Source organism: Synechococcus sp. RS9916 (genome assembly GCF_000153825.1).
Taxonomy (GTDB): Bacteria; Cyanobacteriota; Cyanobacteriia; order PCC-6307; family Cyanobiaceae; genus Synechococcus_C.
The window spans coordinates 2,060,371-2,173,573 of sequence record NZ_DS022299.1; the positions used below are offsets into that span (position 1 = coordinate 2,060,371).

Below are 113,203 nucleotides of genomic sequence, written 5' to 3' on the forward strand. Positions count from 1 at the left end.
ATCCCTGCTTCTACGGCATCGATACCGACACCCAGGACCAGCTGATTGCGGCTCGCCTGACGGTGAAGGAAATCGAAGCCCATCTCAAGGTCGATAGCCTGGCTTACCTCAGCAAGGAAGGGATGGTGGAAGCTGCCCATGCCAGTTCCGAGCACTTCTGCACCGCTTGTTTCGATGGTGCTTATCCGATTCCGATGGATGCGTCGGTCAGCTCCAGCAAGTTGATGTTGGAGCCTTCAGGGGTGGCCGCCACCAAGAGCTGAGTCAGGTCAGCAGCGGCACCAGCTGGCTCAGCTGTTCATCGGTTTTGAGGGTGAGAGCGGTGGAACCCTCGTTGCCGCCTAACTCGGCACTCAAGATCCGGCCGTGACGGCCTTTGCTGGTCACCACCCCCACCAGATCGGCACAGGTGCAGGCCGACACCAGGCGATCCGCATCGTTGCCTTTGCCCTGCAGGGTAATGGCCATTTCTCCCAGATCGCCGCGCTTGCAGCGGCGCAGTGAGCTCAGGGACAAGCGCCTCAGGGCGCCGTTGCGGCTGCCCACCAGCAGGTTTTCTCCTCCGGCGGATTGGCTGACGGCTCCCACGAGGGTTTCGCCCGGCAACATGCGCATGGTCATCGGTCCCTGGGCGAGCTTGCCCATCAAGGGAAGGTTGTCGTCCTGCACCGGTAGGCAGAGCACCCGGCCGATGTCACTGATCAGGGTCACGGTGCCGCCGTCTTCGCAGATCACGGCCGACAGCAACGACACACCATCCTTCAACTTCAGGATCGTGGCAGCCCGGCCTGAAAGCTCCTGGACGTCATCGAGGGGCAGTCGTTTGAAGCGTCCGTCGGTGCTCAGCAGGCCGAGGGAAAGACGGGTATTGGTGCTGGCGTCGTCTGCAGCGGGGAGGCGCAACAGGCTGACCACGGGATCCCCCTCGAGCGCTGTGGGCAGGAAGCGTTCCAGGCCGCCTGGTTGCTGACCGGCGAATTCCCAGCGCAGCAAGGCCATACGGCCACTGGCGGTGAGCACGAGCAGGCGTGGTGCGGGTTGGATCGGCAGGATCAGCTGTGCCGGTGAGGGTTCATCCCCCAGCCCAACGGCTTCGTTGAGATGCAGGCGTCCCAGCAGCTGGGGGCTCACCACTTTCACTTGCCCATCGTTCTGGATCAGCAGGCGACCATCCGAGGGCAGGGCGCCCAGAGCCTGGCGCCGTTGCAGTTCCGCGTTCGGACGCTGATTCGCAGCCTTTTCCGCCAGTAGATGGTCGCCACCTTCGATCAGGCGGGTGCGGCGCGGTGTGGCGAAGCGTTTCTTGAGTTGCTTCAGCTCCTGCACCATGGCATCCAGCAACTGATCGCGTTCCTGCAGCAGCAACTGAAGACGTTCCCGTTCCAGGCGCAGTTCTTGCGCCTCATTGCGCAGGCTTTCCTGCTCAAGACCGGTGAGCCGCCGTAGTGGCATGGCCAGCACTGCATCGGCCTGACGTTCCGTCAGATCGAGATGCACCATCAGGCTGGCGCGGGCGGAGGCGGCATCCTTCGCTTCCTGGATCATGGCGATCACCCGCTGGAGCGAGTCCAGGGCCGTGATCAAACCTTCCACCACTTCCAGGCGGTCCTCGGTTTTACGCAGCGCATGGGTGGTGCGCCGGATCATCGTCAGTTCCCGGTATTCCAGGAAGGTCTGCAATAACTGACGCAGTGAGAGCTGCTGGGGCTGTCCGTTCACCAGGGCCAGCAGGATGGCGCCGAAATTGCTTTGCAGTGACGTGCGTCGCTGCAGGTCCACCAGGACCTTTTCAGGATCGGCGTCACGGCGCAGTTCCACCACGACCCGCATGCCTTCGCGGTCGCTTTCGTCGCGGATGTCGGCAATGCCGCCGATTTTTCCGTCATTGACCTGTTCCGCCAGTTTTTCGATCCAGCCCGCTTTGCTCAGCTGATAAGGCAGTTCCGTGATCACCACGGCACCACGTTTATGCCGCCCCTTTCCGGGTTGGATTTCTTCGATGTGGGCCACGCCACGCATCGGGATGCTGCCGCGTCCTCGCAGGTAGGTGTCGCGGACGCCACTGCCCAGTAACACTTCTCCGCCGGTGGGGAAGTCGGGGCCGGGGATCAGCGCCAGCAGTTTGTCGTCGCTGAGATCGGGTTTGCGCACCAGGGCGATCAAGCCATCGACCACTTCACCGAGGTTGTGGGGAGGGATGCTGGTGGCCATCCCCACGGCGATGCCGGCACATCCGTTCAGCAGCAGGAACGGCAGTTGGGCGGGCAGAACGGTCGGTTCTTGCTGGGAACCATCGAAATTGGGGGCGAAATCGACGGTGTCATCGCCGATCTCATCGAGCAGGGCCTGGTGGGAAATCGGCGCCAGCCGCGTTTCCGTGTAACGCATGGCGGCCGGAGGGTCATCGTCCACCGAGCCGAAGTTGCCATGGCCGTCCAGGAGTGGATGGCGACTGGAGAAGGTTTGAACCTGGCGGACCAGGGCGTCATAAACCGCCTGGTCGCCGTGGGGGTGGTACTTGCCCAACACGTCACCGACCACGCGGGCGCATTTGCGATAGGGCCGGTCGGGGGTAAGGCCCAGTTCGTGCATCGCGTAGAGGATGCGGCGCTGCACGGGTTTGAGGCCATCGCGGGCATCGGGCAGGGCCCGACCCACGATCACGCTCATCGCGTATTCGAGGTAGGAGCGCTGCATCTCCTGATGCAGGGCGATTGGTTCAACGCGCTCCTCGGCCATCCGTGTCTGGAACTACTGCGAGCAGACGGGGCTCAGCCTACAGATGTCTTCCGGTTTGACCAGCCCTGTTCAGGGTGTGCTGCTGGGATCGGCATTGGCCTGGGCCCGTTCCACGGCATCTTGAAGACGGCTGTCTGTCAGGAGATTGCGGGTGGCCACACGCAGGTTGAGCCCCCAGAGCTGGCCCTTCTGATAGTCGGGCAACACATAGTTGGGATCCTGCTGAAGCGCTGTGCGGGCAAGGCTCAGCGCTTCTTCACTGCCGGGGGTTTCCCGGTTGAGGGCCGCTGCGAGGGCCAGCATCGGTTCGGCATTGCGCTCGATCGTCAGCACCTGGCGCCAACGTTTGATCGCTTCGCTGGTGTTACCCATTTCAAACAACACCAGGCTTTGATTGTTGATGGCTTCCCAGAAGCTGGGATTGAGCGTTGAAGCCTTCTCGAACGCGCTCAGGGCGGCTCGATAGTGGGTCTGCATCACCCGGGCGTTGCCAAGATCGAAGTAGGCCGAAGCGTTCTTGGGATCCAGCTTCAGCCCTTTGTCGAGCAGGGGGATGGCGTCATTCGGGCGGTTGTCTCGCAACGCCAGGGAGGCTTCTGCAAACCAGAGGCCGGCATTGTTGGGGTCGAGTTTCTTGGCGCGGGCCAGTGATGCGGCAGCTGGCTTGAGCTGTTTGCTGCGCAGTTGCGCTTCTGCCAGCACAGCCCAGAGCCGTTCATCGTTGGGCCGCAGGCGCACGGCTAGAGCAGCCAGGCGCGCGGCTTCTTCCGGTTGTCCCAGGGTGAGCAGCTGGGCAGCGGTTCGACCAATGCCGATGGCGGACCCTTCCAGCTCCGTTGCGCTGGGGATGTAAACCGTGGGCACGAGAGCTTTGGCCGGCATGCTTCCCACAACGGTGGTGGATGCCACCAGCAGGGCCGCGCACCACGAACGTTGGAATCGGCCCATCATTTCGATCCAGATGGGTTCAGGGTAGGCATGCTCTCCGGTTGCGCTGCACGGGCATTGCGCCGCCACATCCAGGGTTTGATGCGTCGCAGTGCTGAGCCGCGTAGTTTCTCCTGCCAGGTGGCGTCATCCCAGCTCAGGGCCTGCTCGCGGCTGAGGTCCAGCAGCCAGTCCCGCGGTTGCAGGTCGGGATCGGTGCTGCTGGGGAGCGATCGCTGATTCCAGGGGCACACGTCTTGGCAGATGTCGCATCCCGCCACCCAGGGCCCGAGGGCATTAGCGATCGTCGCTGGCAGCGTTTCTGCCCTGTTTTCGATCGTGTGAAAGGCCAGACATCGATTGGAGTCAACGACAAAGGGCTCTGTGATCGCTTGGGTCGGGCATGCCTCCAGACAAGCGTTGCAGCGACCGCAGAGCGGGATGGCCGGGGGGTCCGGTGTGAGTTCGAGATCCACCAGCAGATGCCCGATCACCATCCAGGAGCCCCGTTGCGGGTGGATCAGGTTGCTGTGCTTTCCGATCCAGCCCAGGCCGGCTTCCTCTGCCCAGGCTTTGTCCAGCAGGGGATCGGCATCCACGCAGGCACGCCAGCGCGTTCCAGGCCGTTCGCTTTCCAGCCAGCGCCCCAGCCGTTTCAAGCGCTGGCTCACCACGCGGTGGTAATCCCGGCCCCAGCCGTAGCGGGCGATGGCCAGTCGACCTGGTTTTCGCTCGTGGTTGACGTGGTAGTTCAGCCCGACGGCCAGGAGACTGTTGGCTCCCTCCAGCAGTAGGCCCGCGTCCTTGCGCCGGGGGGCGGCCATCCAGCCCATGTCGGCCTGGTACCCGGCCTCCAACCAGCGTTCGAGGGCAGCGGTACGTAATTGAAGCCGGGCGCTGCCGGGTAGACGCGCCACCCCCACCGGGTTGAAGCCCTGCTCCCGCGCCTTCGCCTTCAAGGCTTGCGTGAGTCGGTGTTGATCGGGTTGATGGCCCACGGAAACTGACCGTAAAATTGGGCACCTTCTGGCAGTCTGCCGTGTCCGCCACACCTTCGGGCTCTTCCTCCAATTTGCGTCTTGCGCCCGTTCTGCGTTGGCTTGGCATCACCCTGGTGGTGCTGCTGGTGCTCCAACTGGCGGTGATTGTTGGCGCAGCCGATTGGAGTGATCCTGCGTTCCAACAGCTGCTGATTGAGCGTCTGGTGAATCAGGCGCCCATGGGTCTGGTGGGTCTGTTGCTGATGCTGATCGGCTCCCGTCTTGATCACCCCGGAGCGGCGCGAACCCCGATTCGTTGGGTGGTGTGTGTGCTCTCTTTCCTGTTCACGGTTGCCATGATCGCCGTGGTGCCGATGGCCATCACCGGCAATCAGACCCTTGCCGGTCAGGCCGATCAGACCCTTGACCAGAAGAAGGGGCAGTTGGAGATGGCCCGTCAGCAGTCCAAAGAGCCTGAGGCGCTCAAGATGCTGGGCGAGAACCTCGCCGCTGCCGGTCAACTGCCTGCAGGCGCCTCTGATGAAGACAAAGCCAAGGCTGCAAAGCAGTTTGTTGAGGGGCAACTGGCCCAGATGGATGAGCAGATTCAGCAGGCTGAGCGTCAGCGCAACCTGGCTGTGAACCAGCGACGCTTCGGTGGCACGTTCAGTGCGGTGGTTCTGGCGATTGCCTTCGCTCTGCTTGCTCTCGCGTCTGTGCTCTGACCACTCGTTAGGTTGGACGCATCATGTCGGCCCCAAGCCCCGGTCGTCCCTTGGTGCAGTCCAACCCCAGACCCGATCTGCCGCTCGGCTCCAGACTCCAGCAGGATCTCAAAAATGATCTGATTGCTGGCTTGCTGGTGGTCATCCCGCTGGCCACCACCATCTGGCTTGCCACGATCGTGAGCCGTTTCGTGTTGGCGTTTCTGACGTCGATCCCGAAGCAGTTCAATCCGTTCATCACGCTCAACCCCCTGCTTCAGGATCTGATCAACCTGACGCTGGGGCTCACGGTGCCTCTGCTCGGCATCCTCCTGATCGGACTGATGGCCCGCAATATCGTGGGCCGCTGGCTGCTGGAGTTCGGTGAGGGAACGCTGCAGCGCATCCCTCTGGCAGGTTCGGTCTACAAGACCCTCAAGCAGCTGCTTGAGACTTTCTTGCGTGACAACTCCACCCGTTTTCGTCGGGTTGTGTTGGTGGAATATCCCCGTGAGGGCCTGTACAGCGTTGGTTTTGTGACCGGAGTGGTTGGCCCTTCCCTCCAGGCTGAGTTGCAGGAGCCGCTGCTGAGCGTGTTCATTCCAACGGCACCTAACCCCACCACCGGTTGGTACACCCTCGTGCCAGAAACATCCGTCCGGGAGCTCGATATCTCGGTGGAGGATGCCTTCCGCACCATTATTTCCGCTGGCATCGTCAATCCCGATGAGCGCGAGGCCCCGGTGAACCGCAGTTTTTCGAGTTTGATCGCCCAGCTGCGAGCATCGGTATCCCCCTCGTCATCCACGTCTGGGGTCTGACCTCCTTCCCGTCCTTCTTTATCGGTTCTCCATGCAGTCCCGTTCTCTGGCCCGTGAGCTGGCACTGCTGGTGCTGGGTCAGCTCTCTGATCGTGATCAAGCGGATGCGGCAGATCTTCCGTTGGATTCGGTGCTGCAGAAGGCTCTCGACACCCTGCATCAGCACTGGCGTGAGTCCCTCGACACCTGTGCCACTGATCTGGAGAAAGCGCAGCAAGCCTTGCTTGACAGTGAATTGCAGGACGGTGGTGATGGCCAATCTCCGGTGGTGCGTGACCACCTGCGCACGTCGCTCACCACGGCTGAGCAAGTGCTGAATGGGCTCTCCAGCAGCCTTGAGCTTCCGCGTTTGCTCGCTCTTGCGGATCAGGAGACCGTGCGTCATGGAGCCATGCGCCGTGTGACTCTCGTGATGGAACAGCGCAGCAGCATTGATGCCCGTCTCGACGGTGTGATGGAAGGTTGGCGTCTCAGCCGCCTGCCGCGCATTGATCGCGACATCCTGCGTCTTGCGGTGGTGGATTTCACCAGCCTGAAGACGCCCTCCGCTGTCGCCTGTAACGAGGCTGTCGAACTGGCCAACCGCTACAGCGATGATCAAGGCCGTCGCATGATCAATGGCGTGCTACGTCGCCTGCAGGATGCGGCTGCCTCCCCCTCCGCAGGGGTCTGATTCTCGTCTACCAACCCGGCAGTTTCGATGGTTTTTGACTGGTTCCAGCGTCGTTCCGCTCAGCCCGAGGCTTCAGCACCGGAGAGCGATGCAGCTGGTTCCCAGCCTGCTGTTGACCCCATTCCAGATGCCCCTGCGGAGCCCACGCCAGAGCCCGACCCGGCCCCTGCTGCTCCTGCTCCAACGGAGCCCGTTCCTGTGGTGGCCCCAGAGACCAGTGCAGAGCCTGCATCAACACCCCCTGAAGCGGATCCTGTTGTTGACGATGACCCCTTGGAGTGGGCGCGGCAGGCCTACGCCCGCCTGAAGGCCCAGCAAGCTGCCCAGATGGCAGCTCCCCCAGAGGAGGTTGCCGAGCCACCAGCAGCTGCAGCTCCAGCTCCGGCACCAGAATCGTTGGCCACCCCGGCTGTTGAGACGCCCCCTCAAGTCGGCACTGCTGAGCCATCCCCAGCCGACTCCGCTCCAGCTCCTTCTCCCCCGCCCGCTGCAGAAGCACCCCCGGCTGCTGGTTTGTCTCTGCTTGAGCAGGCTGCTGCCCAGCGTCAGGAACGGCAGCAGGAATTGGATGCCCGGGCGATCGAGGCGCCTCCTGCGGCGCCGTCGCCTTCCCCAACTGCAGCTCCGCAGTCCACGACCGGTGCAGATGTTGACCAGCCCCAACTCGGTGAGTTTGACGACACCTTCACCTGGTCGGCTGAGGTGCTGGCAGCCCAGGGACGCCGTGTGGATCAGGTCTCCCTTGAGGAGATCGATTGGCTGTCCCGGTTGCGTCAAGGCCTTGAAAAAACCCGTCAGGGCTTTGTCACCGGCCTACTCGACAACTTGGGTGATGACCCCCTCACTCCGGAGGTGGTGGATGACCTCGAAGCGCTGTTGCTGCGAGCCGATGCAGGTGTTGTCGCCACTGATCAGGTGATGGAGGCCCTGCGCCAGCGCCTCAATGAAGAGGTGGTCGATCCCAGCGAAGGCATCCGTTTTCTCAAAGAGCAGCTGCGCAACCTGCTGGAGCAGCCCATTCAGGCCAGCGGGGTTGAGTTGCTGGCTCCCGAACGGGACCGCCTGAACATCTGGTTGATGGTGGGGGTGAATGGGGTTGGCAAGACCACAACCCTTGGCAAGCTCGCCAACCTGGCGGTGCGCAGCGGTTACAGCGCGATGATTGCCGCCGCTGACACCTTCCGTGCCGCAGCCGTGCAGCAAGTGGAGGTTTGGGGTGAGCGAAGTGATGTGCCTGTGGTGGCCAATCCCACAGCCAATGCCGATCCTGCTGCGGTGGTGTTTGACGCCATCGGTGCCGCTCGCTCCAAGGGGACTGATCTGCTGCTGGTGGATACCGCGGGTCGCCTGCAGACCAAGCACAACCTGATGGAGGAGCTGCAGAAGATTCGTCGCATCGTTGATCGTCTGGCCCCTGAGTCGAAGGTGGAGTCGTTGCTGGTTCTTGATGCCAGCCAGGGTCAGAACGGCCTGAAGCAGGCGATGGCCTTTGCCAAGGCTGCGGATCTCACCGGTGTGGTGATCACCAAGTTGGATGGCACAGCCCGTGGTGGTGTCGCCCTTGCTGTGTCATCGGAAGCGGGGCTGCCGATTCGGTTCATCGGTGCTGGCGAGGGAATCCGCGACCTGCGCCCCTTCAACAGCTTTGAGTTCGTTGAAGCCCTGCTTGCTGGGCGTTGACCTGCTTCAAGGCTCAAGACTGAGCTGTTGGTTGCAGACAGCCGGCATCCGTCACCGTCGCTAGCGTTAGCTCACTGCCATGGTCGGCCGTGAGCAGCAAGCCAACCCGACGCCATTCCTCGCCGCATCAACGCCATGCGGCGGCCCAGCCGATGACGGCAACAGCGTCGCTGCGGCAGCTGTTCGACAGTTTTGCTCGCGAACAGCGCTCCAGTCAGGAGTTGTTGGCTTCTCTGGCCTTTGCGCTGCGCAGTTTCACCAACCTGCACCGCTTCCTGGAGTTGGTGCCCGTCGTGGCCTCCCGTTTGGTGGGCGTCGATGGTGCGTTGCTGGTGCCCTTCACCGCTGAGGGGCGGATCTGGCGGGAACAGCTGCAGATGCTCCCGGAGCAACGATCCACCGAGTTGCTGCGTCAGATCGCCTCCTTTGATCCAGGGATGGTGGAAGGGTTTGGTGCTGATGATCGCCAGCTCCAGGCCCTGGATCATCTGGTCCAGCGTCACCTCGGCCGGGCAGGGTTGTTTGCCACCTCGTTGGTGGCGCGGGGGCGGCAGCGCGGTCGTCTCTATGTGTTCAGCAGTGCGGGTCCGCTGGCCTGGAGTGATGTGCACCGCCGCCATGTGCAATTGGTGGCGGATCTCACCGGGGTGGCGGTGGAGCATGACCTGATGCTCCAGGAGGCGCGCCGCCATGAGCGGGTGGATCGCCAGCTCAGCATTGGCGCTGAGATTCAGGCTCAGCTGTTGCCGGATCACTGCCCTGTGATCGAAGGGGTGGAGCTTGCCGCCCGTTGCCGCCCCGCGTTCCAGGTGGGGGGTGATTACTACGACTTCATTCCGACCCGCCCCGACCTGATGGGCCGCCGCCGTGAGCGGGGGCGTTGGGCCCTGGTGATGGGTGATGTGATGGGCAAGGGTGTGCCCGCAGGACTGTTGATGACCATGTTGCGCGGCATGCTGCGCGCTGAGGTGCTCAGCGGTCTGCCGCCAGATCGCATTCTTCACGATCTCAATCAACTAGCCCAGGAGGACCTGGCGCAGTCTCACCGCTTTGTCACGCTCTTTTATTCCGACTACGACCCGCGCACCCGACGGCTTCGCTATGCCAACGCGGCCCACAACCCACCGTTGATCTGGCGTGCCCAGCAGCGCAGCATCGGTCGTTTGGATGCTCCCGGATTATTGATCGGTCTCCAGCCAGAGGCTGAATACGGCTTCGGGGAGGTGGTGCTCGAGCCCGGCGATGTGCTGCTCTATTACACCGACGGTGTCACCGAGGCACCGGGGATCACCGGCGATCGTTTTGATGAAGAGCGTTTGATTCGCAGCCTCGAGGCTGCTTGCCGGTCTGGTACTGGATCCCAGGGAATTCTTGATCAGTTGTTCACCCGCTTGGATCGCTTCGTGGGGATGGATCGTCAGCTGGAAGATGACGCCTCCATGGTGGTGTTGAAGGTGCCCGACGAGGTGATGCTCCCCTCCGTTCCCCGCCTCCATGGCCTGACAAGCTGAGGGGACGCTGCGCTGAGAAGAGGGTATGGCTGGGGGAGTGACGGGCGGAGGCTCCGCCACCTGGAGCGATCGCTTTGATCAGGGCCTCCACCCTGCGATCGAGCGATTCAATGCTTCGATCGGCTTCGACATCACCCTGCTACAGGAGGATCTCGACGGCTCCATTGCCCATGCCCGCATGCTGGCGGACTGTGGTGTGATCACGGCTGAGGAAGCCACCCAACTGTGTGGGGGCCTGGAGACGATCCGCAGTGAAGCGGAGGATGGAAGCTTTCAGCCCGGTCTGGCGGATGAAGACGTTCACTTCGCGGTGGAGCGCCGGCTGATCGCCCTGCTGGGTCCGGTGGGCAAGAAGCTGCACACCGGTCGCAGCCGTAACGATCAGGTGGGCACTGATCTGCGCCTGTGGCTGCGTCGTCGTCTCGATGAGCTGGATGCACGGGTGCTGCGTTTTCAGCGGGCGCTCCTTAGCCAGGCTCTGGCTCAGCGCACCACCCTGATTCCGGGTTACACCCATCTCCAGCGCGCCCAGCCTGTCTGCCTTGCTCACCACCTCCTGGCCTATGTGGAGATGCTCGAGCGGGATCGGCAGCGACTCCGTGATGTGCGCGGCCGGGTGAATATCTCACCGCTGGGAGCCGCTGCACTCGCCGGGACTCCGGTGCCGATCAATCGGCGCACCACGGCCGCGGCCCTCGGCTTTGACGGGATTTATGCCAACAGCCTTGATGCGGTCAGTGATCGCGATTTTGCGGTGGAGTTTGCGGCAGCGGCATCCCTGGTGATGGTGCATCTCAGCCGCTTGGCGGAAGAAGTGATTTTCTGGGCGAGTGAGGAATGTGGCTTTGTGAGGCTCAGTGACCGCTGTGCCACCGGCAGCAGCCTGATGCCTCAGAAAAAGAACCCTGACGTGCCGGAATTAGTGCGGGGCAAATGTGGCCGCGTGTTTGGCCATCTCCAGGGTCTGTTGACCATGATTAAGGGCCTTCCCCTGGCCTACAACAAGGATTTCCAGGAGGACAAGGAAGCGTTGTTTGATGCCGTCAGCACGACGGCTGACTGCCTCGAGGCGATGGCGATCTTGATGGAGGAGGGCGTGGAATTCCGCCCTGAGCGTCTGGAGCGGGCGGTGGCCTCTGATTTTTCCAATGCCACCGATGTGGCTGACTATTTAGTGGCCCGCGGTGTGCCGTTCCGCGAGGCCTATCAGATGGTCGGCGCGGTGGTGAAGCGCTGCTTGCAGGACGGGGTTTTGTTACTTGATCTCACTCTTGAGCAATGGAAAACCTTTCATCCGGCATTTGAAGCCGATCTGTTTGAGGCCCTCCAACCCCGTCAGGTGGTGGCAGCTCGTGTGAGTGAAGGAGGCACAGGCTTTGTCCGTGTCGATGAACAGTTGGCTCTCTGGGAGCAGCGACTGGCTTGAAGCTGGATGAATCGACTTTGCTCAATGGGTCTACGCTGAGAGAGCCAAAGGCCCTTGATTCCTTCCGGAAGCATGAACCGATGGCAGTCAGGTCCCATCGGTCCCTTCGTTAACGGTCCACCAGGAAAGTGAGCATTTTCGTCGGCAATCTGCCCTTCCGCGCTGAGCAGGAAGACATCATTGAATTGTTTGCGGCCCATGGCGAGGTCACGAACTGCGCCCTCCCTCTGGAGCGAGACACTGGCCGGAAACGTGGTTTCGCTTTCATCGAGATGGCTGATGAAGCGATGGAAACCGCAGCGATCGACGCCCTCCAGGGTGTGGAGTTGATGGGGCGTCCGCTGCGGATCAACAAGGCAGAACCCCGCGGCTCCGCTCCTCGTCGTGGTGGTGGCGGCTACGGAGGCGGCGGTGGTGGTTATCGCGGTGGTGGCGGCGGCTACGGCGGTGGCGGTTATCGCGGTGGCGGCTCTGAGGGCGGCGGCTACGGCGGTGGATCCGGTGCCCGTGGCTGGGAAGACCGCAGCTATGGCGGCGGTGGTGGTGGTTACCGCGGCGGTGGCGGCGGCTACGGCGGTGGCGGCGGTCAGGGCACTGACTATGACGACGGCCGCAGTCGTCGTCGGCGTGGCGGTGCGTCTCAGGGCGACAGCTACGGCGGTGGTGGTGACAGCTACGGCGGTTACGGCGGCGCTGAAGGCTGAAGCCTGCCCGCGTGGTGTTTAAAGCCCGGCATCCAGGAGTTGTCGGGCGGCGTCTTCCAGCACTGGAATGTCAGCCCCTTGGCGTTGCGCATTGAGTCCCAGATTGCGGCGCCAGTGTCTGGCACCAGGCACTCCTTCCACCAGTTGAACGAGGTGGCGGCAGAGATCCCAGAGACGCCCTCCTCTCGCTAGGTGAGCTTGGGCATAGGGGATCAGACCCAGCACCACATCGGATGCAGTCACGGTTCGGGCTGCTTCTCCGTAGATGCGTTCGTCGATGCATCCCCAGCGCAGAGGATGGGCATAGGCGGCCCGTCCGACCATGGCACCGTCGCAACTCTCGAGGGCCTCAAGGCATTGATCAGGCGTGTCGAGTCCGCCATTGAGTTCGATGGTCAGCTCAGGGCGCCGTTGCTTGAGGGCGATGACACGGTCGTATTGCAGGGGCGGGATGGTGCGGTTTTGTTTGGGATCCAGGCCTTCCAGCCAGGCTTTACGGGCATGCACTGCAAAGCGGGTGGCACCGGCCGCGGCCACGCGGTCGACAAAGGCCTGCAACAGGGCATCACTGTCGAGGTGATCGATGCCCACCCGGTGTTTGACCGTCACCGGTAGCCGTGAGGCCTGGCCCATGGCTTCCACACAGCGCGCGACACGATCGGGTTCCGCCATCAGGCAGGCACCGAAGTTGCCCGCCTGCACGCGCGGACTCGGGCAGCCCACATTCAGGTTGATCTCGTCGTAGCCCCAGTCGGCCGCCATCTGGGCAGCTTCCGCCAGCAGGACTGGGTCATCGCCCCCCACTTGCAGAGCGATGGGATGTTCCACGGGATCGAAATCCAGCAGCCGCTCCCGGCGATTGGTGTGGTGCAGCGCTTGGGCGACCACCATTTCGGAATAGAGCAGGGCCCGGGTGCTGATCTGACGCATCAGGACCCGGAAGTGGCGATCGGTGCAGTCGAGCATCGGCGCAACGCTGAACCGCCAGGCGGGTTCCCGTTCGCCAGAGGTTGGGGAATCCATCTCTCCATTCTTCCCTTTGCCCTGCCGGCAACTCCTAAAACAGGTGTTGATTCTTGGAAGGGTGGAGCGATGGCCTCCTCACTGCAGCATTGGTTGCTCAGCCGTCGGTCCTTGCTGGTGGCCGTACTGACCGGCACGGTGGGCGTGTTCCGGGCGCCGGAGCTGGTGCTAGCGGCATCCAAGGCCGAAGACAGTGCCTGGCAGCTCAGTGATGCTGAGTGGAAGCGTCGTCTTTCTCCGGAGGCTTATCGCGTGCTCCGTCAGGAAGGAACAGAACCTCCCTTCACGAGCCCTCTCAATCAAGAAAAGCGCTCTGGAACCTTCCATTGCGCCGGCTGTGACCTGCCGTTGTTCTCTTCCGAGACCAAGTTCGACAGTGGCACCGGCTGGCCCAGCTTCTGGCAGGGATTGCCTGGAGCAATTGCCACGAAGATAGATTTCAAGCTGATCATTCCCCGCACCGAGTACCACTGCAGTCGCTGTGGTGGTCACCAGGGCCATGTGTTCAATGACGGCCCCAAACCCACCGGAAAGCGCTTCTGCAACAACGGTGTCGCCCTCCGCTTCCAACCGTCCGCATGATCTGATCGTCATCGGCGGTGGTCCGGCTGGCTACATGGCTGCGATCACCGCAGCAGAGTTTGGGGTGCAACGGGTGCTGGTGCTGGAGGGCACCCCTGAAGCGCTGCAGAAGGTGCGCATCAGTGGAGGTGGACGTTGCAATGTCACCCATGCCTGCTGGGATCCCGGCGAGCTAGTCACCCATTACCCCCGCGGCAGCAGGCCCCTGCGCGGACCCTTCAGCCGTTTCGCCTGTGGGGATGCGATCAGTTGGTTCGATGACCATGGGCTCACCCTTGTGGCGGAGGCCGATGGCCGCATGTTCCCGGAGCAGAACCGGTCGGAGGCCGTGATTCAGTGCCTCCAGAGAGCGGCTGTGGCGGCAGGCGTTGAACTGCGAACGCGGGCGATGGTGCAGGAGGTTGTGGCGGAGCCGGCTGGGGGGTTTGTGCTGAACGGTCGTGGTCTGACTGCGCCGCTTCGGGCCCAAAAGTTGATGTTGGCGACAGGCGGCCATCCCAGTGGCCGTCGCTTGGCCCAATCGCTTGGGCACAACCTGGTGCCCCCGGTGCCATCCCTGTTCAGTTTGTCGTTGCAGGCTCCGGCCCTGGCTGCTTGCAGTGGCATCGCTGTGGATGAGGTGGGCCTGGATCTGAAGCTGGGGGACCAGCGCTTCCGTCAGCTGGGCCGGGTGTTGATCACCCATCGGGGATTGAGTGGACCGGCCACCCTGCGCTTATCGGCTTTTGCAGCCCGGGCGCTGCATCAACGCCACTACACAGGTGAGCTGAAGGTGGATTGGAGCGCTGGATTGGGCCGCTCCGGGGTCGAAGCGCGCCTTCAGGACTTTCGCCGTCAGCAGGCCCGTCGCACCTTGGCGGCCGCCAAACCGTTTGAGCATCTGCCCCGGCGGCTGTGGCAGGCCTTTTTAAAGGAGGTTGATCTGAATGCGGAGCGGCGTTGGGCTGACCTTCCCCTCAAGGCCGAGCGTCAGTTGGTGGAGGTGTTAGTCGGGCAGCGTCTATTGATTCAGGGGCGGGGCCCGTTTGGAGAGGAGTTTGTGACCGCAGGTGGTGTGGAGCTCGGTGAGATCAATCTGGCGACCATGGAGAGCCGTCGCGTTTCCGGTTTGCACCTCGCCGGTGAGTTGCTGGATGTGGATGGAGTCACCGGCGGCTTCAATTTCCAGGCCTGCTGGACCGGAGGCTGGCTGGCTGGTCAGGCCATTGCCGCTGCTTTGCAGTGAGCCCGGCTCACTGGATCTGATCGAAGACCGTGAACATCGGTAGATACATGGCCAACAGGATGGAGCCGACAATGCCGCCCACCACCACGATCATGGCCGGCTCCAGCATCGAGGTGAGCGCCTTGACTGCGGCGGACACCTCGTCTTCGTAGAAATCGGCCACCTTGCTGAGCATCTGGTCCATCTCCCCGGTTTCCTCGCCGATCGCCAGCATGCTGAGGGCCATCTCGGGCAGCACCTGCTGACGGATCAGGGCTGTACTTAGCAACACCCCTTCCTGCACCAACGTGCGGGACTCCAGGATTGCGTCGGCAATGATCGAGTTGCCGGCGGTTTCGCTGGAAATCTCCAGCGACATCAAGATTGGCACCCCGGCCCGGGTGAGGGAGCTGAAGATCCGGCAGAACTGGGCAGTGGCGGTTTTGATGATCAAGTCGCCGAACAGCGGCAGCTTGAGCATCAGCCGGTCGATCACCCGCCGACCGTTGTCGGTGGCGTAGTAGCGGCTGATCAGCCAGATGCCGATCAAAAGCCCCCCGGCCAGCAGCAAGGAGAAGGAGGAGCGCAACAGGCTGCTGAGGTCCACCATCATCTGGGTGAACACCGGTAACTCGGCCCCCAGATCTTCAAAGATCCCCGCGAAGGTGGGAATCAGAAAGATCGTCATCCCCAGGAACACCAGGATCGCGATCGCCAGCACGGCGACTGGGTAGCCGAGGGCTCCCTTGATCTGGTTTTGCAGCCGTGCATTGTCTTCCAGCAGTTTGGCCAGGCGTTTGAGGGATTCATCGAGCACACCCCCTGCCTCACCGGCTTCCACCATGGCGATGCTGAGCTTGTCGAACACCTTCGGCCATTGGCGCATGGCCGCGGCCATGGCTGTGCCCTGGTTCACATCCAGCCCGATCTGCACCAAGGCCCGTTTGAACATGGGCAGCCGTTGCTGGCTCGCCATCAGATCCAGGCTGCGCACGATCGGTACGCCGGCATCCACGAGGGCCGCCAGCTTGCTGGCAAAAACAGCTTTTTCGCGCACGCCGGGCGCCTTTTCAAAGGCGGCACTGAGGTCAAGCGACAGCAGGCCTTGCCGCCCACCGCTGCTGTTGGCTCCCTTGGTTTCCCCTGGTTTGCGCGTTGTTTTGGCGTCCTCCACTTGCAGCGTGGTGGCTTTGATGCCCCGACGGCGCAGCAGTTTGCGGGCCGTTGCTAAATCCGACGCTTGGATTCGAACGCTGCGGTCCCCTCCGCTGGCGGCTTGGTAGGTGGCGACAAAGCTGGCCATGGTGCGCTGCTTCAGCTGCCGCCCAGCAGACGGTCGAGTTCACCCGGTTTTCCAGCTTTGGCCATCGCCTCGGCCTGACTGATCGCCCCTTCCTGCACGAGGGTCGCCAGAGCCCGCTCCAAGGTCTGCATCCCCAGATCGCCTCCCGTTTGGATCTGGGAATAGAGCTGGGCGGTCTTGCCTTCGCGAATCAGGTTGGCGATGGCTGGGTTGTTGATCATGATTTCCTGCGCCATCACCCGGCCGAATTGACCGGGTTGGGGGTTCTCGCGTTTGCACAGGGTCTGCGAGAACACGGCCACCAGGCTTCCTGAGAGTTGCACACGGATCTGGGTCTGCTGGCCTGGCGGAAACACATCCACCATCCGATCCACGGTCTGGGCGGCGGAACTGGTGTGCAGCGTGCCGAACACCAGGTGGCCAGTTTCCGCTGCGCTGATGGCCAGTTGAATTGTTTCCAGATCCCGCATCTCACCCACCAGGATCACATCGGGGTCTTCTCGCAGGGCCGCTCGCAGGGCGTTGGCAAAACTGCGGGTGTCTTCGTTGAGCTGGCGCTGGTGCACCATGCTGCGGTCGCTGCGATACACGAATTCGATCGGGTCTTCGATCGTGAGGATGTGTTCGCTGCGGGTGTGGTTGATGTGGTCCAGAAGGGCCGCCAGGGTGGTGGTTTTGCCCGATCCGGTGGGGCCTGTCACCAGCACCAGCCCCCGGGGGCGAGCACTGGTCTCCACCACCACCGGCGGCAGGTTGAGGGTTTCGATGCTCGGAATGGAGCTCCCTAGCGCCCGCAGGCAAGCGGCATAACTGCCTTTCTGGCGGTAAACGTTGACCCGGAAGCGGGCCACTCCTTTGAGGCCATAGGCGCAATCCAGCTCCCAGGTCTGTTCGAGCGTTTTGCGCTGGGTGTTGTTGAGCATCGAGAAGATCAGCCGGTTGCAGCTCTCTTCACTTAGGGGGGTGTCGGTGAGGGGACGCAGCTGGCCGCTGAAGCGTCCGAAGGGCGGTTGGCCACAGGCGAGATGCAGATCGCTGCCCTCCCCCTTCACCAGCTGCTCCATCAGGTCTTCGATCATCAGATCCATGGCGGGCATCTCACTGACGGGGCGTCAGACAGTACGGACATTCCAGCCACCCTTCCTGCAGTCCGCCACCACATCCTTCACATGTGACGGTGCTCAGGGCCCGGGCGCGTCGTTCCGATTCCAGCCCTGAATCGGTCAGGATCATTCTCCCCACCTCTTCCAGGGTCGTCTGACCCTTGCGCACCAGTTCGAGGCTGTAACCCAGCAGCGTTTTCATGCCGGATTCCAAGGCCAGGCGGCGCAGCACATCGGTGGTGGCCCCATTGGCCACGGCGGTGGCCAGCTGTTCATTCATGCGCAGCACTTCATAGACCCCAATCCGACCCTGGTAGCCACTGCCCTGACAGTGCGGGCAGGGTTCACCAGTGCCGTCGTGGTGGTGAGCGCGGAAGAAGCGCACATGGCTTTCGTGGTGGCTCATCAGGCCAAACCGAGCCAGTTCGGTGGCGTTGGGCTGATAGCTCTGGCGGCAGTGGCTGCACACCTTGCGCAACAGCCTCTGAGAGACGATCCCGATCAGGGAGGCGCTGACCATGAACGGTTCCACCCCCATTTCGCCGAGGCGGGCGATGGCGCTGGGGGCGTCATTGCAATGCAGCGTGGTGAGCACCAGGTGGCCGGTGAGGGCGGCTTCGATGGCGGTTTTTGCCGTTTCCAGATCGCGGGTTTCCCCCACCAGCAGCACATCTGGGTCCTGGCGCATGAAGGCCCGCAGAGCCGTGCTGAAGTCGAAGCCCTTCTCCCGGTTCACCTGGCACTGGGTGATGCCCGGCAGGGTGTATTCGATCGGGTCCTCCACCGTGGAGATGTTGATGCCGGGGTCGTTCCGTTCCGCCAGCAGCGAATAGAGGGTGGTCGACTTCCCCGATCCAGTCGGTCCGGTGACCAGGATCATTCCGAAGGGTTTGGAGCCAAGCGCCCGCACCAGCTCCAGGGCCTCCGGGTTGGAGATCAGTTTGTCGAGCCCCAGTTGGGTGGAGGAGCTGTCCAGCAGCCTGAGCACGATTTTTTCGCCGAAGCGGCTGGGCAGGCTGTTGACCCGGAAATCCACGGTGCGATCGCGGAAGCGCCTGCGGATGCGCCCGTCCTGAGCCTGCCGACGTTCGGCGATGTCCAGGTCGGCCATGATCTTGAAACGGGAGGTGACGGCTGGCACCAGCCGGGCCGGCAGCGGTTCGCTGTAGCTCTGCAGGACGCCGTCCTGGCGGAAGCGCACCTGCAGCCCGATCTGCTGGGGTTCCACGTGGATGTCGCTGGCGCCCAGTTGCAGGGCCTGCAGCAGGATCCGGTTCACCAGATTCACCACCGGTGAGGCGTTGGTGTCGCGGAGCGTCTGTTCGAGGTCTTCGTGGTTTGCGGTCAGGCGCGTCTGGTCTTCAGCGTTCTCCTCCAGCACCCCCTCACTGTTGAAGCCGGAGAGCAGTGAGTCGAGGTTGATGGCGTCGTCGTCGCTCGCGCTTGCTTTGAGGGGCTCCTCCACCAGAGCATCCGGGTTGGCGTCCGGCTGACTGCTGTCAATGGGTGGGGTTGCTTCAGCAGAACCGGTCGACTGCAGTGCGGCCAGTGCAGCGGCCACCCGGGGATGCTCGGCCGGTGCCAAGCCTTTGTCCACCAGGCGTTTCACTAGGCGTTCGTGGTTTGTGGTGTCGAGCTTGTCCGGCACTGCTTCCTGCAGCAACAGCTCCAGAACCAAGCGCTGCGGTTGACTCACGGCACTGCCGGCGAGGGATGGATGACCTGAAGGTGCGGGCTTCCCCCGCTTGTGGGAGGTGAGCCTCACCTATCAACATGTCTAGGTGTGAATCTCCAACTGGTCAGCATGAGCGGCGATCCCTCTTCCCCTGCCAACGATCTCGCCGCTGACGCTGCAGCATCGGGTCAGGTTGCTGATGCGGCAGCGGAGTCTGTTGACGCTCCCGTTGCTGATGCTGCTGCAGGTGTCGCCGAGCAGCCGGCCACGGACGCTCGCGACAACGACGCCCGCCTGGAGCAATTGGAGCGTGAGCACAGCAGCCTGCGGGAGGAGCACGAGACCCTGCGCAGTCAGTACATGCGCATCGCTGCTGATTTCGACAATTTCCGCAAGCGCCAGAGCCGCGATCAGGATGACCTGAAGCTGCAGCTCACCTGCAACACCCTGAGCGAGATTCTCCCGGTGGTGGACAACTTTGAGCGGGCCCGCCAGCAGCTCAACCCCGAGGGTGAAGAGGCTCAGGCTCTGCACCGCAGCTACCAGGGTCTCTACAAGCAATTGGTGGAGGTGCTGAAGCAGCTTGGTGTGGCTCCCATGCGGGTGGTGGGTCAGGAGTTCGACCCAACCCTGCACGAAGCGGTGCTGCGTGAACCCAGCGAGGAGCATCACGAGGATGTGGTGATCGAGGAGTTGCAGCGGGGCTATCACCTCAATGGCCGGGTGCTGCGCCACGCCATGGTCAAGGTGTCGATGGGCCCTGGTCCCCAGGGAGAGGCCGCGGCTGCTCCGGCCGCAGATGCGGTCACGGATTCCGGCTCCGATCAGGCCTCGATGGAGGGAGAACCCAACCACCAGGAGGCCTGAGCCCCCTGGGCTGGCCCTTAGGGTGATGAACGGGATGACGAGCTGATGGCCGATTTTTACGACCTGCTCGGCGTCAGTCGTGACGCCGACGCCGACACGTTGAAGCGTGCCTATCGGCGCCTCGCTCGCCAGTACCACCCGGATATCAACAAGGAGCCTGGCGCCGAGGACCGTTTCAAGGAGATCGGTCGGGCTTACGAAGTTCTGAGCGACCCCCAGTCCAAGGCCCGCTACGACCAGTTTGGTGAGGCGGGTCTCGGCGGTGCCGCCGGCATGCCCGATATGGGCGACATGGGCGGCTTTGCCGACCTGTTTGAGACCTTCTTCAGTGGATTTGGTGGTGCTGGTGGCGGTGCTGCAGGACGCCAGCGCCGGAATGGTCCGCAGCAGGGTGATGACCTGCGCTACGACCTCACCATCGATTTCGACCAGGCCGTGTTCGGCCAGGAACGCGAAATCCGCATTCCGCATCTCGAGACCTGCACCACCTGCAACGGCAGCGGTGCCAAATCGGGCAGCGGCCCCACCACCTGTTCCACCTGCGGAGGGGTTGGTCAGGTGCGACGGGCGACCCGCACCCCCTTCGGCAACTTCACCCAGGTGGCCGAATGTCCGACCTGCAATGGCACTGGTCAGGTGATTGCTGATCCCTGCAATGCCTGTGGAGGGCAGGGCGTGACTCAGGTGCGTAAAAAGCTGCGCATCAATATTCCTGCTGGAGTCGATTCCGGCACGCGCTTGCGTGTGGCCGGCGAAGGCAATGCTGGCTTGAGGGGCGGCCCTGCAGGCGACCTGTATGTGTTCCTGACGGTCAAACCCCATCCCCATCTGCGCCGGGATGGACTCACGGTGCTGTCTGACGTCAAGGTCAGCTATCTCCAGGCGATTCTGGGCGACACCATTGAGGTGGAAACGGTGGATGGCCCCACCAGTCTGGAGATTCCCCCCGGCACCCAGCCGAATGCGGTGCTCACCCTGGAGAACAAGGGCATTCCCAAGCTTGGTAATCCGGTGGCCCGTGGCAACCAGCGGGTGACCGTTGCGGTGCAGTTGCCGACGCGTCTCAACGATGACGAGCGCACCCTGCTGGAGCAGCTCGCTGGCCATCACTCGGCGCGTGGGGTGCAGCATCACCACCACAAGAGTGGTTTGTTTGCACGCCTCTTTGGTCAGGGTTGACCGTGGCGGAGACCGGCCCCGATCAGCGGCTTGATCTCCGCGGCACGCCTTGTCCGGTGAATTTCATTCGTTGCAAGCTCACCTTGGAGACGATGGCCTCGGGTGAGGTGTTGTCGGTGACCCTTGACCGGGGTGAACCGGAAGCCATGGTGGTGCCTGGTTTGGAGCAAGACGGCCACCGGGTTGAGGTCGAGGACGGCGACGATCACTGGGTGGCGCTGCGGGTGATCTGCGGCGGTGGCTGAGGAACGCAGCCGGGGCATGGTGGTGGCTCTCCAGGCCAACTACCTGGCGGTGGAGCTGGATCCGCCCGATCAAGACACCCGGTTGCTCTGCACCCGGCGCACCCGTCTCAGTCATCGCGGTGCTGCGGTGCATGTGGGTGACCGGGTCTGGGTGGAGGCGATTGACCCTCAGCAGGGGCGGGCTGTTGTTGCGGATGTGGAACCGCGGAGCAGCTGGCTGACCCGTCCTCCTGTGGCCAATGTCACGGCTGTGGTGGTGGCTTTTGCCATGGACCAACCCACGTTTGATCCTGACCAGGCCAGTCGCTTTCTGCTCACCGCCGAACAAACGGGCTTGGAGGTGCAGGTGCTGCTGACCAAGAGTGATCTGTTGTCCTCGGATCAGCGTCAGGCCCTGGTGCAGCGCCTGGAGGCATGGGGTTACGCGCCGATTGCGATTTCTTCCACCACTGGGGAAGGTCTCGACATGCTGCGCGAGCGTTTGCAGACGCAGGCCCTTTCGGTGCTCTGTGGTCCCTCCGGTGTCGGCAAGAGCTCCCTGCTCAATGGTCTGATTCCCGATCTCTCCCTGCGGGTTGGCGCCGTGTCAGGCCGATTGCAGAAAGGGCGCCACACCACGCGCCATGTGGAATTGCACCCCCTGGGCCAGGGAGCCCGGGTGGCCGATACACCTGGGTTTAACCGTCCGGACCTGCCCAAGCAGGTGCACAACTTGGAAGTGTTGTTTCCAGAGTTGCGCCGACAGCTCGAGCCCCATCCCTGCCGCTTTCGTGATTGCCTGCATCGGGAGGAGCCCGGCTGCGGTGTCAGCCGTGATTGGGAGCGCTACGGCATTTACCGGCGTGCCGTTGAGGAACTGCTGGATCTCAGCCGCCCATCCCGGGGAGGTTGAGGTCGAGCCCACCGGTGAGCTCCTGCATCCGCTCTTTCATGGTGGCGGTGGACTTCTCGTAGGCCGCTTGCAGTGCGGCGAGGGTGGCGGCTTCACAGGCGCTCTGACCCTCGGCCAACAGGGCTGGGTCCAGCTTCACCCGCAGGGGCTGTTGATTGCCCGACAGCCAGATGCTGGCGCGGCCATCGCTGCTGCTGCCCTCGATCTCCATGGCATCGAGTTCTTCCTGCAGCTTCTGGGCGTCCTGCTGGATCTGCTGAGCCTTGCGGAAGGCTTCGGTGAGCTGACCAAAATTGGGGAGTCCGAAACCTGCCATGACGCCTTGATGGGAATGGGCAGGTTAGGCCGTCAGGGCAAGGGGTTCAGACGGGAATCCCAGCCGTTTCACTTCCGGGTGCAGACCAATGCCGTGGCTGCGTTGCACCTCCTGTTGCACCAGTTCGATCAACGCCAGGATGTCGTTGGCGGTGGCATTGCCGGTATTGACGATGAAGTTGGCGTGCACCGTCGACACTTCCGCTCCGCCGATGCGTCGGCCCTTCAGCCCCAGAGCTTCAATTAATTGTCCGGCTTTGTGGGGTTCAGGATTGCGAAACACACTGCCGCAGCTGGGCCATTGATAGGGCTGGGTGGTGGTGCGGTGGTTGAGGTTGCTGCTCGTGATGCGGCTTAGTTCCTTGGGGTCATGCCCCGGTTCCAGTTGAAAGCGGGCTGACACCACCATCAGGGCGCTGTCTTGCAAAACGCTGTGGCGATAGGCGAACGCAAGAGCGTCGTTGTTGAGGGTGCGCATCGTTCCTGCATCGTCTTTGGCTTTGGTGTCGATCACCTTCACCGACATCAAACAGTCCGCCGTGCACCCCCCCTGTGCACCGGCATTCATCACGGCTGCCCCACCGACGGTGCCTGGAATGCCCACGGCCCACTCCAGCCCGTGGAGCCCGGCTCGGGCGGCTTGGCGCGCCAGGGTCGGGATTGGCTCACCGGCCAGGGCCTCCACCACGCCGGTGGTCGCATCCACCGACATCCCCTGCAATTTACGGAGACAGAGGGTGAGACCTGGCAAACCGGCGTCGCTGATCAACAGGTTGGAGCCGGCACCCATCACCCGCCAGGGCATCTGACGTTGCTGCGCCCAGGCCATCAAGCTGCTGAGCTGCTCGAGGTCTGTTGGCTCAGCAAGCCATTCGGCGGGGCCCCCTACCTTCCAGGTGGTGTAGCCCGCCAGAGGAACCTGGGGCCGCAGCAGTGCGGGGTCTTCGCAAGCCATCAGGCCGCCACGGAAGAGGCGCGTGAGGCGTCTCTGGCGGATGGGTCAGGACACAGGCGACTCCAGAGGCTGTTCACATCACCCGCGCCCATGGCCAGCACCAGATCCTGGGGACGGCTGTGCTCCTGAACCAGGGCCGTGAGCTGATCCATGCTGTTGGCCACGAGCACGGATCGATCCGGAATCAGCCGCTGAAGAGCGTCCCCCAGGGTGTGGCTGTTGACCCCGTCGATCGGTGCCTCTCCGGCTGCATAGATCGGTGCCAGGATCACGCTGTCGGCGCTGCTGAGGGCTCGGGCGAAGTCGTCGAGAAATTCCTGGGTTCGGCTGTAGCGGTGGGGTTGAAACACCACCAACAGTCGCTCGGGGGGCTGGGGCAGTGGACTGCGACCGCTGCTCAGCATCAGTTGGGCCATGTCAAGGGTGGCCCGCACTTCGCTGGGGTGGTGGGCGTAGTCGTCAACGATGAGACGTCCCTCCCAATCGCCGCGGAAATCAAAGCGGCGGCCCGGGGGACTTAGCTGGCTGAGACCGTCTTGTAGATGCGCAAAGGGGATGCCCTCCATTCGGCAGGCCGCCAGTGCAGCCGTGGCGTTGCTGAGGTTGTGCAGACCGGGCATCGGCAGGCTGATGCGACCGATCAGCCTGCCCCGCTCGTAGAAGTCGGCCTCGGTGTGATCTCCCTCCAGGGTGACTGGCAGAGCTGCGAAGTCGACGCCCTCTGCACTGCTTACAGACCACCAGGCTTGGGCCTGGAAATGTTCCCTCAGGATTGGATCGTCGTGGTTGGCCAGCAGGTGTGTGCAGCCATTGCCAAAGCGTTTGAGGGTGCCGATCAGATCATTGAGATCGGCGTAATGGTCGGTGTGGTCAAGCTCCAAGTTGGTGATCACACCAAGATGGGCGGCAAATTTCACCAATGAGCCATCCGACTCGTCTGCTTCGGCCACCAGCAGGCGGCCTTCACCGGCGTGGCCGTTGCTGCCATAACAGGGCACCACTCCACCGATCACGGCTGTGGGGTCTTCCCCGGCTGCCGCGAGCAGTGTGGTGATCACGGTGCTGGTCGTGGTTTTGCCGTGGCTGCCGGCGACGGCGATCGCCGGCTGCTCGTCGATCAGGGCTGCCAGCACGTCGGATCGGTGCAGCACGGTGAGCCCCTGTTCACGGGCTGCCTTCAATTCGGGGTTGTGCTCAGGAATGGCTGAGCTCACCACCACCTGAGGAGCCGCTGCTTCGCCGGTGGTCAGTTTGGTGATGGTGGAAGCGCACTGTTCGGGGAACACCTCCACGCCCAGGTCGCTCAGTTGCTTGACGATGGGTGATGACTTTGGTTCCGACCCAGAGACCCGCTGCCCGCGTTTTGCCAGGATCAGCGCCAGGGCAGACATGCCGATGCCGCCGATGCCGATGAAGTGAACGGGTTGCTGGCGGCTGAGCAGACTGGCCAAGGGGTTGAACCGTGAGCCCGAAAGATAGGTCAGTCATCGACCAAAAACTTGTCATCGACACGCTTGTCAGCAGTCTTCTGATGTGCGGTCGGCGATTGGGAACGGGCCGTTGCGCATCACGCCCTTGGCCTGCGTTGTCAGCCTCGTACAAAAAGAATTAAGCAATTTCTGTATGATCGGCGGCCAAACCCTGTTCGCGGTTCATCCGCCTTCGTTATGACCCTGCGCGTTGCGATCAATGGATTCGGCCGGATCGGTCGCAATGTGATGCGGGGTTGGATCAGCCGTGGCGCTGACACCGGCATCGAGATCGTGGGCGTGAATGCCACGTCTGATCCGAAGACCAGCGCTCACCTGCTCACCTACGACTCCATTCTGGGCAAGCTTGACCCCAGCGTGAAGATCGAGACCACTGACGACTCAATGATCGTCAATGGCAAGCAGGTCAAGTTCTTCTCGGACCGCAACCCTCTCAACTGCCCCTGGAAAGACTGGGGTGTTGACCTGGTCCTCGAGTCCACCGGTGTGTTCAACACCGATGAGAAGGCCAGCATGCACATTCAGGCTGGCGCTAAGAAGGTGATCCTCACCGCTCCTGGTAAGGGACCCAAGGTGGGCACCTTTGTGGTGGGCGTGAATGAAGACCAGTACCGCCACGAAGACTGGGACATCCTCAGCAACGCCAGCTGCACCACCAACTGCCTCGCTCCGTTGGTCAAGGTGATCGATCAGTCGATCGGCATCAACCGTGGTCTGATGACCACCATTCACAGCTACACCGGCGACCAGCGCATCCTGGACAACAACCACCGCGACCTGCGCCGCGCCCGCGCTGCAGCCGTGAACATGGTTCCCACCTCCACCGGTGCTGCCCAGGCCGTGGCTCTTGTTTACCCCGCAGTGAAGGGCAAGTTCACCGGTATCGCCATGCGCGTTCCTACTCCGAACGTGTCCGCTGTCGACCTGGTGTTTGAATCGTCCCGCGCTTCTTCCGTCGACGAGATCAAGTCGATCATCAAGGGCGCTGCTGATGGCGCCATGAGCAAGATCATCAAGTACGGCGATCTGCCCCTGGTGTCCAGCGACTACGCCGGTACCAACCAGTCGACCATCTTCGATGCCGACCTGACCCTCTCCATGGGCGACAACTTCTTCAAGATCGTTGCCTGGTACGACAACGAGTGGGGCTACAGCCAGCGCGTTGTGGATCTGGCCGAAGTGGTGGCTCGTAACTGGAAGTGAGTCCAGTTGGCTCAACCTGCCGTTGAGCCGATCGAAATGCACGGATCCCCTTCTCCCCCTCGGGAGAGGGGGACTTTTTTTGCGATGGGTCCGGGGGTGGTGCGCTCTGTTGCGCCTCAGTGGCCGAAGTGGGCAAAGCCGTTGTTCCCCTGCACGGGGGTTTGGGTGTCGGACCACACCACAGCCGAAGGCCCTTCAACGGCTTCGCCGATCCAGAGGCTGTCGGGTTGCTGCTGCAACCAAGCTTGAGCCCAGGATGGAGGCAGGCTGAGCACCAGTTCGAAGTCTTCACCCCCGTTGAGGCACCACTCCTGGAACGGTGCTGCGTTGGGCCAAGCACGGTGCTGAGGCAAAGCAGTGGGGTCCAGCCGGATCTGGCAATGGCTGGTTGCGCTGATCACTTTTAAAGCCTGTAGTAGTCCATCACTGCTATCCGTGCCGCCCGCCCGCCAGGGAAGAGCGGAGGGTTTGCAGGCGATTAGTCGCTTGAGTGCATCCAATTTGGGGGTCGGGCGCTGGTGCTGCAGGGTCGCTGTTGCGCATAGAACCCTGTCCAGGGCGAGGCCGCTGAGGCAAGGCTCGTTTTGCAGCAGAGCAAGGCCGAGGCGGCTGAGGCCGTGGGGGCCGCTGGTCACCAGCCAATCTCCCGGTCGTGCCGCCGAGCGCAGCAGTCGGAGGGGCCCGAGGGCGCCAATGGCGGTCACGGCCAGCATGCGCTGCTGGCCGCTGGAGCAGTCACCACCAAGGAGCACGCCCCCGTAACGATCCAGTGCCGCTTGGAGGCCTCTATAGACCCCTTCCACCCAGGCCCACGCCGTCTCGCCTGGTGCCACTAGCCCCACCGTGAGACCAACAACTGAGTCAGCACCACTGGCGGCCAGGTCGGACAGGTTGACTGCTGCGGCCCGCCACCCCACATCCTCTGCGGAGGTGGTGGCGTCACTGAAGTGAACCCCTTCCACGAGCAGGTCGGTATTGATCACCTGGCGCTGGCTTGATGCCGGCAGGTCGGCGGTGTCGTCGTCCAACTGGCCGGCTGGCGCGAATTGCGCCAGCCGCCGGATCAGTTCACTTTCCCCCAATGACCGAAGGGTTTCAGCCATCGGTTCGCTCTCAGGCGTGGGCTTGGAGGCGATCGGCGCCATCAATCACCTTGATGCTCACCACTTTGTCGTCCACGCCCAGTTCCTCCAGCACATCAAAGCCATCCACGACATAGCCGAAGGCAGCATTGCGACCATCTACCAGGTTGAGGCCGGCCGGTGTCAGTTCAGCCTCGTAGAGAAACATGAAGAACTGAGAGGAGCCATCTCCGGGGTCCTGGTCGGAATGGGCCCAGCCCAGCGTGCCGAGGGTGGCGAAGGGAAGCACGGGTGTGGCTTGGAACAGACCGACGTCTTCAAAGGTCTGGTTGTAGAGGGTGTCGTCCTCGTCGGGGACCCTGATTTCCAGAGGGACTCTGCGCTGTTGCTTGGTGCTGGGGTCGATGTAACCGATCTCCGGGCCTTCAGGATCGCCGGTCTGGAGGATGTAGAAGTCCTCGGCGCGGATGAAGGGCAGGCCGTCGTAGAAGCCTTTGAGGCTGAGGTCGATGAAGCTGCCTGCGGTCAGTGGGGCGTTGTAGCCGTCCACCACGGCGGTGAGTTCACCCTGGGTGGTGGAGATGGCGACGGTGGCGCGTCCGTTGAGTCGAGGGAGTGCGTCGAATTCCGAGGGAATCGGAGGAATGGTGGCCTCGGTCACCAGAGCTTCCAGATCGCCAACCCGGGCGAGGGTCTCGCGTCTGACCTGGATGAATTGCGCTTTGTTTTTCGCGTCCACTTCCGCTTGCATGGCTGTGATGCCCTCGTCCACGGCCTCCAGCAGTCCTTCAGCCGTGGTGGTGTCGCTGGCGGGGATCGACGCCAGGATGCTGTTCTGGCGGGTGGTGAGCAGGCCTTGAGTCTTGCTGATTGCGCGGCTCAGGGCACTCCAGCGTTTGGCGCGCAAATCGTCGCTGGTGCCTTCCAGGCGGTGCTGGAGGTCGCGCAGATCCTCCTGCTCGAAGGGGAGGGCATCGCGGAGGATCGCAGCAGGGTCCTTGACCGCATTGCCCTGGGGCAGTCCGGCATAGGCCGGAGTGGCCACCAACAGGCCAAATGAAGTGATCAGGGCGACCAGCAGGGCAGCAAGACGCTGATGGGCCATGGATAAGCCAGGTGCTGCCTGGACTTTGGCACAGCCGTATGATCCCCTGAACCGTCCAGCCGGAATGATCTCCAGCAACGACTTTCGCACCGGCACCAGCATCGAACTCGACGGTGCCGTTTGGCGTGTTGTCGAGTTCCTGCACGTGAAGCCCGGGAAGGGTTCTGCTTTCGTTCGCACCAAGCTCAAGGCGGTGCAGAGCGGCAACGTGGTGGAGAAGACCTTCCGCGCTGGTGAGATGGTTCCTCAGGCCATTCTCGAGAAGACCACCCTCCAGCACACCTATATGGAAGGTGAGGACTACGTCTTCATGGACATGTCCACCTATGAGGAAACCCGGCTGACTGCGAAGCAGATCGGTGACAGCCGCAAGTACCTCAAAGAGGGAATGGAGGTCAGCGTCGTCTCCTGGAACGAAAAGCCCCTGGAAGTGGAACTGCCTAACTCTGTGGTGCTCGAGATCACCCAGACCGACCCTGGCGTCAAGGGTGATACCGCCACCGGTGGCACCAAGCCCGCCATTCTCGAAACCGGTGCTCAGGTGATGGTTCCTCTCTTTCTCTCTATTGGAGAGAAAATCAAGGTGGATACCCGCAATGATTCCTACCTGGGTCGGGAGAACTGATGACCATGCAGCTTGATCACGATCAGCTCCACCGCCTTTTGGAGGTCCTCTCCGACAGCGACATCCAGGAATTCCGTCTCGAAGGAGACGACTTCCGTTTGGAAGTCCGTCGCAACCTTCCCGCCGTTGCCGTCGCGGCTGCGCCCGTGGCTGCGGTGGCAGCCGCTCCTGCTGCTCCAATGCAGGTCTCCCATGAGGTTTCCGCACCCAGTACGCCCCCTCCTGCTGTGCCGGCCTCACGCTCCGATCTGGTGGATGTGACGGCTCCCATGGTGGGCACCTTCTACCGGGCTCCCGCCCCCGGCGAAGCGCCTTTCGTTGAAGTGGGAACGCGGATTGGCGTGGGTCAGACCGTCTGCATTCTTGAGGCGATGAAGCTCATGAACGAGCTTGAGTCGGAAGCCGCCGGCGAAGTGGTGGAAATCCTGGTCGACAACGGCACACCCGTGGAATTCGGCCAAGTGCTGATGCGCGTTAAGCCTGGCTGATCCAGGCACTTAGCCACTGAGATCCCATGCAGCCCGGAGTGCGGCCACCATGCTGGCGCTCCGGGCTTTGCCTTGCCCGGCAATGTCAAAACCGGTTCCGTGGTCTGGAGATGTGCGTAGAAATGGCAAGCCCAGACTCGTGTTGACCGCTTGATCGAAGGCCAGCAGTTTCACGGGAATCAAGCCCTGGTCGTGATACAGAGCCAGATACCCGTCGGGACTGTGCGCATCGGCACCCTCAGCCCAGGCCTGTCCAGCACTCATCCAACAGGTGTCCGGAGGAAGGGGACCCTGCACCCTGACGTCAGGGTTGGCCCTTGCCCACTGATCCAGCGTGGGAATCAGCCAATCGAGCTCGTCGGTGCCCAGCTGACCGTTTTCGCCTGCATGGGGATTCAGTCCGGCCACAACCAGTCGGGGGTGCTGGCGAAACCTCCGGCAGAACGTGGCCAGGGTGTCGAGTTTGCTCACCAGTAGCTCAGGGTTCAGGACGGAGGGCACGGTGTGCAGTGGGATGTGGGTGGTGGCCAGCAGGGTGTTGAGCCGCCAGCCGCTGAGGGGTGAGACCGCGGTGAACAGCATCGAGGCTTGGGTGATGCCCCCCAGTTCGGCCAGGCGCTCTGTCTGGCCGGGGTAGTGGTGACCTGCAGCGTGCCAGTTGTGTTTGGCGATGGGTGCGGTGACCAGGGCGCGGGCTCGGCCTGCCAGGGCGTGCTCGGTGGCTCGGGTCAACCAGGCGAAACTGGCGGCACCATCGTCGGGCGTCGGCCTGCCGGGGATCGCTGGCTTGGTCAGCGGCATGTCGTCGATCTCCAGGCCCGCCGGATCGGCGAGGGGACCATCCCAGTGCTGGCGCAATTGCGTGTAGGTGGCTTCCAGGGTCCGGCGGCAGCCCACCAGCATGGGCTGCATGGCCCCTGGGCAGTCGGGTGAGCCCAGCGCTTTCAGAGTGACTTCCATGCCGATGCCGGCAGGGTCCCCAAGGGCGATCACTAAGCGCTGATTAGCGTCAGTGGGTTCGTTGACCATGACCATGCTGCGCTGGCTGCTTCTGGGACTGCTGATCTTCGGGCTGGGGACAGGGTTCAAGAATGGCTGGCTGCAGGTGGACTGGCGTCGATTGCTGGAGGATGCAGGCCTGGATCTTGGGGATCCCGAACAGCCGATGCAGCTGCATGACAATCCTCTGCTCAGGCCGCCCGCGCCGCCGGCCCCCCCTGAGGGTTGAGATTCTCCTGTTCCCAGCAGTCGCGGATGCCGTTGCGGAAGTCTGGATGGAGGAGTTGATACCCCAGCTCCTCACACAGCAGTCGGTTGCTGACGCGCCGATGTTCTGCCCAGAACGAGCGGGCCATGGCGCTCATGCTGTCCACAGCGTCTGCATAGGGCCGGCTTTGCGGTAGGGAGAGGCCAAGCAGCTCCGCTGCGTGCTGCTGCACCTGGGCTGGTTCAGCCGGCAGGTCATCGCAGACATTCACCAGCGTGGGCCTCAGGCCTGAGGCCGCGCGATCGATCAGGTGCAGGCATGCGCCGGCGATGTCTTCCACATGCACCCGGGAGAAGACGTGGCCGGGGTTGTCGATCGGGCGGATTTCACCGCGCCTGATGGCCTGAAAGGGTGAGCGGCCCGGCCCATAGATGCCAGGCAGGCGAAGTATCTGCACGGGTAAACCTGTGCTCAGCCAGGCCTGCTCGCAGCCCAGTCGCCTCTTGCTGCGTTCCTGGGTGGGTGCGGCTGGATCCATTTCGCTGACCCACTGCCCCTGGCGGTCGCCATAGACGCCGGTGGTGGACAGGTACCCCACCCATTGCAGCGGCATGTCCAGCAGTTGGGTGCCGAGGCAGCGCAGCACGGGATCCTGGCCATCGCGTTCCGGGGCAATGGTGCTCACCAGGTGAGTGACGCCACGGAGCTGTTCGGGGGAGGGGAGCCGGCCCAGTTGGCTGTCGAAGCACAACGCCGTCTCCGGATCGCTGTCGTCAGTAAGGCGGTTGGTGGTGATCACCCGGGTTCCCAGAGCTCTGGCCAGGGAGGCGATCCGGCTGCCGCTGAATCCTGCACCCAGAACCAAAAGGGTGGCATCGGCCGGCAATGGACGGCAGCGCTTGACAAGCTGGTTCAGCATCAGTACAAGTGTATTAGTTCTTGTTCACGGGTCGACCATGACCAGCTCATCTCTGTCGGTGCTGTCCTCAGATACTCCTATCGTGGCGCGCCGCCCGGTGATGCGCTTGCGCTTGCCGCAATCGGTTGGCGCCTTGATGACAGCGGCTCTGGTCACCGGTGCGTTTGTGCTGGCCCCAGAGCAACCCCAGCAGCAGGCCTCCATCTGTGAGCGTCATCACTCGGCCGACGTCTGTCGCGTCTGGTGAGCTGATCGCTTCAGGCTGCCTGAAAGCTCCAGTCGCCAGCTCGCCCGTCGTTGTCATGGGTTCGTTGATGAGCGGGACCTGGAGGCGTGGTGTTGAGTTCGGGCTGAGCCCACTGCAAGAGGCGCATGGCCAGCCGCAGGTCTCCGTCCATCCAGGCGCGGATCGCCATTGCTCTGCGGGGGTCATAAAACCGTTGGCGTCGGTACCAGTCGAATGCGTCGGCATCGGACTTCTGGCCGTTGCAAGACAAGCAGGCCGGAACGCAGTTCTCAGTGACGCTTAAACCGCCGCGACATTGAGGAACAATGTGATCAATTGATTCCGATGGTTTGCCGCAATAAATACAACTTTTACCGGTATAAGTATGGAGAGATTGACGCCATCGTCGGACACGCAGTTTGGGACAGAGTTCATCGAGGAAAACCGCATCCCTGTTATGCATCCGAGTATCTCGGTTGACAGCATTTTGACTGGTTTTGCCAGGGCGTCAATGTGTCGAAGACTGCATTTTTTCAAGTTGTTGATGGTCTGCGATCAAGAAAGTTTTTGATTGCTTGTCGTCGTTGCTCAGGCCCCTAAGATTTCCTTTGCTGGTCTTTCGGCTACGGCGTCCTCCGGCTCCCGTTGCTACCTCGGTCTTTCCCCATCAGGACTGGTGCAGGTGATGCATCCCTTCGATGCGGTGACCCATGCTCAGATTGGCCGCGTGCGTCCCCGGGGGACCTGGAAAGGTGCCAAGAAGGGGTGGGAGTTTCCCCTCGCTGCGGCCCAGGTTTTGCAGGATCGACTGGGAGCCCGCTTTCCGGTGCAGGACGACCTGGCCCGTTGGATCGATTGGCATCGCCATCCGTTGCCGCCCCTGCCGGATCACCGTCGATTAGTGCAGCTTGCGGATTTGGAGGCGGTGCTTCCAGATGGTCGCCAGCCCCTTCCCCATCAACGCTCTGGGGCGCGCTGGTTGTTGGCTCGGCGTGGTGCGGTGCTGGGCGATGAGATGGGGCTGGGCAAGACTCTCACCGCCTTGCTCGCCGCTCGTGCATTGATGCGGGCGATGCCGCTGCACTTGATGGTGGTGGCCCCGGTGGGGCTTCACGGCCATTGGCGACGGGAGGCGGAAGCCCTTGATGTGTCGCTCACCTTGTTGAGCTGGGCGCGTCTTCCCGACGATCTGCCTCCCTCCGGATCGCTGCTGCTGGTGGATGAAGCCCATTACGGCCAGTCGATGGCTGCTCAGCGCACCCAGGCGCTGCTGCGTCTCGCCCGCCACCCCCGTTTGCGGGCCATCTGGCTGCTCACTGGCACGCCGATGAAGAACGGACGGCCTGATCAGCTTTATCCCTTGTTGGCAGCCATTGACCATCCGATCGCTCGAGATCAGCGGGCCTTTGAGGAGTCGTTTTGTCAGGGACATTGGCGGGAGGATGGCGGCCGACGTCGCTGGCAGGCAAAGGGGGCCAGTCAGTTGGAGGAGTTGCGGCGGCTGACCCGTCCCTTGGTGCTGCATCGCCGCAAGCAGCAGGTGCTGGGTCTTCCCCCCAAGCAACGTCGGTTTCATCCCATCACCCTTGCAATGCCTGAGGCGCGAGGTCTCGACCATCGCGTCTCTCAGGTCATCGATGACTACCGCCAGCGCGTGCGTGAGGGTTTGGTGCGCTCGGATGCCGAGGCCTTCGCTGTGCTCACCGCTTTACGGCGGATTGGTGCTGAATTCAAACTGCCGGAGGCGGAACAGTTGCTGCAGAGCCTTCGCGCTCAGCAGCAGTCGGTTGTGTTGTTCAGTGGTTTTGTCGGTCCCCTGGAGTTGTTGCAGCAGCGCATCGGCGGTGAGCTGCTGACAGGTCGTCTGAAGCCGGGGGAACGCCAGGCTGTGGTGGATCGCTTTCAGGCCGGTGACAACGATCTGTTGTTTGCCACCTATGGCGCCGGAGGATTGGGGTTCACCCTGCATCGCGCCCGTCAGGTGGTCTTGCTCGAACGGCCTTGGACCCCTGGTGACGTGGATCAGGCCGAGGATCGTTGCCATCGCCTGGGGATGGATGGCGGCCTCACCAGTCACTGGTTGCAACTGGGTGTGGCAGACCAGTTGGTGGATGGTCTGGTCGCCAGCAAGGCGCGTCAGATCGAGGTGTTGTTCGGTCGCCGTCGCCTGAGTCTTGAGCGTCAGCCCTTGCCGGCCATGCTCCGGCGCTGTTTGCAGGACTCCTGACGCACCGTTAATTCATGGTTGATCATCGGATCAGCCTTGGCGCCCTGACGTTTGACGAGACGGAGCGCTTGGTTCACATCCAGACAGGCCTGATCCATCTGGCCCAGCAAGGTGTGCAGGAGAGAACGATCCGTGAGCGGGGCTGGATTGTTTTCGTGGGCAGCAACGATCTGGTTGCAGCGTTTGAGGGCCTGATCCAGATTGTTGAGGTCCAGTTCTTCGAGGCAGGCCTGGGGTGTCAGCTCAGCTTCGGGAATGGTGTTGGTGGGAGCTGAGTGGCTGCGGCAGCCCACTGCAGTGAGCAGCAGGCTTGCCAGCAGCATGGTGGCCAGACCAGGACGCGACTTAATAGCTGTAGCGCTGTTCACCGTAAGAAGGGGAAGTTGACGTGGACGACTGGGTGCTGCTGCTGGCACTGCTCTTCTTGGGTGCGAACAGATCGCCGAGGTAACGGCCGCACTCCGGATAGCTGCCGGGGTCGTTGACCACAGCCTCGGTGATCATCACAGCGGCATGTTCTGGGGATGTTTTGAACATGCCGCTCTTCTGCCGCTTGATCAGGGCGTAAGACGCTTCCCAGCTCACATTGTGGTTATTGCCGTTGCTGCGCATGAAGCAGTAGACCTGCGCCCCTTTGTTGGGAGTGGGATCAGCGGCGCGAGCGTTCAACGGCAGCAGGCTGCTCAGGCAAAGACCCGCCAGGGACAGCGTGAGCAGAGAGCGGGTACGGTTCCTGGCCATGGCTGGACGAAGTGGTCGATCTGCGCCAACGTATCGACTCGCCCGATCATGTCCAGGGGTTCTGCGCCAGCTCTCAGGATTCCCCGAGGCCGAGAGGCACCAGCAACTTGACCACCAGGGGCAGCACCAGCAGAACGGTGATCAGACGAACGGCGTGAAGGGCTGCCACGGCTGCACCGACGCCGAACTCAGTACCCACCAGGCTCATGCCGCTGATGCCCCCGGGTGCAGCGCCGAGAAGGGCGACCACGGGATCAATCCCCAGCAGTCGACTGGTCCACAGTCCGATCACCAACCCCGTCATCACCAGCGTGATCGTGATCAGCAAGGCGGGTTTCCACAGCAGTTGAAGTTGTTCCAGGGAGGCGCGGGTGAGGCTGGTGCCAATCACCACGCCGATCCCGATTTCCAGGGCGGTGCGGGTCCCTGAGGGCCAGGCTGCGATCTCGAGTTTTCCGCTCATGCTGACGATCCCAGCTCCCAGCAGGGCCCCTGCCAGAGGGGCGGCGGGGATGCCCGTGCGCAGTGCCAGTAAGCCCATGGCGGTGCCGGCGAGGGCATAGATCAGAAGCGTTGCCAGGGGGGGCATGGGGGTGTTCCGATCACAGAAGGGTTTCAGTCTGATCCCAGATGTGTTGTTATCGGCGCACCTATTCGGCTTGTTTTGGCCATGACCCAGTCCGTGTCATTCCGGATCACTCGCACGGCCGAGGACGTCGCACAGACCATCAATGCGCTGTCCCAGCGATTGGTGAAGTTGGAACAGCGTTTGGAGAGTTTGGAGCTGCAGGTGCAGCAACAGCGCAGTGCTGAGATGCCCGCGGAGGAGTTGGCTCGCCTGGATGATGTCGATCGACTGTTGATGGACTGCCAGTCGCTGCTGCAGACGTCCGCTGATGCTGAGGTGGCACCTGAGGCTTCAGGTGGGTTTGGGTCGTCAGCAGACGGTGATCCCCAGCACCAGCAGGCTGCATGAAGGGATCAATCGTGTCAAAATAAAAAGAAACTGACCGATGGCTCTTTCTCAGTCAGCTTCCTGTGCAATTGGCGGTAGCCGCCGCGCCTCTCACGCCACCCCGGCCCTGCAAGCTCCCCATGGTTTTGTGGAGGGAGGTCATCAGCTCGAGAAACTTGAGTTTGCTCTGGCTGTGGCGATCACCCGAGGTGATGATGTTCGAGCTGCTCTGTTGAGAGAGCAGATCGATGCCCTTGGCGGGAATGTTGAGGAGCCCGGCACCTGACCGACGCCCGTAGGTTTTCAGAATGCTGTTTTGAGCAGCGTTAAACTTGTCAAGAATGTGTCCAAGTCAGTGACGTCAATACTCGCGAAGTCCACTAAGGGTTCTGTTTCGGCTGTGGTTGATCAGCGTCAGTCTTATCTCGACGCTGCACGACGCTTTTATGGCGAAGCCAAAGAAGCGGCCGAGCAAGGCCATGTCGCTGAATCTGGTGCTCTAATTCTTCAGGCCTTAGATCAGGAACGCAGGGCTGGAGGGGTTGGTCCTCAAGTCATGCAATTGATCAAGCCACGCGCCTGACAGGTCTCACCTGTTTCTCTTTCGCGAAGATTGAGTGATTTTTGTTGAAGCGGATGACCGGATTCGAACCGGCGACGTTCAGCTTGGGAAGCTGACATTCTACCACTGAATTACATCCGCATAGCGGCAGTGTATGGCACTGCCGCCTGCTTTGCGCCATTGATTGGCGCATTGTTTCGTCAGCTGGCGAGTGCTGCTGCAGTTGCTGCGACGCCAGCGCCCATGCTGGTTTTGTGCAATCCCAGGGATTGAAGCGTTGATTCAATCGCGGCCACGGCGGTCAGCACATCCCGGTCGCAGACAAAGCCCAGGTGGCCGATGCGGAACACCTGGCCTTTGAGGTGATCCTGACCACCGGCCAGAAGGATGTCGAAGCGATCCTTGACTGCTTTGCGCAGCTGCTCAGCATCAATGCCTTCGGGGGCCACAGCGGTGATCGCCGGGCTTCCGTAGCCCTCTGCCGCGTAGAGGGGCAGGCCCATGGCTTTCATGCCGGCTTGGGCCGCGGCGCGATGGCGAGCGTGGCGGCTGAAGATCGCTTCAAGCCCCTCCGCTTGCATCATTTCGAGGGCAGCCTCAAGGGCGAAATAGAGATTCACCGCAGGGGTGAAGGGGTTGCTGTTTTTGGCCGCAGTTTTCCGGTAAGGGCCGAGATCGAGATAGAACTTGGGTAGGTCGGAGCGTTCATACGCCTCCCAGGCGCGGGAGCTCATGGCCACAAAGCTGAGGCCGGGAGGCATCATGTAGCCCTTCTGGGAACCGGAGGCCACCACGTCCAAGCCCCAGCCATCCATCGGCACGTTGGTGGCGCCGAGGCTGGTGACGCAATCGGCAATGGTCAGTGCTGTGCCATGGGCTTTGACGTGTCGGCTGATGCTCTCCAGATCGTTGATCACTCCGGTGGAGGTTTCGGAGTGGGTCAGGATCACAGCGCGGATCGACTTGGCCGTGTCGGCTTCCAAAGCAGCGCGGAAGGCTTCCGGATCCAGGGGTTGTCCCCACTCCGCTTTGATCACCTCCACCTCAAGGCCGTAGGCCTTGGCCACTTTCACCCAGCGCTCACCAAACTTGCCGTTGTCGCCGCACAGCACCTTGTCGCCGCGGCTAAGGGTGTTGATGATCCCGGCTTCCATTGCCGCTGTGCCGCTGCCGGTGATCACCAGCACGTCGCTGCTGGTTTGATGAAGCCAGCGCAGTTGCTCGGTGGTGCGCTTGACCACATCCTGAAACTCACCACTGCGGTGACCGATGGGGTGACGGCCCATGGCCTTGAGCACCGTTTCGGGCACCGGGGTCGGCCCGGGGATCATCAGGGTGAGCTTGTCCTGCACGGCCAGGGAAATGCCAATCCAACATCTTAAAAAATGGACCTGAACATCCCCTGGCTGGTGGTGCCCCATGTCTGAGGTCGTTCCTTCACCATCGCCAGGTCTGATCTTGCCGGTGTGGGTTGCTGCTGCTGCCCGTGCTGCAACCCAGCGTCTGGTCGGCGAAGCGGTTGCTTTGGAACAGCCTCTGGTGGTGCCGGAGCCGGAGGGTGACGAGCGTGTGGTGATGGTGCCGGTGCGTTCCGTTGCCGGCCTTGCCGATGATCAGCAGGTGCTGGGCATTGCCGTTTGTGATCCCGGTCTTGGGTTGGATCTGACCCGAGACCTGGAGGTGTGGGTGCGGGTGGCGTGGGGGGCTTCGCTGGAGCCTTGGCTCACCGTCGTGCCCGGCGAAGGGGTGGGTCGGTTTGCCGAGGGTGGTGGCATTTGCGTGTCGGAGTTTGCCCTGCAGCTGCTGGAGCGGAATTTGAGGCCCCTGGTTCCATCCGGTCGTGGTCTCGAACTGGAGGTGGTGTTGCCGCGGGGTCGAGAGCTGGCAGAACGCACCAGCAATGCTGCTTTTGGGGTGGTGGATGGCCTGGCGCTGATTGGAACTCAGGCAACGGTGCAGATCAGTGCATCACCGGATCAACTGCAAGACAGCCTCGAGCAGGTGCGTGTGATCACCGAACAGCCCCAGTTCGGTGGTCGGCTCACCTTGGTGATTGGTGAAAACGGTCGTGATCTGGCGACGCAACTCGGCTTCCATACCTCTGGCGGTTTGCTCAAAACCGGCAACTGGATCGGACCGGTTCTGGTGGCTGCCGCGGAAGCGGGCGTGAAGGAGTTGGTGTTGTTCGGCTATCAGGGCAAGTTACTCAAGCTGGCTGGCGGCATCTTTCACACCCATCACCATTTGGCGGATGGACGCTCGGAGGTGCTCACGGCGTTGGCGGTGGATTTGGGCTTGCCGCTGGAGCGTTTGCAGCAGTTGCGCAAGGCGTCGTCCGTGGAGACGGCGATGGAGGCACTGCAGCAGCAGGATGCAGTTCAGGCTGATGGTTTGCGTCAGCGCATGGCTGCAGAAGTTGAGGCACGGGCCTCTAGTTACCTCAAGCGCTACGGCAGCTGGTCCATGCAGGTGGGTGCTGTGTTGTTCGATCGCTCTCGGGAGCGGCGTTGGGCAGGGCCTGCAGGACAGGTCCTTCTCAAGACCTGGCAGTTAGCCCTCGAAGCCCCTTCTCTACGCTGATGGATTGACGGTCGTGAGCCCGCGACCTCACCCGTAGCGATGTCACAAACTCAGCCTGACGGCCAGCGCAAGCCGGCCATTGTCATTCTCGATTTCGGTTCGCAGTATTCCGAGCTGATTGCCCGCCGCGTGCGGGAAACCGAGGTGTTTTCTTTGGTGCTGGGCTACAGCACCTCAGCAGCCGAGCTCCGGGAGATGGCGCCGGCAGGAATCATCCTCAGTGGGGGTCCCAGTTCGGTGTATTCGGAGGGCGCCCCTCTTTGTGATCCCGAAATCTGGAACCTGGGCATCCCCGTGCTGGGGGTTTGCTACGGCATGCAGCTGATGGTGCAGCAGCTCGGTGGCGTGGTGGAAGCCGCCACCGGTAAGGCGGAATACGGCAAGGCTCCTCTGGAGGTGGACGATCCCACCGACCTGCTCACCAACGTCGATAGCGGCTCCACGATGTGGATGAGCCATGGCGATTCAGTGAAAGCCCTGCCGGAGGGCTTTGTGCGCCTGGCCCACACCGCCAACACGCCTGAAGCGGCCGTGGCGGATCACAACCGCCGGCTTTATGGCGTGCAGTTCCACCCCGAGGTGGTGCACTCCACCTGCGGCATGGCGTTGATCCGCAATTTCGTCTACCACGTCTGCGGATGTGAGCCGGATTGGACCACCGATGCCTTCATCGAGGAGGCGGTGGCTCTGGTGCGTGACCAGGTGGGTGATAAGCGGGTGCTGTTGGCCCTGTCTGGGGGTGTGGACTCGTCAACCCTCGCCTTCCTGCTCAAGAAGGCGATCGGTGATCAGCTCACCTGCATGTTCATCGATCAGGGCTTCATGCGGAAGGGTGAGCCTGAGTTCCTGATGGACTTCTTCGATCGCAAGTTCAACATTCACGTTGAGTACATCAATGCGCGTCAGCGCTTTCTGGCGAAGCTCAACGGCATCACTGATCCGGAGGAGAAGCGCAAGATCATCGGCACGGAATTCATCCGTGTGTTTGAAGAGGAAAGCAAGCGTCTCGGACCATTTGATTACCTCGCGCAGGGCACCCTGTATCCCGATGTGATCGAGAGTGCTGGCACCAACGTTGACCCCAAGACGGGCGAACGGGTGGCCGTGAAGATCAAGAGCCACCACAACGTGGGTGGCTTGCCGAAGGATCTCCAGTTCAAGCTGGTGGAGCCCCTGCGCAAGCTGTTTAAAGACGAGGTGCGCAAGGTGGGCCGAAACCTTGGTCTTCCTGAGGAGATCGTGCGCCGCCATCCCTTCCCTGGTCCTGGTCTGGCCATCCGCATCCTGGGTGAGGTCACCGACGAGAAGCTGGATTGCCTTCGCGATGCCGATTTGATCGTGCGCGAGGAGATCAAGGAGGCAGGGCTCTACCACGACATCTGGCAGGCCTTTGCCGTGCTGCTTCCCGTGCGCTCCGTGGGCGTGATGGGCGACAAGCGCACCTACGCCTGGCCGATCGTGCTCCGTTGCGTGTCCAGCGAAGACGGCATGACCGCCGACTGGTCGCGTCTGCCAGCCGATCTGCTCGAGACGATCTCCAATCGCATCGTCAACGAAGTGAAGGGGGTCAACCGCGTGGTGCTCGACATCACCAGCAAGCCGCCCGGCACGATCGAGTGGGAATAGTCCGCAAGGTCTAACCGACTGGTATCACTGGATTGTTTGACTACCCCGTGACTACCCCTTAATTTCGGGGTCACCGTCACAGCAGGGTTTTGGGCGACCTACTACCCCGCAACTACCCCACGTCACCCCGTCATCTTCTCTGTGAAGAAGTCGTAGAAGGTCTGTTTTCTCTACGGACGACAGGGGTGACGCCGTGACCAAAGGGAAGCGTGGAGGAGGCAGTAAGCACCAGTTGCTTTGGGAGGAAGTCCCCTTCCTGAAAGTTGAGAAGACGGGCAAACCAGTCGCCATCTATAAGAGGGAGGACGTGCAGAAGGACCTCCCGTTAGAGCAACGCAACTACTACGCCCACTTCCCCATCCGAGGGACCAGAGGCAAGCGGATGTCCCTTCTGGTTGCTGAAAGGGAAGAGGCGTTGATGAGGGTGCAGGAGGAGGCGGTAAACCTTCGGGTCCAACTGGCGCAGGGAGTGACTGTCGTCATCAAGACGACTGTGGAAGACCTTGTGGCGAAGTTTCTTGCTTACAAGCGGTCACGCATACGAGGTGAGTGGGAAGGCAAGGGAGAAGCAGGTCGGAAGAGCATCACCAAGGAGCGGTATGCCCTTATTGAGGGGAAATTGCGTAACTACCTCGTCCCCTTCCTTGGGGCGAAGACAGACGCCAAGAGCATCCCCATCAGGAAGTGGAGTGAGTGGGAGACGTGGCGACGACAAAACGTGAGAAGGGGTGGTGCTCCAAAGGCAGACACCCTGCTCAATGAGATGGGTCACATCAGGGAGTGTTGGAAGTGGGGTATGGAGCAAGGTCAAATCCCCTTTGCACCTGTCCTTCCTTTCAATGACGAAAACCTTGTTACTGACGACAAGGTGCGACGGGATACATGGGAATTGGACGAGTGGAATCGCTTCAAGTCCAAACCCGCCAAGTGGTTGAGAGAGCAGGAAAGCAAAGGCGAAGACGAATACTGGGACTGCTTCGTTGCCTATCAAATGCTCTTCTTCTTATCCAATAACGGGATGAGAGTGGGTGAGGTAGTGAAGGTGAGAAGGAAGGACATTCGTTTCTATGAAAGGAAGTTGGGTGATAGGACCAATTCCTTCAAGCGTTTAGGTGCCCTTGTCCAAGTGCATAAGAGCACCAAAACGGGTGCTCGTGAGGTCAACAGCATGGGTGGTGAGTTTGCGATGCGTGTTTATGAGAAAGCAACTCACAAGAGAAAGGATGACTTTCTCTTTCAGCATCTTGATGGGAGTCCCTTCACTACTCGCCAGTTTGGGACCTTATTCAGGAAGATATTGAAATATACGGACCAAGAGGAGGTTACTGGGAAGCGTCTGGTCCCTTATTCGTTGCGACACATGTATGCAACTACTCGTCTTCAACACGGCACATCACATAATGCACTTTGTGAGAATATGGGCGTGGGGGAATCTTACCTAAAAGTCCATTATTCTCATTATCTTCCACGTCTTGCAACAGAAGACCTGACTCGTATGCGTAACGATATTGGTCTTGATGGAAGATTTCTGCGAGAAGGTGATGACTTTGCTGTGATGGATGATGAAGTGACCAAGTGACCGTCACTTCGTCATCAACCTTTTTGGCGAAAAAAATCTGGGAGATTATTTTTTTATGCGAGACAACACTCGCTCGCTTTTGGTGCGTTGTAGGTTTGGGTCTCTATCGTTTTTTAGTTTGAGGGTGCTTTACTCCCGTATAACGTTAGTGACTTCTGCTTCTTCTTGTCCTTATCATTCATTCCAAACTTCTTATCATCGTTTGGGTTATTGATAGCAGGACGGTCTGATAGAAAGTGCCTGAATGATTTGATGTTAGTCATCTCAATCTCTTGTATGCGTCATTGACTAATTCTTCAATCATCTGAATCGGTTTCTTCCTATTCTTCTTTGCAACTTCCTTCAACATCTCAATGGTGACGGGGTCTTTGACTTGTTGGAATGGATTCATGGTCACGATACTGATTTAACTACTTCCTTCCCAAACTCCTCACGAATCTTCTGTTTGACCCATGCAGAGCGTGAAATGCAGATTCGTTTTGTGCCTTCATTAAGCATTTCAAGTAACTACGTTTCGTCTCTACCAAAGGAGACAGGCATAAGTGTATTGCTTCTCATTTGTTTATTCCCTCGTTGAAATGATGCGATGCGTTTTCAATGGTTTATCCCTGTCTCTATTTATGTGATTTGCATGCTTCTTATATACATTATTCCATGTCGCTATTCTCCCAATCAATGTGCTCCCAAACATTGAAGTCCCAACTATCAAGCGACTTGTTGAGGTATTCAATTCTCCAATCAACTTCGCCAATATCCTTTGCGTTAAAACTTTGCTTCCCATGACCAAGACGAAAGACCCATCTCTACATGTGATGTGTAAGTGATTCAAGCATCATCTCCCCAATGGATTGCCTGCCTTGGATTAAATCCAATATTGTGCTCTTCCTAATGCTTATCTTTCTATTCCTTTTGCTCAACCATTCCATCTCATCCATGCCCTCCATGAGGACGTGAAGGTGGAGGTCTCCGTCTTTATGCTTCTCTACGAATAACCAAAACCGTATTCTGTTTTTTGGTTTCTTATTTGGATAGAAGAAGTCAAGGATGACTTTCTTGATATGCTCATTATCAAGGTATTGATTGATGATGCATCTCTGTGGTTTGTAGAAGGAGAGTGTGAGGAAGTATCTAAACTTAAATCCTCTCTCCTTCGCTAAACCCTTTAACCATGCTTCTGTGGTCTTCCTCTTTGATAAACCGCGATATTGCAGTTTGGTGAAGTGACGGGGTGACTGAAGTAATTCCAATGCTTCCATCTTATCTAATCTGCTCATGACTGCTTCCGTTTCATTTGCGTATGTTTTATATATGCAAGTTATTCAGACAGCATATGTTTTTGTTTGCAATTAAACATAATTCCGATAGTTTGCACTCTTACACCGCTTTCTGGATGGTTTCGTCATCTCGTCATTCGGACGTTATGAAACACGAAACGACATTTTTAAGCATCTTTATTTGATTTCCATACTGCTTGCGGACTTAAAGCAGACCACTGTTTTTGAGGACAAAGTTTCTCCATATGACCAATTTGGTGCTCTCTTCATGAGCAAGCACTTCTTCAATGCGCCGCTTCAAGTTGTATCTGTTGGTCCTGCTTTCAGTCGTCTCTTGGAGGTGGTGGAGTTTGGCGACGTATGCCTGCCCATGGTCCTCATAGAAGTGCTGCTTCCCCCTACCCGTCCTGATGAGGAAACCAGTGAAGGTGCGTAGTGGTGCGTCCCAGACCTCTTCAACGACTTTGAGGTTGAAGGTCTTCCTGACTTCCTTGTCCGTCTCTTGAAACCACTTCTGGGTCAGTTGCTCTTCCAAGACCTCTCTCCAAAACGCTGCCTTCTCCTTCCTGTCTGCTTCCCGTAGAGCAATGGTGCTTTCGTTGGATGCCTTACGGATGTCCATCCCGTAGCGAGAGCAGACCTTGCGTAGGTCCTCCTCCAACTGCCGTTGCAGGTATTCGCTCAATGGAGTGTCTTCTGGTCGGCAGACCCGATACAGCGTCTCTTCCTTGATGCTCCAACGTCCTTTCTCAACGTCCCCACCCAGCGACTGACGAGGGAAACGGACTTGTTTGACGTAGGTGGTTGCTGCTCTGACCGATGTCTTGGGGGTGACCTGCTTCGTCTTGACCGCTGTCGCTAACTCGTCTGGTTTCAGGGCACAGAGCAGATGAATCGTGGAATAGGAGGCGGGTAACCCTTTGGTGACTTCTCTACGGGTCTTGTCGTCCAGTTGACCCAGTTGGTCGCCTATGACCTTCAACTTGGAGAAGACCTTCTCTCCCAGAGCAGTGGCGTCCCTGTAAATGGACAGGGTGGTTGGAGACAGACGGTCTGCTGCTGCTGCAATCCCCAGTGAAAGGGTCACTACCTGCTCTGCTGTGCCTGTGTGGGGGTTTTCAGCGACAAACTGCTTGAAGGTCGCCAGACCCTTTTCTTCGGCAGTCACTTAGTTACTGTTTTTTGGGAAAAGATACGACGTGCCGTAGAGAAATGGTCAAAAAAAACCCAAGAGGAGTAACTAGCTTCCCCAGCATCATGGTTTTTACATTGTTGTTAGCAGCTCAGGTAAGACCCAGCTCAGTTAATCGGGCGTTAACCCCGCTGACTTGCGTTGAAGGTCTGATTGTGTGCAGAGAAGCAGATCGGTGCGAGTTGTTAGAAAATTACTAATCGCACTTGCCATCAGTGTATGTATCAAAAGCTATTTTTGGACCCCCTGTGGTTGCATTAATCTCTTCAATTGTGAGCCATACGCCTACGGGTCGCTGAAATACGTCTGCCATATCTTCGTCGGTAATCATAATTTTTCTGGTTTCGCAATTTGCCTTTGCTACATTTATGCCCACAACATCGACTATAATTTCTTTCGCCTTTGCGTCTGGTTGTAATGTTATGGTCGCCAGTGCTACAAGGATAATTAGCTTTCTCATCTTGAAAGATTATAGTTAATGTCAATTATATAGCATCTGTGCTGCTTTTATTCGTTTGAGCATTTGAGAGACCAGTGGTGGATAGAAGACACCGCCTTTGCTGGTCCTTGCTCCACTCGCGTTTAAGACCCCACAGATGGTCCGTAGAGAAGCGCCTGACTGTCGTAGCGGGACAATCACTCCTTCCACCTTCTGGGCGTCTTCCAGTGCCCTCTGCTTCTTTGCTTTCGCCAAGGCGTCTATGTGGTGGACGGGTGCTCCAAGACGGATTCCTCTTGCCTTCGCTGCTTGAAGGGCAGCAGTTGTCCTTTGGGAGATAAACGCTCTTTCCTGCTCCGCCAGTGCTGCATAGATGTGCAGTTGAAACCTGTCTGCATAAGGCATTTGGGCGACCTTGAAGTCCAACCCCTTCTCCTCCATCAGTGCCGCCAGAAAACTGACCCGACGGGACAACCTGTCCAACTTGGCGACCACCAGCACTGCTTCTGTCTTCTTCGCCAGAGCAATGGCGGCATTCAGTTGAGGACGGTCGTTGTCTGACCCTGTGTGGGTCTCTACGAAGTCCCCGACCACTTCATATGGGGACTCTGCGTAGTTGTCCAAGAAGAGTTGAATGTCCCGTGCTTGCGCCTCCAACCCAAGGCCGCTCTTCCCTTGCTCTGTGCTGCTGACCCTTCGGTAGGTGACGTATTTCCTCATTTGACCCTCCGTTTTCAACCGAAACGACCGTTTGACTGAAAACAGAATACGATTTCTCTACGCGTAGAAGTAGTATCCAGATGAGCAAGTGTCCCCTTCCCGCACTCGGGAATGTCTTTTTCATGCCGCGCCCACGCCATTGAGTTGGGTGGTCATGGATGTTTCGCGCGTTGCTCCTGCCCAAGCAAAGAAGAAGGCGCTTGCTCTGCGCCGCGCCCTTGCGCTTCGCAGGGGTAGAGAGTGCGGAAGAGGAATAGTTTCTCCGCGCCTTGTCGCGACTCTTGCGGAAGGTCTTCTTCTCTGTCCCAAACTCACTCTGCTGGACGCGAAGTGACGGGATGACTGATGCGTAGAGAAGTGGTTTAAGTGCCCTGAAATAGGTTTGGTCAGGTTGCTTTTACTACCCCGTAACTACCCCGTGTGTCTAGCAGATGTCATAACCCAGTGTTTGTGGGACTGTTGGTTGAGCGGTTAACCGAGTGGGAATAGTGCCTCTGGGGGCTGGTGGGCAGTCGGCGTCGCCGATACTCTGAGCCCCCGGCCCGAAGTATTTGTGACCGCCGCCCAAGAGCAGAATCAGCAGCTGCAGCGCCGTTTGCAGCAAGACAGCATCCAGCTGGCGGGCAAGACCATCTACATCAACCCTTTCCTCTACTGGCGGCGGTTTGACAGCAACACCGACCGCTGGTTGCGGGAACCCGGTCAGCTGACCGAAGAGCAGATTCGCCAGAACAGAGGTCGTTTTTATCCCGAGCTGGCCTGGGATCTCCTCGATGACGATGCGCGTCAGATCAAGGACGGTGCCGTGGAGATGTTTCTCAAGAGCCTGGAGCTGATCAGCACCTTCCATCCCGAGCTCACCTCCGGCCAGCTGCTTGAGGTGGAACGCAAGATGGCGATCACCAAGAAGCGTTCCTTTGAGCGCTGGGTTGAGAAATCCTTCCGCCGCCGTTCCAAGCAGGAAACCCGTGAACGCCGCCGTTTTGCGCGGGATCGCTTCCTGCGGGGCTGGGGCGAGTGGCTGCGGCTGGAGACCACCCATCAGGCGCTGGTGCCGATCCTGGCCTTGATCGTGCTCAGTGCGGTAACGGGTTGGTCGTTGGGAGCCCGTCAGGCTGCCTGTCCCACGCTGGTGCTCCCCTCGGAGCAGACTGGACTTCGCTGAATCCGGTCCGATGGCCGACAACCGACCGTTTGACGCGTTCAGGCTCTCCGTGATGCAGGACGTTCTGCCCGTGGGTCTGGCCATGGTGGAGCGGGTCCGCCAGGGCGGTGCGGCCAAGGTTGTGGAGGGTTTGACCAGCTCGTCCGACCCGTTGGCGGATTTGCGCGAGGAAGGTGCTCCAGCGGCAAAGGCCGTGCGTGAGCGTCTCGACCAGGTCAGTCCTGGCCTTGGCAACCCTGTGGTGCAGGTGGATGTGGAGGTGGATCCTGCGCCGGAATCTGTGTCGCAGCCCCTCTCCGAGCCACGGACTGTTGATGACGGTGATCCGTTGCCGGTGGTTCTCGCCAGGATTGAGAGCAAGCTGGATCAGCTCCAGCAGCATCTCGCCCCCTGAGCCCTTCCTTCCCTTCCATGGCGCGATCCAGCTTCACCGGCCGTGAGGGCTATCGCCACAGCGGTCTCAAGCAGCAGCCACTGGTGCTGATCGGTCTCGTGTTGGTGTTCTGCGGAGCGATGTTGGCCCGGCTCACCTGGCTTCAAGTGGTGGAAGGAGCGCACTACCGCGAGCTGGCGGACGAAAACCGGATTCGTCTGGTGCCGCGCTCCCCGATCCGCGGGCGTCTGCTGGATCGTGAGGGGCGCGTTCTGGCGTCTAGCAAACTCACCTATTCGCTCTACATCGAGCCTCGGTTGGTGGACGACTCCAGCTGGCCAGCGCTGCGCGATCGTCTCGCTCAGGTGCTCAAGCTCGACCCGGCAGAGTTGGATCAGCGCCGTGGTCGGGGTGTTGACCGCGATGGCTATCGCACCACGCTGGCGACAGAGCTGAATCCAGAACAGGTGTTGCGTTTTCGGGAGCAGGCCCTGGGGCTGAAGGGTGCGCTGGTGGATGTGGACATCCTGCGCTTTTACCCCCATGGCACCCTTGCGGCCCATGCCCTGGGCTATTCCCAGCCGATCACGGAAGACGAATACAAACAGCTGGCTGGAGAGGGCTACAAGATTCGCGATCGCATCGGTCGCACCGGGGTCGAGGCCGCCTACGAATCCCATCTGCGCGGTAAGTGGGGCGGTCAGATGCTGGAGGTGAATGCCATGGGCGAGGTGCAGCGCAACCTCGGTGATCGCCCGTCGGTGGCGGGCAAAGATCTGACGCTCACCCTTGATCTCGATCTGCAGAAGGTGGCGGAGCAGGCCCTGGCCGACAAAAAGGGTGGGGCGATTGTGGCGATGGACCCGCGCACCGGCGCGATCTTGGCGTTGGCCAGTAAGCCCAATTTCGATCCCAACTTCTTCTCGAAATTGGTGACCACGCAGAAGGAATACGACCAGCTCTTCTCCAATCCGCGCAAACCGCTGTTCAGTCGTGCCTTGAATGCCTACGACCCTGGCAGCACCTGGAAAGCGGTGACGGCGATGGCCGGCATGGAGTCAGGCAAGTTCCCCCCCGACGTGAAGCTGGCGACAACCGCTTGCATTACCTACGGCGGCCACTGCTTCCCGGATCACAACGGTGCTGGGTTCGGAACGATCGGCTATGCCGATGCCCTGCGTTTTTCCAGCAACACATTTTTCTATCAAGTGGGGGTGGGTTCGGGGTCACGCGCTCTCAAAAAAGCGGCCTCGGCTCTTGGTTTTGGCAGGAAAAGCGGCATCGAAATCGGTTGGGAAGAAAGCGTCGGGTTGGTGGGTGATGAAGACTGGGCTGCTGCCGGTCGTGGGTGGAGCAAACCAGGGTCCACTCCTTGGATTCCAGAAGACATGGCCAGTGCCTCCATTGGTCAGTCCGTGGTGCAGATCACCCCGTTGCAGCTGGCCAGGGCCTACTCCGTGTTCGCCAATGGCGGCTGGTTGGTGACCCCTCACTTGGCCGATCAGGGCCTCGACTGGACAGCTCCAGAGCGCCGCAGTCGGGTGGCGATCAAACCGGCCACGTTGGCCAAGATTCGCGAGGGCCTGCGCAAGGTGGTTTCAGATGGCACCGGTTATGGGCTGAATGGGCCGGGGATTCCGCCTGCTGGGGGCAAGACCGGCACCGCGGAAGACAGCACGGGAGGGCCAGATCATGCTTGGTTCGCCACCTATGCCCCCTATCCGGAGGGTCAGATCGTGATCGTTGCCTTTGCGGAAAACACCCCGGGCGGAGGCTCCGTGCACGCCCTGCCGATGGCCAAGAAAGTGATGGAGGTGTGGAACCGGAAGCGCCTGAAAGGCTGACCTTCAGGCGACGCTGCTCAGCTCCTTCTGCAACACCTGGCGGTAGTAGCCCCGGAGTTGTTCGGTGGCACCGGCCCATCCCCAGCGTTCTGCTTCTGAGCGTGCGGCAGTGCGCAAGCCCTGGCGCTCGATGTCGTTGCCCAGCAGCTTGCGGGCGGCATTGATCAGGCTGGCTGCGCCTTCATCGGCACCGTCGGGCTCATACAGGCAGCCGTTGATGCCGTCGCTAATGATGTCGGGGATGCCGCCACGATTGGCGCCGACCACCGGGCAGCCGGCGGCCATCGCTTCCAGCAACACCAGGCCGAGGGTTTCGGTGCTGGAAGGGAACAGGAAGGCGTCACCACTGGCATAGGCGCTGGCCAGTTCCTCGCCGGCCAGATAGCCCACGAAGGTGGTGGCAGTGCCCTCGAAGTGCTTTTCCAGTTGCTGGCGGTGCGGGCCATCACCGACAAGGGCCAGGCGGGTGTCTGGCAGGGCCTCCAGCACTGGTTTAATCCGTTCGATCTGCTTCTCTGCTGACAGGCGGCCCACATAGAGCAGCAGCGATCCCCGATCGTCGTGGCGGCCCAGCAGCCGTTGGCGCATGGTCTCGCTGCGCAGCTCCGGTCGGAACAGGTCGGTGTCAACGCCCCGCTGCCACAGATCGGTGTGCTGGATGCCCTTCTCGCTGAGCTCCTTCACCATTGCGGTGGAGGTGCAGAGGTTGAGAAGGGCCTGATTGTGGGCGGCTTTGAGCATCTCCCAAAGCAGGGGCTCGAGCATGCCCATGCCGTAGTGCTCGAGGTATTTGGGGAGATGGGTGTGGTAGCTGGCCACCAGGGGAATGCCCTTGGTTTTGGCCAGCCAGATGCCTCCAAGGCCCAACACAGCGGGATTGACCACATGAATGAGGTCGGGCTGGAAGGCGTCAATGGCGTCCGATACAGCCGGCCGAGGCAGGGCCAGCTTCAGTTCCGGATAAAGGGGCAGCGGCATGGCGGGGACGCCGACCAGCTTGGCTCCCATGTAGTTGTCGGGGCAGCCTTCCGGGCAGAAGACCATCACCTCATCACCCGCGTCCACCAGGTGCTTCACCGTTTTGGTGAGCCTGGTGACGATGCCGTCGACCTTGGGAAGGAAGGTTTCGGTGAAAAAAGCGACTTTCACGAGGTCGGCGGCTGGAAAAGGCGGATCAGGACGCGGTGCTGATGGCCTGGGCTTGTGTCTTGGTCCAGGCGGAGGTGCAGAGGATGCGGTTGCGGTCGCAGCGGTCGGCGTAGCGGGTGGCGATTTCCACCACTTCCTTCAACAGACCATCATCAAGGGTGGTCGGGTTGAGACCGAGCTCGAGGAAGCAACGGTTGTCCACGATCAGGTCGTTCTCGACCGCTTCATTGCGGGGGTTGGGCAGGTTGTTGACCTGAGCACCGGTGAGGGCGGCCACCTTCTTAGCCAGTTCACCCACCTGATGGCTTTCGGTCATCTGGTTGAAGATCTTCACCCGCTCACCCTGCACAGGGGGATTCTCCAGGGCCAGTTGCACGCACTTCACCGAATCACGGATGTGGATGAAGGCACGGGTCTGGCCGCCGGTGCCGTGCACGGTGAGGGGGTAGCCGATCGCCGCCTGCATCAGGAAGCGGTTGAGCACGGTGCCGTAATCACCGTCGTAGTCGAAGCGGTTGGTCAGGCGGGGGTCACGATCGGTGGCGTCGGTGTTGGTGCCCCACACGATCCCCTGGTGGAGGTCGGTGATGCGCACCTGATCGTTTTTGTTGTAGTAGAGGAAGAGCAGCTGATCGAGCGTCTTGGTCATGTGATAGACGCTGCCAGGGCTGGCGGGGTGGAGGATCTCCTCCTCGAAGCGGCTGCCGTCGGGCTGAGGCACCTCCACCTTGAGGTAACCCTCGGGAATGGTGGCGCCGCGGTGGGAGCCATAGCCGTAGACGCCCATGGTGCCCAGGTGCACCACGTGGATGTCCTGACCGCTCTCCACGATGGCGGCCAGCAGGTTGTGGGTGCCGTTGACGTTGTTGTCGACGGTGTAGCGCTTGGTGGCGCTGCTCTTCATCGAGTAGGGCGCTGCGCGCTGCTCGGCGAAGTGCACCACGGAGTCAGGCTTCTCGTCGATCAGCAGATCGAGCAGGCGCTGATATTCGTGCGCGATGTCCATGTGCACGAAGCGCATGGGCTTGCCACCGATCTCCTCCCATGCCTTCAGACGCTCACCGATGCTCGTGATCGGTGTGAGCGACTCGACTTCCAGGTCGATATCGATTTTGCGGCGGCTGAGGTTGTCGACGATCAACACGTCGTGACCCTGATCAGCCAGATTCACTGCGCAGGGCCAGCCACAAAAGCCGTCACCGCCAAGAACGAGAACCTTCACCTCAAACTCCTGCCGAAGCGCGCTGACCGCTTATCTGAGGCAAGCTACTACAGGGTTTTCAGCTGATCGCCACAGTCACGGCCATCAGGGCCACCACCAGTGCGCCACCAACGATGATCATCAGCCGAGAGCTCTTGCTGCGGCTGGATTGATCCTCGATCACCTCCATGCGGGGTTCCTTGGCAAAGGCGTTCAGCCGTCCGCCGTCCTCTTCCGTGACCTGCATATTTGCGTGATATCTGGGGGGGACCTTATGAGTATTTGTGCGTTCTGGTGCATTACGGCAATGCACCTTCATGGGCTCATGACCTGATTGGGGCCGCTCAGCTGCTGACGCGTCCGCTCACGGGCGAGCTGGGGGAGGCGTTCTGACGCAGCGGCAAACGTCCTGCGCGATGGGCTTGTCGGCCTGCCTGCACGGCCATGGCCATGGCTTCGGCCATCGCCGGCGGGTCACCCGCCAGGGCGATGGCGCTGTTCACCAGCACGGCATCGGCTCCCATTTCCAGAGCTTGGGCGGCTTCGCTTGGAACGCCGATGCCCGCATCCACCACCACGGGGACACCGGCATTTTCGATGATCAGCGCGATGTTGGCGTCGTTGCGTAGACCTTGACCGGAGCCGATCGGTGACCCAAGCGGCATCACAGTGGCGCAGCCCACGTCTTCCAGCCTTTTGGCCAGCAGTGGGTCAGCATTGATATAGGGAAGAACGGTGAAGCCCTCTTTCACCAGTTGTTCAGCGGCGTCCAGGGTGCCGATGGGATCGGGCAGCAAATGCCGGCTGTCGGGAATCACCTCCAGCTTCACGAAGGAGTTGTCTTCTTGCCCGGCCAACTTGGCCAGTTCCCGCCCTAGCCGGGCCACGCGGATGGCTTCTTCGGCTGTGGCGCAGCCGGCTGTGTTGGGCAGCATCCAAATCCGCGACCAGTCGATCGCCTCCATCAGGCCCTCATGGCCTGCGGCCACGGTTTGCACGCGGCGGACGGCCACGGTCACCATGTCGCACCCAGAGCGTTCAAGGCTCTGCTGCATCGCGGTCATGTTGGGATATTTGCCGGTGCCGGTGAACAGACGGCTCTGGAAGGGGCGACCGCCAATCAGCAGGGGATCCTGATCACTCATGCCGCTGTGGAGAGTCGAAACCGTGGACATGCTGATGGCGCTCGAGATGGTGTGCGAACCGGTTTGGGTCTGAACAGGCCTGGGGGAATGGCCCTACTTTGTGCCCATCATCCTGTTTGACCAATGCCTGTTCCACCCGTTGTGGATCTGCCGGTTGAAACCGCCATACCTCTGGAAACGCAGTATTCCTTCGATTCATCGCGTCTGGCGATGCCATTGATGCTGGAAGGGAGCGTTGAAAGCTTCGATCCAGTGGCGCGAGCCACAGATTTGGCGGCCACGATGCCGCGCCAATGGTGCGGCACCTACAAAGCCTTTCCCAGCGGCATGGATCAGGCGGTTCAGCTCCAGTTGTCGGATGTGCGCGCCTACGGGCAGATGGTGGCCGTGCGCGGTGCGATGACGATCGGCAGCGCCCACACCCCGGTGCAGGGCAATCTCAATGCCAAGTCAGACCAGCTCGACCTGATTCCCCTCGCGGACAACCTGGGTGATGGCGTGGAATCGGGTGGTGAATTCCTGGGTCTTCAGGGGTTGGATCTCTCGGGTTGGCAGGCTCCACGGCTGACGAACCAGGGAGGGCGACTCAGCCTCTCCCCGAGCTGTGGGTCAGAAGCCCTTCCGATTCGCGGACTCTGGTGAAGTTGCGTTGACGCCGGAGCGGATTCGGCGTTCGATCCGCTTCAGGCGTTTGGTGGCGGTTTTGTTGGAGGGTTCCACGGCCAACACCTGGCGGTAGAGCTCTGCAGCTTCCTCGGGTTGAAGCAATCGCTCTCGGGCAAACGCCAGGTTGTTTAGTGCCACCGGGTAATCGGCTTTGGCATTGATGGCGGCTTTGTAGTGCTTGACGGCCCCATCGAAATCTTTTTGGGCTGCGAGAGCAAACCCAAGAGCATTTTCAACCAAAGCCTTGGCTTCGTCGGGTTCACCAGAAAGCCGCTTGAGTGCCTGGCGCAGGTTGGCCGTGGCCTGGGGATATAGCCGCTTGCGCAGCTGCACTGAGGCCAGCTCGTACAGCTGACCTGCATCTTTGGAGGCCGCGGCTCCGTCTTGCTCAAGCTGGATCAGATTGAGCTCGTCTTTGCGAACACGCAAAAGCTGGCGTCCGACCACAACGGCCACGATCGCCAGCAATCCGATCAGACCTAAGAGGTAGGTCTGGGGGAGGAGACTATCCATGACAAGAAGCTCCTCGTTTCAGTGTTTGATCAACCTTTGGCTGCTGTCACCACATTGGTGAAGCTGCCGGGATCAACCACGGCCAGCTGGGCCAGCATTTTGCGGTTGATGCGCACGTCAGCCTTTTTGAGGCCACCGATCAGACGGCTGTAGCTCATGCCGTTCATGCGGGCTGCAGCGTTGATGCGTGCAATCCACAGACGACGGAAGTCGCGCTTACGACGACGACGGTCGCGGTAGGCATTGCACAGGGCCTTCATCACCCGCTGGTTAGCGGTGCGGAACAGGGTGCCGTTGCTGCCACGGAAGCCGCGGGCAAGGCGCAGGATTTTGTTGCGGCGCTTGCGGGCAACGTTGCCTCTCTTAACGCGAGCCATCGATTAGGGGTGAAATAAAGGGGAAAGAGTTAGTTCGCAGCGAACGAGCTCAGCTCGATCAGGCGTAGGGCATCATCAGGGCCACACGCTCTTCATCGGTGCGGTCCACAACGGCCTTGGTGCCCAGGTGGCGCTTCAGCTTGGGGCTCTTGTGATCGAGCAGGTGGTTGCGGAAGGCGCGACGACGCATGAACTTGCCAGTGCCGGTTGCCTTGAACCGCTTCGCGGCTGCTTTGCGGGTCTTGAGCTTGGGCATGTCTCTGGCGGCTCGTGGCACAAACGACAACAATACGCCCTCGACCTCCCCATCGCCCATGAACCGGATGCAGAGCGGACAACCCCTGGGGAGCATCGCCCGCTCGTTGGTGTTGCTGGGTTTGATCACGGCTGGCTGCCAGGCCCAGGAGGCCGCTGCACCTGTGGCGTCGGTCTCTTCTGCACTCCCCACCCACCGCGCTGTGCCGTCTCCACCAGCGGTGACCACTGATCAGCTGTGGGTGGCCTTGGATGACCACCTCGGCCAGGGCACGCGACGGGATCAGCCTGCGGCCCCGCTGCGTCTCAGCAGTGCCGGTGCAGCTTTTTTGGTGCTGCGGTCTGTGGATGCCGCTCCTGGATCTGCGCCTCTCGCGGAGGGTGCTGCCCTACAGATCAGCTGGCGGCTGGTGCCTCTGGCGAAGTCTGTGAAGGTGTCCCGTTTGGTCGCCGGGCCTTACGCCAGTTTTGAATCGGCGGACCGGGTGGCGGAGCGCTGGCGTGCCAAGGGGGTAACGGCGCGTGTGGCCCATCCAGGGGAGTGGGAAGTGTGGGTGCCCTCGGAGGCTCCGGCCCTGGAAGGGGTGACCACCAGGCCTTGGCGTCAGACGATCACCACCGAGGTGCGTCCCCATCTCGAGGGGCCCCAGGGCGGCCAGACCTTGACGGGCGCGCTGGAGCTTGAGGCGCCCGATGGTCTGCGTTGGAACGGCGGCGTGATGCAGGGGCCGTTCCGTTTGCAGCCCGATGCCTACGGCAGTTGGACGTTGTTGGAGCAAGTGCCGCTGGAGCGTTATCTCGAGGGAGTGGTGCCCCATGAAATCGGCGCGGGTTCGCCCCCTGCGGCCCTGCAGGCTCAAGCGGTGCTGGCTCGCACCTGGGCGTTGGCCAACAGTCACCGTTTTGATTTGGATGGCTATCACCTCTGCAGCGACACCCAGTGCCAGGTGTACAGCGATCCCCGCCTAGCGGGATCGGCAGTGCGTCAGGCCATTGGTGCCACGTCCGGTCAGGTGTTGCAGTGGCAGGGCAAGCCCATTAGTGCCGTCTATCACGCGTCCAATGGCGGTGTGATGGCATCGGCTCCCGAAGCCTGGGCGATGGCACCAGCCGCCTATCTCAAGGCCCAGCCCGATGGCGACCAGACCTGGCGGGAGCAAAGGGCGCTGCCCCTGGATGCCGCTGCTGTGACGCGTTTGCTCCAGGGAGGCGCTGGGGCCTATGGCGCGGGTCATCCGCTGTTCCGCTGGCAGCGGACCTACTCAGCAGCACAGCTCCAGACCGCTTTGGCTGACCCGGGTCTGGGGGCGATTCGAGATCTGAAGGTGATGGAGCGGGGCCCGAGCGGCCGGGCGTTGCGTCTGCGCATCAGCGGGGATGGGCCCGACTCTCCTGTCACCCTGCGGCTGGATGCCATCCGTCGCCGCTTGCGGCGGCTGCCCAGCACGCTGTTTGTGATCCATCCGGCCGGTCCTGGCCTTTGGCAGTTCCAGGGCGGAGGGTTTGGCCATGGCGCTGGTCTGTCGCAGGCCGGCGCCATCGATTTGGCCCGTCGCGGTTGGCCCTTGAAGCGGATCCTCAGCCATTACTACCCCGGTGCCACGCTTGCTCCGGTGTCTCCTGCTGGCAAGGCCCCTTAGAGTCGCCACATTCCAGGATGGTCGATGGCTCAAGCCGCAGTGACGGGAGATCACCGACGCGGCAAGTCAGCGCTGTTTCTTGTGGCTTGTGGAGCGGCTGGTGCTGCTCCCCACTGGCTCGACCCACTCCGCAGCCTGGCCCCGGCCTGCACCTTGGCGTTGCTGCTCGGCGGTTATGGCTTGCGCACTGTGTTGCGCAGCCGCGATCAGCCCTGTGCCTGTGGGTTGGAGCCCTTGCCTGAAGAGGCTGCCATTGATCTACCGGCTGTGGATGTGGTGGTGGCCGCTCGCGATGAAGAAGCCGTTGTTACGCGACTCGTGGAGCGGCTGACTGCCCTGAGCTACCCCCGCGAGCGTCTTTCGCTTTGGGTGGTGGATGACGGCAGCGAGGACCGGACGGGACCGTTGCTGGATGAGCTCAAGCAGCAGCATCCACAGCTGCAGGTGATCCATCGCAAGCGTGGTGCGGGCGGAGGCAAGTCTGGTGCCCTCAACACCGTGCTTCAGCAACTCAAGGGCGATTGGATGCTGGTGCTGGATGCCGATGCCCAGCTGCAAAACGATGTGCTTGAACGCCTGTTGCCCTTTGCGATCAGGGGCCGTTGGGCGGCGGTGCAGTTGCGCAAAGCGGTGACCAACGCCCAGGAAGGTTGGTTAACGCGGGTGCAGGCCATGGAGATGGCGCTCGATGCTCTGCTGCAACAGGGCCGCCTCTGGGGTGGCGGAGTGATGGAGTTGCGGGGGAATGGACAGCTGCTGCAGCGCAGTCGGCTGCAGGCTTGCGGTGGTTTCAACGAAGACACCGTCACCGATGACCTCGATCTGAGTTTTCGCTTGCTTACCGATGGTGCTCCGGTGGGCTTGCTGTGGGACCCTCCGGTGCAAGAGGAAGCGGTTGAATCGTTGCCCGCTCTCTGGAAGCAGCGGCAGCGCTGGGCGGAAGGTGGTTTGCAGCGCTTCTTCGATTACTGGCCCAAACTCACGTCCGGCACCCTCGCCGGTCGGCAAAAGCTCGATCTGGTCTGCTTCTTCCTGCTGCAATACGTCCTTCCACTGCTCTCTTTCGCCGACTTGATCACCAGCCTGGTGTTGCGCAGTGCACCTGTGTATTGGCCGCTGTCGATCGTGGCCTTCAGTGTGTCGGGCCTGGCCTATTGGCGGGGGTGCCGCCGGGTGAGCGAAGGGCCTGAGCTGCCCCGGCCCGGGGTGATCAACCTGTTGCTGGCGATTGCTTATCTCGGCCACTGGTTTGTGGTGATCCCGTGGGTGACCCTGAAAATGGCGCTCTTCCCCAAGCGGCTGGTCTGGGCCAAGACCAGCCATCGCGGCGAACTCTCGGCTTAAACCCGCTTACTGCACCATTCCCCGTTCGGCGGCTTCGGCGTAGCGCAGCAGGTTGGGATCTGTGCGTTGCGTGGTGTTGAGAAAGTGCCGCACGATGCCCGCAGCCTCTGGGTAATAGCTGCGCAAGTGCCCCAGCCCATGTAAGGCGCTTTCAACGCAGCACACATTGCTGAGATTCAGGCATTGGCGCATCACATCGGCCACTGCGGCGTAAATCTTCTCTTTGTGGGGATTGCGCTCACACCAGCTCAATGGAGTTTCATCCCAGAAGTGAAAGCACACCTGATCGAGTTTGCTGCCGGGCGTGCAGCGCGCATTCAGGCAATCGCGAAACAGGGTGGCCATCGCTGCAATTGCCTTCAGTTTCAGTTCGATCTCGACCTCTCCGTCACGCAGTGCATAGGCGTAGATGCAGTTGGAATCAAACACGAAATGCAGCCCATGGGCGATTTGAAGCTCGGAATAGGGGGCGAGTTCGGTCTCGGCGGTGGCGCAGAGACGATGGGTGTAATACACCGTTTGTGCATCCGTTAACAGCATCATTGGGCTGTCGTCGAAGCGCCATTGGCCTTTGGGGTCATCGCGATCAAACAGGAACCGAATCCAGCGTTGGAACTTCGGATCGTCATCCCAGGTGATGCGTCGAGCGGCTTGCTTTTGTTTGCGCCGTGTCATTGATGAGCCGTTGTGCTGCGCTCACCCTGCTGCTACTGACGATTCGACTCCGTGTGGAAGTGCTCGTTGGGATGTGATCTCACTCACGCCTGATCGTCAGGCTTCCAGATCCACATCCACCACCTGGCCGTTGAAGAACTCCGCGAAGCGCTTCACCTTGTCGTCCATGGGGGAACTCATCGGCCGGGGAGGAGCCTCTGGTGCATTGGTTTCGGGGCTTGGTGCTGCTGCTGCGGGGGCCGGGGTTTGCGGCAGTTGGGGTGCCGGTGCTGCGGACGGAGGCGTAGACGCTGCGGGTTGTGCTGGTGGGGCAACCGCCGCTGCACTGGGCGCAGTGGGCGGAGAGGACGCAGGAGTTGGAGACGGTGAGCTGGTGGGTGGCGCGACAGGCGCTGGAGCTGCTGCCGCCGCAATCGTTGGGCTGGGAGGACTGGGAGGAGTTGAAGGGGGGGCGGCTCCTGGAGCTGGCGTGGCTGGGGTGATGGCACCGGCGTGGCTTTCCAACACCAGTTGACGGTTGCCGCCGCAGGCCCGGGCGATCGCTTGCTCCAGCAGGGTGGCCCGGCTCTGCACCATGCCCATCCAGTTGCCAGCCACCTGCACCACAGCGCGGTGGGCGTCCATGCGCACCAGCTGGGCCTGTTGAGAGAGCAGCATGCGGGTGGAGGGCAGTTCGAGGCTGCCGAGGATCTGCTGCCATAGCTCCGGCAGGTTGGTGCTGGTAGAGGGTGCCGTGTCTGGAGCTGCAGGCGCCGTTGCGTCCTCTGTGGGGGAAGGTGCGCTGCCGGTTTGGGCTGCACTCCCGGTTGGTGGCAACGACACCGCTGGGGTTGCTGGTTGGGCTGCGGGTGTCGGTGCTGCGACGGGCGTTGTTGCGACTGAGGGTGCTGGGGCTGGCGGTGGTTCTGGTGCTGCTGCTGCGACCTGGGGCATGGCTGGAGCCGGGGGGGCGCTTGCCGCTGCCTGTGCGGTGCTGATTGCTGGGGATGGCGTTTGGCGTGCGGCTTGCTGCATGGCGGGGGCAGCAGCAGCGCTGGGTTCGGCCTCGGCCAGCAAGCCCATCAGCAGCACCTCCAGCCACAGACGCGGTTGCACGCTCAGGCGCAGTTGCTGCTCACTGCCTCGCAGACGCGCTTGCCACTGCAGCAGTCGCTGCCGGCCGATGCGTTTGGCCAGCTCCGGCAGTTGATCGCGGAACTGGGGGGAGACGCTGGTGAGCTCCGGGCGATCGGGCGCCGCCGCCATCAGCACCAGGTCTCGGAGAATGCCGGCCAAGCCCTGGAGCACAGCGCCAGGATCGCGGCCCCGATCCAGCAGGCTGCGGCTGGATTCCACCAACTGAAGGGGATCGCCGCTGGCCAGTGCTTCTGCCAGGGCAATCAGGTCTTGCTCCGGCACGGCGCCGAGCAGATCCCACACCGCATCGGCTTCGATCGGTGCTGGCAGCAGGCTGAGCTGATCGAGCAGGCTCTCGGCATCGCGCAGGCCTCCCTGGGCCCGTTGGGCCACCACGTGCACGGCTTCCGGTTGGATCGGAATCGCTTCCTGCTCCGCGATCCAGGTGAGGTGGGCCTCGAGGGCATCGAGGGGGATGCGGCGGAAATCAAACCGCTGGCAGCGGCTGAGGATCGTCGGCAGCACCCGTTGCGGGTCGGTGGTGGCGAGTACAAACACCACCCGCGGCGGTGGCTCCTCCAGGGTTTTGAGCAGGGCGTTGAAGGCCGCGGTGGAGAGCATGTGGCACTCGTCCACCACGTACACCTTCCAGCGGGCCTGCACCGGCGCGAAACGCGAGCGCTCGATCAGGTCGCGGATGTTGTCGACGCCGGTGTTGGAGGCGGCATCGATCTCGATCACATCGAGGGCTGTGCCTGCCGCGATCGTGGTGCAGAGCTCGCAGCTGCCGCAGGGCTCGGGGGTGGGGCCATCGCTGCTGAGGCAGTTGAGCGAGCGGGCCAGGATGCGGGCACTGGAGGTTTTACCGGTGCCTCGTGGCCCGCTGAACAGATAGGCGGGCGCGATGCGATTGCTGCGCAGGGCATGGCCAAGGGTGGCCGCAATGGCGTTCTGCCCCACCAGTTGGTCGAACCTCTGGGGGCGGTACTTGTGATGCAGCGGCTGGTAGGCCTGGCTCATGCGCTGCCTGCGGAACCCAGAGGTTACCGAGGCCGACTGGTGGCAGGCGTGCTTGAGGGTGTGGCTGTTGAGCTGGCCTCAGATCACAGGTGTGGGTTAGGTGACCGAATCAAACTGGAAACCAATGATGTGATCGTCGAAGTCACGGTCACCACCACCGAACTGGTCTTCGAGTCCAAAGACGTTGTTGCCAAGCACGCGGAAGTGGCTGATGCCATCGGCGTTGGCTTTGGCAAAGGCAAAGAAGGTATTGCTCTGCACCTTGGCGTAGGGGGCCAGGTAGCCGCCGAGGTCCCCCATCTCGAGCGATGCCTCTTCCGTTTTGTTATTGGCCAGAGAGAAGGTGAACGTGTCTCCGCCGTAAAGGTTGTCGGCGCGCAACGCTGCTTCGGTGTAACCGGCTGCGCCTGGGGCAATGAGAGAGCCGTCAGCAGCCATCACGACGCCGGTGGGATCGACCACGCGGTAGAAGCCGGTGAGGGCATCCAGGGTGGCTTCACGGGCCTGGGCCCAGACCCCACGCAAGGATTCGCCATTGCTGAAGGCTGTGCCATCCAGTACTGGAGCGATGCCTTGTTCTTGGGCCACTAGGGCATTCAGACCTTGGTCGTTGGCATTGAGAGCAAGGTTGAAGCTCAGCCCTGCGCTTGCTGCGAAAGAGACGCTGCCATCGCTGTTGACCGTTGAATCCAGGAAAGACAAACGGGAATCTTTCACGCTCTTGAGTGTGTCGAGCGTGGTGTCTGCCAAAGAGAAGAAGCGCAGGGATTGGCCGTTGCGAACCAGCAGATCACGCTTGAACGTGTAGTTGTCAGGAATGACGACGTCGTCTGCTTCCAGGCTGCTGAACACGATGGTGGCGCGCTCCTTGAGTTGATCAAGATCACCAAGAATGGTCTTGGCGGAGGCGACTTCGTTGGCATCCAGCACGATGTAGCCAATTTGGTGTACAGCCTTACTGCGCCCGGTAATGGTGGCGCTGAGGTTTAAAGCGGCAGGTGCAGCATTGTTGGGGTCGGCAATCGTGAGCAGATTGAAGGGCCCATCATTGGCTTGGATAACAGGATCCAGTGCCACGGAGGCTGCAGTGGATGGATCGACAATCACTCCATTTTTTGTCCCGTCTTTGTCGCCGAATCCGCCATCGATCAGAGTCAGGGAGAGGTAATCGGCAAGTCCATCGCCATCGAGGTCATAGAAACGGGCGCCGGCATTGACGAGCGGGTCAAAACTCAGGGCTGAAACCTCTCCTTCGTCATCAACGGAGTAGTAAAGAAGTTTTTGAGAGGTGTCGCGTTTTCCTTCGCTTGTCGTGATGGCACCATTCTCGAAGTTGAGGCTTGAGAGGGCCAGATTGAACGTGGTTCTGGGAATGCTCTCGTCAATCGCGGCTTCAAAATTGAGGGAGTCGGTCTGCAGTGTGATGCCGGAATCACTCAGTACTGCGCGAGCTTTTGAGTTGATTGCGTCGACTGTTGTGACCAATGAAATATTGGTCGCCTTGTCTGAACCGCTGAGGTAGGAGATTTCAGTGTTCGGCGCCGCCTCTGCTGCCTTTGCTGCCGCCTCTGCTTCAGCCGCCGCCGCTGCCGCTGCTGCGACTACCTCTTCAATATTTCTCTTTGACTGAATAATGATATTGCTAAACAAGTCATTATTGTCTGCGTCGAACATGTTGACGTCGGCGAAAACGATTGTATTGCCACTGCCGACGGTCTCTCGGGCCATGACAATGTTGTTGGTCGCGTTTTCGCTGGTGACAAGAATCGCTTCGGCGGACTCGTCGTCGATTTCTAAGGCGCCAAATGTGCGTGTTTGTACTGTGCTTAATCCGGATGTAATATCGTAATTTCCGATTTCTACAATATCGGTTGTGCCATCGGGTGGTGTTGCATTCAAATCATTATCGCGAATAGATCCAACTCCTTCTTTGACTGCAATCGAGGAGCCTACGTAGTTAAGAATTTCGCTTGCGTTTGAATTTATGTCATCAAAGCTAGGGCTCCATTCGCCGCTGATGAGAAGTGTTCCTCCTCCCTCGACAAATTGCTTGAGATTGTCGAGCTGGCTTGTTGTTGGTACGGATTTTGGAAAAATAATGTAAACAAGATCAGCGTCTATTTCGCTATCTAAAAAAGAGTAGTCGTCGGTGTATGTTGTATAGCTAAGGTTGCCAATGGCGTCGAAGGTTGGCTTGACATAAGCTGTATCAATGCTGTATTGGCTGGCCGCGTAGCCAACGGCAGTGATCTGTTCGCTGCTCGTTAGAGGAGCGCTCGCCTGAGGTCCTTCGCTAAAGGTCGCATAACTCACTGTCGCGAGTTGATAGGCCCAGGTATCACTGTCTCCGAAGTTCAGTGGCCAATTGATGGTATTGCTGTGCCCCTTTGAATGGAGAGTCCAGTGTTTTTGGCCGTCGGTATCGAGGCCCAAGATGCCGCTCGATGAATAGACGGAGGTCCCAAGCAGCTCTTCCCAAAGGCTCAACGCACTGTTGTCGGCTCCGTAATCGCAAGCCCAAAGCGCAAGTTCATCCAGCTGCCAGTCGATCAGTTGGTTGCTGGCTGCCAGCAGAGCAGCGCGATTAACCTTTTTTTCTCCAACGCGCAGCACGCCTGGGCTGCCGTGGCTGACCCAGTGCAGCGCCTTCACTGGTTGTCCGTGCTCGCGACGATCTGACAACGCATCGCTGATGGCGGCCAAGGGCTCCTGTTCGCCGTCCAGCCACAGCACCGGCACCAAGGCCTCAGCCAGCAGCTCCCGGATCTTGGGGCAGCTGCCGTCAGCAACGATCAGCGTGGCCTGTCTCTGCCCTTGGGTTGTGGTGGAGTTGTTGATCTGCTCGAGTCCGCAGGCTTTCAGGGTCATGAGTAATCGGCTTGGGATGTGGGCGAGTGAAGTGGTTGGGCGGTGTTGGGGCAGGCGCCTGAGTGCGTTGCTTTTCAGGGCTGAGTTCTGCTTGCGTTGCTACGGGGATACACCTGTGCCAGGGCTGTATGGATCAGCGCCTGGTTAAGTCGCACAGGCGTTGCTGGGCTTTGCAGTTGTTGTTGCTCTGTGGGCTGCGGAGTGGCGTTTACGCATTACCCAAGATCGTCAATTTCCTATGTGGATTGACATTCGCATGACATTTAATTGAGTTGTTGGTTGTTTTTGTCAGCTTTGTTTTGAAAGGGTGAATTATCTTCACCCCCCTGTTGCCCAAGCAAAAGCGTGTTTGTGCCGCTTTCTTGGCCTGGATTCGAATCAGCCTGATCTATTGGTTTTTGTCTTGCTGTTCCAGCAGGGTGTTGAGCTTGGTCTCCAGGTCTTCCACCGCCGCTAATTCATCGGCCAGGCTCTGGCCGCTTAGTAGCAAGCGCTGATTGCCGCCATCACCCGCCTGTTGCAGCAGCGCTTCCAATTTGCTGAGCAGTTTGAGGCGTAATTGTTCGAGTTGACTCACGCCTTTTCGGGCCAGGGCGCGGCTGTTGGCATCCAGAAGTCCCCGTTGCACCAGCAGCTCCAGCCCAGCCATCAGCGCTGAGGGCATGCGTGCACTCCAGCTGCGGGCTTTGTCGATCACCGAGTTCACCTGGGCGCTGTGATGGCGGCCGGTTTTGCACCAGGTGGCGAAGTGCTCGCAGTTGTTGAACAGCAGGTTGTAGTTCTGCTCGCCGATGCGGCTCATCGCTCGCCGCAGGGTCACCCCCTGGGGAGAGCACTGCGTGTGCGGCACCACACTCACCGGTTGGCCTTGGCTGAAGTCGTCCAGCGCACTGCGCAGGATTTCGCGGCCTTCCAGGTAATGGGCCACGGTGCCGTCGCCGAGATCGATGCCGTGATGGAGAAACAGGCCGTGTTGCCGCGGCACCTGCAGGTGATCGGCCGCGGCCATGGCTTTAGGCGGATTCCTGCTGGCGGTCGCTGCCGGGAAGGGGCAACACCTTGCCGCCGGTGTGCTCTTCCACCATCGTTCGCGTCACCGTGAAGTTCTTCACGTTTTTGCGTGAGGGCAGGTCATACATCAGATCGAGCATCAGCTCCTCCACGATGCCGCGCAGGGCCCGGGCGCCAGTTTTGCGCCGATGGGCTTCGCTGGCGATCGCTTCCACCGCTTCGGTTTCGAAGTCGAGCTGCACGTTGTCCATGCTCAGCAGGGTGCGGAACTGCTTGACCAGGGCATCGCGGGGCTCGGTGAGGATCGATTTCAGGGCCTCTTCATCGAGGGGCTCGAGCACGGCGCTCACCGGCATGCGGCCGATGAATTCCGGAATCAGGCCGTAGCGCACCAGGTCATCGGGTTCCAGATGGCGCAGCACCTGGGCCGCCTGGAGGTCTCGGCTGGCTTTGTTGCGTCCGCGTCCGTCGCTGCTGGGCACAAAGCCAATGGCATTGCGGCCCATGCGCTTCTGCACCACATCATCGAGGCCCACAAAGGCACCGCCGCAGATGAACAGGATCTGGCTGGTGTCGATTTGGATGCAGTCTTGATAGGGGTGCTTGCGGCCCCCCTGGGGCGGCACGTTGGCCACGGTGCCTTCCAGCATCTTCAGCAGGGCCTGCTGCACGCCCTCGCCCGACACATCGCGGGTGATCGAGGGGTTTTCGCTCTTTCGGGCGATCTTGTCGATTTCGTCGATGTAGATGATGCCCCGCTGGGCCTGATCCACATCCATGTCGGCTTTCTGCAGCAGCCGCAGCAGGATGTTTTCCACGTCTTCACCGACGTAGCCCGCTTCGGTGAGGGTGGTGGCGTCGGCCACCGCGAAGGGCACGTCGAGCATCTCGGCCAGGGTCTGGGCCAGCAGGGTCTTGCCGCAGCCGGTGGGGCCGATCAGCAGGATGTTGCTCTTGTGCAGGCGGGTGGCGGTCTCTTCGGTTTCGCCCTTGCCATCTCCTTGCCAGGCGAGGCGCTTGTAGTGGTTGTAGACGGCCACCGAGAGCACTTTTTTGGCAGCGTCCTGACCCACCACCTGGTGATCCAGGAAGGCCTTGATCTCCTGCGGTTTGGGAATCGTGGCCAGGGTTGGAGCAGGTTTGTTGCTCTTGCGTGTGGTCTGGGCGGCTTTGCGGCCCTGTTCGGCGCCTTGGCGAGGATTGCCCTGGGCGTCGATCAGTTCTTCATCCAGGATCTCGTTGCAGAGATCGATGCATTCATCGCAGATGTAGACCCCAGGGCCCGCAATCAGCTTGCGCACCTGCTCCTGGGATTTCCCGCAGAAGGAGCACTTCAGATGGGCATCGAATTTGGCCATCGGGCGCCAGACACTTCAAACGGGAAAAACGGACCTCACGCGTTGGGAACGGCCCGACTCCAAGGATCGTTGTGGAAGACAGTGCTGTCAGCCTTCCGTAACGATTCCTCCGTCTGCGGGGCTGTCCACCACCCGATCGATCAAGCCGTATTCAACCGCTTCTGCCGGGGAAAGGAAGTGGTCGCGATCAGTGTCTTCGGCGATTGTTTCCAGAGGCTGGCCGGTGTGCTCCGCCATCAGTCCGTTGAGGGTTTCCTTGAGGTAAAGGATCTCCTGGGCCTGGATTTCAATGTCCACCGCCTGGCCTTGGGCGCCGCCCATGGGCTGGTGGATCATGATCCGAGCATTGGGCAGGGCCAAACGCTTGCCCTTGGTGCCGCCGGAGAGCAGGAAGGCTCCCATGGAGGCCGCAAGGCCGTAGCAGATGGTCACCACGTCAGGGGCCACCTGCTGCATGGTGTCGTAGATCGCCAGGCCGGCGGTGACGGAGCCACCTGGGGAGTTGATGTAGATCTGAATGTCTTTTTCCGGATCCTCGGCTTCGAGGAACAGGAGCTGGGCCACGAGGGCGTCAGCCACCTGATCATCGATACCGGTGCCCAGAAAGATGATCCGTTCGCGCAGCAGGCGCGAATAGATATCGAAGGCACGCTCGCCTCTGCCCGACTGTTCCACCACCGTGGGCAGCACACCCGGGGCCGCGGATGGCATCACCGCTGTGGGGCGGATGCCAGTCCAGCGGTTCTGGATCGGGTGTGAGCTGCTGGCGTCGATCACGCTGCGAACAGAACGGGTTGATGTGCGTGCAATCTATGGGGCCTGATCAGGCCTCGGCGTCCTCCTTGGACTTTTCAGCTTTTGCCTTGGTGGTTTTCTTGGCCGCAGGCTTCTTGGCTGCAGTCTTTTTGGCTGCAGGCTTCTTTTCAGCTTTGGCGTCGTCAGCCTCAGCGGCCTTCTCGGTCACCGTGCTGTTGTCTTCCAGCCAGCCCAGAAGCTTGTCGCGCAGCAGGTCGTCGATCACGGCATCACGCAGACGCTGGGGATCGATGTCGCGCTCACCGGCGAGCTGCTTCTTCACCTCCTTCACCTTGGCGTCGATCGCGGCGTCTTCGACCTTGAGGCCTTCGCTTTCCGCCAGGGCGGACAGGGCGAGGCTGCGGCGCAGGCGTTCCACGGCTTCGGGACGGGACGACTCCATCAGGTTGCGCACCAGATCAGGTGTGAACAGGGATTTCACATCCATGCCCTGCTGGGCGAACTGACCGGCGGTTTGCTCCACCAGGTTGCGCACTTCCTGTTGCACCAGGCTTTCGGGCAGTTCCACCTCGAGCTGCTCCACCAGGGCTGCAATCAGCGCGTCATGGCGGTTGCTCTTCTGGCGGCGCTCGGCGTCGTCCTTGAGGCGCTCCTCCAGGTCTGCGCGCAGTTCGGCCATCGTTCCTTTGTCGCTGGCCTGCTTGGCGAAGGCGTCGTCGAGTTCAGGCAGCTCGCGGGTTTTGAGGTCCTTGAGGTTGATCACAAAGCTGGCTTTGCGGCCGCGGGCGTCCTCTTTGGGGTAGTCCTCGGGGAACTGACACTCAACGGTTTTCTCGTCGCCAATGGCCATTCCCACGACCCCTTCCACGAAGCCGGGGATCATGCGGCCGTCTTCCAGCTCCACGTCCATGGAATCGGCGCTGCCCCCTTCGATGGCGCTGCCGTCATCGCTGTAGGTGCCGGCGAAGCCCACCACAGCCACATCGCCATTGGCGGCGGCACGGTTCTCCACGGGCACCAGGGTGGCCATCTGGCGACGGGATTGTTCGATCATCTCGTCGACCTTGGCGGGGTCATAGCTGACGCTTTCCGCTTCGGCTTTGAGGCCTTTGGTGGTTTTGAGCTTGGGGACAGGGGCGACGTCGGTTTCCAGGGTGACGGTCAACTCCTTGCTGGGATCGAACGCCTCGAGCAGGGTCTCAAAACCGTCGGTGAGGTCGGGCTGGCCCAGGGCCTCGATCTTTTCCTGGTCGATGGCTTCACGCCACACGCCATCCACCATTGATTCCAGTGCTGTGGCACGGATGCGCAGCGGACCGATCTGCTGCAGCAGCACGGCTCTGGGCACCTTGCCCTTGCGGAAACCGGGCAGATTGATGGTGCGGCTCAGGCGTGCAACAGCGGCTTCGTAGCTCTCTTTGCAGCGCTCCGCGGGCACTGCCACTTCAACCGCCAGGCGGCTGCCGGGGCGGGCGGTGGTCTTGACCTTCAACGAAGCGGCGCTCATCAGAACTGGTACGGGCAGCCCAACACTGTATGCAAGCGTCCGTGCCGGCTTGGCCGCGTATTGTGGCAACAGCGTTCTGATGGGTTGTTCCGCTTCTCTTCACAGCGGAGGCCCGATGCAATCAGAAGACGTCTGAATTCGTTTCTCAGCTCTAGCGATACCCATTTGTCCACCTCTTCTTCTCCAACGCGTCCTGGTTCTCTCCCCGCCCGCCCGCTGACCGTTGCGGTGCTCGGTGCCAGCGGAGCTGTGGGTCAGGAGTTGCTCCAGCTGCTCGACGAGCGTCAGTTTCCGATTGCTGAATTGCGCCTGCTGGCATCGGCCCGCTCTGCGGGTCAGAAACAGCAGTGGAAAGGTCAGGAGCTGATCGTTCAAGAGGTCAGTGCCGCAGCCTTCCAGGGTGTGGATCTGGTGCTCGCCTCGGCTGGTGGCTCGGTGTCGAAGCAATGGCGTCAGGCGATTACGGATGCCGGCGCTGTGATGGTCGACAACTCCAGTGCCTTCCGTATGGACGAGGGCGTGCCGCTGGTGGTGCCTGAGGTGAACCCCGATGCAGCCTTCAGCCATCAGGGGGTGATCGCCAATCCCAACTGCACCACGATCCTGCTGAGCCTGGCGCTGGCACCTTTGGCGGCCAAGCGTCCGATGCGTCGTGTTGTGGTGAGCACCTATCAATCCGCCAGCGGTGCCGGTGCGCGGGCCATGGATGAACTGCGTGACCTCAGCCAGGTGGTGCTCGATGGGGGCACGCCGGAAAGCAGCGTGTTGCCCCATTCCCTGGCCTTCAACCTCTTCCTCCACAACTCCCCGCTGCAGGCCAACAGCTACTGCGAAGAGGAAATGAAGATGGTCAATGAAACCCGCAAGATCATGGCGCTGCCAGATCTTCGTTTCAGTGCCACCTGTGTGCGCGTTCCGGTGTTGCGCGCTCACTCCGAGGCCGTCAACGTGGAGTTTGAGCAGCCTTTCCCCGTTGCTGAAGCCCGTGCGCTGTTGGCTGAAGCCCCTGGGGTTGAACTGATCGACCGCTCCGACGAGAACCGCTTCCCGATGCCCACTGATGTCACCGGTCGCGATCCCGTAGCGGTGGGCCGGATTCGCCAGGACATCAGCGAGCCCAATGCCCTGGAGTTCTGGCTCTGCGGTGATCAGATCCGCAAGGGGGCAGCGCTTAACGCGATTCAGATCGCAGAACTATTGATTGCCGCCTGATCTTGATGTCTGTCGCCGCTGAACTGTCACCCACCCCCTTCGGTCGCCTGCTGACCGCGATGGTCACCCCCTTTGACGGCGAGGGGAACGTCGATTTTTCTCTGGCTGGCCGTCTGGCTTGCCATCTGGTGGACCAGGGATCGGATGGACTGGTGGTCTGCGGGACCACCGGTGAATCCCCAACCCTCAGCTGGGATGAGCAGGCTCAGTTGCTGGCGGCGGTTCGGGAGGCCGTGGGCTCAGGCGTGAAGGTGTTGGCCGGCACTGGCAGCAATTCCACGGCGGAAGCGGTTGAGGCCACAGCCCATGCGGCCGCGGCTGGTGCTGACGGGGCCCTGGTGGTGGTGCCCTATTACAACAAGCCTCCCCAGGAGGGGATGGAGGCCCATTTTCGTGAGGTTGCGGCCGCGGCTCCTGAGCTGCCGCTGATGCTTTACAACATCCCTGGCCGTACTGGATGCAGCCTGGCGCCCGCCACGGTCGCTCGCTTGATGGACTGCCCCAATGTGGTCAGCTTCAAGGCCGCCAGTGGCACCACCGAAGAAGTCAGTCAACTGCGCTTGGCCTGTGGCCCGCGCCTGGCGATCTACAGCGGCGACGATGCCCTCACCTTGCCGATGTTGTCTGTTGGCGCTGTGGGTGTGGTCAGCGTCGCCAGCCATGTGGCCGGTCAGCGCATGCGCTCCATGATTGAGGCCTTTTTGAGCGGCCGTCATGCCGAGGCCCTGGCACAGCACGAACTGCTCTTGCCTCTCTGCAAGGCCCTGTTCGCCACCACCAATCCGATTCCGGTCAAAGCAGCGCTCGAGCTGAGCGGCTGGCCCGTCGGTGCTCCCCGTCTTCCCCTTGTTCCTCTGGATGCCGCCATGCGTGAGTCCCTTGCCCAAGCCCTCAATGCCCTGCGTCAGACCTGACGCCTCGGCTGATTGACCACCGGTGCTCCGGAGCCAGCGGCTTCGTTGTTAGTGCCCGACCTGAGTTTTCCTTTTCCCCTAAACGACGCCTTTCATGACACCGATCTCCACCGTGAACCGCTCCCGCAACGGACAAGCTGCCGCCAACGAACCCTGCCTGCGGGTGATCCCCCTGGGCGGTCTGCACGAGATCGGCAAGAACACCTGCGTGTTCGAGTACGGCGATGACCTGATGTTGGTGGACGCCGGTCTGGCCTTCCCCAGCGACGGCATGCACGGCGTCAATGTGGTGCTGCCCGACACCAGTTTCCTGCGCGAGAACCAGAAGCGCATCCGCGGCATGATCGTGACCCACGGTCATGAAGACCACATCGGGGGCATTGCCCACCACCTCAAGCACTTCAACATCCCGGTGATCTACGGGCCTCGGTTGGCCCTGTCGATGCTCACCGGCAAGATGGATGAGGCCGGTGTCACCGACCGCACCACCCTGCAGACCGTGAGCCCACGTGACGTGGTCAAGGTGGGCCAGCATTTTTCGGTGGAGTTCATCCGCAACACCCACTCGATGGCCGACAGCTTCTCGCTGGCCATCACCACACCCGTGGGCACCGTGATCTTCACCGGTGATTTCAAGTTCGACCACACGCCGGTTGATGGTGAGCACTTCGATCTGGCCCGGCTGGCCCATCACGGTGATCAAGGCGTGCTCTGCCTGTTCAGTGACTCCACCAATGCCGAGGTGCCCGGGTTCTGCCCCCCTGAGCGTTCGGTGTTCCCCAACCTCGATCGCCACATGGCTGAAGCGGAAGGGCGTGTGATCATCACCACCTTCGCCAGCTCGATTCACCGCGTGGCGATGATTCTTGAGCTGGCGCTCAAGAACGGCCGCAAGGTGGGTCTGCTGGGACGCTCGATGCTCAACGTGATCGCCAAGGCCCGTGAACTGGGCTACATGCGCGCCCCCGATGAACTGTTTGTGCCCATCAAGCAGATCAATGATCTGCCGGACCGGGAAACCCTGTTGTTGATGACCGGAAGCCAGGGTGAACCCCTCGCAGCCCTAAGCCGCATTTCCCGCGGTGAGCATCCCCAGGTGAAGGTCAAAACCACCGACACGATCATCTTTTCGGCGAGCCCGATCCCCGGCAACACCATCTCGGTGGTGAACACCATCGACCGGCTGATGATGCTCGGCGCCAAGGTCGTCTACGGCAAAGGCGAAGGCATCCACGTGTCTGGCCATGGCTTCCAGGAAGACCAGAAGCTGATGCTGGCCCTCACCAAGCCGAAATTCTTCGTGCCGGTGCACGGTGAGCACCGCATGCTCGTGCAGCACGCCAAGACCGGCCACTCCATGGGCGTGCCGGAAGACAACACCTTGATCATCGACAACGGTGATGTGGTCGAGCTGACTGCCGATGCGATCCGCAAGGGTGATGCGGTCAAGGCCGGCATTGAGCTGCTCGACCAGTCCCGCAATGGCATCGTCGACGCTCGCGTGCTCAAAGAGCGTCAGCAGCTGGCTGAGGATGGCGTGGTCACGATCCTGGCGGCCATCAGCACGGATGGCGCCATGGTTGCCCCGCCGCGGGTGAACCTCCGCGGTGTGGTGACCACTGCCGATGCCCGCAAGATGTCGCTCTGGACCGAGCGAGAGATCAAGTGGGTGCTTGAGAACCGCTGGAAGCAGCTGACCCGCAACACCGGTGGCAAAGCGCCTGAAGTGGATTGGATGGGTGTTCAGCGTGAGGTGGAAGTCGGCCTTGGCCGTCGCATGCGCCGTGAGCTCCAGGTGGAGCCCCTGATCCTGTGTCTGGTCCAGCCCGCTCCGGGCGGTACCCCGGTGTACAAGGGTCGTGCCGATGCCGAGCCCGATGACCGTCCGATGGGCCGTGGCCGTGGCGGTCGTGGGGGTCATGGTGGCCGCCAGGGTCATGGTGGCAACGGTCATGGCCGTCGCGATCGCGATCAAGCCCCTCCCCGCGTGATCACCACGCCGTCGGCAGCGGCAAATGCGGCCGCCGCCGCCAATGGTTCCACCCCCCCTGTATCCACTCCGAAGCCGGCTCCTCAAGCAGCACCGGTCGTGAATCGCGCCCAGCCTGAGCCCGAGCCCGAGATGCCCGCAGGTCGCACCCGTCGTCGCCGTTCGGCGGCGGCCTGAGCTTGCCCGGACTCGTGATCACAAGAAAGCGCCGCAATCGCGGCGCTTTTTCATGGTCTGTGTTGACGGTGGCTGGTGATTCCCGCGCGTTTAGATCTGGCGCAAGGAATCAGTCTTGCTGCGGAAGGTGTTGAGCAGCAGTTGGAGGTAACTGACGCTGCGCAGTTTGATATTGGCGGTCAGTGACATGCCCACCTGCAAGGGAAGCACTGTGCCGTTGTTCACCTTCAGTTCCTGATCATTGAGTTTGATCGTGGCTGGGTAGCGGTATTCCTCGCGGCCCTTCTGTGCATCAGGGGCCAAAGCATCTGATCCCACCGATGACACGGTGCCTTCCAGCACCCCGAAATCGGTGGCGGGGAACGAATCGATGCTGACCTCTGCAGATTGGCCGGTGTGCACGAAACCGATCTTGCTGCTGGGGATCTCCACATCAGCTTCCAGGGTGTTGAACGGCACCACCTTCAACGCGGCCTGGGCCGATTGATCCTGAGACACGAAGCCGGGGTTGGTGAGCTTGAGGTCGAACACGATCCCATCCACCGGTGAGCGCAGCAGTTGGTTGCGGTTGGTCACCTTCACTTCGGTGCGGCGGGCTTCCAGCTGGGAGCGCTCGCTGCGCAGACCCGCCAGCTCAGCGTTGAGTTGTTCCACCTGTTGATCGATCAGCGCGATCTGGCGACGGCCGTCCAGTTCTTCCTTGGTGATCTGACCCTTCAGCTCAGCGACGCGGTTGCGTTGTTGGAGGTATTGGATGTCGGGGGATGCCCCTTCACGGGCCAAGCCCGCAAGCCTGTCGAGGATCTGTCTTTCCAGCGCCAGGTTGGAGCGGGTGGTGGCCAGCTGTTCGCGGTTGAGATCGAGGGTGCGCTGACGCTCCAGGCGTTTGAGCTTCAATTGCTCCTGCTTCTGAGCGATCTGGGAGCTTTTCTCGGTCACGCTCTTCTCCAGGGAGACGAGCTGTTCCGCGGTGCTTTCTTGGTCGAGGCGAATCAGCAGCTGGCCTTTTTTCACCCGGTCGCCGCTCTTGACCAGGATCTCTTCCACCACACCGCCGGTGGGGATACGGATCTCCTTCACATCGCCAACCGGCTCGAGTTTTCCCATGGCCACCACCACTTCTTCGGTGCGGGCAATGCCCAGCCAGCCGATGCCAAACACCGTGGTGCCGATCAGCGTCCAGGTGACGCTCTTCAGCCAGAAACGATCCTGCTGCAGCACGCTCTCGTTGTCGGTGAGGGTGCCGGCCCGCTTCTCCAGTTGATCCTGCGCTTTGCGGATCAGTCCGCCGACGGGGTTTTGGTTGAGCTTGCCCATGTCAGCCGGCCTCCTGTTGGCGATAAAGCGCGTAGTAGCGGCCGCGTTTGGCCATCAAGTCATCGTGGCTGCCCACTTCGGCCACCACGCCCAGGTGCATCACTACGATCAGGTCGGCCCGGCGCACGGTGGCCAGGCGGTGCGTGATGAAGAACACCGTGCAGTCCTGCAGTGCCCCCACCAGGTTGTCGCAAACCCGCCGTTCGGTTTCGTAGTCGAGGGCGCTGGTGGCCTCGTCCATCACCAGCAGTTTGGGGTTGCTGAGCAGGGTGCGGGCAATGGCGATGCGCTGGCGCTGCCCGCCACTGAGGGATGCACCGCGCTCGCCCACCGGGGTGCTGTACCCACTGGGCAGTCCCATGATGAAGTCATGGGCATCTGCCAATTTGGCGGCCATCACAATCTCATCACTGCCGGCGTCGGGCTGCGTGAGAGCGATGTTTTCGCTGATGGTTCCCGAGAACAACAGCGGGTCCTGAGGCACGATGCCGATCTGGCGGCGAAGCGAATACAGCTCCACTTTGTCGATGTCGTAACCATCGATCAGGATTCGCCCTTCTTCCGGTGCGTAGAGGCGCGGGAGCAGCTTCACCAGCGTGCTTTTGCCGCTGCCGCTCTGGCCGACGATGCCGACGAAGGTGCCGGCCTTCACCTTCAGGTTGATGTCTTTCAGCACCGGAGGTGCTTCGGGCCGGAAGCGGAAGGTGAGGTTCTCGAAGTTCACCGCACCGTCGATGGGCGGCAGGGGCACCTTTGCTTTATCGACGTCACTCGATTCTTGGGGCGTGTCGATCACGTCGGCCAGACGTTCGAAGCTCACCTTTAGCTCCTGGATGTTCTGCCAGATGCTCGAAAGCCTCAGCAGCGGTTGGGTGACGTAGCCGGAAATGATCCGGAAGGCGATCAGCTGGCCGAGGGTGAGGTCACCGCTGAGCACCAGCGTGGCGCCCACCCACAACACCATCAGCTGGGAGAGCTTCTGCAGCACCTGCGAGGTCTGACTCAGCACCGTGCCGCTGATTGTTTTTTCAAACGAACGGTTGATGTAGCCGGCGTAGAGGTCCTGCCAGGAGAAGCGGCTCACCATTTCCACGTTCTGGCTTTTCACGGTCTGGATGCCCGTGAGCACCTCCACCAGATGGCTCTGGGTTTTGGCGTTGGCTTCTGCGGCCTGGCGGTACTGGCGGCGGAACAGGGGTGCTCCGATCAGGGTCAGGCCCACCTGGATCGGCAGCACCACCAGGGCGATCAGAGTCAGCAGCCAGCTGTAGAGCACCATCACCACGATGTAGATCACCGAGAAGGCAGCATCCAGAAGGGTGGTGAGGGCCTGACCGGTGAGGAAGTTGCGGATCTTCTCAAGCTCGCCGATGCGGGACCCCAGTTCACCCACCGGGCGTTTGTCGAAGTAGCCAAGGGGCAGGCGTAGCAGGTGGTCGATCACCTCTGCGCCAAGGCGTTGGTCGATGCGGTTGGTGGTTTCCGAGAACAGGAACGTCTTGAGACTGCCCAGGACCCCTTCCAGCAGGGTCACCACCACCAGCGCGATGCCCAGCACTTGCAGTGTGTCGAGGCTGCGCTGGGTGATCACCTTGTCGATGATCACTTGAATCAGCAGGGGGTTGGCCAGGGCAAACAGCTGCACCACGAAGCTGGCCGCCAGCACCTGAATCAGCACCCCCCGGTGACGTTTCAGCGCTGGCCAGAACCAGGAGGGGCCGAACGTCTCGTTCGGGGTGGTGTTGGTGCGGTCAAGCAGCAGCAGGTCGATGCCTTCCGGGAACTTCTCCTCCAGCTGCTCCGGCTTGAGGTTGATGATTCCCTCCTTCGGTGAGGCCAGGGTGAGGCCGTCCTGATTGCTGCGGGCCACCAGAGCGAAACTGTCACCCCACGGAATCAGCGTCGGTGTTTGCAGTCGGGTGCCCATCGCGGCAGCGACCCTGGCGCCAGAGACGTGTAGACCAAGACCTGCGGCGATCTGGCCGCATAAGCGCAGATTGGGGGTTTGGCCGCGGCGGATGGTTTCGCGCAGGATCTTGTCGATCGCATCCCGGCGCACCGGCAGCTTCATCAGCTGCGCCAGCATCTGGAAGCAGGCCAGGGTTTCCTGAAGCACGCCTTCGGCGCGAATCAACCGCAGTTGACCGAGCACATTGCCGCTCGGATCAAAGCGGCTGACGGGGGTCGGTCCACCGGGTTGGGCGCTGAGGGCATCGTCAGAGGGCTCGCTGTTCGCCACCAAAGCAACCGGTGCCCCATCGGCCGCGCTTGGGTCGTCATCAGCACTGCTGAGGATCATCTCCACGAGCGCCGCCGGCAGGCTGATCAGGCGCGCAGGAAACGGTTGGCTTGTGGGCGGAAGCTCGCCGTCGTTCAGGAGCTGGCCGGGCGTGCCGTCGTTCCATGTCGACACCACAAACACCTGGCGTTGCTCGCCTTGGGCGGCCTGGATGGCTGCAGCCTTCAAGGGAACCCGCTGAGCAGCCCGCAAGCTGTCCTGAAGCAGTCGCAGGGAGGTGCCTTCGGTGCGGGCGTTCCCCTGCTGCAGGTCCTGCAGCAGGGTGATCACTTCCTGGCCCCACAACTGGCGATCGCACCAGTCGCGGAAGCTGTCTTCCGTGCCGTAGAGCTCGGCCCACAGTTCATCGCTGATCGAGGCAGCGGTGACTGCATCACTGGCGATCAGGTTTTCGCAGTTGCGTCCACAAAGCAGGCTGGCGGCCCCGAGCACGGCCCCGGGGTCAAATTTTCCGAGGGAGATCAGCCGGCCCTGATCGTTGCCCACCAATCGGGCCCGGCCTTTCAGCAGGATCAACACCCGGCCTGGAATCACCCCGGGTTCCACCAGTTGCTCTCCGAGCTCGAAGGAGAGCATCTCCATGCCGTCGCGCAGGCGCTGCCGCGCTGACTCACTAAGGCCGCGAAACGCTTCGTGCTGAAGCAGCTGATCCAGGTTGATCGGGCTCATGACGCTTCCGCACCGTTGTCAGTGTTGCCCGAAAGGGCTTGGACCCGACGACGGGTGTCTTCTTTCAGCCACTCTTGAAGCAATTCCATCCTCATCTGAGCACCCATCCGCTCGTCGAAACTCGCGGGTGCGAAGCGCTCCAGTCGAGCCACCACCCACCAACGGTCGATGCGGAAGGGTTCGAGCAGCATGCCGGGTTTGGCGGCCCGCAATTTTTCCGACAAGGTCGGATGGGCCTGGTTGAGGGGCACAGGGCCGATCACGCCATTGGTGTTGCGTTCCATCCCTTCGGAGTAGCGCCCGGCTAAGTCGCTGAAATTGGCTTCGCCATGGGCGATGCGCAGGTACAGCTCCTGGGCTTGGGATTGGCTGTTGAGGCGCAGCAGGCTGTAGACGACCCGATCGAGGCGTCCTTTCTGGCCCAGGAAGCGGGCTTCGGCTTTGGCGCCGAATTGCTCCTGCGCGATCTGGGCCATCCGGGCAGGCCGGAAAAGCTGTTCGTAAAACGCGTCTTCGCTCAGGCCGCTATTGCGGATCAGTTCCCCAAGCGCTTCAGGTGAACCCGCGTTTTGCTGTCGTAGGAAGTCGTTGATGACCGTTTGTTCGGTGGCTTCTGGGAGCTCGACGCTGCGGGTGATTTCACTTACCACCATGCGTTCAATCAGTGACTCCAGCAGGCCGTGCCGGGTGAGCAACGCCAAGCCATCGGCACTAAACGACGAGCGCAGATCGGGCAGCGTGGGTTCGAGCACAGGCTTAGGCACCTCGAAAACAGGGTAGTGATGAGATTCAGCCCTTTCCAGCTCTGCATTAATCGTTGTTGAAGGCGATGGTGCGGCGCAGCAGCCAGGGGGTCAGATCGATGCTCTTCGCTGCGATGGTTCGCTCTGGTGCCGGCTTGGTGTCGAGTTCTGCGTCTGTCGATCCCGTGTCTGTCAGCGCTGTGCTCGTTTGCAATGCGTTCGTCTGCACCGTGTTCAAGCTGGCGTCAAGCGTGTCGTGCTTCTCCTCGCTGTTGACGTTGTCTGTGGGGTGGGTGTCGGGTGCGGGCTGATCAGGCTCCGCCATGGGGGCATCGCCCGTGAAGGCGGTCGGAGCTGGGGCGGGGTTGTCGTCAACGCCTGGCTGCACGGGGTCCTCGGTGACACCATCTCCCAGCCAGGGGGTGGCGGATGGTGTGGCCCCAACAGGTGCACTGGGGCTGGCCGCGGCGCTGCCAAGGAAAGGGTCGCGGATCAGTTCCAGCCCAGGGTCGTGGAAAGCCATGGGTGCTGGTGCAGCGTCGTCTGCAGGAGCCACGCTTGGTTCCTGGACAGGATTGGGTGCGGGGGTGGTGGTCGTGATCTGGGCTTCACACCGCTCCACTCCCTGTTCGGCGAGGTCGCGCAGGGTCTCAGGCGGCTGGCTTTGCAGTGCCAGTTGGTAGTGGTGCAGCGCTTGCTCCGGTTGATTCAGCCCATGGAAGTGAATGTGGCCGAGGAGCAGAGCGACAAAAGCCCGCCACGCCAGCCGGGCCTCCTCCTCTGCCTCCCTGCTGCTCGACTCTTCGAGTTGGGCCAGCAGGGTGCTGGCAATCGACTCGGCTTGGGCGAAATCTCCATCCCCGTAGGCCTGTTCAGCGGCGAGATAGTGCTGCTGAACATCACCGTCCACAGGCCCTCACTGTCTGTAGTCCAGTTGTAGTGACTTTCTGTCCCATTGGATGCGCCAGCCGCTAGGGAGATCGCGTCCTCCGGCAGGACTGCCCGCTGCTGTGGCTCGCGCCAGTTCCTCCAGTAGAGGCGCTTTCAGTGGCGGTGCACCGCACGATTGCAACCAGTGGGCGAGCAGGTCACGACGTAGCGGCAAGGGAAGCGCGCCCAACCGCTTGCGTTGCAACACGTTCTCTGCCCCTTCCCCGGCCTTCAAGCTCTCCAGGCTGAGTGCCAGTAAAGTCTGCTGGGTGTCCTGCACCTGGGACAGTCGCTCGGACAGGGCGGCCATGCGCTGTTCGCAGCCGGGATACAGGTCGTTCAGCACCGGCATGACCTCCTGGCGGATGCGGTTGCGGCTGAACCGCAGATTGGTGTTGCTCGGGTCGAGCCAAAGCGGCAGGTTCAGATCACGGCAGATGGCGGCTGTGTCGTCACGATTGAATCCCAGCAAAGGCCGCACCAGATGCACTGCGGGGTGTTGCTCGGCATCAAGGAGGCGTTGTCGGCGCAAGCTGCCAAGGCCGGCAAGGTCGGTGCCCCGCGTGAGCTGCAGCAGCAGGGTTTCCGCCTTGTCGGTGGCGGTGTGGCCGCACACCACCCGGCTCCCCAGCGCAGTGGCGCAGGTGGCCAGCTGCGCGTAGCGCCATCGACGGGCTTCGGCCTCCGTTCGTCCCGTCGCTTCGTTTTTGGCGTTGCGGTCAACGGTGATCGGCAGCCCCTGCCCCAGGCTCCAGGCCTGAAGTTCAGAGGCGATGGCCGCCGAGCCTGGGTGCCAGCTGTGATCGCCATGCCAGAGATGGAGCTCCCAGTGGTGCAGCCGGCTTAAGCCCAGCAAGAGAGCCGTGAGAGCCATGGAGTCCTGGCCGCCGGACACGGCCAGCAGCAGTGGTTCACCAGCAGGAAGCAGCTGCGGGTCTTGAAGCAGGTCCCGGTGCAGACGGTCGTGCCACGCCGTCCAGCTGCGCCTCAGAGGTGGATCGAGTGCTGGATCCATGCGGTGGGAGAATCGACCGATATGACTCTGGCCTGATGACTCGCCTCGCTCAGTTGCCCACCTCTTTGCGTCAGCGCCTCGAGCAACGCTCGGCGCTGAAGGTGATCGCCGGTCTGATGAATTTCGATGCAGCGTCGGTGGCTCGCGTGGCCCGTGCTGCTGGCCATGGTGGTGCTGACCTGATTGACGTGGCCTGCGATCCCGAGCTGGTGGCCCTGGCGATCCGTGAATCCGGTGGTGTGCCAGTTTGCGTGTCCGCCGTGGATCCTGAGTTGTTCCCTGCTGCTGTGGCGGCGGGTGCCCAGATGGTGGAGATCGGCAACTTCGATGCTTTTTATCCTCAGGGCCGCATCTTTGATGCTGCCGAAGTGCTCGCGCTCACCCGTCAGACCCGCGCTCTGCTGCCCGACGTGGTGCTGAGCGTCACCGTTCCCCACGTGCTGCCCATGGATGAGCAGCAGCAGCTGGCTGTGGATCTGGTGGACGCTGGCGCTGACCTGATTCAGACCGAGGGCGGCACCAGCGCCAAGCCTTCCAGCGCCGGCACCTTGGGCCTGATTGAAAAGGCTGCTCCCACCCTCGCCGCCGCCCACAGCATTAGCGCTGGGTTGCAGCAGGCTGGTGTTGAGGCCCCCGTTCTTTGCGCCTCCGGCCTCTCCGCCGTCACCCTCCCAATGGCGATCGCCGCCGGTGCCGCCGGTGTTGGCGTTGGCTCTGCGGTGAACCGCCTCAACGACGAGCTGGCCATGGTCGCCGTGGTGCGTGGCCTGCGTGAAGCTCTCGGCACTGCCGCCGCTGTCCGCAGCTGAACGGTTCGCGTCTGAACGGTTCGCGTTTGGACCGCGGACTCAACACGTCCTCTAAGCCCCCCAGCGATGGGGGGCTTTTTTGTTGGCGTCGCCTCCTAGCCTGAACGGCCTTCACCGACGGCGCCGCTTCCAAGCCCATGCCCGCCTTCGACCTCTCGGCGCCTTACACCCCTAAGGGGGATCAACCCACGGCGATCGCCCAGCTGGTGGAGGGGGTGAACGGCGGTCAGCGCTACCAGACCCTGCTCGGGGCGACGGGCACGGGCAAGACGTTCACGATGGCCAACGTGATCGCCAAAACGGGCCGTCCGGCCCTGGTGCTGGCCCACAACAAGACGCTGGCGGCCCAGCTCTGCAATGAGTTGCGGGAATTCTTCCCCCACAACGCCGTCGAATATTTCATCTCTTACTACGACTACTACCAGCCGGAGGCCTACGTCCCGGTCAGCGACACCTACATCGCCAAAACCGCGTCGATCAATGAGGAGATCGACATGCTGCGCCACTCGGCGACGCGGTCGTTGTTTGAGCGTCGCGATGTGATCGTGGTCGCCTCCATCAGTTGCATTTACGGCCTGGGTATTCCCAGCGAATACCTCAAGGCGTCGGTGAAGTTCCAGGTGGGCGAAAGCCTGGATCTACGCGGCTCATTGCGTGATCTGGTGAACAACCAGTACAGCCGCAACGACACCGACATCACCCGTGGGCGCTTCCGGGTGCGTGGGGATGTGCTCGAGATCGGCCCGGCTTACGAAGACCGCCTTGTGCGGATCGAGTTGTTTGGTGATGAGGTGGAGGCGATCCGCTACGTGGATCCCACCACTGGCGAAATCCTCCAGAGCATGGAGGCGATCAATATCTATCCCGCCAAGCACTTCGTCACCCCTAAGGAGCGCCTCGACACTGCCATCAAAGACATCCGCTCGGAACTCAAGGAGCGGCTGGATTTCCTCAATACCGAAGGAAAGTTGCTGGAGGCGCAACGGCTTGAGCAGCGCACCACCTACGACCTGGAGATGCTGGGCCAGGTGGGCTATTGCAATGGTGTTGAGAACTACGCCCGCCATCTGGCAGGCCGTGAGCCCGGTACAGCGCCGGAATGCCTGATTGATTATTTCCCCGACGACTGGCTGTTGATCGTCGACGAGAGCCATGTCACCTGTTCACAGCTGCAGGCCATGTACAACGGCGATCAGGCTCGCAAGAAGGTGCTGATCGATCACGGTTTCCGCCTCCCCAGCGCTGCGGACAACCGACCGTTGAAGGGCGACGAGTTCTGGACCAAAGCGCGGCAGACCGTGTTTGTGAGTGCCACTCCTGGCAACTGGGAGATGGAGGTGAGTTCAGGGCAGGTCGCTGAGCAAGTGATTCGTCCGACGGGTGTGCTCGATCCTGTGGTGGAAGTGCGGCCCACCACCGGTCAGGTGGATGACCTGCTCGGTGAGATCCGCAGCCGTGCCAAGAAGCAGCAGCGGGTGCTGGTCACGACCCTCACCAAGCGGATGGCGGAAGACCTCACGGATTATCTGGCGGAGAATGAGGTGCGGGTGCGCTACCTGCACTCCGAGATCCATTCGATCGAGCGGATCGAGATCATCCAAGACCTGCGCCTTGGCGAATACGACGTGCTCGTGGGCGTCAACCTCCTGCGGGAAGGTCTCGACCTGCCGGAGGTGTCGTTGGTGGCCATCCTCGATGCCGATAAAGAAGGTTTCCTGCGGGCGGAGCGCTCCCTGATTCAGACCATCGGCCGGGCCGCGCGGCACGTGGAAGGGGTGGCGCTGCTCTACGCCGACAACATGACCGATTCGATGGCGAAGGCGATCGAAGAGACCGAGCGTCGCCGCAAGATCCAGCAGACCTACAACGACAAGCACGGCATCGTGCCCACGGCGGCCGGCAAGAAGGCGAGCAACTCGATCCTCTCGTTTTTGGAGTTGTCGCGGAAGCTCAAGACCGAAGGCCCGGATGCCGATCTGGTGCAGGTGGCGGGTCAGGCCGTGAAGGCGATTGAAGACGACAGCGAAGGCATGGCCCTTGATGCCCTCCCGGAACTGATTGATCAGCTGGAGGTGCGCATGAAGGAGGCGGCCAAGAAGCTTGATTTCGAGGAGGCCGCCAACCTGCGCGATCGGATCAAACAGCTGCGTCAGAAACTGGTGGGGAAGGGCTGACTTCCACTCTTGACCTCGTCCTTTGCTGCTGCGGTCACCACTTACGACGCTGCGGCACAGCCTCAGCGCCTTGCTGCGATGCAGCTGGTGGCAGAGGCGCATCGCTGCATCACGGCTGGTGAGTCCTGCAGTGCCGATGTGTTGCCGACCTGTTTGCTGGATCTCGGTTGCGGCACCGGGCTCGCCACTCGCCTCTGGTTGGATCAGCTTCAGGCTTCAGGTCAGCCTGTCCCCGACCAGGTGCTGCTGGTGGATCAAGCAGCGGCCATGGTCGAACGGGCTCGCGCTGTGGTGGCGGAGCGTCATGGGGCCGTGACCGGTTTGGTGCTGGATGCGTTTCAGCCAGAGGCCGTTGCTGTGTTGGCCCCTCAGCTGCCGCTGAACGGGAGCCGGCTTCTGCTCTCCAGCTATGCGCTGCAGTGGAGTCCGACGCCCCTGACGGTGCTCCAGCAGGTTTGGGCCCCATGGCTGCGTGCCGGTGATTGGCTGGCCCTGGCGGTGCCGGATGCTGGCAGTTTTCAGGTGTTGCGTCGGGCCTTGGCCGCGGCGGAGCTGCCCTCCCATCTGCTCAAGCTGCCGGATCAGGAGGCTTTGAGCGGGCCGGTGGCTCAGCGCGCTTTGGCGTCTCAGTTTCTGTGGGTGGCGGGCGGTTCGTTTGCCAATGGGGTGCCGGTGCCATCAGCCCTGGCCTATCTGCGCCATTTCGCCCTGATCGGGGCTCGGCCGCAGCGTTCTCCCTATTCCCGCATCCAGCTGGTGCGTTTGCGGCGCTGCCTGGATCAGCAGCTCAGCGTTGGAACCGCTGAGCTCGATTACCACTCCACCTGGATGCTTCTGCGGCGCCGCTGAGTGCTTTCAGGCGTCGAGCGGTGATTCGGTGCCCTGGGCCTGGTGAATCGTGTTGCCTCCCAAGCCAAAACCGGCATGCACCGCCTGCAGCGCGGCCACTCCATCGTCTTCCGCCACCACGCAGCTGGTGCGGATTTCGCTGGTGGCGATCAGTTCGATGTTGAGCCCTGCATCCGCGAGCGTCCGGAACATGCGAGCGGCTGTGCCTGCTGTGGCTGGCATGCCGGCACCAACTGCACTCACCCGGGCAATCGCTGGACCATCTTCCAGTTGCGCTCCGGGCCATTGCGCCAGCAGCGGTGCCAGGGCCTGATCAGCACGGCCGCGATCCTCGCGTTTGAGGGTGAAGCTGATGTCGCGGCTGCCGTCGGCGTGTTGCCGTTCCGACTGCACGATCGAATCAAGGCTGATGCCGGCATCGGCCAGGGCTGAGCAAAGAGAGGCGGCTGTGCCGGGCTTGTCGGGCACGTGGCGCACGCTCACCTGGGCCTGGTCGCGGTCGAGAGCGACACCGCGCACTTCGGGGTCGTCCGCGCCCGATGCCGGTGGATTCAGATGCACCTGCTGATCGTTGAGTTCAAAGGCTGTGGTCACGGCTCGAAGAGCCTTTGCGCCTTGGTCGGCGTCGATCACACAGCTCACCTTCACCTCGCTGGTGGCAATCAGCCGGAGGTTGATCCCCTCTCGGGACAGGGTGTCGAACAGGCCAGCGGCGATGCCGGGTCGGCCCATGATGCCGGCGCCATTGATGCTCAGCTTGCTCATGCCGCCTTCGGCCACCAGTTGACCGCCCCAGTCGTCCAGAAGGCTGGCGCAGATGCTGCGGGCCTGCTCCAGATCCGCCTCGGCCACGGTGAAGGTGATGTCGTTGCTGCTGCCTTCGTGGGTGGCCTGAATGATTAGGTCCACATTCACGCCGCCGGCTGACAGGGCTTCAAACAGTTGAGCGGCGACGCCGGGTTGATCCGGCACATGAGAGAGGGCCAGCACCGCTTGCCCCTCCACCAGGTCGGCGCCATCCACCGGCCGCCCCAGTTCCAGGCCCTCGCGGCCAATCGGCCGGGCACTGCGGCTGGTGAGTGTGGTGCCGGGCTCATCACTCCAGCTGGAGCGCACCACCAGCGTCACCCCATAGTTGCGGGCAATCTCCACGGCGCGGGGGTGCAGCACCGCAGCTCCCAAGCTGGCCAGCTCCAGCATTTCGTCGCAGCTCACCTCAGGCATCAGCTGGGCATCCGCCACCTTGCGCGGGTCAGTGGTGAGCACCCCCGGCACATCGGTGTAGATCTCACAGGCATCTGCGCCGAGGGCCGCGGCCAAGGCCACGGCTGAGGTGTCGGATCCGCCTCGCCCCAGGGTGGTGATCTCGGCGGTGCCACCGCTGCTTTGGCTGGTGCCCTGGAAACCGGCGACCACCACCACTTGGCCTTCAGTGAGGCGACTGCGTAGACGGTCGGTGCGCACCTCCAGGATGCGGGCCCGGCCATGGGCGGATTCGGTCACGATGCCCACCTGAGGACCGGTCATGGAGACGGCCGGGATGCCCAGGGTGTTGAGCGCCATGGAGAGCAGAGCGATCGACACCTGCTCGCCGGTGGCCAGCAGCATGTCCATCTCCCGCTGGGGCGGGTTGCTGCTGATCGCCCGGGCCTTGCTGGTGAGTTCGTCGGTGGTGTGGCCCATGGCCGACACCACGATCACCAGATCGTGGCCGTCCTCCTTGCTGGCGGCAATGCGACGGGCCACCGCCTGAATGCGCTCCACATCCGCCACGGAGGTGCCGCCGAATTTCTGCACCAGCAGGGCCATGCCAGCCGTCTCATACCGCTGGCGATTGTCTCACTGGGCTTCCCCAGCGGTGCCCGCCCCCAGCAGGCCGTCGCGGAAGGCTGCCGCCGGTTGGGCTCCGCGTTTGAGGGCCGCTTCCACTTCCAGCAGCCGGCCCAGCAGGTTGAGGCAGCGGGTCGGTGGGCGCCCTTGCAGTTGCTTGCGCATCACGTAGATGCGTTTGGGGTTGCCGATGCCGGCCGCTTTGGCAATCACTGCCACATCCCGCTCCCCCTGTTGCTCCATCAGGCTCACCCACAGCCATCCGCGGATCTGGCCGGTGAGGGTGGCCACGATGCGCAGAGCCGGCTCCCCCGCATCAATCAGTGCATCAAGGCAGCTGATGGCTTCCCCCACCTGACCTTCCAGCAGGGCATCACCCACCTGCAGGGCATTGGTGGCCTGACCATCGATCATCGTGGCCACCGCATCGGCGCTGATCCGGGTGCTTCCGCAGCTGGCAGCGTGCAGGGCCAGTTTCTGCAATTCGGCGCTGAGCCTGGCGCTGTCGCTGCCGATCGTGTCGATCAGCGCATCGATGGCGTCGGGCTCGAGGTCGAGGTTGAGATCGCTGGCGGTGCGCTGCACCAGTTGGCGTTGACCCGCTCCGTCCCAGATGGCGGGCAGTTGAAACGACTGCTCGGCCGCCTGCTTGGCCTTGATGCGTTGTTGCAAGGCCTTGGTGGTGCGCAGACGCCCGTCCGGCTTGGCTGGATTGCACAACACCAGATGGCTGGTGTCCGGGATCAGGTCCAGGGCGTTATCAAAACGGTCGGCCAGGTCGCTTGGGCAGGCATTGCAGAAGGGGGAGCGTTGCAGGAGCACCAGGCGGTCACCTCCGCCGAAGGGCGGCGTGCGCGCCTCCTCCAAGGCCTGCAGGGCCTGGCTGCTGTCGGCACCATCCAGACGGCTGAGGTTGATGCTGCTCCAGGTCGGGTCGACGACCTGATCGATAAGCTTGCCCACGGCCCTTTCGAGGGCGGCGCTGTCATCCCCCCAGAAGAGATGCACGGGCATGGTCGGGACGACCGCAGACGATGCTGAAGTCTGCCCCCTGCCGCCAGCTCCTGTGACCCGCGAGGTTGTCAGCGACCATCCGATCTTCACGGAAAGCATTCGGCGCATCCGTGTGTTGCTGGGTGATACCGGCCTGGATGCTCTGCAGCAGCAGGTGTTGGAGCGGTTGGTGCACAGCAGCGGTGATCCCGGTTTAGCCCCTTTGCTGCGCTTCAGTGATGGTGCCTGTGAGCGCGGGTTGGCGGCTTTGAAGGCGGGTGCCGCCATCCTCACCGACACCGCCATGGCGGCGGCGGCGGTCTCGCCGATGGCGCGGCGCACGGGGGCGAATGCGGTGTGCGGTCTGTTGGATTGGGCACCGGACCGAGCACCGGAGGGATCGACCCGATCGGCCGCTGCCATGGCGCAGGCCTGGAGGGCCTTGACCACCCAGGCTGAGGCCGCTGGCCAGCCGATGCCGTTGGTGTTGGTGGGCAGTGCGCCCACGGCCCTTGAGCAGCTGATTGATCAGCTGGAGGCAGGGGCTCCGGCCCCCAGTCTGGTGATCGGCATGCCGGTGGGATTTGTGGGGGTGCCAGAAAGCAAGCGCCGTTTGGCCAGCACCGATCTGGCTCAGATTCGCCTGGAGGGCACCCGTGGAGGTGCCGGTCTGGTGGGTGCGGCCTGCAATGCCCTGCTCAGGGCGGCAGCGCTAGAGGGGCAGGGGTGAAGCCTGTTCAGGCCGCCAGGCGATCCAGCACCTGTTGCGCCCGTTGCACCACCGACGTGGGCACACCGGCCAACCGGGCCGCTTCGATGCCGTAACTGCGGCTGGCCCCCCCTGGGGCGACGCGATGCAAAAACACCAGGTCATCGCCGGTTTCTTCCACCAGCACCTGGAAATTGGCCACATTGGCGCGCTGTTCCGCCAGGGCATTGAGCTCGTGGTAGTGGGTGGCGAACACCGTGCGGGCCTGGAGATCGCCGGCGAGATGTTCACTCACCGCCCAGGCAATCGAGAGCCCGTCAAAGGTGGCTGTGCCCCGGCCGATCTCATCCAGCAGCACCAGGGAACGTTCGCTGGCGTGGTGAAGGATGTTGGCGGTTTCCGCCATCTCCACCATGAAGGTGGACTGACCGGCGGCCAGATCGTCGACGGCGCCGACGCGGGTGAAGATCCGGTCGGCGATGCCGATTGCTGCCGATTGCGCCGGCACCCAGCCACCCACCTGAGCCAGCAGCTGAATCAGACCGATCTGGCGCAGGTAGCAACTCTTGCCGCTGGCATTGGGGCCGGTGAGCACCACCAGATCGGTGCTGTCTCCGAGCTGCACATCGTTGGGGGTGAAGCGTTCCTCCACCAGCAGCTGTTCCACCACCGGATGGCGCCCTGCCTCCACGGTCAGCTCGCGGCTGTCGTTCACCGTTGGCGCGCACCAGCCTTCAGTGGCGGCCACATCAGCCAGGCTGCTGAGCGCATCGAGACCGGCCACGGCTCTGGCGGCTCGGCGGATGGCCTCGGCGTAGGAGCCCACCTGTTCGCGCAGCTGGCAGAACAGTTCGTATTCCCGCTGGGCGGCCCGGGCCTTGAGTTGGAAGATGGTGCCTTCCCTCGCTTTGAGGTCGGGGGTGATGAAGCGTTCTTCGTTGGCCAGGGTCTGACGGCGGATCCAGTGGTCCGGCACGGCCGTCGACTTGGCCCGACTGACGGAGAGGAAATAGCCGAAAGTGCGGTGGTACTGCAGGCGGAGATTGGCGTTGCCGCTCAGCTGACGTTCCTGCTGTTCCTGGTCAGCCAGCCAGCTGTCTTGATCGTCGAGTTGGTTGCGCAGGCCATCGAGCAGGGGGTCGACACCGTCATGGATCAAGCCCCCCTCGCTCAGGCTCAGTGGCGGGGTGTCGATCAGTTGGTGGCGGATCGTTTGCGCGAGGGTCAGCAGGTCTGGGTCTGGCACCAGCAGATGGGCGAGCCAATCCGGTCCGTCGGTTAACCGGTCGCGCAGGAGACCGGCCAGCTGGGGCAGGCGTTCCAGGCCATCGGCGATGGCCACCAGATCCCGCGCACCGGCCTGGCCAGCACCGGCCCGACCGGCCAGGCGTTCCAGGTCACCCATCGGCCGCAGCAGCCGACGCAAGGCCTGCCGCAGGGGTCGGGTTTGTACCAGGGTGCTCACACTCGCCTGGCGCTGCTGAATGGCGCGGGTCTGCACCAGCGGAGCCTCCAACCAACGGCGCAAACACCGCCCTCCCATGGCTGTGAGGGTGCGGTCGATCGCCCACAGCAGTGACCCTTGAAACTGCCCGTCGCGCTGGGTGCTGGTCAATTCAAGGTTGCGGCGCGTCTGCGCATCCAGCACCAGCGCATCACCGCTGAATCGCAACTGGGGCCGCTCCAGCGGCGGTGCATGCAACGCGTCGCCTTCCAGCGGGCGGGTGTCCTGCAGATAGGCCATCAATCCGCCCGCGGCCCGCAGGGCCAAGGGGTGCTCCTGGAGTCCAAGGCCATCGAGGGTGCTGAGCCTGTAGTGGTTCAGCAGCGCCTGTTCGGCTTCCGGGCGGCTGAAGGGGGTGTTGGCCATCGCAGTGAGCTGGAGCCGGTCCGGGCACCAGGCCGGTCGGTCGTCGGGTGCTCCACCCCACACCAGTTCGGCGGCCTCCAGCCGCGCCAGCTCCTGGTGCAGGTCACTGCTGCCTTCCATCTGCTGCAGCACCAGTTCGCCTGTGCTCACATCGGCGCTGGCAAGACCCCAGCGGAACGGTTGTTTCCCTTGAGCGGGTTCCACCACCACGGCTGCCAGCCAGTTGTTGCGGCGGGCGCTGAGCATGCCTTCTTCAAGCACCGTTCCCGGGGTCAGCACCCGAGTGATGTCGCGCTTGAGCAACGTGCCTTTTGCACTTCCCTTGGCCGGGGCTGCCTCCAACTGATCGCACAGGGCCACGCTGCGCCCCTTGCGGATCAGGTCGGCGCAGTAGCGCTCGGCCGCATGGTGGGGGATGCCTGCCATCGGCACCCGGCCGATGCTTTTGCCTCCTTCCTTGCCGGTGAGGGTCAGCTCAAGAAGCCGAGACAGTTCGATGGCGTCTTCGAAAAAACACTCGAAGAAGTCCCCCAGTCGGTACAGCAGCACCCGTTCGGGATGGGCGGCTTTCAGTTCGACGTAATGCCGCAGCATCGGTGTGAGCTGCAGTGGGTCCACCAGGCTGTGGTGACTCCAGGCCGGCAGGTCGTTGTCGGCTGTGTCTTCGTTGAAGGCTGTTCCTTCGCTGTCGGCGCGTTCTGCGCCTGAGGCTGCCTCTCGTGGTGGGCCCTCGCCGGTGTCGCTTGCTGCTGGCGCCTGGCGTTGCCGTGGTCGGCTTTGTGCATCCGCGGTGAGGGACGCGTCATCGAGTTCTGGACTGGCTTCGGGGCTGCTTGCAGCGCTCCGTCGTTCCTTGCCGCTGGCCTCGGGTTCGCCAAACAGATTGCCCTGCAGGGCCATGTCCAGTTGGGGCACGCAGGGGTCCGGCGGGGGGACGATCGTAAGGGGGCTGCCTCGGGGAGCATCACCACAAGCTGTAAAGGTTGGTCGCGTCCATGCCGGGCCCGTTAGCCCCCGCATGTGAGAATCCGGTGCACCGACCTGGCGTCGACTTAATCCATGCAGATCCTCAACACCCTCACCGTTCTGGCCCTGGTGGTGATGTCGTTTGCCCTGATTGTGGCCGTCCCCGTTCTTTACGCCTCCAGCGAAGACAGTGGCCGTTCCAACCGTCTGATCCTTTTGGGTGGCATTGCCTGGGTGGCTCTGGTGCTTCTCAACTGGGGTGTGAGCTTTTTCGTGGTCTGAGTCAGACCGCTCTTCCGTCTGATTGCTATTGATCACTGTTGTGGCTCCCACCGGAGTGGGAGCATGTGATCAGTTTCTGCCGGTTTCATGGCCACTTTTGAGGGTCGCTTCACCGATGCCCAGGGGCTACGGATCGGCGTTGTGGTGGCGCGTTTCAACGATCTCGTCACCAGCAAGCTGCTGAGTGGCTGTCTGGATTGTCTGTCTCGCCATGGTGTGGATGCGTCGGCCACCAGTGCCCAACTGGATGTGGCCTGGGTGCCTGGATCCTTCGAGCTGCCCTTGGTTGCCCAAGCGATGGCACGCAGTGGTCGGTACGACGTGCTGATCACCCTCGGTGCCGTGATTCGCGGTGACACCCCCCATTTCGATGTGGTTGTGGCGGAGGCCAGCAAAGGGGTTGCCGCTGTGTCGCGCGACAGCGGCGTGCCGGTGATCTTCGGGGTGCTCACCACCGACACCATGCAGCAGGCGCTCGAGCGTGCCGGAATCAAGAGCAATCTGGGCTGGAGCTACGGCTTGGAGGCTCTGGAGATGGGCTCCTTGATGAAAGCGCTGGCTTGATTGCCGGAGGGCACCTCTGTGGTGCATACTTTCCTGGTCGCGAGGGAAACATCCTCACGGCCGACCTGCGGATGTAGCTCAGTGGTAGAGCATCTCCTTGCCAAGGAGAGGGTCGAGAGTTCGAATCTCTTCATCCGCTCTTGATTTATTGCCTGCGAATCAGCAATTGCTGGGGATTCGCATCACAAAAACCAAGTTGTTTGTAAAACCCGGCGCTGTTCGTGGTCATCAAATACACCCGTTCCACGTTGCGGATTGCTGGAGCCGTCAGCAGGGCCTCCACCACCCGTCGTCCCAGGCCTCTGCCCTGTAGATCACCGGCCACCACCACGTCCCAGAGCACGGCGCGGTGAATCCCGTCGCTGTGGGCCCTTCCGAAGCCCACCATGCGCTTGCCGCGCCACAGGGTCACCACCACGGTGCTCCCCGCCAGCATGCGTTTGAGATCGCTTTGGGTGCGGCTCTCAGCCCAGAAGGCGTGTTTGTGGAACAGCCGTTGCAGTTTCAGCAGCCCTCGGCTGGGGCGAAGATCCGGGCCGCAGCCCAGCCAGCGCAGGCCGGGAGCTCCAGGGGCATGTTCAACCAGGCGTATGCGGGCCATGGCATCGGAGGTGAATCTTCATCATCCGCCCCGGAGTTCTCCCAGGCTGAAGGGGGTGTACTGCACTGAGATTCCGAACTCTTCGGCGAACTCGAGCACCCGGCACCAGGCACGCGGTGTGCCATTGCTGGTGTCCGGTCGCAGGATGCCCCGCAGGATCACGGGAGCTTCGCGGCTCTGGAGGACCATCTCAAACAGCGGCCAGCCAACGGAAGCTTGAATGCCGTCCGGGCGGTAGGTGGGGGCGACGTCCAGGCTGCCGATCAGCACCCGCTGTTGCGCGCTGTCCCAGCTGTAGGAGATGCCATAGCGATTCAACAGGTCAGCGACGCGAGCCCAGCTGAGCCCTGCTGCATCGATCGCCACCTCTAGCTCGTCCCCGCGCACACGCATGTGGCTGGTGCGCTTGAAGCGCAGAGCGGAGGCATCGCTGACGGCTGTCGCAGGTGGCGCCGCCGTGCTGGAGGCGGGGTTGTTGAGCAGTGTGCGGATGCGCTCGCGCAATTGCTCGCCGCCGTCATGGCTGCCGTTCCGCTCCAGTTGCCACAGGTCCCAGCGTTCGCCGGTTCCACCCCAGAGCATGGGCCCGTAGTTGTCATGCATGATCCGCCCGTCCCGGTTGGAGGCGGCCTCGGCATGGGTCATCACCCTCGCAATCGTGATGGCGTCTGCGTCCCAGCCCCAACTGCGGGCGATGGCTGCGGTTTCCTGGCACAGCCCCTCCAGTTGCTCCGCTGATGGGGGCTGGCTCCAGGGATCGGGCTGACCGCCCATGCAGGCGCAGGCCAGGGCGATGGAATTGCTGTTGCGGCCCCAGGTGTGAGCAGGTAGGTCCACCCCGTAGGAATGCAGCCGGTGGACCCGGCCATCGCCGGTGATGATCGAGTGGTAGTGGCCGGGCCGAATCCAGTCGTAGCCGGTGGCGGTCCAGTGCAGATAGATCGTGGCTGCCATGGCTCCTGCTTAGCCAGATCCTGGTGAACGTCAGCGTCGTATTCCCGTTCTCTGCCAGGCGTTCCCCGTGTTCTCAGTAGGCTGGCCCCCAGACGATCCACCGCTTCCATGCTCAAGCTCCTGCTGGGTGACCCCAATGCCCGCAAGCTGAAGCGCTACCAGCCGATCGTCTCGGACATCAATCTGCTGGAGGAGGAGATCGCTCCTCTCAGCGACGATGAGCTGCGGGGCAAGACGGCTGCGTTCCAGGAGCGCCTCGCCAACGCCGGCAGCCTCAAGAACCAGCGCCCGATTCTGGATGAAATCCTGCCGGAGGCTTTCGCGGTGGTGCGCGAAGCCGGCAAGCGGGTGCTGGGGATGCGTCATTTCGACGTGCAGCTGATCGGCGGCATGGTGCTGCACGAAGGCCAGATCGCAGAGATGAAGACCGGCGAAGGCAAGACCCTGGTCGCGACTCTGCCCAGCTACCTCAATGCCCTCACCGGCCGTGGCGTGCATGTGGTGACCGTGAACGACTACCTGGCCCGCCGTGATGCGGAGTGGATGGGCCAGGTGCACCGTTTCCTCGGTCTTTCCGTCGGTCTGATCCAGCAGGACATGGATCCCTTCACCCGGCGACAGAACTACGCCTGCGATATCACCTACGCCACCAATTCGGAGCTGGGGTTCGACTACCTCCGCGACAACATGGCGAACGACATCAGCGAGGTCGTGCAGCGGGAGTTCCAGTACTGCGTGATCGACGAGGTGGATTCAATCCTGATTGATGAAGCCCGCACCCCGCTGATCATTTCCGGTCAGGTGGAACGCCCCCAGGAGAAGTATCAGCAGGCCGCCCAGGTCGTGGAAGCACTGGAGCGGGCTGCCGAGATGGGGAAAGACGGCATCGATCCGGAAGGTGATTACGAGGTGGATGAGAAGCAGCGCAGCTGCACCCTCACCGATGACGGCTTCGCCAAGGTGGAGGAGTTGCTGGGTGTCTCGGACCTCTACAACCCTCAGGACCCCTGGGCCCACTACATCACCAATGCCCTCAAGGCCAAGGAGCTGTTCGTTCGCGATGTGAATTACATCGTTCGCGACGATGAAGCGGTGATCGTTGATGAATTCACCGGTCGGGTGATGGCGGGTCGTCGCTGGAGTGATGGCCAGCACCAGGCGATCGAAGCCAAGGAGGGCCTGCCGATTCAGGCTGAAACCCAGACTCTGGCGTCGATCACCTATCAGAACTTCTTCTTGCTCTATCCCCGACTGGCGGGCATGACCGGCACGGCGAAGACCGAAGAAGTGGAATTCGAGAAGACCTACAAGCTGGAAACCACGATCGTGCCCACCAACCGGGTGCGGGCTCGCAAGGACCTGGCAGACCAGGTCTACAAAACCGAAACGGCCAAATGGCGTGCTGTGGCCAAAGAGACGGCGCAGATTCACCGCGATGGGCGGCCTGTGCTGGTGGGAACCACCAGCGTTGAAAAGAGTGAGTTGCTGAGCACCCTGCTGGCGGAGGAATCCATCCCCCACAACCTGCTCAATGCCAAGCCTGAAAACGTGGAGCGGGAGGCCGAGATCGTGGCCCAGGCCGGTCGTTCCGGCGCCGTCACCATCGCCACCAACATGGCCGGCCGCGGCACCGACATCATCCTTGGCGGCAACAGCGATTACATGGCCCGCCTCAAGTTGCGGGAGGTGTTGTTACCCCGCTTGGTGAAGCCCGAGGAGGGTCACCGACCCCCGGTGCCGCTGCAGCGCAGTGGCGAGGCATCCGGGTTCGCGGCCAAGGCGGCACCTGCGACGGGCCCCCATGGCAACGCCCCCAGTGAGGCGCGTGCCATCGGCAATCTCTACCCCTGCCAGTTGAGTGAAGACACCGATCAGTCCCTCGTTGACCTGGCCAAGGATCTGGTCAAGGCCTGGGGTGATCGAACGCTGAGTGTGATCGAGTTGGAGGACCGTATTTCCACAGCCGCGGAGAAAGCGCCCACGGAGGACCCCCAGATCGCAACGCTGCGCGCTGCGATCGCTCGGGTCAAAGCCGAATACGACGTGGTGATCAAGCAGGAGGAGGCGCTCGTGCGGGAAGCCGGCGGTCTGCATGTGATCGGCACCGAGCGCCATGAATCGCGGAGGGTGGACAACCAGCTGCGTGGTCGTGCTGGCCGTCAGGGGGATCCCGGCAGCACTCGCTTCTTCCTCTCGCTGGGCGACAACCTGTTGCGCATTTTTGGCGGCGATCGTGTGGCTGGCCTGATGAATGCCTTCCGCGTTGAGGAAGACATGCCGATTGAATCCGGCATGCTCACCCGTTCCTTGGAAGGGGCGCAAAAGAAGGTCGAGACCTACTACTACGACATTCGCAAGCAGGTGTTTGAGTACGACGAGGTGATGAACAATCAGCGTCGTGCGGTGTACACCGAACGCCGCCGTGTGCTGGACGGCCGTGAACTGAAAAAGCAGGTGATCGGCTACGGCGAACGCACGATGAACGAAATCGTCGAGGCTTATGTGAATCCCGATCTGCCGCCAGAGGAGTGGGATGTGGGCCAGCTTGTGGGCAAGGTGAAGGAGTTCGTCTATCTGTTGGAAGATCTCGAGCCCGGCCAATTGCAGGGGCTGTCGATGGAGGATCTCAAGGCCTTCCTCCAGGAGCAGCTGCGCAACGCTTACGACCTCAAGGAGGGGCAGATCGAGCAGGAGCGTCCGGGGCTGATGCGCCAGGCCGAGCGCTTCTTCATCCTTCAGCAGATCGACACCCTCTGGCGGGAGCACCTTCAGGCCATGGATGCCTTGCGTGAATCCGTGGGTCTGCGCGGCTACGGCCAGAAGGATCCGCTGATCGAATACAAGAACGAGGGCTACGACATGTTCCTGGAAATGATGACGAACATGCGACGCAACGTGATCTATTCGATGTTCATGTTCCAGCCGGCCCCTGCTGCCGCTGAGCCCACCGCCAACGTCTGAGTTAGGCGTGGGTCATTCGCCCAGAAACTCAAGGATTTCCCGGTCCTTGAGGTTCTGGGCCTGACCTGATCGCACTTCCTTGATCGGAAGGTCACTGGCCACGGCTTTCAGCGTGGCCTGAAGGTTGGTGACTTGGTTCTCCAGTTGGTCGATCCGTTCCATCAGATTGCGGATCACGTTGGCTTCGGCATCCGGCAGGGCCGAGTGGGCCAGGGGATTGATGCGCACACCGCTTTGGTGGATGACTCGCCCGGGAATGCCCACCACCGTGCAGTTGGCCTCCACGTTGCGCACCACCACTGACCCAGCGCCGATGCGGGTGTTAGTGCCGATTTTGAGGGCGCCCAGCACCTTCGCGCCCGCACCCACCACCACATTGTTTTCCAGGGTGGGGTGGCGTTTACCGCTTTCTTTGCCGGTGCCCCCCAGGGTGACGCCCTGATACAGCAGGCAATGGTCCCCCACTTCGGCGGTTTCACCGATCACCACGCCCATGCCGTGGTCGATGAAGACACCGTTGCCGATGCGGGCGCCGGGGTGAATCTCGATGCCGGTCAGGCCACGGCTCAACTGGCTCAGCAGGCGGGCCGGCAGTTTTAAGGGGAGGCGTGACCGCCACAGGCGGTGACTGAGGCGGTGCGCTGTGATGGCTTGAAAGCCTGGGTAGCAGAGCAGGATTTCCAGGGCACCCCGGGCAGCTGGATCCCGTTCACGGATAACGGCCAGGTCGGCTCGGATCTGTTTGAACATGGCTCCGCCGGGACTGCACGCTTGCCTGGTTGAGGCATCATCTCTCGTCGCCGGTGCCGGTTGTGATCCTTCAGCTGGTCTGAAGACCGATTTCCTTGCGCAGCAGCTCGATCGTGTCGCCGCTTAGATAGCTCTCGGCGCAGTGCACCTGGGGCATGCGCATCAGTTGGGAGCGGTTCTGGCGCAGGCTCTGTTCCACCAGGGGAAGGCTGGGGCGGTCGCAGAGCACGTGGCTTGAGGCCCGCAGCAGCGCCAGCAGCCTGCTGCCCACGTCTGGGGTGGCGGTCATCAGCAGCAGCTCATTGCCCCGCATGCTGTGCAGAATCACCTCGGCAGCTCGGAGGATGCCGGGACTAATGCTCACCAGGCCCACGCAGCTGCCGGGGCGCAGCTCCTTGAGCAGATTGAGCTCTTCGCGGAAGTCATTGAGATCCACCGCCACGGCCCGCACGCCGTGGCGTTTGGCCAGGTCCTCGACGGGCTGAAGGAAATAGCGGCTGGTGACCACGGTGCCGTTGCTGGCGCTTTCCAGCACGCTTTCCAGTTCCTCCATGGGCACCACCTCCACGGGAACGTCGAGGCAGGGCTCCAGCTCCTCAGCGATCAGCATCGAGGCGCCGATGTCTTCTCTGGGGGTGCTCACCAGCACCCGGGCGCCGCAGCGCAAACGCCAGTCGATCTCTCGCGTGAGCAGTTCTCGGGTCTGTTGCAGGGTGCAGCCTGCATTGAGAAGCCCATCAACGCATTTGCGCACCTCGCGATCGAGGTCGGTCACCCCGCGGTTGCGGATGTGCACCGGAGTGCGCACCTCTCGGGGTTTCTGCTGGTCGCGCACATAGATGCCGGAGCCGGCCATGGCTTCGACCACGCCGTCGGTTTCCAGCTGGCGGTAGACCTTGCTGATCGTGTTGCGATGCAGGCCGGTCTGCATCGCCAGCTGGCGTGTGCTGGGCAGGCGATGGCCAGGCGGGTAATGACGCGCGGCGATCGCGAAGCAGATTTGGTTGTAGAGCTGGGTCGACGCCGGAATGTCGCTTTCCTGCTGAATGTGGAATCGCACGCCGGTGGACCGGATCGGATTGCGGCCACCCTAAGAAGTGATCGGTCTGGTGACAATTGATTGGGTGGTCTGTCTCCTGATGCCGATTTCTCAGCAGCCTTTATTGCCTGGCCACTGGCAGATGCTTCAGGGGGCCGATGGTCCGTTGCGGTGTTGGTGGTCGCCAGTTGATGACACTTCGCCGTCTCTAGGGCGTGCCGTTCTCGTGCTTCCTGAGGTGTTTGGCGTGAATGCCTGGGTGCGCAGCGTCGCTGATCGGTTGGCGGGTGCGGGTGTGCCGGCCCTGGCCATGCCCCTGTTCTCCCGCACCGCTCCTGACCTGGAGCTCGGTTACGACCCCGACGCCTTAGCGGAGGGGCGCCGGCATAAAGACCGCACCACCGTGGCTGGAATCCTGGAGGATGTCGCTGCTGCGGCGCGCTGGTTGCAGGTTCAGGGGTGTTCCCGCTTAACGGTGGTGGGGTTCTGCTTCGGGGGCCATGCCGCTTTGTTGGCGGCCACCCTGCCCCAGGTGCAGGTCAGCTTTGACTTCTATGGCGCAGGCGTCTGTCAAGGGCGTCCTGGCGGGGGAGCCCCAAGCCTGGAGCTGCTACCCCAGGTGCATGGACAACTCACCTGCCTCTGCGGCACCGCAGATCCGTTGATCCCCGTGGGTGATCAGAAGCAGATTGAAGCGGCGCTCACGGCTGAGGATCCCTCTGGGACCCGGCTGCGCTACGAGGCCTTGGAGGGGGCTGACCACGGCTTCATGTGTGAAGCCCGCAGCAGCTTCAGCCCTGCGGCATCGGCGCGGGGCTGGCAACTACTGCTGGAGAGTGTTCAGGTCTGAGGGCTGGTGCTTGCGGCCCTGGCAGCACGCGGTGGCGCCGTGATCGTGCGCACGGCTTTCACCACCGGCTGATCGTCAGCCTTGTCCTTCTTCACCAGCGGCGTTTTGCGCGGCGTGAGGAACATGATCATGTTGCGACCTTCCCGCTTGGGAGCCTGCTGGATCTCAGCCTGTTCCTCCAGATCCTTCGCCATGCGACGCAGCAGAACTTCCGCCAGGGCGGTGTGCTGAATCTCCCGGCCACGGAAGATCACGGTGCACTTCACTTTGTCGCCGGCTTTGAGGAAGCGCTGGGCCTGACCAATTCGCACGTCGTAGTCGTGCTGATCGATCTTGTAGCGCATCTTGACCTCTTTCACTTCGGTCTGATGCGACTTCTTCTTCGCTTCTTTGGCCTTCTTTTCTTGCTCGAATTTGAACTTGCCGTAGTCCATGATCCGGCACACGGGCGGATCAGCCTTCTCGCTCACGAGCACCAGGTCCAGTTCCCGTTCCTGCGCGACCGACAGCGCTTGTTCCCTGTCGATCACGCCCAGCTGGGTGCCGTCGGCATCGACCACCCGTAGCTGCGGATAATTGATGCGGTCGTTGATGTTGGGGAGCTCCCTGACAGGAGCGCGTCGATCAAACCGGGGACGTGGAGGCATTCAGGGTGTTGAGGGAACCAGGGAAGGACGACGATGCAGCTTGTGCTGGCAAAGCCACTTCTCTTCTCACACTAGACCTCCTCTGATCAGTGTCATCGCTTCATTGAGCGGGTCCGCACTTCGTAGCCAGTGGGGTTGATGCTGACGACGGAACCAGGTGCGCTGTCGTTTGGCGAATTGCTGGGTGCGTTTGGTGGTGGTCGCGATGGCCTGCTCGCGGCCGATGGCGCCGTTCAGTTCTTGTAAAGCTTCGCCGTAACCGATCGTTTGCAGCAGTGGTAGATCCGCGCCGTAGTGATTCCGCAGTTGCGCGGTTTCATCCACCAGTCCTTGGTCGTAGAGCTGACGGGTGCGCAGGGCGATCCGCTGGCGCAGGTCGGTGGGGTCCAGGCCCAGTTCGAGCACCCGCCAGGGGGGTGGGGTGGCTCCCTGCTGGGCGGTGATGGTGCGGCCCGTGGCGTAGAGCACTTCCAGAGCCCGTTGGGTGCGCACCGCATCGGCGGCAGCGATCCGTTGGCCCGCTGCCGGGTCGGCCTGGCTGAGCAGGCCGTGGCAAATCGGTTGGCCCAGTTGCTCAAGTTGGGCCCGCAGCGTCGGTTGGGGTGGCACGGCTGGTGGCTTGAGGCCTCCGGTGAGGGATTTGAGGTACAGCCCGCTGCCCCCCACCAGCAGCGCGCTGCCACGGCTCTGAATCGATTGATTGACCGCTTCCATCGCCAGGGTTTGGAACTCCTGCAGGGTCAGTGGCGCGTCGGGGGTGCGCAGATCCAGCAAGTGGTGCGGCACTTCGGCTTGCTGCGCCGGTGTGGGCTTGGCGGTGCCCACGCTCATGTCGCGGTAGAGCTGGCGCGAATCCACGTTGATCACGTCCAGCTGCAGTTCCTTCGCCAGGGCGATGCCCAGGGCGGTCTTGCCGCTGGCGGTGGGACCCAGCAGCACCACCACCAGGGGCAGAGCATCGCCGGATTCGGTGTCTGCGGCGCGGCTGGCGAGGGTGCTGATGTCGGCCATGGGCGGAGGCAGGGGGTGCACCCCCTCAAACAATGACGCCTCAGAGGCCTCTGCAAGCGTCTCTGGTGCGCCGGTGGTAAATTCAGCCTGACAGGAGGCCTGGCAGACCACGCACGCATGAGCGAAGCCTCAAAGGTTCAAGCCGCCTACGGTGCCGAGCAAATTCAGGTTCTGGAAGGACTGGAGCCGGTCCGGAAGCGCCCGGGCATGTACATCGGCTCAACTGGGCCGCGTGGTCTCCATCACCTTGTTTATGAAGTTGTCGACAACTCGGTCGACGAAGCCTTAGCCGGCCACTGTTCCGAGATTCAGGTCGTTCTCGCTGAAGACGGTTCAGCGTCGGTCACGGATAACGGTCGTGGCATTCCCACCGATGTGCATCCGCGCACCGGCAAGAGCGCTTTGGAAACGGTGCTCACCGTGCTGCATGCCGGCGGCAAGTTTGGAGCCGGCGGTTACAAGGTGTCCGGTGGACTGCATGGCGTTGGTGTCTCCGTGGTCAACGCCCTGAGTGAGTGGGTGGAAGTCACCGTGCGCCGTCAGGGCAAGGTGCATCGTCAGCGTTTTGAGCGCGGCGCCGCGATCGGCAGCCTGCGCTCCGAAGAGCAGCCCGCTGAGGAAAACGGCCTCACGGGCACCAGCGTTTGCTTCAAGCCCGACATCCAGATCTTTACGGGCGGCATCGTTTTTGACTACGCCACCCTTGCCGCCCGTCTGCGGGAACTGGCTTACCTCAACGGTGGTGTGCGCATCGTCTTCCGCGATGAGCGTGAAGCAGCCCGCACCCCGGAGGGAGAGCCCCACGAGGAGATCTATTTCTACGAAGGCGGCATCAAGGAATACGTCGCCTATATGAATAAGGAGAAGGACGCCCTTCATCCCGACATCATCTATGTGAATTCGGAGAAGGATGGCGTGCAGGTGGAGGCTGCCCTGCAGTGGTGTTCCGATGCCTATTCCGACAGCATCCTGGGTTTCGCCAATAACATTCGCACTGTTGATGGAGGCACCCACATCGAAGGCTTGAAGACGGTGCTCACGCGCACCCTCAATGCTTTCGCGAAGAAACTCGGTAAACGCAAAGAATCGGATTCCAACCTGGCCGGCGAGAACATTCGTGAAGGCTTGACGGCGGTGCTGTCGGTGAAGGTGCCGGAACCTGAATTTGAGGGTCAGACCAAGACCAAGCTCGGTAACACCGAGGTTCGGGGAATCGTCGACAACCTGGTGGGCGAGGCCCTCAGCCAGTTCCTCGAATTCAATCCTTCGGTGATCGGCCTGATCCTGGAGAAGGCAATCCAAGCCTTCAACGCGGCTGAAGCCGCTCGACGGGCCCGTGAACTGGTGCGCCGTAAGAGCGTGCTGGAAAGTTCAACCTTGCCTGGCAAGCTGGCTGACTGCAGCTCCCGCGATCCCTCCGAGTCGGAGATTTACATCGTGGAGGGTGACTCGGCTGGTGGCTCCGCAAAGCAAGGCCGCGACCGTCGCTTCCAGGCGATCCTTCCTCTGCGCGGCAAGATTCTCAATATCGAGAAGACCGACGACGCCAAGATCTACAAGAACACGGAGATTCAGGCGCTGATCACAGCCCTCGGTTTGGGGATCAAGGGCGAGGACTTTGATGTCAAAAACCTGCGCTACCACCGGGTCGTGATCATGACCGATGCCGATGTGGACGGCGCCCACATCCGTACCCTTCTGCTCACCTTCTTCTATCGCTATCAGAAGGAGTTGGTTGAAGGTGGTTACATTTACATTGCTTGTCCTCCGCTCTACAAAGTTGAGCGGGGTAAAAATCACACTTATTGCTACAACGAGCAAGACCTCCAAAAGACCCTTGCTGCCTTCCCAGAAAAAGCGAATTACAACATTCAGCGTTTTAAGGGCTTGGGTGAAATGATGCCGGCCCAGTTGTGGGAAACCACGATGGACCCCACCACGCGCACCATGAAACGGGTGGAGATTGAAGATGCCCTCGAAGCCGATCGCATCTTCACGATCCTGATGGGCGACAAAGTGGCGCCACGGCGGGAATTCATCGAGACCCACAGCGCCGAGCTCGACATGACCAATCTCGACATCTGATGCAGCGACCGGTGGTCTCCGTCCTGCGTTGGAGTTGGTTGCTGGGCATTGCATTGCTGGCGCCGGCAGCGCTTCCTGCCGGTGGTGCAGATCGCCGTCAGCCCGAGGTGCGTCGCCGTTCTGCGGGTGGACCGTTGATCAGTGGCGGAGGGGATGTGTTGCAGGCAGCCCCCCATATCAGTGCCCCCGCGCTGCGCCGGCTGGATCTCGGCACGCCATTGCAGGTGCTGCGTCGCTGGCGCTGTGAGAATGGAGAGGAGTGGTTGCAGGTGCAGGTGGCGGCCACCGTCGGTGCTGATCACCCCGCTCAGACGCGGCGCGGCTGGGTGCATGGCTGATTCACTCCTGGTCGCCAAGCAGGTGCTGCTGGTTGGCCTTGGTGCGATTCCCGGTGCCTGGCTGCGGCTGCGGGTGGTGAATCATTTCGAGCCGGTGGTGCCCCGAAAGCACTGGGGCACCTTTGCGGTCAATCTGATTGCTGCCTTTGGTCTGGGGTTGGTCGCCGGCCTGGGGGTGAGTGGCAACTGTCAGCCGTCAACGGCCAATGGTCCGTTGATGTTGTTGGTGGCCACGGGATTCTTCGGCAGCCTCAGCACGTTTTCCACGTTTGCGGTGGAGCTGCTCAACACCCTGCGTGAGCGTCAGTGGCTTGAAGGGATTGTGCTTTCTGTGGGTTCGATTCTTGGGGGCTTGCTGGTGGCCGCAGCGGGCTATGCCCTGGGGATGGCGTGATGACTGGTAGGAAGTCCGATCTCACCCTGCGCCAGGACTTGACCGAATTGGTTCTGGTGGCGATCGGTGCCGTTCCTGGAGCTGTGTTGCGCTGGCAGCTTGGGGTGCACTGGGCTGATCAAGACCTGATCGCCAATGTGGTTGGAGCCTTGCTGTTGGGGTTGCTTGCCGGATTGCCGACGCGGCCGCGGCGTCAGTTGTTGGTCGGTATCGGGTTTTGCGGTTCGCTCACCACGTTCAGCAGCTGGATGGTGAACTCCGTGAAGTTGCTGGCTTCGGGCCAGTGGGCTGCAGCTGTGGGCTTGATTGCGCTCACCCTTGGCCTGGGGCTGGGGGCTGCGGCGGTGGGCTTTGGACTTGGGCGGGCCCTCAAAGGACCCGCGCCAAGCGGATGAAGTCGGTGGTCAGGCGGCCAAGGCTGCCTCAATGGCTGACTTCAGTTCGGCGGATTCGGGATCGACCCCGCTCTTGAAGCGGGCGATCACGGTGCCGTCCTTGCCCACCAGGAACTTCTCAAAGTTCCAGGCCACATCACCAGCGGGTTCCATCTGGTTGAGGGTGGTGTAGGGCTCGGTGGTGGTGCCGGTGGCGTGCACCTTGTCGAACAGTTCGAAGCTGGCGCCGTAGGTGGTGGAGCAGAAGGTTTTGATCTCCTCCAGGGTGCCGGGCTCTTGGGCGCCGAAGTCGTTGCAGGGGAAGCCCAGCACTTTCAGGCCTTTGGCGCCATAGCTCTGGTTGATGGCCTCAAGACCGGCGTATTGCTTGGTGAAGCCACAGCGGCTGGCCACGTTCACGATCAGCAGCACGTTGCCGGCGAAGTCGCCCAGGCTCTTGTCGCTGCCATCGGCGCTGCGCACCGTCACACCGTTCACGCTCGGGGCCATAGATCTAAATGAAAGAGAGCAGACCCTAGCTGGGAACTGCTGGCTGCAGGCATGGGCCATACACTGAGCAGGCCCAGACCACTGGCCGATGGACGAGGCAACTGGGGTGGTCGCGTCTGTTGTCACCCAGCAGCTGGAAACGATGCTGACGGCGGGCAATTACGACGCCGTCAAGTTGCTGTTGGAACCGGTCCAACCGGTGGATATCGCTGAGGCGATCGGCAATCTGCCGCGCACTCTGCAGGCGCTGGCGTTTCGTCTGTTGGGCAAGGACGAAGCGATTGAGGTCTACGAATATCTGGATGCTGCGGTGCAGCAAAGCCTGCTGGAGCGCCTGCGTTCCGGGGAGGTGCTGGAGCTAGTGGAGGAGATGTCACCTGATGACCGGGTGCGTCTGTTTGATGAGTTGCCAGCCAAGGTGGTGCGGCGGCTGCTGGCGGAGTTGAGTCCGGCGGAGCGACGGGTCACGGCCCAGCTGCTCGGCTACGAGGCGGAGACCGCCGGCCGTCTGATGACAACGGAGTTCATCGACCTCAAGGAGTTTCACAGCGCGGCTCAGGCCCTCACCATCGTGCGCCGCCGGGCACGCGATACCGAGACCATCTACAGCCTGTATGTCACCGATGGGCAACGCCATCTCACCGGCATCCTGTCGCTGCGCGATCTCGTGACGGCCGATCCCGATGACCGGGTGGGCGATGTGATGACCCGCGATGTGGTGAGCGTGGGAACGGATACGGATCAGGAAGAGGTGGCCCGGGCGATTCAGCGCTACGACTTCCTCGCCGTGCCGGTGGTGGACCGGGAGCAGCGGCTGGTGGGGATCGTCACCGTCGACGACGTGATCGACGTGATTGAGCAGGAAGCCACCCGCGACATCTATGCCGCCGGTGCTGTGCAGGCTGGTGATGAAGACGATTACTTCCAGAGCAATCTGTTCACCGTGGCCCGCCGGCGCGTGGTGTGGCTGGCGGTGTTGGTGGTGGCCAATGGCTTCACGACACAAGTGATTGCCATGAATGACGGCGTGTTGCAGGAGGTGGTGCTGCTGGCGGCCTTCATCCCTCTGTTGATTGGAACCGGTGGCAATGTGGGCGCTCAGAGCTCCACGGTGGTCATCCGAGGCTTGAGCACGCAACGCATTCAGGCCCTTGGCCCTGTGCAGGCGATTTTTCGCGAGGCGATCGCCGGAGCGCTGCTCGGTTTATTGATGCTGGTGTTGGTGGTGCCGTTTGCCTGGTGGCGCGCGGGCGTCGATGGTGCCTTGGTGGGCACGGCTGTGGGCATCAGCCTGATGGCCATCTCTACGCTGGCGGCCACTGCAGGAGCAGCGCTCCCGTTGCTGTTCAACCGGATGGGGCTTGATCCTGCCTTGATGTCAGCGCCCTTCATCACCACAGCGACGGACGTGGCTGGAGTGTTCATCTATTTGCGAACGGCCGATTGGCTCCTGTTGCATCTGCCGCCCGCGGCCTGAGATTGGCAAGGTCGCCGCGGCGCGCTTGGCTAGGGATTTTTACCTAATCTCCCGCTTTCGAGCTTTCCTGAGAGCCTGTTTACACTTCTTTAGAGGTAAGCTTTACATAACGCAAAGGAGCACGCATGGTCGTTGCCACCGCTGTAGCCGCAGCCCCTACAACTGCTGCAAAATCACGTCGTTCTCAGTCATCGCGCTCGGCGGTTGCCGAAGTCGATCTGGTCCGTTCGTACCTGCGGGATATCGGTCGTGTGCCGCTTCTGAGTCACCAGCAGGAGATCACCCTGGGCCGTCAGGTGCAGGACCTGATGGAACTGGAAGCTTTGGAGTCGGAGCTGAAGAGCGAAAGCGGCGAGGAGGTGGTGGCCCCCGAAGCTCTGGCGAAGAAGGCTGGATTAAGTGGTGTGCAGCTGAAGCGGAAGTTGCAGGCAGGACGCCGTGCCAAGGAGCGGATGGTGGCCGCCAACCTGCGCCTGGTGGTGAGCGTCGCGAAGAAATACACCAAGCGGAACATGGAACTGCTGGATCTGATCCAGGAGGGAACGATCGGCCTGGTGCGGGGTGTGGAGAAGTTCGACCCCACCCGCGGCTACAAGTTCAGCACCTATGCGTATTGGTGGATTCGTCAGGGGATCACGCGGGCGATTGCGGAGAAGAGCCGCACGATCCGGCTGCCGATTCACATCACCGAGATGCTGAACAAGCTGAAGAAAGGGCAGCGTGAGCTGAGCCAGGAACTGGGGCGGACTCCCACGGTGACGGAGCTGGCGGAATTTGTGGAGCTGCCGGAAGAGGAGGTGAAAGACCTGATGTGCCGGGCCCGTCAGCCGGTGAGCCTGGAGATGAAGGTGGGCGATGGGGATGACACCGAATTGCTGGAGCTGCTGGCCGGTGATGGTGAGCTGCCGAGCGAGCAGGTGGAAGGGGAGTGCCTGAAGGGCGACCTGCGGGATCTGTTGGAGCAGCTGCCGGAGCTGCAGCGCAAGGTGCTGCGGATGCGTTACGGGATGAATGGCGAGGATCCGATGAGCCTCACCGGCATTGGTCGCATCATTGGCATCAGCCGTGATCGCGTGCGCAATCTCGAGCGCGACGGCCTCGCAGGCTTGCGTCGCCTCAGCGATCAGGTGGAGGCCTACGTCGCCTGCTGATTCAGGCACCTCAGCAGCAGGGGATTGACTTGATCCGGATGTTCGTCGTGGGGGCAATGCCCCCCACCGGCCACCACCGAGAGCGAGCGGACCGTCGCGTAGCGATCCGCCCATCGCTGTGCTTCCGGTAGGGGCTCCCAGGGGTCGTTTTCGCCCCAGATCAGATCGACGGGCACCGACAGCTCGTTCAACAGATCGGGTGCGAGGTAATCGTCGAACAGATTGATGAAACCGCGGAACGCTTCTGCGGCACCAGCGCGTTGGGTCGGCTGAAATAGCAGCTGCACCAGCTCGTCATCGACGTTGCAGCCGCTGGGGTATGCCTGTTTCAGCACGCTGCGGATGACGGAGGGGCGGGCGGCGTTGCGGAACAGGGCGGAGCTCAGCCAGCGCTGGCTCACCAGGGTTTTCAGCAGAGGTCTGATCCAGGCCATCCAGGCCGGTTGGGTGGCCAATTGCTTGTCATCCATCAACCGCTGGGCGCAGTCGATCAGCACGACTCCCTTGCAGGTGCTGCCGTCCGGATTGGCGGCAAGCAGCTGGGCTGCCCTCAGTGCCACAACGCCGCCGATGGAATTGCCCACCAACAGCACGGGCCTGTTCACCACCTGCCGGCAGAAGCTGGCCACTTGCTCACCCCAAAGGTCAAAGCTGTAGTGGAGCCCGTCTTGGGTGGCGCTTGTGGATGGTTCTCCCTTCAGCAGTGCTTGGGGCTGACTGCTGCGTCCGAAGCCGATCAGGTCGAGGGCATAGGTGGGGGTCTCGGCGCTCAGGGTCGGCATGGTGTGGCGCCAGTGGTCGGTGTTGGCGCCAAACCCATGAATCAGCACCGCCGCGGGGTTGGTCGTTGTGGTCAGTGCGTCAGTGCCGGCATGGCTCCAGCCCACCTCCAGCATTCGCCCTGTGGAGTTGCTCCACTGCCAGATCTGTTCAGCTGGCATGGCTTTCTTCAGCACCGAACCAGCGCCGTTCTAACGCCTTCACCACCACATAGAAGGGCGGCACCACCCCAAGGGAGAGCACGGTGGCTACCACCAGTCCGCCAAAGATCACGGTGCCCAGGGATTGCTGACTCTGGGCGCCGGCCCCATTGGCCACCACCAGAGGCAGAAACCCAGCCAGGGCAGCGATGGCGGTCATCAGGATCGGCCGCAGCCGGGATTCGGCTGACGCGATCACGGCTGCGGCGGGTGCCATGCCCTGTTCCAAATGCTGTTCCGCCACTTCCACGATCAAGATGCCGTTTTTCGCCGCCAGGCCGATCAGAGTCACCAGGCCTACCTGGGCATAGATGTTGAGGTCGATGGAGCGGATCGCCAGAAAGGCCAGTGCGCCGAGCATGGCCAGAGGCACCGTCATCAAAATGATCACCGGTGTGACGTAGCTCTCGTACTGGGCTGACAACACCAGGTAGACGATCAGGATGCCGAGGCCGAACACCAGCACACTGGCGTTGCCAGCGGAGAGCTGCAGGGCGGCAAGACCGGTGAAGGCGGAGCCGATGTTGGTGGGGTTGAGCTGGTTGAACAGGTTCTGGATCGAGGTCAGCGCCTGACCGGAGCTCTTGCCCGCCGCCTGGACGCCCTGGATCAGCACCGTGCGATAGAGGTTGTAGTGGCTGATGATCGGCGGCGCACTGTCGAGTTCGGCTTCGGCGAACTGAGACACCTGCACCAATTGGTCGTCGCGGCTTTTCACGTAGTAATCGAGGATCTTGTTCACCTCGGAGCGCTCCGTGGCCGTGGATTGCACGTAGACGTTGCGCACCTGGCCGTTTTCGTAGGTGAGGCCTGTGTAACTGCCTCCAGCCAGAGTGGCGATGGTACTCATCGCCTCCTGGTAGTCGACGTTCAGGGCTCCCATCACGGCTCGATTCACCTTGAGCCTGAACGCCGGGGCGCTGGGAATGAACTGGGAGTAGAGCGCTCCGAAGTCACCCGACGCTTGGCCGGCTTTGATCAGTGACTGCGCCTGTTGATCGAGCGCGTTGAAGCTGTAGTTGCCGCTGAGATCGTTGAATTGGAAATAGAAGCCTCCTTGGGCGGAAAAGCCCGGCACGGCCGGAGGTTGACCAATCCTGGCCATGCCACTGCTCAGCTGGGAGAGCTTCGCGTTCAGGCGATCGGCGATCGCGAAGGAGCTGTTGCTGGCCCCAGATCGTTCACTCAGGGGCTTCAGCCCCACCAGGATCGTGCCTTGATCAGGGCTGGAGCCATTGAAGCCGTAGCCACTGATCACGTTGCCGTTGAGGATGTCGTCTTCCTCTTTCAGGATCGCGGCGATCTCGGCGGCCATCGCTTCGGTCTGGTTGAGGGAGGCTCCGTTCTGGAGTTGATAGATCCCTGCCAGGTAGCCCTGATCTTCATCCGGAATGAATGCCTGGGGTAAGGCCATGAAGGCGAGAGCCGTCACCACGATGCCGCTGATCAGCGCCACCATCACCACGCGGCGCCCGTCAATCAACCGGCTGATCAGACGGCCATAGGCCTGTTGCAGGCGATCGAAGCCGTTGTTGAACACCCGGAAGATCAACGGCAGATTGGCGCCCGCCAGCCCGAACACCACCACCCCAAGGGCGTAGGTCCAGATGCCGAAGGCGGCGGCGCTGAAGCGCCCGAAGGCCAGGCCGATGATCACGCCAGCCACTGGCCACCCCCAGCCGCGTGGTTCCTCGGACGCTTCGCCTCGCAGGATCAGGCCTGCGAGCATCGGCGAGAAGGTGAGGGCGTTGAAGGCTGAGATCGCAATCGAGAACGCAATCGTGAGCGCGAATTGCTGGTAGATGATGCCGATGCTGCCCGGATAGAAGGCCACGGGCACAAACACCGCCATCAACACGAGGGCCGTGGCCACCAGGGCGCCGAACAGCTCGCCCATGCAGGCCAGAGCCGCCTGCCGGGGGCGCCTGCCGCTTTCGATATTTTTCGAGACCGCTTCGATCACCACGATTGCGTCATCCACCACCAAGCCGGTGGCCAGCACCAGTCCCAGCAAGGTGAGCTGGTTGATCGAGAAGCCGAACACCTTGATGAAGGCAAAGGTGCCCACCAGGGAGATCGGAATGGCCAGACTCGGCACGATCGTGGCGCGCCAGTTCTGCAAAAACACGAACAGGATCACCAGCACCAGCACGATCGCCAGGCCCAGGGCATCGATCACGCCCTCCACGGAGGATTCGATGAATTGACCGACGTTGTACACCTGTTGCACCGTGACGCCAGGAGGCACCTCGGCGGCGAAGGCCTCCATCTGTTGCACCACGGCGTCGGCAACATCGAGGGCATTGCTGTCCGGTGTTTGGAACACCGCTACGGAGATGGCGTCGTGGTTGGAGGTGTCAACCGCGGCCGTTGTGTAGTTGTTGAAGCCGTAGCGCACCTCCCCCACGTCCTTGAGGAGCAGGAGATTGCCGGTGGGGGTGCGCCCCACGATCAGGTTGTTGAACTCCTCCAGTGAGAGCAGGTTGCCGTTGTTCTCCACCAGCAACGGGTAGGTGTAGGCCTGATTGCCCGAGGCGGGTGGCCCACCCACCAGGCCGCCGACGGCGATGCTGTTTTGCGCTTTGACGGCATTGACCACATCGGTGGCCGTGAGCCGGTTGGCGGCCAGTTTGTTGGGATCAACAAACAGCCGGTAGGCGGGGTTGGTGCCTCCGAGGATGTTGACGTTGGCGACACCCGGGACCCGCTCCAAGGGGTAATAGAGCTGCTCGTAGACCAGTCCGTTCAGGTAAGCGGCGTCGAACTGACCCTCGGTTGACGACACCTGATAGGCGAGCAGGATCGATGGTGTGCTTTGCAGCACGGAGACGCCTGTGTCAGAGACCTGGTCTGGAAGCTGGGGCATCGCCAACGACACCCGGTTCTGCACATTGACCTGGTCGATATCGATATCGGTGGTCTCGTCGAAATAGACCTGGATGATGCTTTGCCCCTCCATGTTGCTGGTGGAGGAGATGTAGGACGCACCAGGAACGCCGTTGATTTGTTGTTCCAGGGGATTGGTCACCGCTTGTTCCGTGACCAGTGAATTGGCGCCGCTGTAGCTGGCCGTCACCTGAATGAGTGGTGGGGCAATGTTGGGCAGGTTGGCGATCGGCAGGTTGGGGATGGCGATCACCCCCATCAGCACGATCAGGATGCTGCAAACGGTGGTGAGAACCGGTCGCTTGATGAAGTTGTCGGAAAAGGCCATGGCGTGATCAGCGGGAGACCTTCACCGGCATGCCGTTGCTGAGTAGGGCGGTGTTGCTCACCACCACCGTTTCGCCAGTGCTCAGGCCTGAACGCACCGCGTAGTGATTGTTCTGCAACGGCCCCAATTGCACGGGGGTTTGCACCACCAGGGGGGTGTTGCCTGGCAGGCGTTCCAGCCTCTTCTTCTTGGCGTCCGGGATGGAGGTGGATGCCTTGATCTTGGGCAGGGCTTTGCTTAAGGGAACCAGCTTGTAGACGAAGGGTTGCTGGGCCTGCATGAACACGGCCTGCACGGGCACGGCTAGGGCTTGCGTGTTGCCCGTGATGATCTGGCTTTTCACGAACTGCCCGGTTTTCAACTGGCCCGTCAGGTTGGGGAAGGTGGCTTTCACCATCAAGGTGTTGGGTCCCTGATCGGTGCCAGGCACGCCGAAGTAGGGAGAAATGAAACTGACGCTTCCCTCGCCGGTCACCGGCGGGTTGGTCTGGGAGGCGACGGTGACCCGTTGCCCGAGCTTGACCTGCCCCGCCTGGGTGGCAGGAATCTGCATCAAGGTCCAGAGGGTGGAGTTGTCGACGATGCCGGTGATGGCCTGGCCTGTTGTCACGTAGTCGCCGAGCTTGACGGTGTCGAGATCGCCGACGACGCCGTCGATGGGTGAGCGCACGTATTTGTATCCGAGCGTGGCTGCATCGGCGAGGGCCTTGTCGCGTGACGCGATCGCCTGGGTGGCGTATTGATCTCTCTGCTTGGCTGAGGTTGCACCGTTTAGATACAGAAACTCATAGCGCTCGGCATTGATCCGATCGGTGTGGGCCTGGGCGCGGGAGGCATTCAGCGCTGCGCTTTGTTGCACGTTGTCGAGCACCAGGATCGGTTGTCCGGCTTTGACCCGCTCGCCTTCGGTCGCCAGAATCTTCACGACACGACCTTCCGCCTCAGGTCGCAGTGCCACGTTGGTGGTCGACTCGAGCACGCTGATCGCGTCCACACTGGGGCTGAAGCTGGCTTCGCGGATTTGGGCCGTCTTCACCGACGGCATCGTGCGGCCGTGTTGTGCCTGATGGCTACAACTTGCCAGCAGATAGAGAGCTGGTAAGAGCATCGGCACTGTGAGTCGCCGCACCGTTTTCACCGCTTTTTGCGCACGGTAGAGCTGTTTTGAATGGTGGTCAGCGCATGGTGTGGTTCACGTCATCGCTGCCGCTGGCGATGCCTGCTGTGCCGTTGTTGGGTTGTTGCAGGGTTGCTTTAGGCGATCTGTGGGATGCCATCGCCAATGGCTCGGTAACAGTTGCTCAATTGATCGTCGCTGATGCAGAGCGGTGGCAGTAAATACACCACGTTCCCTAACGGCCGGATGTACACACCACGCTGCAGGCACAGCTTCTGCAGCTGGCGCCCCACGGGATTGAGATAACTGGTGCTCCCGCACTTGAGCTCAAAGGCGGCCATGGTGCCCTGGCAGCGCACATCCTTCACCTGCGGAAGGCTGGCCAGGGTTTGAAGGTGTTGGGTGTGCCGTGCCTCGAAGTCTTCAAACCGCTTGGGGTTCTGTTCCAGCAGCGCAAGGCTGGCGAGGGCGGCGGCGCAGCCCAGTGGATTGGCTGTGAAGCTGTGGCCATGGAAGAAGGTCTTTAAGGGTTCTTCACTGATGAACCCCTGATACAGCGCCTCGCTGGCCAGGGTTCCGCCCATGGGCAGGAAGCCACCGGTGAGTCCCTTGGAGAGGGCCATCAGATCGGGTTGGATGCCGGCCCGTTGGCAGGCGAACAGGGCGCCGGTGCGGCCGAAGCCGGTCATCACCTCATCGGCAATGATCAGAGCGCCATGGGCACGGACTAACGCTTCCACCCCCCTGAGGAATTCCGGACGCACCATGCGCATGCCCGAGGCCCCCTGGATCAGGGGTTCGAGAATCACTGCTGCCGTTGGAATGGCCAGGGCCGCTTCGAGCGCCTTGAGGGCTTCCGCTTCCCGGGTCTCGACGTCGTCATCGCCCCAGTGGGTGTGCGGCCAGGGCACCCGGGCCACATCAAACAGCAGTGGGTCGTAGGGCTCAGTAAAAATCGAGCGGTCCCCGAGGGCCATCGCTCCGAAGGTGTCGCCGTGATACGCCCCCTCGAAGGCGATCAGCTGGCGCCGTTCATTGTTTTGATTGCGCCAGAACTGCCAGGCGATCTTCAACGCCACCTCAACGGCGGTGGAGCCGTTGTCGGAGAAGAACAAGCGCTCCAGACCTGAATGGGCCGCGAGCCGGGTGGCGAGTTGTTCGGCAGGGCTGTGGCTGAAGTTGGCGAAGATCACCTGCTCCATCACCTGCGCCTGCTTGGCGATGGCCGCGGCAATGGAGGGTTCGCTATGGCCGTGCAGGGTGACCCACCAGCTGCTGATGGCATCGATCAGGCTGCTGCCGTCGTCGCGTTGCAGCACCGCGCCCTTGGCGCTGCTGACCCGCAGCGGTTCGGGATGCAGCGCCACCTGGGTGGTGGGGTGCCAGAGGTGCGGGTGCCAGGGCATCCAGGCCGCTTGCGTCGCTGTGTTCAGGTTTGCAGAGCACTGGCTGCCCAGACCAGCTCGGTTGCCTCCGTCTTGGGTGATCACGAGCCCGTTCAGTGCTTTTCGACCTTGCCGATCAGCCAGGCGCTGAAGGCAAGCATCAACACCCCTGCGCAATACATCAGCAGTTCGTTGGCTGTGCTGACCTTGAAGCTCACCATTGATTTGAACGCCGTCACGATCAGGGCGACCACGATCACTTTGGTGAGCTTCTGCTTGAGGCCGTCGAGTGACTCGATGCTGAGCAGATTGCGTCGCACTGTGGATTGATCGTGCAGGCGCGGATCGATGTCGGAGATCACTAATTCGTAGATGCCGTAGCCAAAAATCAGCAGTGCGATGCCGATCAAGTAGTAGTCGATCCCTCCCACCACTTCACCGATCAGAAGGGTGCTGCTGCTGTTGTTGAAGCGGCCTTGCATCACCTGGCTGAGTGCCCGCAATTCAGCTTCGGTGCCGATCACAAAACAACTCACGCTGCCCAGCAGGCTCATCACGACAGGGATCAAGGTGATCAGCCGGAAATGCCAGATCAAGCGTTCGAAACTGTGTTCTAGCCGGCTGGGTCCGAGGCGTCTTGGTGCGGTCATGGCGGTTCCCCTGCGTTGTGTTGGTAGCAGCCACCGTGGGGTCGGCTCCGGCTCTTGACGCAATCGGTTGTGTCTGTGGAACAGTCAGAGGGTGCGCGTTGCGTGCCCGGGGGCAACGCTGCGCGTTTCGTTCATGACGACAAAAGCCCGGCCATGCAGGGGGCAACCGTGAGAACCTGCCCTCAAGACAGTTGGCAGGCGTCGTGTTTCGCATGTTTCGATCACCGAGTCGCTTCGATTGGCCGTTTGTCCGCAAGCGCTATCCGGTGCTTGATCCGCGCTATTTCGATGACCCTGTGGCCCTGCGAACGGGCTGGGTGCCTTTGTCGCCAGGGGGGTCCCGCCACATCACGAATCGCCTCCGTGAGATTGCACCTCAGGTGCTGAGCTTCCAGCCGACGGCCTATCGCCATTACCAGTCACTCGTCCACCTGCTGGCGTTGCTGGTGTTTGGCAATGTGTTGGTTGTCAGCCTTCTGCGCGACGAGCTCAACATCAATCGTCCTGATGAATGGTGGGTGATCTCAGCGCTTGTGCAGATTCTTGTCGGATGCGTTATCACATTGGTTCTGCTGAATCGTTCCATTGATGTTGATGGACATGCTGCACAAGTTCGATTGGGCCTTCCAAAGCTGAAGTGGCTCAACCAGGTTCCGTGGCTTCAGCACTTGC

At 61.7% G+C, this 113,203-nt stretch carries 105 protein-coding genes, 2 tRNA genes and 1 pseudogene (2 of these 108 running past the window's edge); 51 read left to right on the forward strand and 57 right to left on the reverse strand.

The window, feature by feature from the left end; genetic code table 11:
• On the forward strand, positions 1–263 hold the 3' end of the coding sequence (purF, locus tag RS9916_RS10725; protein WP_038024531.1) for an amidophosphoribosyltransferase. 1,243 nt of this gene lie to the left of the window's left edge; only the last 263 of its 1,506 coding nucleotides appear in the window; its start codon lies off the left edge, out of view; its stop codon occupies positions 261–263.
• 1 nt (position 264) lies between these two features.
• On the opposite strand, the gene RS9916_RS10730 is transcribed toward purF, so the two are convergent.
• The 3 genes from RS9916_RS10730 to queG form a co-directional block, all read right to left on the reverse strand.
• Positions 265–2,739, reverse strand: coding sequence for a DNA topoisomerase (ATP-hydrolyzing) subunit A (locus tag RS9916_RS10730; RefSeq protein WP_007099434.1), 2,475 nt, complete (start codon positions 2,737–2,739; stop codon positions 265–267).
• Positions 2,740–2,808: 69 nt separating this feature from the next.
• On the reverse strand, positions 2,809–3,687 hold the full coding sequence (locus RS9916_RS10735) for a tetratricopeptide repeat protein (protein ID WP_007099435.1): 879 nt from the start codon (positions 3,685–3,687) through the stop codon (positions 2,809–2,811).
• On the reverse strand, positions 3,687–4,664 hold the full coding sequence (queG, locus tag RS9916_RS10740) for a tRNA epoxyqueuosine(34) reductase QueG (protein ID WP_007099436.1): 978 nt from the start codon (positions 4,662–4,664) through the stop codon (positions 3,687–3,689). The genes RS9916_RS10735 and queG overlap by 1 nt, the downstream gene beginning before the upstream one ends.
• A 41-nt stretch (positions 4,665–4,705) precedes the next feature.
• Between queG and RS9916_RS10745 the strand changes: the two genes are divergently transcribed.
• The 7 genes from RS9916_RS10745 (at position 4,706) to RS9916_RS10775 (ending at position 12,165) form a co-directional block, all read left to right on the forward strand.
• A complete protein-coding gene (locus tag RS9916_RS10745) occupies positions 4,706–5,371 on the forward strand; it encodes an HpsJ family protein (protein ID WP_038024532.1) in 666 nt (221 codons plus the stop codon).
• A 23-nt stretch (positions 5,372–5,394) separates the two neighbouring features.
• On the forward strand, positions 5,395–6,171 hold the full coding sequence (locus RS9916_RS10750) for a DUF502 domain-containing protein (RefSeq protein WP_007099438.1): 777 nt from the start codon (positions 5,395–5,397) through the stop codon (positions 6,169–6,171).
• 31 nt (positions 6,172–6,202) lie between these two features.
• Positions 6,203–6,844, forward strand: coding sequence for a transcription antitermination factor NusB (nusB, locus tag RS9916_RS10755; RefSeq protein WP_007099439.1), 642 nt, complete (start codon positions 6,203–6,205; stop codon positions 6,842–6,844).
• A 27-nt stretch (positions 6,845–6,871) separates the two neighbouring features.
• Positions 6,872–8,524 (forward strand): signal recognition particle-docking protein FtsY, encoded by a 1,653-nt coding sequence (gene ftsY, locus RS9916_RS10760; RefSeq protein ID WP_007099440.1) that lies wholly within the window; start codon positions 6,872–6,874, stop codon positions 8,522–8,524.
• An 89-nt stretch (positions 8,525–8,613) separates the two neighbouring features.
• Complete coding sequence (locus tag RS9916_RS10765) at positions 8,614–10,035, forward strand: PP2C family protein-serine/threonine phosphatase (RefSeq protein ID WP_007099441.1); 1,422 nt, start codon at positions 8,614–8,616, stop codon at positions 10,033–10,035.
• A gap of 25 nt (positions 10,036–10,060) precedes the next feature.
• Positions 10,061–11,461, forward strand: coding sequence for an argininosuccinate lyase (gene argH, locus RS9916_RS10770; protein ID WP_007099442.1), 1,401 nt, complete (start codon positions 10,061–10,063; stop codon positions 11,459–11,461).
• A 128-nt stretch (positions 11,462–11,589) separates the two neighbouring features.
• Complete coding sequence (locus RS9916_RS10775; RefSeq protein ID WP_007099443.1) at positions 11,590–12,165, forward strand: RNA-binding protein; 576 nt, start codon at positions 11,590–11,592, stop codon at positions 12,163–12,165.
• Between the two features lie 18 nt (positions 12,166–12,183).
• Here the strand turns inward: RS9916_RS10775 and dusA are convergent, their stop codons facing one another.
• A complete protein-coding gene (gene dusA / locus RS9916_RS10780; RefSeq protein ID WP_007099444.1) occupies positions 12,184–13,188 on the reverse strand; it encodes a tRNA dihydrouridine(20/20a) synthase DusA in 1,005 nt (334 codons plus the stop codon).
• Positions 13,189–13,257: 69 nt separating this feature from the next.
• Here dusA and msrB point away from each other — a divergent pair, with 69 nt between their 5' ends.
• Complete coding sequence (gene msrB, locus RS9916_RS10785; protein ID WP_007099445.1) at positions 13,258–13,770, forward strand: peptide-methionine (R)-S-oxide reductase MsrB; 513 nt, start codon at positions 13,258–13,260, stop codon at positions 13,768–13,770.
• A complete protein-coding gene (locus tag RS9916_RS10790) occupies positions 13,697–14,995 on the forward strand; it encodes an NAD(P)/FAD-dependent oxidoreductase (protein WP_071961569.1) in 1,299 nt (432 codons plus the stop codon). The genes msrB and RS9916_RS10790 overlap by 74 nt, the downstream gene beginning before the upstream one ends.
• Before the next feature lie 7 nt (positions 14,996–15,002).
• Here the strand turns inward: RS9916_RS10790 and RS9916_RS10795 are convergent, their stop codons facing one another.
• The 3 genes from RS9916_RS10795 to RS9916_RS10805 are packed head-to-tail and all read right to left on the reverse strand — an operon-like array spanning position 15,003 to position 19,145.
• Entirely contained in the window at positions 15,003–16,277 is a 1,275-nt protein-coding gene (locus RS9916_RS10795) for a type II secretion system F family protein (protein ID WP_007099447.1), read from the reverse strand.
• 11 nt (positions 16,278–16,288) lie between these two features.
• Positions 16,289–17,365 (reverse strand): type IV pilus twitching motility protein PilT, encoded by a 1,077-nt coding sequence (locus tag RS9916_RS10800; RefSeq protein WP_038024534.1) that lies wholly within the window; start codon positions 17,363–17,365, stop codon positions 16,289–16,291.
• 10 nt (positions 17,366–17,375) lie between these two features.
• Entirely contained in the window at positions 17,376–19,145 is a 1,770-nt protein-coding gene (locus RS9916_RS10805; RefSeq protein ID WP_007099449.1) for a GspE/PulE family protein, read from the reverse strand.
• Between the two features lie 39 nt (positions 19,146–19,184).
• Between RS9916_RS10805 and grpE the strand changes: the two genes are divergently transcribed.
• Genes grpE through rsgA form a run of 4 tightly spaced genes read left to right on the forward strand, consistent with a single transcriptional unit; the run spans position 19,185 to position 22,238 of the window.
• Positions 19,185–19,922, forward strand: coding sequence for a nucleotide exchange factor GrpE (grpE, locus tag RS9916_RS10810; RefSeq protein WP_038024536.1), 738 nt, complete (start codon positions 19,185–19,187; stop codon positions 19,920–19,922).
• 45 nt (positions 19,923–19,967) lie between these two features.
• Positions 19,968–21,101 (forward strand): molecular chaperone DnaJ, encoded by a 1,134-nt coding sequence (dnaJ, locus tag RS9916_RS10815; RefSeq protein ID WP_007099451.1) that lies wholly within the window; start codon positions 19,968–19,970, stop codon positions 21,099–21,101.
• Positions 21,098–21,346 (forward strand): sulfurtransferase TusA family protein, encoded by a 249-nt coding sequence (locus RS9916_RS10820; protein ID WP_007099452.1) that lies wholly within the window; start codon positions 21,098–21,100, stop codon positions 21,344–21,346. The genes dnaJ and RS9916_RS10820 overlap by 4 nt, the downstream gene beginning before the upstream one ends.
• A 16-nt stretch (positions 21,347–21,362) precedes the next feature.
• On the forward strand, positions 21,363–22,238 hold the full coding sequence (rsgA, locus tag RS9916_RS10825; protein ID WP_038024538.1) for a ribosome small subunit-dependent GTPase A: 876 nt from the start codon (positions 21,363–21,365) through the stop codon (positions 22,236–22,238).
• Here the strand turns inward: rsgA and RS9916_RS10830 are convergent.
• Genes RS9916_RS10830 through murC form a run of 3 tightly spaced genes read right to left on the reverse strand, consistent with a single transcriptional unit; the run spans position 22,213 to position 24,959 of the window.
• Positions 22,213–22,554 carry a YbaB/EbfC family nucleoid-associated protein gene (locus RS9916_RS10830; RefSeq protein WP_007099454.1) on the reverse strand — a complete coding sequence of 114 codons (342 nt, stop codon included), beginning with the start codon at positions 22,552–22,554 and terminating at the stop codon, positions 22,213–22,215. The genes rsgA and RS9916_RS10830 overlap by 26 nt on opposite strands.
• 24 nt (positions 22,555–22,578) lie before the next feature.
• A complete protein-coding gene (gene murB, locus RS9916_RS10835) occupies positions 22,579–23,508 on the reverse strand; it encodes a UDP-N-acetylmuramate dehydrogenase (RefSeq protein ID WP_007099455.1) in 930 nt (309 codons plus the stop codon).
• On the reverse strand, positions 23,508–24,959 hold the full coding sequence (gene murC / locus RS9916_RS10840) for a UDP-N-acetylmuramate--L-alanine ligase (protein WP_007099456.1): 1,452 nt from the start codon (positions 24,957–24,959) through the stop codon (positions 23,508–23,510). Before murC ends, murB begins: the two co-directional genes overlap by 1 nt.
• Positions 24,960–25,175: 216 nt before the next feature.
• Here murC and gap point away from each other — a divergent pair, with 216 nt between their 5' ends.
• The gene (gene gap, locus RS9916_RS10845) at positions 25,176–26,201 is read left to right on the forward strand and encodes a type I glyceraldehyde-3-phosphate dehydrogenase (protein WP_007099457.1); all 1,026 of its coding nucleotides are present in this window, start codon (positions 25,176–25,178) and stop codon (positions 26,199–26,201) included.
• 116 nt (positions 26,202–26,317) lie between these two features.
• Here the strand turns inward: gap and thiL are convergent, their stop codons facing one another.
• Positions 26,318–27,346 (reverse strand): thiamine-phosphate kinase, encoded by a 1,029-nt coding sequence (gene thiL, locus RS9916_RS10850; protein ID WP_007099458.1) that lies wholly within the window; start codon positions 27,344–27,346, stop codon positions 26,318–26,320.
• Positions 27,315–28,388 carry a peptidylprolyl isomerase gene (locus RS9916_RS10855; protein WP_007099459.1) on the reverse strand — a complete coding sequence of 358 codons (1,074 nt, stop codon included), beginning with the start codon at positions 28,386–28,388 and terminating at the stop codon, positions 27,315–27,317. Before RS9916_RS10855 ends, thiL begins: the two co-directional genes overlap by 32 nt.
• A 64-nt stretch (positions 28,389–28,452) precedes the next feature.
• On the opposite strand from RS9916_RS10855, the gene efp reads away from it, so the two are divergent.
• Positions 28,453–29,013 carry an elongation factor P gene (gene efp, locus RS9916_RS10860; protein WP_007099460.1) on the forward strand — a complete coding sequence of 187 codons (561 nt, stop codon included), beginning with the start codon at positions 28,453–28,455 and terminating at the stop codon, positions 29,011–29,013.
• Entirely contained in the window at positions 29,013–29,501 is a 489-nt protein-coding gene (accB, locus tag RS9916_RS10865) for an acetyl-CoA carboxylase biotin carboxyl carrier protein (protein ID WP_007099461.1), read from the forward strand. The genes efp and accB overlap by 1 nt, the downstream gene beginning before the upstream one ends.
• 9 nt (positions 29,502–29,510) lie before the next feature.
• Here accB and pdxA read toward each other — a convergent pair whose 3' ends face one another.
• Positions 29,511–30,536, reverse strand: coding sequence for a 4-hydroxythreonine-4-phosphate dehydrogenase PdxA (gene pdxA, locus RS9916_RS10870; RefSeq protein WP_007099462.1), 1,026 nt, complete (start codon positions 30,534–30,536; stop codon positions 29,511–29,513).
• Here pdxA and RS9916_RS10875 point away from each other — a divergent pair.
• Positions 30,529–30,729 (forward strand): hypothetical protein, encoded by a 201-nt coding sequence (locus RS9916_RS10875; RefSeq protein WP_007099463.1) that lies wholly within the window; start codon positions 30,529–30,531, stop codon positions 30,727–30,729. The genes pdxA and RS9916_RS10875 overlap by 8 nt on opposite strands.
• Here RS9916_RS10875 and RS9916_RS10880 read toward each other — a convergent pair.
• On the reverse strand, positions 30,692–31,627 hold the full coding sequence (locus tag RS9916_RS10880; protein ID WP_007099464.1) for an SDR family oxidoreductase: 936 nt from the start codon (positions 31,625–31,627) through the stop codon (positions 30,692–30,694). The genes RS9916_RS10875 and RS9916_RS10880 overlap by 38 nt on opposite strands.
• A gap of 37 nt (positions 31,628–31,664) precedes the next feature.
• Here RS9916_RS10880 and RS9916_RS10885 point away from each other — a divergent pair, with 37 nt between their 5' ends.
• Positions 31,665–31,874: a hypothetical protein gene (locus RS9916_RS10885; RefSeq protein WP_007099465.1), complete on the forward strand. Its 210-nt coding sequence runs from the start codon at positions 31,665–31,667 to the stop codon at positions 31,872–31,874.
• A gap of 10 nt (positions 31,875–31,884) precedes the next feature.
• On the opposite strand, the gene RS9916_RS10890 is transcribed toward RS9916_RS10885, so the two are convergent.
• The gene (locus RS9916_RS10890; RefSeq protein ID WP_038023686.1) at positions 31,885–32,316 is read right to left on the reverse strand and encodes an HNH endonuclease; all 432 of its coding nucleotides are present in this window, start codon (positions 32,314–32,316) and stop codon (positions 31,885–31,887) included.
• Between the two features lie 222 nt (positions 32,317–32,538).
• Here RS9916_RS10890 and RS9916_RS10895 point away from each other — a divergent pair, with 222 nt between their 5' ends.
• Positions 32,539–34,080 carry a DEAD/DEAH box helicase gene (locus tag RS9916_RS10895; protein WP_198003442.1) on the forward strand — a complete coding sequence of 514 codons (1,542 nt, stop codon included), beginning with the start codon at positions 32,539–32,541 and terminating at the stop codon, positions 34,078–34,080.
• Here the strand turns inward: RS9916_RS10895 and RS9916_RS10900 are convergent.
• The 3 genes from RS9916_RS10900 to RS9916_RS10910 form a co-directional block, all read right to left on the reverse strand.
• Positions 34,035–34,448 carry a hypothetical protein gene (locus RS9916_RS10900; protein ID WP_232199575.1) on the reverse strand — a complete coding sequence of 138 codons (414 nt, stop codon included), beginning with the start codon at positions 34,446–34,448 and terminating at the stop codon, positions 34,035–34,037. The two genes, RS9916_RS10895 and RS9916_RS10900, sit on opposite strands and share 46 nt — an antisense overlap.
• Positions 34,426–34,821, reverse strand: coding sequence for a DUF6554 family protein (locus RS9916_RS10905; protein WP_007099469.1), 396 nt, complete (start codon positions 34,819–34,821; stop codon positions 34,426–34,428). Before RS9916_RS10905 ends, RS9916_RS10900 begins: the two co-directional genes overlap by 23 nt.
• Before the next feature lie 73 nt (positions 34,822–34,894).
• Positions 34,895–35,410 carry an AbrB family transcriptional regulator gene (locus tag RS9916_RS10910; protein WP_007099470.1) on the reverse strand — a complete coding sequence of 172 codons (516 nt, stop codon included), beginning with the start codon at positions 35,408–35,410 and terminating at the stop codon, positions 34,895–34,897.
• An 81-nt stretch (positions 35,411–35,491) separates the two neighbouring features.
• Between RS9916_RS10910 and RS9916_RS10915 the strand changes: the two genes are divergently transcribed.
• From RS9916_RS10915 to RS9916_RS10925, 3 genes are all read left to right on the forward strand, one after another.
• Positions 35,492–35,797, forward strand: coding sequence for a hypothetical protein (locus RS9916_RS10915; RefSeq protein ID WP_007099471.1), 306 nt, complete (start codon positions 35,492–35,494; stop codon positions 35,795–35,797).
• Between the two features lie 37 nt (positions 35,798–35,834).
• Positions 35,835–36,062: a hypothetical protein gene (locus RS9916_RS10920; protein WP_007099472.1), complete on the forward strand. Its 228-nt coding sequence runs from the start codon at positions 35,835–35,837 to the stop codon at positions 36,060–36,062.
• Positions 36,063–36,131: 69 nt separating this feature from the next.
• A complete protein-coding gene (locus RS9916_RS10925; protein WP_232199576.1) occupies positions 36,132–36,359 on the forward strand; it encodes a hypothetical protein in 228 nt (75 codons plus the stop codon).
• Positions 36,360–36,407: 48 nt separating this feature from the next.
• Here the strand turns inward: RS9916_RS10925 and RS9916_RS10930 are convergent.
• Positions 36,408–36,479, reverse strand: a tRNA-Gly gene (locus RS9916_RS10930).
• 59 nt (positions 36,480–36,538) lie between these two features.
• Positions 36,539–37,690, reverse strand: a complete 1,152-nt coding sequence (locus tag RS9916_RS10935) for an alanine--glyoxylate aminotransferase family protein (protein WP_007099474.1) — start codon at positions 37,688–37,690, stop codon at positions 36,539–36,541.
• 67 nt (positions 37,691–37,757) lie between these two features.
• Here RS9916_RS10935 and cbiD point away from each other — a divergent pair, with 67 nt between their 5' ends.
• The 3 genes from cbiD to RS9916_RS10950 all read left to right on the forward strand — a co-directional run bounded on the left by cbiD (position 37,758) and on the right by RS9916_RS10950 (position 42,123).
• Positions 37,758–38,918, forward strand: coding sequence for a cobalt-precorrin-5B (C(1))-methyltransferase CbiD (gene cbiD, locus RS9916_RS10940; RefSeq protein WP_007099475.1), 1,161 nt, complete (start codon positions 37,758–37,760; stop codon positions 38,916–38,918).
• Between the two features lie 39 nt (positions 38,919–38,957).
• Entirely contained in the window at positions 38,958–40,544 is a 1,587-nt protein-coding gene (gene guaA, locus RS9916_RS10945; RefSeq protein WP_007099476.1) for a glutamine-hydrolyzing GMP synthase, read from the forward strand.
• A gap of 193 nt (positions 40,545–40,737) precedes the next feature.
• Positions 40,738–42,123: a site-specific integrase gene (locus RS9916_RS10950; RefSeq protein ID WP_007099477.1), complete on the forward strand. Its 1,386-nt coding sequence runs from the start codon at positions 40,738–40,740 to the stop codon at positions 42,121–42,123.
• 803 nt (positions 42,124–42,926) lie between these two features.
• Here RS9916_RS10950 and RS9916_RS10955 read toward each other — a convergent pair.
• The 3 genes from RS9916_RS10955 to RS9916_RS10965 all read right to left on the reverse strand — a co-directional run bounded on the left by RS9916_RS10955 (position 42,927) and on the right by RS9916_RS10965 (position 45,748).
• Positions 42,927–43,397, reverse strand: a complete 471-nt coding sequence (locus tag RS9916_RS10955) for a hypothetical protein (RefSeq protein WP_007099479.1) — start codon at positions 43,395–43,397, stop codon at positions 42,927–42,929.
• Positions 43,398–43,602: 205 nt separating this feature from the next.
• Positions 43,603–44,565, reverse strand: coding sequence for a hypothetical protein (locus RS9916_RS10960; RefSeq protein ID WP_007099480.1), 963 nt, complete (start codon positions 44,563–44,565; stop codon positions 43,603–43,605).
• Positions 44,566–45,070: 505 nt separating this feature from the next.
• On the reverse strand, positions 45,071–45,748 hold the full coding sequence (locus tag RS9916_RS10965; RefSeq protein WP_038023695.1) for a recombinase family protein: 678 nt from the start codon (positions 45,746–45,748) through the stop codon (positions 45,071–45,073).
• A gap of 553 nt (positions 45,749–46,301) precedes the next feature.
• On the opposite strand from RS9916_RS10965, the gene RS9916_RS10970 reads away from it, so the two are divergent.
• From RS9916_RS10970 to mrdA, 3 genes are read left to right on the forward strand one after another with little or no spacing between them, the layout of a single operon-like run.
• Positions 46,302–46,913: a hypothetical protein gene (locus tag RS9916_RS10970; RefSeq protein WP_007099483.1), complete on the forward strand. Its 612-nt coding sequence runs from the start codon at positions 46,302–46,304 to the stop codon at positions 46,911–46,913.
• A gap of 10 nt (positions 46,914–46,923) precedes the next feature.
• Positions 46,924–47,307 carry a hypothetical protein gene (locus RS9916_RS10975; protein ID WP_007099484.1) on the forward strand — a complete coding sequence of 128 codons (384 nt, stop codon included), beginning with the start codon at positions 46,924–46,926 and terminating at the stop codon, positions 47,305–47,307.
• 17 nt (positions 47,308–47,324) lie between these two features.
• Positions 47,325–49,130 carry a penicillin-binding protein 2 gene (gene mrdA, locus RS9916_RS10980; RefSeq protein ID WP_007099485.1) on the forward strand — a complete coding sequence of 602 codons (1,806 nt, stop codon included), beginning with the start codon at positions 47,325–47,327 and terminating at the stop codon, positions 49,128–49,130.
• Positions 49,131–49,133: 3 nt separating this feature from the next.
• Here mrdA and RS9916_RS10985 read toward each other — a convergent pair whose 3' ends face one another.
• The 4 genes from RS9916_RS10985 to RS9916_RS11000 all read right to left on the reverse strand — a co-directional run bounded on the left by RS9916_RS10985 (position 49,134) and on the right by RS9916_RS11000 (position 52,655).
• Positions 49,134–50,279, reverse strand: coding sequence for a glycosyltransferase family 1 protein (locus RS9916_RS10985; RefSeq protein ID WP_007099486.1), 1,146 nt, complete (start codon positions 50,277–50,279; stop codon positions 49,134–49,136).
• 25 nt (positions 50,280–50,304) lie between these two features.
• Positions 50,305–51,501, reverse strand: coding sequence for an NAD-dependent epimerase/dehydratase family protein (locus RS9916_RS10990; RefSeq protein ID WP_007099487.1), 1,197 nt, complete (start codon positions 51,499–51,501; stop codon positions 50,305–50,307).
• A gap of 58 nt (positions 51,502–51,559) precedes the next feature.
• Positions 51,560–51,727, reverse strand: coding sequence for a photosystem II assembly protein Psb34 (gene psb34, locus RS9916_RS10995; protein ID WP_007099489.1), 168 nt, complete (start codon positions 51,725–51,727; stop codon positions 51,560–51,562).
• Positions 51,728–51,824: 97 nt separating this feature from the next.
• Positions 51,825–52,655 carry a thiazole synthase gene (locus RS9916_RS11000; RefSeq protein ID WP_050752269.1) on the reverse strand — a complete coding sequence of 277 codons (831 nt, stop codon included), beginning with the start codon at positions 52,653–52,655 and terminating at the stop codon, positions 51,825–51,827.
• 93 nt (positions 52,656–52,748) lie between these two features.
• Here RS9916_RS11000 and RS9916_RS11005 point away from each other — a divergent pair, with 93 nt between their 5' ends.
• On the forward strand, positions 52,749–53,267 hold the full coding sequence (locus tag RS9916_RS11005) for a hypothetical protein (RefSeq protein WP_007099492.1): 519 nt from the start codon (positions 52,749–52,751) through the stop codon (positions 53,265–53,267).
• Here RS9916_RS11005 and RS9916_RS11010 read toward each other — a convergent pair.
• Genes RS9916_RS11010 through rpmI form a run of 3 tightly spaced genes read right to left on the reverse strand, consistent with a single transcriptional unit; the run spans position 53,235 to position 54,437 of the window.
• Positions 53,235–53,804, reverse strand: coding sequence for a hypothetical protein (locus RS9916_RS11010; RefSeq protein ID WP_007099493.1), 570 nt, complete (start codon positions 53,802–53,804; stop codon positions 53,235–53,237). The genes RS9916_RS11005 and RS9916_RS11010 overlap by 33 nt on opposite strands.
• 29 nt (positions 53,805–53,833) lie before the next feature.
• Entirely contained in the window at positions 53,834–54,181 is a 348-nt protein-coding gene (rplT, locus tag RS9916_RS11015) for a 50S ribosomal protein L20 (protein ID WP_007099494.1), read from the reverse strand.
• A 58-nt stretch (positions 54,182–54,239) separates the two neighbouring features.
• A complete protein-coding gene (rpmI, locus tag RS9916_RS11020) occupies positions 54,240–54,437 on the reverse strand; it encodes a 50S ribosomal protein L35 (RefSeq protein WP_038024545.1) in 198 nt (65 codons plus the stop codon).
• 58 nt (positions 54,438–54,495) lie between these two features.
• Between rpmI and RS9916_RS11025 the strand changes: the two genes are divergently transcribed.
• Entirely contained in the window at positions 54,496–56,076 is a 1,581-nt protein-coding gene (locus RS9916_RS11025; RefSeq protein WP_007099496.1) for a SpoIID/LytB domain-containing protein, read from the forward strand.
• A 24-nt stretch (positions 56,077–56,100) separates the two neighbouring features.
• The gene (locus RS9916_RS11030; protein ID WP_007099497.1) at positions 56,101–57,420 is read left to right on the forward strand and encodes a glycosyltransferase family 2 protein; all 1,320 of its coding nucleotides are present in this window, start codon (positions 56,101–56,103) and stop codon (positions 57,418–57,420) included.
• 6 nt (positions 57,421–57,426) lie between these two features.
• On the opposite strand, the gene RS9916_RS11035 is transcribed toward RS9916_RS11030, so the two are convergent.
• The 7 genes from RS9916_RS11035 to tig all read right to left on the reverse strand — a co-directional run bounded on the left by RS9916_RS11035 (position 57,427) and on the right by tig (position 67,731).
• Positions 57,427–58,095, reverse strand: coding sequence for a hypothetical protein (locus RS9916_RS11035; protein ID WP_007099498.1), 669 nt, complete (start codon positions 58,093–58,095; stop codon positions 57,427–57,429).
• Between the two features lie 96 nt (positions 58,096–58,191).
• Positions 58,192–60,231, reverse strand: coding sequence for a DNA polymerase III subunit gamma/tau (locus tag RS9916_RS11040; RefSeq protein ID WP_007099499.1), 2,040 nt, complete (start codon positions 60,229–60,231; stop codon positions 58,192–58,194).
• A 96-nt stretch (positions 60,232–60,327) separates the two neighbouring features.
• Positions 60,328–63,099 carry a DUF4347 domain-containing protein gene (locus RS9916_RS11045; RefSeq protein ID WP_007099501.1) on the reverse strand — a complete coding sequence of 924 codons (2,772 nt, stop codon included), beginning with the start codon at positions 63,097–63,099 and terminating at the stop codon, positions 60,328–60,330.
• A 388-nt stretch (positions 63,100–63,487) separates the two neighbouring features.
• Positions 63,488–64,108, reverse strand: coding sequence for a lecithin retinol acyltransferase family protein (locus RS9916_RS11050; RefSeq protein ID WP_007099502.1), 621 nt, complete (start codon positions 64,106–64,108; stop codon positions 63,488–63,490).
• Between the two features lie 4 nt (positions 64,109–64,112).
• Entirely contained in the window at positions 64,113–65,468 is a 1,356-nt protein-coding gene (clpX, locus tag RS9916_RS11055; RefSeq protein ID WP_007099503.1) for an ATP-dependent protease ATP-binding subunit ClpX, read from the reverse strand.
• A gap of 87 nt (positions 65,469–65,555) precedes the next feature.
• Positions 65,556–66,245 (reverse strand): ATP-dependent Clp endopeptidase proteolytic subunit ClpP, encoded by a 690-nt coding sequence (gene clpP, locus RS9916_RS11060; RefSeq protein WP_007099504.1) that lies wholly within the window; start codon positions 66,243–66,245, stop codon positions 65,556–65,558.
• A gap of 46 nt (positions 66,246–66,291) precedes the next feature.
• Positions 66,292–67,731, reverse strand: coding sequence for a trigger factor (tig, locus tag RS9916_RS11065; protein WP_007099505.1), 1,440 nt, complete (start codon positions 67,729–67,731; stop codon positions 66,292–66,294).
• Between the two features lie 228 nt (positions 67,732–67,959).
• Between tig and RS9916_RS11070 the strand changes: the two genes are divergently transcribed.
• From RS9916_RS11070 to RS9916_RS11080, 3 genes are all read left to right on the forward strand, one after another.
• Positions 67,960–68,943, forward strand: a complete 984-nt coding sequence (locus RS9916_RS11070; RefSeq protein ID WP_007099506.1) for an aspartate-semialdehyde dehydrogenase — start codon at positions 67,960–67,962, stop codon at positions 68,941–68,943.
• A 5-nt stretch (positions 68,944–68,948) separates the two neighbouring features.
• Entirely contained in the window at positions 68,949–69,857 is a 909-nt protein-coding gene (gene dapA, locus RS9916_RS11075; RefSeq protein WP_007099507.1) for a 4-hydroxy-tetrahydrodipicolinate synthase, read from the forward strand.
• Positions 69,858–69,951: 94 nt separating this feature from the next.
• Entirely contained in the window at positions 69,952–72,024 is a 2,073-nt protein-coding gene (locus tag RS9916_RS11080; protein WP_007099508.1) for a ribonuclease J, read from the forward strand.
• Between the two features lie 90 nt (positions 72,025–72,114).
• Here the strand turns inward: RS9916_RS11080 and RS9916_RS11085 are convergent, their stop codons facing one another.
• Genes RS9916_RS11085 through tilS form a run of 5 tightly spaced genes read right to left on the reverse strand, consistent with a single transcriptional unit; the run spans position 72,115 to position 78,997 of the window.
• Positions 72,115–73,341, reverse strand: a complete 1,227-nt coding sequence (locus tag RS9916_RS11085; protein WP_007099509.1) for an HlyD family secretion protein — start codon at positions 73,339–73,341, stop codon at positions 72,115–72,117.
• Position 73,342: 1 nt separating this feature from the next.
• Positions 73,343–76,309 carry an ABC transporter transmembrane domain-containing protein gene (locus RS9916_RS11090; protein ID WP_007099510.1) on the reverse strand — a complete coding sequence of 989 codons (2,967 nt, stop codon included), beginning with the start codon at positions 76,307–76,309 and terminating at the stop codon, positions 73,343–73,345.
• On the reverse strand, positions 76,306–77,073 hold the full coding sequence (locus tag RS9916_RS11095; protein WP_232199577.1) for a peptidylprolyl isomerase: 768 nt from the start codon (positions 77,071–77,073) through the stop codon (positions 76,306–76,308). Before RS9916_RS11095 ends, RS9916_RS11090 begins: the two co-directional genes overlap by 4 nt.
• A 46-nt stretch (positions 77,074–77,119) precedes the next feature.
• Positions 77,120–77,962, reverse strand: coding sequence for a hypothetical protein (locus tag RS9916_RS11100; RefSeq protein WP_007099512.1), 843 nt, complete (start codon positions 77,960–77,962; stop codon positions 77,120–77,122).
• A gap of 6 nt (positions 77,963–77,968) precedes the next feature.
• Entirely contained in the window at positions 77,969–78,997 is a 1,029-nt protein-coding gene (gene tilS, locus RS9916_RS11105; protein ID WP_007099513.1) for a tRNA lysidine(34) synthetase TilS, read from the reverse strand.
• A 35-nt stretch (positions 78,998–79,032) separates the two neighbouring features.
• Between tilS and RS9916_RS11110 the strand changes: the two genes are divergently transcribed.
• From RS9916_RS11110 to RS9916_RS11120, 3 genes are all read left to right on the forward strand, one after another.
• Entirely contained in the window at positions 79,033–79,806 is a 774-nt protein-coding gene (locus RS9916_RS11110; protein ID WP_007099514.1) for a DUF561 domain-containing protein, read from the forward strand.
• Between the two features lie 137 nt (positions 79,807–79,943).
• Positions 79,944–81,980, forward strand: a complete 2,037-nt coding sequence (gene uvrB / locus RS9916_RS11115; RefSeq protein ID WP_007099515.1) for an excinuclease ABC subunit UvrB — start codon at positions 79,944–79,946, stop codon at positions 81,978–81,980.
• Between the two features lie 9 nt (positions 81,981–81,989).
• Positions 81,990–82,829, forward strand: a complete 840-nt coding sequence (locus RS9916_RS11120; RefSeq protein ID WP_007099516.1) for a hypothetical protein — start codon at positions 81,990–81,992, stop codon at positions 82,827–82,829.
• A gap of 6 nt (positions 82,830–82,835) precedes the next feature.
• Here RS9916_RS11120 and RS9916_RS11125 read toward each other — a convergent pair whose 3' ends face one another.
• Entirely contained in the window at positions 82,836–84,638 is a 1,803-nt protein-coding gene (locus RS9916_RS11125) for an aspartate kinase (protein WP_007099517.1), read from the reverse strand.
• A 30-nt stretch (positions 84,639–84,668) separates the two neighbouring features.
• Complete coding sequence (gene holA, locus RS9916_RS11130) at positions 84,669–85,673, reverse strand: DNA polymerase III subunit delta (RefSeq protein WP_007099518.1); 1,005 nt, start codon at positions 85,671–85,673, stop codon at positions 84,669–84,671.
• Between holA and RS9916_RS11135 the strand changes: the two genes are divergently transcribed.
• Complete coding sequence (locus RS9916_RS11135; RefSeq protein WP_007099519.1) at positions 85,672–86,382, forward strand: precorrin-8X methylmutase; 711 nt, start codon at positions 85,672–85,674, stop codon at positions 86,380–86,382. The genes holA and RS9916_RS11135 overlap by 2 nt on opposite strands.
• A 7-nt stretch (positions 86,383–86,389) precedes the next feature.
• On the opposite strand, the gene mutS is transcribed toward RS9916_RS11135, so the two are convergent.
• Positions 86,390–89,131: a DNA mismatch repair protein MutS gene (gene mutS / locus RS9916_RS11140; protein ID WP_038024552.1), complete on the reverse strand. Its 2,742-nt coding sequence runs from the start codon at positions 89,129–89,131 to the stop codon at positions 86,390–86,392.
• Between the two features lie 159 nt (positions 89,132–89,290).
• Here mutS and psbZ point away from each other — a divergent pair, with 159 nt between their 5' ends.
• The 3 genes from psbZ to RS9916_RS11155 all read left to right on the forward strand — a co-directional run bounded on the left by psbZ (position 89,291) and on the right by RS9916_RS11155 (position 90,182).
• Positions 89,291–89,479, forward strand: a complete 189-nt coding sequence (gene psbZ / locus RS9916_RS11145; protein ID WP_007099521.1) for a photosystem II reaction center protein PsbZ — start codon at positions 89,291–89,293, stop codon at positions 89,477–89,479.
• Positions 89,480–89,566: 87 nt separating this feature from the next.
• Positions 89,567–90,043, forward strand: coding sequence for a 6,7-dimethyl-8-ribityllumazine synthase (gene ribH, locus RS9916_RS11150; RefSeq protein ID WP_007099522.1), 477 nt, complete (start codon positions 89,567–89,569; stop codon positions 90,041–90,043).
• 67 nt (positions 90,044–90,110) lie between these two features.
• A tRNA-Gly gene (locus tag RS9916_RS11155) sits at positions 90,111–90,182 on the forward strand.
• A 6-nt stretch (positions 90,183–90,188) separates the two neighbouring features.
• Here RS9916_RS11155 and RS9916_RS11160 read toward each other — a convergent pair.
• Positions 90,189–90,644: a GNAT family N-acetyltransferase gene (locus RS9916_RS11160; RefSeq protein WP_007099523.1), complete on the reverse strand. Its 456-nt coding sequence runs from the start codon at positions 90,642–90,644 to the stop codon at positions 90,189–90,191.
• Between the two features lie 21 nt (positions 90,645–90,665).
• Complete coding sequence (locus RS9916_RS11165; RefSeq protein ID WP_007099524.1) at positions 90,666–91,598, reverse strand: N-acetylmuramoyl-L-alanine amidase; 933 nt, start codon at positions 91,596–91,598, stop codon at positions 90,666–90,668.
• A gap of 108 nt (positions 91,599–91,706) precedes the next feature.
• Here RS9916_RS11165 and secA point away from each other — a divergent pair, with 108 nt between their 5' ends.
• Positions 91,707–94,559: a preprotein translocase subunit SecA gene (gene secA / locus RS9916_RS11170; RefSeq protein WP_007099525.1), complete on the forward strand. Its 2,853-nt coding sequence runs from the start codon at positions 91,707–91,709 to the stop codon at positions 94,557–94,559.
• Between the two features lie 12 nt (positions 94,560–94,571).
• Here secA and cysE read toward each other — a convergent pair.
• Positions 94,572–95,378: pseudogene (gene cysE, locus RS9916_RS11175) on the reverse strand (serine O-acetyltransferase); the annotation flags it as partial.
• Between the two features lies 1 nt (position 95,379).
• Positions 95,380–96,369: a GntR family transcriptional regulator gene (locus RS9916_RS11180; RefSeq protein ID WP_007099527.1), complete on the reverse strand. Its 990-nt coding sequence runs from the start codon at positions 96,367–96,369 to the stop codon at positions 95,380–95,382.
• Positions 96,370–96,448: 79 nt separating this feature from the next.
• Between RS9916_RS11180 and RS9916_RS11185 the strand changes: the two genes are divergently transcribed.
• Positions 96,449–97,198, forward strand: a complete 750-nt coding sequence (locus RS9916_RS11185) for a dienelactone hydrolase family protein (protein WP_038024554.1) — start codon at positions 96,449–96,451, stop codon at positions 97,196–97,198.
• Here the strand turns inward: RS9916_RS11185 and infC are convergent.
• Positions 97,189–97,845: a translation initiation factor IF-3 gene (gene infC, locus RS9916_RS11190; protein WP_007099529.1), complete on the reverse strand. Its 657-nt coding sequence runs from the start codon at positions 97,843–97,845 to the stop codon at positions 97,189–97,191. The two genes, RS9916_RS11185 and infC, sit on opposite strands and share 10 nt — an antisense overlap.
• A gap of 66 nt (positions 97,846–97,911) precedes the next feature.
• On the reverse strand, positions 97,912–98,856 hold the full coding sequence (miaA, locus tag RS9916_RS11195) for a tRNA (adenosine(37)-N6)-dimethylallyltransferase MiaA (protein WP_050752332.1): 945 nt from the start codon (positions 98,854–98,856) through the stop codon (positions 97,912–97,914).
• Between the two features lie 117 nt (positions 98,857–98,973).
• Between miaA and gyrB the strand changes: the two genes are divergently transcribed.
• Genes gyrB through RS9916_RS11215 form a run of 4 tightly spaced genes read left to right on the forward strand, consistent with a single transcriptional unit; the run spans position 98,974 to position 102,068 of the window.
• On the forward strand, positions 98,974–100,941 hold the full coding sequence (gene gyrB / locus RS9916_RS11200) for a DNA topoisomerase (ATP-hydrolyzing) subunit B (protein WP_007099531.1): 1,968 nt from the start codon (positions 98,974–98,976) through the stop codon (positions 100,939–100,941).
• Entirely contained in the window at positions 100,941–101,279 is a 339-nt protein-coding gene (locus tag RS9916_RS11205) for a hypothetical protein (protein ID WP_007099532.1), read from the forward strand. The genes gyrB and RS9916_RS11205 overlap by 1 nt, the downstream gene beginning before the upstream one ends.
• The gene (locus RS9916_RS11210; RefSeq protein WP_007099533.1) at positions 101,272–101,673 is read left to right on the forward strand and encodes a CrcB family protein; all 402 of its coding nucleotides are present in this window, start codon (positions 101,272–101,274) and stop codon (positions 101,671–101,673) included. Before RS9916_RS11205 ends, RS9916_RS11210 begins: the two co-directional genes overlap by 8 nt.
• On the forward strand, positions 101,673–102,068 hold the full coding sequence (locus tag RS9916_RS11215) for a CrcB family protein (RefSeq protein ID WP_007099534.1): 396 nt from the start codon (positions 101,673–101,675) through the stop codon (positions 102,066–102,068). The genes RS9916_RS11210 and RS9916_RS11215 overlap by 1 nt, the downstream gene beginning before the upstream one ends.
• Positions 102,069–102,077: 9 nt before the next feature.
• Here RS9916_RS11215 and RS9916_RS11220 read toward each other — a convergent pair whose 3' ends face one another.
• A complete protein-coding gene (locus tag RS9916_RS11220; protein WP_007099535.1) occupies positions 102,078–102,557 on the reverse strand; it encodes a glutathione peroxidase in 480 nt (159 codons plus the stop codon).
• Between the two features lie 88 nt (positions 102,558–102,645).
• On the opposite strand from RS9916_RS11220, the gene mgtE reads away from it, so the two are divergent.
• Complete coding sequence (mgtE, locus tag RS9916_RS11225) at positions 102,646–104,034, forward strand: magnesium transporter (protein WP_007099536.1); 1,389 nt, start codon at positions 102,646–102,648, stop codon at positions 104,032–104,034.
• A 125-nt stretch (positions 104,035–104,159) separates the two neighbouring features.
• On the forward strand, positions 104,160–105,185 hold the full coding sequence (locus RS9916_RS11230; RefSeq protein WP_007099537.1) for an RpoD/SigA family RNA polymerase sigma factor: 1,026 nt from the start codon (positions 104,160–104,162) through the stop codon (positions 105,183–105,185).
• On the opposite strand, the gene RS9916_RS11235 is transcribed toward RS9916_RS11230, so the two are convergent.
• The 5 genes from RS9916_RS11235 to RS9916_RS11255 form a co-directional block, all read right to left on the reverse strand.
• Entirely contained in the window at positions 105,170–106,126 is a 957-nt protein-coding gene (locus RS9916_RS11235) for an alpha/beta fold hydrolase (protein WP_038023702.1), read from the reverse strand. The genes RS9916_RS11230 and RS9916_RS11235 overlap by 16 nt on opposite strands.
• Positions 106,116–109,379: an efflux RND transporter permease subunit gene (locus RS9916_RS11240; RefSeq protein WP_007099539.1), complete on the reverse strand. Its 3,264-nt coding sequence runs from the start codon at positions 109,377–109,379 to the stop codon at positions 106,116–106,118. The genes RS9916_RS11235 and RS9916_RS11240 overlap by 11 nt, the downstream gene beginning before the upstream one ends.
• 7 nt (positions 109,380–109,386) lie before the next feature.
• Positions 109,387–110,424, reverse strand: a complete 1,038-nt coding sequence (locus RS9916_RS11245; RefSeq protein WP_007099540.1) for an efflux RND transporter periplasmic adaptor subunit — start codon at positions 110,422–110,424, stop codon at positions 109,387–109,389.
• Between the two features lie 209 nt (positions 110,425–110,633).
• On the reverse strand, positions 110,634–111,902 hold the full coding sequence (gene bioA, locus RS9916_RS11250) for an adenosylmethionine--8-amino-7-oxononanoate transaminase (RefSeq protein WP_050752334.1): 1,269 nt from the start codon (positions 111,900–111,902) through the stop codon (positions 110,634–110,636).
• Positions 111,903–111,994: 92 nt separating this feature from the next.
• Positions 111,995–112,531: a YqhA family protein gene (locus RS9916_RS11255; RefSeq protein WP_038023705.1), complete on the reverse strand. Its 537-nt coding sequence runs from the start codon at positions 112,529–112,531 to the stop codon at positions 111,995–111,997.
• 440 nt (positions 112,532–112,971) lie between these two features.
• Between RS9916_RS11255 and RS9916_RS11260 the strand changes: the two genes are divergently transcribed.
• A protein-coding gene (locus tag RS9916_RS11260) for a hypothetical protein (RefSeq protein ID WP_156777532.1) crosses the window boundary here: on the forward strand, positions 112,972–113,203 show its start. 293 nt of this gene lie beyond the right edge of the window; only the first 232 of its 525 coding nucleotides appear in the window; its start codon is at positions 112,972–112,974; its stop codon lies off the right edge, out of view.

Coding starts and splice junctions, on each gene's coding strand:
- RS9916_RS10730 (WP_007099434.1), bottom strand. CDS start 2,739: ATGGCCGAGGAGCGCGTTGAACCAATCGCCCTGCATCAGGAGATGCAG.
- RS9916_RS10735 (WP_007099435.1), bottom strand. CDS start 3,687: ATGGGCCGATTCCAACGTTCGTGGTGCGCGGCCCTGCTGGTGGCATCC.
- RS9916_RS10750 (WP_007099438.1), top strand. CDS start 5,395: ATGTCGGCCCCAAGCCCCGGTCGTCCCTTGGTGCAGTCCAACCCCAGA.
- nusB (WP_007099439.1), top strand. CDS start 6,203: ATGCAGTCCCGTTCTCTGGCCCGTGAGCTGGCACTGCTGGTGCTGGGT.
- ftsY (WP_007099440.1), top strand. CDS start 6,872: ATGGTTTTTGACTGGTTCCAGCGTCGTTCCGCTCAGCCCGAGGCTTCA.
- argH (WP_007099442.1), top strand. CDS start 10,061: ATGGCTGGGGGAGTGACGGGCGGAGGCTCCGCCACCTGGAGCGATCGC.
- dusA (WP_007099444.1), bottom strand. CDS start 13,188: ATGGATTCCCCAACCTCTGGCGAACGGGAACCCGCCTGGCGGTTCAGC.
- msrB (WP_007099445.1), top strand. CDS start 13,258: ATGGCCTCCTCACTGCAGCATTGGTTGCTCAGCCGTCGGTCCTTGCTG.
- RS9916_RS10790 (WP_071961569.1), top strand. CDS start 13,697: ATGACGGCCCCAAACCCACCGGAAAGCGCTTCTGCAACAACGGTGTCG.
- RS9916_RS10795 (WP_007099447.1), bottom strand. CDS start 16,277: ATGGCCAGCTTTGTCGCCACCTACCAAGCCGCCAGCGGAGGGGACCGC.
- RS9916_RS10800 (WP_038024534.1), bottom strand. CDS start 17,365: ATGGATCTGATGATCGAAGACCTGATGGAGCAGCTGGTGAAGGGGGAG.
- grpE (WP_038024536.1), top strand. CDS start 19,185: ATGAGCGGCGATCCCTCTTCCCCTGCCAACGATCTCGCCGCTGACGCT.
- dnaJ (WP_007099451.1), top strand. CDS start 19,968: ATGGCCGATTTTTACGACCTGCTCGGCGTCAGTCGTGACGCCGACGCC.
- rsgA (WP_038024538.1), top strand. CDS start 21,363: ATGGTGGTGGCTCTCCAGGCCAACTACCTGGCGGTGGAGCTGGATCCG.
- RS9916_RS10830 (WP_007099454.1), bottom strand. CDS start 22,554: ATGGCAGGTTTCGGACTCCCCAATTTTGGTCAGCTCACCGAAGCCTTC.
- murB (WP_007099455.1), bottom strand. CDS start 23,508: ATGGCTTGCGAAGACCCCGCACTGCTGCGGCCCCAGGTTCCTCTGGCG.
- gap (WP_007099457.1), top strand. CDS start 25,176: ATGACCCTGCGCGTTGCGATCAATGGATTCGGCCGGATCGGTCGCAAT.
- thiL (WP_007099458.1), bottom strand. CDS start 27,346: ATGGCGCCGATCGCCTCCAAGCCCACGCCTGAGAGCGAACCGATGGCT.
- RS9916_RS10855 (WP_007099459.1), bottom strand. CDS start 28,388: ATGGCCCATCAGCGTCTTGCTGCCCTGCTGGTCGCCCTGATCACTTCA.
- efp (WP_007099460.1), top strand. CDS start 28,453: ATGATCTCCAGCAACGACTTTCGCACCGGCACCAGCATCGAACTCGAC.
- accB (WP_007099461.1), top strand. CDS start 29,013: ATGACCATGCAGCTTGATCACGATCAGCTCCACCGCCTTTTGGAGGTC.
- RS9916_RS10875 (WP_007099463.1), top strand. CDS start 30,529: ATGACCATGCTGCGCTGGCTGCTTCTGGGACTGCTGATCTTCGGGCTG.
- pdxA (WP_007099462.1), bottom strand. CDS start 30,536: ATGGTCATGGTCAACGAACCCACTGACGCTAATCAGCGCTTAGTGATC.
- RS9916_RS10880 (WP_007099464.1), bottom strand. CDS start 31,627: ATGCTGAACCAGCTTGTCAAGCGCTGCCGTCCATTGCCGGCCGATGCC.
- RS9916_RS10885 (WP_007099465.1), top strand. CDS start 31,665: ATGACCAGCTCATCTCTGTCGGTGCTGTCCTCAGATACTCCTATCGTG.
- RS9916_RS10890 (WP_038023686.1), bottom strand. CDS start 32,316: ATGCATAACAGGGATGCGGTTTTCCTCGATGAACTCTGTCCCAAACTG.
- RS9916_RS10895 (WP_198003442.1), top strand. CDS start 32,539: ATGCATCCCTTCGATGCGGTGACCCATGCTCAGATTGGCCGCGTGCGT.
- RS9916_RS10905 (WP_007099469.1), bottom strand. CDS start 34,821: ATGGCCAGGAACCGTACCCGCTCTCTGCTCACGCTGTCCCTGGCGGGT.
- RS9916_RS10910 (WP_007099470.1), bottom strand. CDS start 35,410: ATGCCCCCCCTGGCAACGCTTCTGATCTATGCCCTCGCCGGCACCGCC.
- RS9916_RS10915 (WP_007099471.1), top strand. CDS start 35,492: ATGACCCAGTCCGTGTCATTCCGGATCACTCGCACGGCCGAGGACGTC.
- RS9916_RS10920 (WP_007099472.1), top strand. CDS start 35,835: ATGGCTCTTTCTCAGTCAGCTTCCTGTGCAATTGGCGGTAGCCGCCGC.
- cbiD (WP_007099475.1), top strand. CDS start 37,758: ATGTCTGAGGTCGTTCCTTCACCATCGCCAGGTCTGATCTTGCCGGTG.
- guaA (WP_007099476.1), top strand. CDS start 38,958: ATGTCACAAACTCAGCCTGACGGCCAGCGCAAGCCGGCCATTGTCATT.
- RS9916_RS10955 (WP_007099479.1), bottom strand. CDS start 43,397: ATGAGCAGATTAGATAAGATGGAAGCATTGGAATTACTTCAGTCACCC.
- RS9916_RS10965 (WP_038023695.1), bottom strand. CDS start 45,748: ATGAGGAAATACGTCACCTACCGAAGGGTCAGCAGCACAGAGCAAGGG.
- RS9916_RS10975 (WP_007099484.1), top strand. CDS start 46,924: ATGGCCGACAACCGACCGTTTGACGCGTTCAGGCTCTCCGTGATGCAG.
- mrdA (WP_007099485.1), top strand. CDS start 47,325: ATGGCGCGATCCAGCTTCACCGGCCGTGAGGGCTATCGCCACAGCGGT.
- psb34 (WP_007099489.1), bottom strand. CDS start 51,727: ATGCAGGTCACGGAAGAGGACGGCGGACGGCTGAACGCCTTTGCCAAG.
- RS9916_RS11000 (WP_050752269.1), bottom strand. CDS start 52,655: ATGTCCACGGTTTCGACTCTCCACAGCGGCATGAGTGATCAGGATCCC.
- RS9916_RS11005 (WP_007099492.1), top strand. CDS start 52,749: ATGCCTGTTCCACCCGTTGTGGATCTGCCGGTTGAAACCGCCATACCT.
- RS9916_RS11010 (WP_007099493.1), bottom strand. CDS start 53,804: ATGGATAGTCTCCTCCCCCAGACCTACCTCTTAGGTCTGATCGGATTG.
- rplT (WP_007099494.1), bottom strand. CDS start 54,181: ATGGCTCGCGTTAAGAGAGGCAACGTTGCCCGCAAGCGCCGCAACAAA.
- rpmI (WP_038024545.1), bottom strand. CDS start 54,437: ATGCCCAAGCTCAAGACCCGCAAAGCAGCCGCGAAGCGGTTCAAGGCA.
- RS9916_RS11025 (WP_007099496.1), top strand. CDS start 54,496: ATGAACCGGATGCAGAGCGGACAACCCCTGGGGAGCATCGCCCGCTCG.
- RS9916_RS11030 (WP_007099497.1), top strand. CDS start 56,101: ATGGCTCAAGCCGCAGTGACGGGAGATCACCGACGCGGCAAGTCAGCG.
- RS9916_RS11035 (WP_007099498.1), bottom strand. CDS start 58,095: ATGACACGGCGCAAACAAAAGCAAGCCGCTCGACGCATCACCTGGGAT.
- RS9916_RS11040 (WP_007099499.1), bottom strand. CDS start 60,231: ATGAGCCAGGCCTACCAGCCGCTGCATCACAAGTACCGCCCCCAGAGG.
- RS9916_RS11045 (WP_007099501.1), bottom strand. CDS start 63,099: ATGACCCTGAAAGCCTGCGGACTCGAGCAGATCAACAACTCCACCACA.
- RS9916_RS11050 (WP_007099502.1), bottom strand. CDS start 64,108: ATGGCCGCGGCCGATCACCTGCAGGTGCCGCGGCAACACGGCCTGTTT.
- clpX (WP_007099503.1), bottom strand. CDS start 65,468: ATGGCCAAATTCGATGCCCATCTGAAGTGCTCCTTCTGCGGGAAATCC.
- tig (WP_007099505.1), bottom strand. CDS start 67,731: ATGAGCGCCGCTTCGTTGAAGGTCAAGACCACCGCCCGCCCCGGCAGC.
- dapA (WP_007099507.1), top strand. CDS start 68,949: ATGTCTGTCGCCGCTGAACTGTCACCCACCCCCTTCGGTCGCCTGCTG.
- RS9916_RS11080 (WP_007099508.1), top strand. CDS start 69,952: ATGACACCGATCTCCACCGTGAACCGCTCCCGCAACGGACAAGCTGCC.
- RS9916_RS11085 (WP_007099509.1), bottom strand. CDS start 73,341: ATGGGCAAGCTCAACCAAAACCCCGTCGGCGGACTGATCCGCAAAGCG.
- RS9916_RS11090 (WP_007099510.1), bottom strand. CDS start 76,309: ATGAGCCCGATCAACCTGGATCAGCTGCTTCAGCACGAAGCGTTTCGC.
- tilS (WP_007099513.1), bottom strand. CDS start 78,997: ATGGATCCAGCACTCGATCCACCTCTGAGGCGCAGCTGGACGGCGTGG.
- RS9916_RS11110 (WP_007099514.1), top strand. CDS start 79,033: ATGACTCGCCTCGCTCAGTTGCCCACCTCTTTGCGTCAGCGCCTCGAG.
- uvrB (WP_007099515.1), top strand. CDS start 79,944: ATGCCCGCCTTCGACCTCTCGGCGCCTTACACCCCTAAGGGGGATCAA.
- RS9916_RS11125 (WP_007099517.1), bottom strand. CDS start 84,638: ATGGCCCTGCTGGTGCAGAAATTCGGCGGCACCTCCGTGGCGGATGTG.
- RS9916_RS11135 (WP_007099519.1), top strand. CDS start 85,672: ATGGTCGGGACGACCGCAGACGATGCTGAAGTCTGCCCCCTGCCGCCA.
- holA (WP_007099518.1), bottom strand. CDS start 85,673: ATGCCCGTGCATCTCTTCTGGGGGGATGACAGCGCCGCCCTCGAAAGG.
- mutS (WP_038024552.1), bottom strand. CDS start 89,131: ATGGCCCTGCAGGGCAATCTGTTTGGCGAACCCGAGGCCAGCGGCAAG.
- psbZ (WP_007099521.1), top strand. CDS start 89,291: ATGCAGATCCTCAACACCCTCACCGTTCTGGCCCTGGTGGTGATGTCG.
- ribH (WP_007099522.1), top strand. CDS start 89,567: ATGGCCACTTTTGAGGGTCGCTTCACCGATGCCCAGGGGCTACGGATC.
- RS9916_RS11160 (WP_007099523.1), bottom strand. CDS start 90,644: ATGGCCCGCATACGCCTGGTTGAACATGCCCCTGGAGCTCCCGGCCTG.
- RS9916_RS11165 (WP_007099524.1), bottom strand. CDS start 91,598: ATGGCAGCCACGATCTATCTGCACTGGACCGCCACCGGCTACGACTGG.
- secA (WP_007099525.1), top strand. CDS start 91,707: ATGCTCAAGCTCCTGCTGGGTGACCCCAATGCCCGCAAGCTGAAGCGC.
- RS9916_RS11185 (WP_038024554.1), top strand. CDS start 96,449: ATGCCGATTTCTCAGCAGCCTTTATTGCCTGGCCACTGGCAGATGCTT.
- infC (WP_007099529.1), bottom strand. CDS start 97,845: ATGCCTCCACGTCCCCGGTTTGATCGACGCGCTCCTGTCAGGGAGCTC.
- miaA (WP_050752332.1), bottom strand. CDS start 98,856: ATGGCCGACATCAGCACCCTCGCCAGCCGCGCCGCAGACACCGAATCC.
- gyrB (WP_007099531.1), top strand. CDS start 98,974: ATGAGCGAAGCCTCAAAGGTTCAAGCCGCCTACGGTGCCGAGCAAATT.
- RS9916_RS11205 (WP_007099532.1), top strand. CDS start 100,941: ATGCAGCGACCGGTGGTCTCCGTCCTGCGTTGGAGTTGGTTGCTGGGC.
- RS9916_RS11210 (WP_007099533.1), top strand. CDS start 101,272: ATGGCTGATTCACTCCTGGTCGCCAAGCAGGTGCTGCTGGTTGGCCTT.
- RS9916_RS11215 (WP_007099534.1), top strand. CDS start 101,673: ATGACTGGTAGGAAGTCCGATCTCACCCTGCGCCAGGACTTGACCGAA.
- RS9916_RS11220 (WP_007099535.1), bottom strand. CDS start 102,557: ATGGCCCCGAGCGTGAACGGTGTGACGGTGCGCAGCGCCGATGGCAGC.
- mgtE (WP_007099536.1), top strand. CDS start 102,646: ATGGACGAGGCAACTGGGGTGGTCGCGTCTGTTGTCACCCAGCAGCTG.
- RS9916_RS11230 (WP_007099537.1), top strand. CDS start 104,160: ATGGTCGTTGCCACCGCTGTAGCCGCAGCCCCTACAACTGCTGCAAAA.
- RS9916_RS11235 (WP_038023702.1), bottom strand. CDS start 106,126: ATGCCAGCTGAACAGATCTGGCAGTGGAGCAACTCCACAGGGCGAATG.
- RS9916_RS11240 (WP_007099539.1), bottom strand. CDS start 109,379: ATGGCCTTTTCCGACAACTTCATCAAGCGACCGGTTCTCACCACCGTT.
- RS9916_RS11245 (WP_007099540.1), bottom strand. CDS start 110,424: ATGCCGTCGGTGAAGACGGCCCAAATCCGCGAAGCCAGCTTCAGCCCC.
- bioA (WP_050752334.1), bottom strand. CDS start 111,902: ATGCCCTGGCACCCGCACCTCTGGCACCCCACCACCCAGGTGGCGCTG.
- RS9916_RS11255 (WP_038023705.1), bottom strand. CDS start 112,531: ATGACCGCACCAAGACGCCTCGGACCCAGCCGGCTAGAACACAGTTTC.